Annotated in this window: 102 protein-coding genes and 1 riboswitch (2 of these 103 cut by a window edge); of the genes, 60 read left to right on the top strand and 42 right to left on the bottom strand. The window is 54.6% G+C overall.

The annotated features are described in order from the left end of the window. From cysD to ABD920_RS17090, 11 genes are all read right to left on the bottom strand, one after another. Positions 1 to 880, bottom strand: the 5' portion of a protein-coding gene (gene cysD / locus ABD920_RS17140; protein WP_345160720.1) for a sulfate adenylyltransferase subunit CysD. 29 nt of this gene lie to the left of the window's left edge; 880 of the gene's 909 nt are visible here — the first part of the coding sequence; it begins with the start codon at positions 878 to 880; its stop codon lies beyond the left edge, outside the window. Between the two features lie 77 nt (positions 881 to 957). Then, positions 958 to 1,677, bottom strand: a complete 720-nt coding sequence (locus tag ABD920_RS17135; RefSeq protein WP_345160719.1) for a phosphoadenylyl-sulfate reductase — start codon at positions 1,675 to 1,677, stop codon at positions 958 to 960. Positions 1,678 to 2,021: 344 nt separating this feature from the next. Further along, positions 2,022 to 2,124: riboswitch (SAM riboswitch) on the bottom strand. Between the two features lie 143 nt (positions 2,125 to 2,267). After that, positions 2,268 to 2,987 (bottom strand): hypothetical protein, encoded by a 720-nt coding sequence (locus tag ABD920_RS17130; RefSeq protein ID WP_345160718.1) that lies wholly within the window; start codon positions 2,985 to 2,987, stop codon positions 2,268 to 2,270. Between the two features lie 118 nt (positions 2,988 to 3,105). Beyond that, on the bottom strand, positions 3,106 to 3,657 hold the full coding sequence (locus ABD920_RS17125; RefSeq protein WP_345160717.1) for a hypothetical protein: 552 nt from the start codon (positions 3,655 to 3,657) through the stop codon (positions 3,106 to 3,108). Between the two features lie 304 nt (positions 3,658 to 3,961). After that, positions 3,962 to 5,206, bottom strand: coding sequence for a hypothetical protein (locus tag ABD920_RS17120; RefSeq protein ID WP_345160716.1), 1,245 nt, complete (start codon positions 5,204 to 5,206; stop codon positions 3,962 to 3,964). A 97-nt stretch (positions 5,207 to 5,303) separates the two neighbouring features. Continuing rightward, positions 5,304 to 5,576: a hypothetical protein gene (locus tag ABD920_RS17115; protein ID WP_345160715.1), complete on the bottom strand. Its 273-nt coding sequence runs from the start codon at positions 5,574 to 5,576 to the stop codon at positions 5,304 to 5,306. A gap of 84 nt (positions 5,577 to 5,660) precedes the next feature. Next, entirely contained in the window at positions 5,661 to 5,951 is a 291-nt protein-coding gene (locus ABD920_RS17110) for a hypothetical protein (RefSeq protein ID WP_345160714.1), read from the bottom strand. Between the two features lie 49 nt (positions 5,952 to 6,000). Beyond that, entirely contained in the window at positions 6,001 to 6,336 is a 336-nt protein-coding gene (locus ABD920_RS17105; protein ID WP_345160713.1) for a hypothetical protein, read from the bottom strand. 53 nt (positions 6,337 to 6,389) lie between these two features. Further along, positions 6,390 to 6,731, bottom strand: coding sequence for a potassium transporter KefB (locus ABD920_RS17100; RefSeq protein ID WP_345160712.1), 342 nt, complete (start codon positions 6,729 to 6,731; stop codon positions 6,390 to 6,392). Positions 6,732 to 6,812: 81 nt separating this feature from the next. Beyond that, entirely contained in the window at positions 6,813 to 7,121 is a 309-nt protein-coding gene (locus ABD920_RS17095) for a winged helix-turn-helix domain-containing protein (protein ID WP_345160711.1), read from the bottom strand. A 7-nt stretch (positions 7,122 to 7,128) separates the two neighbouring features. Next, entirely contained in the window at positions 7,129 to 7,752 is a 624-nt protein-coding gene (locus ABD920_RS17090) for a hypothetical protein (RefSeq protein WP_345160710.1), read from the bottom strand. Between the two features lie 534 nt (positions 7,753 to 8,286). Between ABD920_RS17090 and ABD920_RS17085 the strand changes: the two genes are divergently transcribed. The 3 genes from ABD920_RS17085 (at position 8,287) to ABD920_RS17075 (ending at position 13,404) form a co-directional block, all read left to right on the top strand. Further along, positions 8,287 to 11,715 carry a ThuA domain-containing protein gene (locus ABD920_RS17085; RefSeq protein ID WP_345160709.1) on the top strand — a complete coding sequence of 1,143 codons (3,429 nt, stop codon included), beginning with the start codon at positions 8,287 to 8,289 and terminating at the stop codon, positions 11,713 to 11,715. 556 nt (positions 11,716 to 12,271) lie between these two features. Beyond that, positions 12,272 to 12,862 (top strand): DsbA family protein, encoded by a 591-nt coding sequence (locus ABD920_RS17080; RefSeq protein ID WP_345160707.1) that lies wholly within the window; start codon positions 12,272 to 12,274, stop codon positions 12,860 to 12,862. Positions 12,863 to 13,044: 182 nt separating this feature from the next. Further along, positions 13,045 to 13,404, top strand: a complete 360-nt coding sequence (locus ABD920_RS17075) for a DUF1801 domain-containing protein (RefSeq protein WP_345160705.1) — start codon at positions 13,045 to 13,047, stop codon at positions 13,402 to 13,404. Positions 13,405 to 13,498: 94 nt separating this feature from the next. Here the strand turns inward: ABD920_RS17075 and ABD920_RS17070 are convergent, their stop codons facing one another. Continuing rightward, a complete protein-coding gene (locus ABD920_RS17070; RefSeq protein WP_345160703.1) occupies positions 13,499 to 14,401 on the bottom strand; it encodes a cation diffusion facilitator family transporter in 903 nt (300 codons plus the stop codon). Positions 14,402 to 14,503: 102 nt separating this feature from the next. Here ABD920_RS17070 and ABD920_RS17065 point away from each other — a divergent pair, with 102 nt between their 5' ends. From ABD920_RS17065 to ABD920_RS17050, 4 genes are all read left to right on the top strand, one after another. Then, a complete protein-coding gene (locus tag ABD920_RS17065; RefSeq protein WP_345160808.1) occupies positions 14,504 to 15,184 on the top strand; it encodes a response regulator transcription factor in 681 nt (226 codons plus the stop codon). Continuing rightward, positions 15,184 to 16,578, top strand: a complete 1,395-nt coding sequence (locus tag ABD920_RS17060) for a HAMP domain-containing sensor histidine kinase (RefSeq protein WP_345160702.1) — start codon at positions 15,184 to 15,186, stop codon at positions 16,576 to 16,578. The genes ABD920_RS17065 and ABD920_RS17060 overlap by 1 nt, the downstream gene beginning before the upstream one ends. Before the next feature lie 144 nt (positions 16,579 to 16,722). Continuing rightward, positions 16,723 to 18,294 carry a SulP family inorganic anion transporter gene (locus ABD920_RS17055; protein WP_345160701.1) on the top strand — a complete coding sequence of 524 codons (1,572 nt, stop codon included), beginning with the start codon at positions 16,723 to 16,725 and terminating at the stop codon, positions 18,292 to 18,294. A 46-nt stretch (positions 18,295 to 18,340) separates the two neighbouring features. Next, the gene (locus ABD920_RS17050) at positions 18,341 to 18,994 is read left to right on the top strand and encodes a carbonic anhydrase (RefSeq protein ID WP_345160700.1); all 654 of its coding nucleotides are present in this window, start codon (positions 18,341 to 18,343) and stop codon (positions 18,992 to 18,994) included. 206 nt (positions 18,995 to 19,200) lie between these two features. On the opposite strand, the gene ABD920_RS17045 is transcribed toward ABD920_RS17050, so the two are convergent. After that, the gene (locus ABD920_RS17045) at positions 19,201 to 19,809 is read right to left on the bottom strand and encodes a porin family protein (RefSeq protein WP_345160699.1); all 609 of its coding nucleotides are present in this window, start codon (positions 19,807 to 19,809) and stop codon (positions 19,201 to 19,203) included. Positions 19,810 to 20,033: 224 nt separating this feature from the next. Beyond that, complete coding sequence (locus tag ABD920_RS17040) at positions 20,034 to 20,939, bottom strand: SWFGD domain-containing protein (protein ID WP_345160698.1); 906 nt, start codon at positions 20,937 to 20,939, stop codon at positions 20,034 to 20,036. 514 nt (positions 20,940 to 21,453) lie between these two features. Between ABD920_RS17040 and ABD920_RS17035 the strand changes: the two genes are divergently transcribed. Next, the gene (locus ABD920_RS17035) at positions 21,454 to 21,855 is read left to right on the top strand and encodes a hypothetical protein (RefSeq protein WP_345160697.1); all 402 of its coding nucleotides are present in this window, start codon (positions 21,454 to 21,456) and stop codon (positions 21,853 to 21,855) included. Positions 21,856 to 22,004: 149 nt separating this feature from the next. Here the strand turns inward: ABD920_RS17035 and ABD920_RS17030 are convergent, their stop codons facing one another. Then, complete coding sequence (locus ABD920_RS17030; protein ID WP_345160696.1) at positions 22,005 to 24,449, bottom strand: type IA DNA topoisomerase; 2,445 nt, start codon at positions 24,447 to 24,449, stop codon at positions 22,005 to 22,007. Positions 24,450 to 24,729: 280 nt separating this feature from the next. On the opposite strand from ABD920_RS17030, the gene ABD920_RS17025 reads away from it, so the two are divergent. From ABD920_RS17025 to ABD920_RS17010, 4 genes are all read left to right on the top strand, one after another. Further along, positions 24,730 to 25,545: a metallophosphoesterase family protein gene (locus ABD920_RS17025; protein ID WP_345160695.1), complete on the top strand. Its 816-nt coding sequence runs from the start codon at positions 24,730 to 24,732 to the stop codon at positions 25,543 to 25,545. Positions 25,546 to 25,557: 12 nt separating this feature from the next. Continuing rightward, complete coding sequence (locus ABD920_RS17020) at positions 25,558 to 26,172, top strand: hypothetical protein (protein ID WP_345160693.1); 615 nt, start codon at positions 25,558 to 25,560, stop codon at positions 26,170 to 26,172. A 204-nt stretch (positions 26,173 to 26,376) separates the two neighbouring features. Beyond that, positions 26,377 to 26,598 (top strand): DUF2905 domain-containing protein, encoded by a 222-nt coding sequence (locus ABD920_RS17015; protein ID WP_345160692.1) that lies wholly within the window; start codon positions 26,377 to 26,379, stop codon positions 26,596 to 26,598. Positions 26,599 to 26,744: 146 nt separating this feature from the next. Continuing rightward, complete coding sequence (locus ABD920_RS17010; protein ID WP_345160691.1) at positions 26,745 to 27,509, top strand: YdcF family protein; 765 nt, start codon at positions 26,745 to 26,747, stop codon at positions 27,507 to 27,509. A 203-nt stretch (positions 27,510 to 27,712) separates the two neighbouring features. On the opposite strand, the gene ABD920_RS17005 is transcribed toward ABD920_RS17010, so the two are convergent. Then, on the bottom strand, positions 27,713 to 29,077 hold the full coding sequence (locus tag ABD920_RS17005; RefSeq protein WP_345160690.1) for an NAD-dependent succinate-semialdehyde dehydrogenase: 1,365 nt from the start codon (positions 29,075 to 29,077) through the stop codon (positions 27,713 to 27,715). 194 nt (positions 29,078 to 29,271) lie between these two features. On the opposite strand from ABD920_RS17005, the gene ABD920_RS17000 reads away from it, so the two are divergent. The 7 genes from ABD920_RS17000 (at position 29,272) to ABD920_RS16970 (ending at position 34,336) form a co-directional block, all read left to right on the top strand. Continuing rightward, positions 29,272 to 29,826, top strand: coding sequence for an RNA polymerase sigma factor (locus ABD920_RS17000; protein ID WP_345160689.1), 555 nt, complete (start codon positions 29,272 to 29,274; stop codon positions 29,824 to 29,826). Continuing rightward, positions 29,819 to 30,652 carry an anti-sigma factor gene (locus tag ABD920_RS16995; RefSeq protein WP_345160688.1) on the top strand — a complete coding sequence of 278 codons (834 nt, stop codon included), beginning with the start codon at positions 29,819 to 29,821 and terminating at the stop codon, positions 30,650 to 30,652. The genes ABD920_RS17000 and ABD920_RS16995 overlap by 8 nt, the downstream gene beginning before the upstream one ends. Before the next feature lie 145 nt (positions 30,653 to 30,797). After that, a complete protein-coding gene (locus tag ABD920_RS16990) occupies positions 30,798 to 31,511 on the top strand; it encodes a TIGR04282 family arsenosugar biosynthesis glycosyltransferase (protein ID WP_345160687.1) in 714 nt (237 codons plus the stop codon). A gap of 194 nt (positions 31,512 to 31,705) precedes the next feature. Then, entirely contained in the window at positions 31,706 to 32,041 is a 336-nt protein-coding gene (locus ABD920_RS16985; protein WP_345160686.1) for an arsenosugar biosynthesis-associated peroxidase-like protein, read from the top strand. A gap of 3 nt (positions 32,042 to 32,044) precedes the next feature. Next, positions 32,045 to 33,112 carry an arsenosugar biosynthesis radical SAM (seleno)protein ArsS gene (gene arsS / locus ABD920_RS16980; protein WP_345160685.1) on the top strand — a complete coding sequence of 356 codons (1,068 nt, stop codon included), beginning with the start codon at positions 32,045 to 32,047 and terminating at the stop codon, positions 33,110 to 33,112. Between the two features lie 116 nt (positions 33,113 to 33,228). Further along, the gene (locus tag ABD920_RS16975) at positions 33,229 to 33,750 is read left to right on the top strand and encodes a rhodanese-like domain-containing protein (RefSeq protein ID WP_345160684.1); all 522 of its coding nucleotides are present in this window, start codon (positions 33,229 to 33,231) and stop codon (positions 33,748 to 33,750) included. Beyond that, positions 33,740 to 34,336, top strand: coding sequence for a TIGR04282 family arsenosugar biosynthesis glycosyltransferase (locus ABD920_RS16970; RefSeq protein WP_345160683.1), 597 nt, complete (start codon positions 33,740 to 33,742; stop codon positions 34,334 to 34,336). The genes ABD920_RS16975 and ABD920_RS16970 overlap by 11 nt, the downstream gene beginning before the upstream one ends. 72 nt (positions 34,337 to 34,408) lie before the next feature. Here the strand turns inward: ABD920_RS16970 and ABD920_RS16965 are convergent, their stop codons facing one another. Next, entirely contained in the window at positions 34,409 to 35,572 is a 1,164-nt protein-coding gene (locus ABD920_RS16965) for a L,D-transpeptidase family protein (protein WP_345160682.1), read from the bottom strand. Positions 35,573 to 36,023: 451 nt separating this feature from the next. Here ABD920_RS16965 and ABD920_RS16960 point away from each other — a divergent pair, with 451 nt between their 5' ends. Beyond that, a complete protein-coding gene (locus ABD920_RS16960; RefSeq protein WP_345160681.1) occupies positions 36,024 to 36,704 on the top strand; it encodes a DUF2461 domain-containing protein in 681 nt (226 codons plus the stop codon). Positions 36,705 to 36,736: 32 nt separating this feature from the next. Here ABD920_RS16960 and ABD920_RS16955 read toward each other — a convergent pair whose 3' ends face one another. The 3 genes from ABD920_RS16955 to ABD920_RS16945 are packed head-to-tail and all read right to left on the bottom strand — an operon-like array spanning position 36,737 to position 40,274. Next, complete coding sequence (locus tag ABD920_RS16955; protein ID WP_345160680.1) at positions 36,737 to 38,092, bottom strand: MptA/MptB family glycosyltransferase; 1,356 nt, start codon at positions 38,090 to 38,092, stop codon at positions 36,737 to 36,739. A gap of 2 nt (positions 38,093 to 38,094) precedes the next feature. After that, entirely contained in the window at positions 38,095 to 39,570 is a 1,476-nt protein-coding gene (locus tag ABD920_RS16950; protein ID WP_345160679.1) for a cellulose synthase family protein, read from the bottom strand. A gap of 11 nt (positions 39,571 to 39,581) precedes the next feature. After that, positions 39,582 to 40,274: a glycosyltransferase family 2 protein gene (locus ABD920_RS16945; RefSeq protein ID WP_345160678.1), complete on the bottom strand. Its 693-nt coding sequence runs from the start codon at positions 40,272 to 40,274 to the stop codon at positions 39,582 to 39,584. Between the two features lie 137 nt (positions 40,275 to 40,411). Here ABD920_RS16945 and ABD920_RS16940 point away from each other — a divergent pair, with 137 nt between their 5' ends. Beyond that, complete coding sequence (locus ABD920_RS16940; RefSeq protein ID WP_345160677.1) at positions 40,412 to 40,915, top strand: peroxiredoxin; 504 nt, start codon at positions 40,412 to 40,414, stop codon at positions 40,913 to 40,915. Positions 40,916 to 40,989: 74 nt separating this feature from the next. On the opposite strand, the gene ABD920_RS16935 is transcribed toward ABD920_RS16940, so the two are convergent. The 4 genes from ABD920_RS16935 to ABD920_RS16920 form a co-directional block, all read right to left on the bottom strand. Beyond that, positions 40,990 to 41,586, bottom strand: coding sequence for a hypothetical protein (locus tag ABD920_RS16935; protein WP_345160676.1), 597 nt, complete (start codon positions 41,584 to 41,586; stop codon positions 40,990 to 40,992). Positions 41,587 to 41,640: 54 nt separating this feature from the next. Next, the gene (locus ABD920_RS16930; protein WP_345160675.1) at positions 41,641 to 42,597 is read right to left on the bottom strand and encodes an alpha/beta fold hydrolase; all 957 of its coding nucleotides are present in this window, start codon (positions 42,595 to 42,597) and stop codon (positions 41,641 to 41,643) included. A gap of 133 nt (positions 42,598 to 42,730) precedes the next feature. Further along, entirely contained in the window at positions 42,731 to 42,964 is a 234-nt protein-coding gene (locus ABD920_RS16925) for a hypothetical protein (RefSeq protein ID WP_345160674.1), read from the bottom strand. 380 nt (positions 42,965 to 43,344) lie between these two features. Continuing rightward, entirely contained in the window at positions 43,345 to 44,751 is a 1,407-nt protein-coding gene (locus ABD920_RS16920) for a neutral/alkaline non-lysosomal ceramidase N-terminal domain-containing protein (protein ID WP_345160673.1), read from the bottom strand. A 269-nt stretch (positions 44,752 to 45,020) separates the two neighbouring features. On the opposite strand from ABD920_RS16920, the gene ABD920_RS16915 reads away from it, so the two are divergent. From ABD920_RS16915 to ABD920_RS16890, 6 genes are all read left to right on the top strand, one after another. Then, positions 45,021 to 47,279 (top strand): Tex family protein, encoded by a 2,259-nt coding sequence (locus tag ABD920_RS16915; protein WP_345160672.1) that lies wholly within the window; start codon positions 45,021 to 45,023, stop codon positions 47,277 to 47,279. Positions 47,280 to 47,468: 189 nt separating this feature from the next. Beyond that, a complete protein-coding gene (locus tag ABD920_RS16910; protein ID WP_345160671.1) occupies positions 47,469 to 48,017 on the top strand; it encodes a serine acetyltransferase in 549 nt (182 codons plus the stop codon). A 390-nt stretch (positions 48,018 to 48,407) separates the two neighbouring features. Then, complete coding sequence (locus ABD920_RS16905; protein ID WP_345160670.1) at positions 48,408 to 49,571, top strand: PQQ-dependent sugar dehydrogenase; 1,164 nt, start codon at positions 48,408 to 48,410, stop codon at positions 49,569 to 49,571. 214 nt (positions 49,572 to 49,785) lie between these two features. Then, the gene (locus ABD920_RS16900) at positions 49,786 to 50,535 is read left to right on the top strand and encodes an SRPBCC family protein (protein ID WP_345160669.1); all 750 of its coding nucleotides are present in this window, start codon (positions 49,786 to 49,788) and stop codon (positions 50,533 to 50,535) included. Between the two features lie 42 nt (positions 50,536 to 50,577). Further along, positions 50,578 to 51,753, top strand: coding sequence for a zinc-dependent alcohol dehydrogenase (locus ABD920_RS16895; protein WP_345160668.1), 1,176 nt, complete (start codon positions 50,578 to 50,580; stop codon positions 51,751 to 51,753). Positions 51,754 to 51,933: 180 nt separating this feature from the next. Continuing rightward, complete coding sequence (locus ABD920_RS16890) at positions 51,934 to 52,524, top strand: hypothetical protein (RefSeq protein WP_345160667.1); 591 nt, start codon at positions 51,934 to 51,936, stop codon at positions 52,522 to 52,524. An 80-nt stretch (positions 52,525 to 52,604) separates the two neighbouring features. Here the strand turns inward: ABD920_RS16890 and ABD920_RS16885 are convergent, their stop codons facing one another. Beyond that, a complete protein-coding gene (locus tag ABD920_RS16885; protein ID WP_345160666.1) occupies positions 52,605 to 54,014 on the bottom strand; it encodes a high affinity choline transporter 1 in 1,410 nt (469 codons plus the stop codon). A 362-nt stretch (positions 54,015 to 54,376) separates the two neighbouring features. On the opposite strand from ABD920_RS16885, the gene ABD920_RS16880 reads away from it, so the two are divergent. From ABD920_RS16880 to ABD920_RS16850, 7 genes are all read left to right on the top strand, one after another. Further along, positions 54,377 to 55,273 carry a M48 family metalloprotease gene (locus tag ABD920_RS16880; RefSeq protein ID WP_345160665.1) on the top strand — a complete coding sequence of 299 codons (897 nt, stop codon included), beginning with the start codon at positions 54,377 to 54,379 and terminating at the stop codon, positions 55,271 to 55,273. A gap of 124 nt (positions 55,274 to 55,397) precedes the next feature. Beyond that, on the top strand, positions 55,398 to 56,111 hold the full coding sequence (locus ABD920_RS16875; protein ID WP_345160664.1) for a head GIN domain-containing protein: 714 nt from the start codon (positions 55,398 to 55,400) through the stop codon (positions 56,109 to 56,111). A gap of 18 nt (positions 56,112 to 56,129) precedes the next feature. Continuing rightward, a complete protein-coding gene (locus ABD920_RS16870; RefSeq protein ID WP_345160663.1) occupies positions 56,130 to 56,714 on the top strand; it encodes a hypothetical protein in 585 nt (194 codons plus the stop codon). A 51-nt stretch (positions 56,715 to 56,765) separates the two neighbouring features. Next, positions 56,766 to 57,680 (top strand): M28 family peptidase, encoded by a 915-nt coding sequence (locus ABD920_RS16865; protein WP_345160662.1) that lies wholly within the window; start codon positions 56,766 to 56,768, stop codon positions 57,678 to 57,680. Positions 57,681 to 58,011: 331 nt separating this feature from the next. Further along, on the top strand, positions 58,012 to 58,782 hold the full coding sequence (locus tag ABD920_RS16860) for an outer membrane beta-barrel protein (protein ID WP_345160661.1): 771 nt from the start codon (positions 58,012 to 58,014) through the stop codon (positions 58,780 to 58,782). A 95-nt stretch (positions 58,783 to 58,877) separates the two neighbouring features. Next, positions 58,878 to 59,897, top strand: a complete 1,020-nt coding sequence (locus ABD920_RS16855; RefSeq protein WP_345160660.1) for an SDR family NAD(P)-dependent oxidoreductase — start codon at positions 58,878 to 58,880, stop codon at positions 59,895 to 59,897. 62 nt (positions 59,898 to 59,959) lie between these two features. Then, positions 59,960 to 60,475, top strand: a complete 516-nt coding sequence (locus tag ABD920_RS16850; protein WP_345160659.1) for an NUDIX domain-containing protein — start codon at positions 59,960 to 59,962, stop codon at positions 60,473 to 60,475. Positions 60,476 to 60,588: 113 nt separating this feature from the next. Here the strand turns inward: ABD920_RS16850 and ABD920_RS16845 are convergent, their stop codons facing one another. Continuing rightward, complete coding sequence (locus ABD920_RS16845; protein ID WP_345160658.1) at positions 60,589 to 61,299, bottom strand: hypothetical protein; 711 nt, start codon at positions 61,297 to 61,299, stop codon at positions 60,589 to 60,591. 56 nt (positions 61,300 to 61,355) lie between these two features. Beyond that, entirely contained in the window at positions 61,356 to 63,206 is a 1,851-nt protein-coding gene (locus tag ABD920_RS16840) for a glycoside hydrolase family 3 protein (protein ID WP_345160657.1), read from the bottom strand. 234 nt (positions 63,207 to 63,440) lie between these two features. On the opposite strand from ABD920_RS16840, the gene ABD920_RS16835 reads away from it, so the two are divergent. The 5 genes from ABD920_RS16835 to ABD920_RS16815 all read left to right on the top strand — a co-directional run bounded on the left by ABD920_RS16835 (position 63,441) and on the right by ABD920_RS16815 (position 67,728). Then, on the top strand, positions 63,441 to 64,250 hold the full coding sequence (locus ABD920_RS16835) for a rhomboid family intramembrane serine protease (protein ID WP_345160656.1): 810 nt from the start codon (positions 63,441 to 63,443) through the stop codon (positions 64,248 to 64,250). 11 nt (positions 64,251 to 64,261) lie between these two features. Beyond that, complete coding sequence (locus ABD920_RS16830; protein WP_345160655.1) at positions 64,262 to 65,074, top strand: TVP38/TMEM64 family protein; 813 nt, start codon at positions 64,262 to 64,264, stop codon at positions 65,072 to 65,074. Positions 65,075 to 65,481: 407 nt separating this feature from the next. Beyond that, a complete protein-coding gene (locus ABD920_RS16825; RefSeq protein WP_345160654.1) occupies positions 65,482 to 65,955 on the top strand; it encodes an RlpA-like double-psi beta-barrel domain-containing protein in 474 nt (157 codons plus the stop codon). A gap of 88 nt (positions 65,956 to 66,043) precedes the next feature. Beyond that, positions 66,044 to 66,889, top strand: a complete 846-nt coding sequence (locus tag ABD920_RS16820; protein WP_345160653.1) for a potassium channel family protein — start codon at positions 66,044 to 66,046, stop codon at positions 66,887 to 66,889. A 281-nt stretch (positions 66,890 to 67,170) separates the two neighbouring features. After that, on the top strand, positions 67,171 to 67,728 hold the full coding sequence (locus ABD920_RS16815; protein WP_345160652.1) for an HD domain-containing protein: 558 nt from the start codon (positions 67,171 to 67,173) through the stop codon (positions 67,726 to 67,728). Positions 67,729 to 67,784: 56 nt separating this feature from the next. Here the strand turns inward: ABD920_RS16815 and ABD920_RS16810 are convergent, their stop codons facing one another. Further along, positions 67,785 to 67,976 carry a hypothetical protein gene (locus ABD920_RS16810; RefSeq protein ID WP_345160651.1) on the bottom strand — a complete coding sequence of 64 codons (192 nt, stop codon included), beginning with the start codon at positions 67,974 to 67,976 and terminating at the stop codon, positions 67,785 to 67,787. A 202-nt stretch (positions 67,977 to 68,178) separates the two neighbouring features. On the opposite strand from ABD920_RS16810, the gene ABD920_RS16805 reads away from it, so the two are divergent. The 3 genes from ABD920_RS16805 (at position 68,179) to ABD920_RS16795 (ending at position 70,042) form a co-directional block, all read left to right on the top strand. Then, entirely contained in the window at positions 68,179 to 69,129 is a 951-nt protein-coding gene (locus ABD920_RS16805; RefSeq protein WP_345160650.1) for a sterol desaturase family protein, read from the top strand. A 158-nt stretch (positions 69,130 to 69,287) separates the two neighbouring features. Then, positions 69,288 to 69,797 carry a hypothetical protein gene (locus tag ABD920_RS16800; protein ID WP_345160649.1) on the top strand — a complete coding sequence of 170 codons (510 nt, stop codon included), beginning with the start codon at positions 69,288 to 69,290 and terminating at the stop codon, positions 69,795 to 69,797. A 77-nt stretch (positions 69,798 to 69,874) separates the two neighbouring features. Then, a complete protein-coding gene (locus ABD920_RS16795; RefSeq protein ID WP_345160648.1) occupies positions 69,875 to 70,042 on the top strand; it encodes a hypothetical protein in 168 nt (55 codons plus the stop codon). Positions 70,043 to 70,187: 145 nt separating this feature from the next. Here the strand turns inward: ABD920_RS16795 and ABD920_RS16790 are convergent, their stop codons facing one another. Both ABD920_RS16790 and ABD920_RS16785 read right to left on the bottom strand, forming a co-directional pair. Beyond that, positions 70,188 to 70,628, bottom strand: coding sequence for a hypothetical protein (locus tag ABD920_RS16790; protein ID WP_345160647.1), 441 nt, complete (start codon positions 70,626 to 70,628; stop codon positions 70,188 to 70,190). Between the two features lie 106 nt (positions 70,629 to 70,734). Further along, on the bottom strand, positions 70,735 to 71,784 hold the full coding sequence (locus ABD920_RS16785) for a nucleoid-associated protein (protein WP_345160646.1): 1,050 nt from the start codon (positions 71,782 to 71,784) through the stop codon (positions 70,735 to 70,737). Between the two features lie 246 nt (positions 71,785 to 72,030). Here ABD920_RS16785 and ABD920_RS16780 point away from each other — a divergent pair, with 246 nt between their 5' ends. Together ABD920_RS16780 and ABD920_RS16775 are read left to right on the top strand one after the other, a co-directional pair. Continuing rightward, entirely contained in the window at positions 72,031 to 72,681 is a 651-nt protein-coding gene (locus ABD920_RS16780) for a hypothetical protein (RefSeq protein ID WP_345160645.1), read from the top strand. A gap of 315 nt (positions 72,682 to 72,996) precedes the next feature. Next, positions 72,997 to 73,722, top strand: coding sequence for a porin family protein (locus ABD920_RS16775; RefSeq protein WP_345160644.1), 726 nt, complete (start codon positions 72,997 to 72,999; stop codon positions 73,720 to 73,722). 172 nt (positions 73,723 to 73,894) lie between these two features. Here ABD920_RS16775 and ABD920_RS16770 read toward each other — a convergent pair whose 3' ends face one another. Continuing rightward, positions 73,895 to 74,530, bottom strand: coding sequence for a hypothetical protein (locus tag ABD920_RS16770; protein ID WP_345160643.1), 636 nt, complete (start codon positions 74,528 to 74,530; stop codon positions 73,895 to 73,897). Between the two features lie 654 nt (positions 74,531 to 75,184). After that, on the bottom strand, positions 75,185 to 75,412 hold the full coding sequence (locus tag ABD920_RS16765; protein WP_345160642.1) for a hypothetical protein: 228 nt from the start codon (positions 75,410 to 75,412) through the stop codon (positions 75,185 to 75,187). A gap of 153 nt (positions 75,413 to 75,565) precedes the next feature. Between ABD920_RS16765 and ABD920_RS16760 the strand changes: the two genes are divergently transcribed. Both ABD920_RS16760 and ABD920_RS16755 read left to right on the top strand, forming a co-directional pair. Continuing rightward, a complete protein-coding gene (locus tag ABD920_RS16760; protein WP_345160641.1) occupies positions 75,566 to 76,330 on the top strand; it encodes a DUF547 domain-containing protein in 765 nt (254 codons plus the stop codon). Between the two features lie 97 nt (positions 76,331 to 76,427). Beyond that, entirely contained in the window at positions 76,428 to 76,790 is a 363-nt protein-coding gene (locus ABD920_RS16755) for a hypothetical protein (protein ID WP_345160640.1), read from the top strand. Positions 76,791 to 76,911: 121 nt separating this feature from the next. Here ABD920_RS16755 and ABD920_RS16750 read toward each other — a convergent pair whose 3' ends face one another. From ABD920_RS16750 to ABD920_RS16740, 3 genes are all read right to left on the bottom strand, one after another. Continuing rightward, entirely contained in the window at positions 76,912 to 77,292 is a 381-nt protein-coding gene (locus ABD920_RS16750) for a hypothetical protein (protein ID WP_345160639.1), read from the bottom strand. Between the two features lie 352 nt (positions 77,293 to 77,644). Then, positions 77,645 to 78,055 carry a response regulator gene (locus ABD920_RS16745; protein WP_345160638.1) on the bottom strand — a complete coding sequence of 137 codons (411 nt, stop codon included), beginning with the start codon at positions 78,053 to 78,055 and terminating at the stop codon, positions 77,645 to 77,647. An 11-nt stretch (positions 78,056 to 78,066) separates the two neighbouring features. Continuing rightward, on the bottom strand, positions 78,067 to 81,411 hold the full coding sequence (locus tag ABD920_RS16740; protein ID WP_345160637.1) for a PAS domain S-box protein: 3,345 nt from the start codon (positions 81,409 to 81,411) through the stop codon (positions 78,067 to 78,069). A 365-nt stretch (positions 81,412 to 81,776) separates the two neighbouring features. Here ABD920_RS16740 and ABD920_RS16735 point away from each other — a divergent pair, with 365 nt between their 5' ends. After that, the gene (locus tag ABD920_RS16735; RefSeq protein ID WP_345160636.1) at positions 81,777 to 84,011 is read left to right on the top strand and encodes a heavy metal translocating P-type ATPase; all 2,235 of its coding nucleotides are present in this window, start codon (positions 81,777 to 81,779) and stop codon (positions 84,009 to 84,011) included. Between the two features lie 46 nt (positions 84,012 to 84,057). Continuing rightward, positions 84,058 to 84,267 carry a heavy-metal-associated domain-containing protein gene (locus ABD920_RS16730; RefSeq protein WP_345160635.1) on the top strand — a complete coding sequence of 70 codons (210 nt, stop codon included), beginning with the start codon at positions 84,058 to 84,060 and terminating at the stop codon, positions 84,265 to 84,267. A 58-nt stretch (positions 84,268 to 84,325) separates the two neighbouring features. Here ABD920_RS16730 and ABD920_RS16725 read toward each other — a convergent pair whose 3' ends face one another. The 3 genes from ABD920_RS16725 to ABD920_RS16715 form a co-directional block, all read right to left on the bottom strand. Beyond that, the gene (locus ABD920_RS16725; RefSeq protein WP_345160634.1) at positions 84,326 to 84,715 is read right to left on the bottom strand and encodes a transmembrane 220 family protein; all 390 of its coding nucleotides are present in this window, start codon (positions 84,713 to 84,715) and stop codon (positions 84,326 to 84,328) included. Between the two features lie 230 nt (positions 84,716 to 84,945). After that, complete coding sequence (locus ABD920_RS16720) at positions 84,946 to 85,971, bottom strand: PorP/SprF family type IX secretion system membrane protein (RefSeq protein WP_345160633.1); 1,026 nt, start codon at positions 85,969 to 85,971, stop codon at positions 84,946 to 84,948. Between the two features lie 9 nt (positions 85,972 to 85,980). Next, positions 85,981 to 91,845: a T9SS type B sorting domain-containing protein gene (locus tag ABD920_RS16715; protein WP_345160632.1), complete on the bottom strand. Its 5,865-nt coding sequence runs from the start codon at positions 91,843 to 91,845 to the stop codon at positions 85,981 to 85,983. A 1,109-nt stretch (positions 91,846 to 92,954) separates the two neighbouring features. Here ABD920_RS16715 and ABD920_RS16710 point away from each other — a divergent pair. From ABD920_RS16710 to ABD920_RS16675, 8 genes are all read left to right on the top strand, one after another. Next, complete coding sequence (locus ABD920_RS16710) at positions 92,955 to 94,349, top strand: undecaprenyl-phosphate glucose phosphotransferase (RefSeq protein WP_345160631.1); 1,395 nt, start codon at positions 92,955 to 92,957, stop codon at positions 94,347 to 94,349. Further along, positions 94,339 to 95,145 carry a WecB/TagA/CpsF family glycosyltransferase gene (locus tag ABD920_RS16705; protein WP_345160630.1) on the top strand — a complete coding sequence of 269 codons (807 nt, stop codon included), beginning with the start codon at positions 94,339 to 94,341 and terminating at the stop codon, positions 95,143 to 95,145. The genes ABD920_RS16710 and ABD920_RS16705 overlap by 11 nt, the downstream gene beginning before the upstream one ends. A 376-nt stretch (positions 95,146 to 95,521) precedes the next feature. Then, positions 95,522 to 96,325 (top strand): glucose-1-phosphate cytidylyltransferase, encoded by an 804-nt coding sequence (gene rfbF, locus ABD920_RS16700; protein ID WP_345160629.1) that lies wholly within the window; start codon positions 95,522 to 95,524, stop codon positions 96,323 to 96,325. A gap of 60 nt (positions 96,326 to 96,385) precedes the next feature. After that, positions 96,386 to 97,471: an NAD-dependent epimerase/dehydratase family protein gene (locus ABD920_RS16695; RefSeq protein WP_345160628.1), complete on the top strand. Its 1,086-nt coding sequence runs from the start codon at positions 96,386 to 96,388 to the stop codon at positions 97,469 to 97,471. A gap of 9 nt (positions 97,472 to 97,480) precedes the next feature. Further along, complete coding sequence (gene rfbC / locus ABD920_RS16690) at positions 97,481 to 98,044, top strand: dTDP-4-dehydrorhamnose 3,5-epimerase (RefSeq protein ID WP_345160627.1); 564 nt, start codon at positions 97,481 to 97,483, stop codon at positions 98,042 to 98,044. Between the two features lie 40 nt (positions 98,045 to 98,084). Beyond that, the gene (locus ABD920_RS16685; protein WP_345160626.1) at positions 98,085 to 99,446 is read left to right on the top strand and encodes an NAD(P)H-dependent oxidoreductase; all 1,362 of its coding nucleotides are present in this window, start codon (positions 98,085 to 98,087) and stop codon (positions 99,444 to 99,446) included. A gap of 155 nt (positions 99,447 to 99,601) precedes the next feature. Further along, positions 99,602 to 100,375, top strand: a complete 774-nt coding sequence (locus ABD920_RS16680) for a nucleotidyltransferase family protein (protein WP_345160625.1) — start codon at positions 99,602 to 99,604, stop codon at positions 100,373 to 100,375. A gap of 11 nt (positions 100,376 to 100,386) precedes the next feature. Next, positions 100,387 to 101,598: a glycosyltransferase family 4 protein gene (locus ABD920_RS16675; protein ID WP_345160624.1), complete on the top strand. Its 1,212-nt coding sequence runs from the start codon at positions 100,387 to 100,389 to the stop codon at positions 101,596 to 101,598. Positions 101,599 to 101,616: 18 nt separating this feature from the next. Here ABD920_RS16675 and ABD920_RS16670 read toward each other — a convergent pair whose 3' ends face one another. The 3 genes from ABD920_RS16670 to ABD920_RS16660 all read right to left on the bottom strand — a co-directional run bounded on the left by ABD920_RS16670 (position 101,617) and on the right by ABD920_RS16660 (position 105,559). Then, entirely contained in the window at positions 101,617 to 102,876 is a 1,260-nt protein-coding gene (locus ABD920_RS16670; protein WP_345160623.1) for a glycosyltransferase family 61 protein, read from the bottom strand. A gap of 63 nt (positions 102,877 to 102,939) precedes the next feature. After that, positions 102,940 to 104,070 (bottom strand): alginate O-acetyltransferase AlgX-related protein, encoded by a 1,131-nt coding sequence (locus ABD920_RS16665; protein WP_345160622.1) that lies wholly within the window; start codon positions 104,068 to 104,070, stop codon positions 102,940 to 102,942. Positions 104,071 to 104,083: 13 nt separating this feature from the next. Continuing rightward, positions 104,084 to 105,559 (bottom strand): MBOAT family O-acyltransferase, encoded by a 1,476-nt coding sequence (locus ABD920_RS16660; protein ID WP_345160621.1) that lies wholly within the window; start codon positions 105,557 to 105,559, stop codon positions 104,084 to 104,086. Between the two features lie 348 nt (positions 105,560 to 105,907). Here ABD920_RS16660 and ABD920_RS16655 point away from each other — a divergent pair, with 348 nt between their 5' ends. Continuing rightward, positions 105,908 to 110,812: an Ig-like domain-containing protein gene (locus tag ABD920_RS16655; RefSeq protein WP_345160620.1), complete on the top strand. Its 4,905-nt coding sequence runs from the start codon at positions 105,908 to 105,910 to the stop codon at positions 110,810 to 110,812. A gap of 5 nt (positions 110,813 to 110,817) precedes the next feature. Beyond that, positions 110,818 to 111,807 (top strand): PorP/SprF family type IX secretion system membrane protein, encoded by a 990-nt coding sequence (locus ABD920_RS16650; protein WP_345160619.1) that lies wholly within the window; start codon positions 110,818 to 110,820, stop codon positions 111,805 to 111,807. Between the two features lie 158 nt (positions 111,808 to 111,965). Here the strand turns inward: ABD920_RS16650 and ABD920_RS16645 are convergent, their stop codons facing one another. Then, on the bottom strand, positions 111,966 to 112,187 hold the full coding sequence (locus ABD920_RS16645) for a hypothetical protein (RefSeq protein WP_345160618.1): 222 nt from the start codon (positions 112,185 to 112,187) through the stop codon (positions 111,966 to 111,968). Between the two features lie 130 nt (positions 112,188 to 112,317). Here ABD920_RS16645 and ABD920_RS16640 point away from each other — a divergent pair, with 130 nt between their 5' ends. Further along, the gene (locus ABD920_RS16640) at positions 112,318 to 113,595 is read left to right on the top strand and encodes an SGNH/GDSL hydrolase family protein (RefSeq protein WP_345160616.1); all 1,278 of its coding nucleotides are present in this window, start codon (positions 112,318 to 112,320) and stop codon (positions 113,593 to 113,595) included. Positions 113,596 to 113,965: 370 nt separating this feature from the next. After that, a protein-coding gene (locus ABD920_RS16635) for a LamG-like jellyroll fold domain-containing protein (protein WP_345160615.1) crosses the window boundary here: on the top strand, positions 113,966 to 115,343 show its 5' portion. The gene runs 953 nt beyond the window's last position; 1,378 of the gene's 2,331 nt are visible here — the first part of the coding sequence; its start codon is at positions 113,966 to 113,968; its stop codon lies beyond the right edge, outside the window.

Genomic DNA, 115,343 nt, shown 5'->3' with positions numbered 1-115,343 from the left:
CCATGGCGGTTTCCGATAGTTTGTCGTCGATGCGGGTAGCGCCGCGCTCACTTATTTTAGACTCTAGAATTTCAGCGATCACCGTGTCGATGTCAAAGGCGATCGACTCTACGGCGGCTGTACACGTCATGTCGCCCACCGTGCGGAAACGCACCTGGCGCTTCACGACTTCGTCCTCGGGCTCCCGGTATATAAAGTCAGACCAGGCCATCAGCTTGCCGTCGCGGATGAGGCATTCGCGCTCGTGCGTAAAGTAAATGTTGGGCAGGCTGATTTCCTCCCGTTTGATATAATTCCACACGTCCAGCTCCGTCCAGTTGCTGATCGGGAACGCACGCACGTTCTCGCCCATGCTGATGCGGCCGTTGTAGATGTTCCAGAGCTCCGGGCGCTGGCGCTTCGGGTCCCACTGGCCAAACTCGTCGCGCACCGAAAAGATCCGCTCCTTCGCGCGGGCTTTCTCCTCGTCGCGGCGTGCACCGCCGATGCAGCAATCAAAGCCGAACTCCTCGATGGTCTCCAGCAGGGTATAGGTCTGCAGGCCGTTGCGGCTGGCATAGCGGCCCACGGGCTCGGAGAGGTTCTGCTTTTTAATGGTGTCTTCCACGTGGCGCACGATCAGCTTCTCGCCCAGCCTTTCGGCCAGCTCGTCGCGGTACTGGATCGCTTCCGGGAAGTTGTGGCCCGTATCGATGTGCACGAGCGGGAACGGGAACTTACCCGGGCGAAAAGCCTTCTCGGCCAGTCGCACCAGCGTGATGGAGTCTTTGCCACCAGAAAACAGGAGAGCCGGTTTCTGGAACTGGCCCGCTACCTCGCGCATGATATGGATGGCTTCCGCCTCCAGCTGGTCGAGGTAATCTAAATATCTCTTTGTCATATATTAATTGTTCAATTCTGAATCAGAAAGGAGGATATAGCCCAATTTCTAATTTCTAATTTTGAATTTTTAATTCATCAACGTGCGTGCAGCCCGCACTCTTTCTTGGAGTCGCTCTCCCACCACCAGCGGCCCGCCCGGAAGTCCTCGCCCTCAGCGATGGCGCGGGTGCAGGGGGCGCAGCCGATGCTCACGAAGCCCTTGTCGTGCAGCGGGTTGTAGGGGATATGCAACTGGCGCACCGCCTCGCGCACCGCCTCGAACGACCAGTTCAGGAGCGGGTTGTACTTGATCATCTGGAAACCCGGGTCCCACTCCAGCAGTTGCAACTCCTGGCGCGCGTCCGACTGCTCGGCCCGGATGCCCGTGATCCAGAGTTGCACACCCTGCAGCGCGCGCTTCAGCGGCTCCACCTTGCGGATAAAGCAGCACTGCTTGCGGTTCTCGACCGAGGCATAGAAGCTGAGCGTGCCTTTCTCGGTCACCATCTGCTCCACGGCCTCGTGCTGCGGGAAGTAAACCTCAATCTTCTTGCCGTAATGCTCGTTTGTCTTGTGCAGCAGGTTATAGGTCTCGTTGAAGAGGCGGCCGGTGTCCAGCGAGAAAACGCGGATCGGCAGGTTGTTCTCGAATATATAATGGGTGATGAGCTGATCCTCGATGCCGAGGCTGGAGGAGAAAGCAATCTGGCCCGGGAACTGGGCCGCCAGCAAAGTGAGGCTCTCTTCTATGCTTTTGCCCTCCAGCAGGCCTAGCAGCGCCGGCACCTTGGTTTCTAAAGCTGAAATCTGACTCATGTATGGAATGTTAATTTCTTGCGGACTATTTAATATATGATTTGCCTAACGCCCTGGGGCACAACTGCTTTCAAGGTACTTTGTGCTTTTAGGTGCTAAAACACCTGATAGCGGACGCATTGCCTAAAAAATACCTGAAACAGAGTGTGAAAAGGGGAACGCCTGATGTGGCAAAAGTGCTGAGGGCTAAACCGAAGGCAATGGGTTTAGCAGCACTGCATACAGCAGCAACAACAGCAAAGGGCAGAAGTACTGCAAGCCATGGAAGAAGCAGGAACAGTGGCAGCAGGAGTGCTACCGGAAAATGAAGGCGATGTGTTAGCTGTAGTATGCATTATATATTAAATTTATATGCTCCCGCCCGGCGGGATAGGACTTGGCACCTTCCCGATCGGGTGGTTGCCAGAGGGTCTTTGAGCCTATTCTCTCGCCTCTTCTCTATAAATTTTACCGACGTTTAAGTCAATTGGTAATTGGAATACAAATTTAAAGCTTTTTTTGTTCAACTGCCTAATAGGTAGGGCAAAATATATTTGGTGGGGCAGCAGAATCCGTTGCACTGCTGCCCCACAGCCTGGTCCTGGGGGCTGTCAGGCGGCCAGGTTGGTCACAAACTTCACCAGCGAGCGCTTCGCGATGGGTAGCAGCGAATGCTCCAGCGGCACCGGAATGCGCGATACCACGGCGAAAGTGGCCGGGTTTGGCAGCGCACGCCGCTCACGCAGCAGCTGCACCTTCAGGTTTTCGTGTGTCTGGGCCAGCCCGCGGCGCACCGTTTGCAGCAGTTGTGTGTTTATGCCCCGGTATTTTTCGTAGGTGTTTTCGAACACCGTGATACGGTACAGATAGACCTGTGTCTCCTTTCCAGGGTAAGCGTCGAGGAACAGGTAGCCCTCGTCGTGGTACATCGGCGTGATGCCGACCGGGCTGATCTCCAGGTGGCGCTCCACAAACTCATACAGTTCTTGGCCAGAAGCCACCGTCTGGTTGAAAAGCGGCGCGGCAAACCGGATGATCTCCTCGATCTGCTGCATGGTCTCGTCGTCTTCCACGATCTTCTGGTACACCAGCTCCAGCTTCTCGAAATCGGCGCGGCTAATGCGCTGCGGGAAGGTCTCATATACCAGTTGCTTGTGTTCCTTCACCTGCAGCAGGTGGCGGTAGTGCATGATCAGGTCAGATAAAACCGGATAGAGGCGGTGCTGCCCAAACTCTTCTTTGGCGGCTTTGAGGTAAGCCAGCAGCATATACTTTTTGTACTCGAAGTCGATGAGCCCTTCGGTAAGCCAGTTGACAGGTAGGGTTTTCATAAGCCTTCAACTAAAGATTGATCCTGATGGAATATAACGAAAAATCTGCTTCGTTGTGTCTGGCCGGGCAGTGGAAACGCGGATTAATTTTTACCGATGCCTGCGCCGCCGACAGCGGCTAAGATGGCCATTCCCTGGGCAGTTTGGCTTTGTGTGCCTGGATGGGGGCTACTTTCTGGTGAAGTGCCTGGAGGATATAATTGACATCGGCCTCGTATTCGATGTAGAAGTCTTCGTGCAGCTTGCTGAGTTTCTGCAGCACAAACTGCGTGCGCTTAACAAGGTAATCCTGCAGGGTGTCGGCGCGGTAGAGGTGGGCCACGATGAAGGCGAGGTGCTCTTCGAGGTAGCTGCGCAGCAGGAGCAGGGTCAGCTGAATCTCGCCTTCCTTGTCTTTGGTGTATTTTACATGGCGGGTAATTTCGCCGTTGAGCGCGCGCATGTCCATCATCAGGTAACCGGGGGAGTAAGGCTCGTACTTCACCTGTTTCCGGATGGCCGAGGCCACGGCCTCCCGCCTTTCCTGCAGGGTCTCGCCCTGCTCCACCAGCTCAAACTGCAGGCGCTGGCACAGGTCCGGGTCTTTTTTGAGCAGGCGGAACAGCAGCTTGTCCTTCTCGGCAGGAGGCAGGTGGGAGATCGCGGTTTTAAATTCAGGAGTCAGTTGCATAGGGCATCTCAGTTGGCTTAACTGAATCTACGCATTTCCAAAGAAAGCTTTGCGCAGCGGTGAAAGTGGTTTGAATACAGCCGGGGCCAGACGATATAGCCAGTCGCTCGCAGGAGCTGCGCACGCTGTGAGATTTAGACCGTTTCTCTTTAAACAGATTCCTTATATATAGATATAGCAGGGATAGATATGGCAGGCGTCGCGGGAGAAGGGGATGGTACGTCGCTCCTCTGCTTAACCATACAGCATGAACCGATACCTCTATTTTAAGGACATCGCCATATATAAACTTACCACAACTTGATTACTTAAAACCAAAAAGCAACGGGAACATAAACGTGACAATGATTGCCCACAAGCCATATATAGGCAGGAACAACGCAATGGCTTTCCCAACATCAGCGAGGTCTGATTTGCCTTGCAGCGACCTGGCAAGCCGGAACGTCACAAAGAGGAGGTTCGTCATCATCAGCAGGTTGCTTCCGAGCACAGCAAGCCTATTCGGCGTGATGCCCCACTCCATGATCCGGAACAGGATGGCCGACAGCGCAATCCCGTTCACCACGATGGTCACGGCGGATAAGAGGAAAAGCACCCAGGCGGCTGTCCTGTTTTCGGCTGCTTTGGCGCTTTCTGCCACCGAGAAGAAGATGATGGCCATTACCCCGATCAGCAGCAGGTTAAAGATGATCAGGAATTCCCGGTCGTTGTAAGGGTCTTTGCCGGAATAAACAATGGCCCCGAGGTATATGACAAGCGTCAGGAGCACCAGCGGGCTGAAGATTTTGGCAATCACCGGAGACACTTTGCTGACCAGCTGCGGGTTGGTCTGCGTGAGGTACGTGCCCACGATGGGTGCTCCGGCCAATCCAATAATACCAACATACTGAAAATACAGCTCCTCAATTTGAAACCCGATCAGCGAAAAAAGCCCTATTGTGAGCCCCGTCATGATGCCGCCGGCAATCAGGATGAGCGTCGTCATCACGAGCAGGTCACCGTTGTACCGCAAGTAATCGAGCCGCCGGTTGTCGTCGGAGAGGTTGTTGCCGACAAACGCGGCGCCCAACAGCACCCACAGCAGCAGCGGCAGATGGATGCAGGCCAGGATCAGCGTGTCGCTCTTCGTGGAAGGAGGCAGTGCGTTTATATAGAGCAGCGAGGCCAGCATCACGCCCCCGATCACGGCCACACGGGTTGACTGCATCTTGTTTTTCCAGGCAAAGTAGGCCGTCAGGAGCGGCAGAAAGATGAAGCCAATGTTTCTGGGATAAAAGAACTCTTCTTTGATATGAAATAAGGCCGGTATCTTGGCGATCAACCCTGCCGCCAAAGCCGCCATCAGGACGAACACCAGTTCTCTTCCGGTGCCCCAGTTAATCTCATCTGTTTCATAGTTCAGCCTTTCGTTCCAGAAATCGGCGAGTGCGTTGCCCTTTAGCTCCGGGTACAAGGTGCTGAACGCCCGCTTAAAAGGCGCCTTGTTGCTGCGATACAACCGTTCGAGTTGCCCGGGGTCGTTTATATGGGTAAGGATTTCATTTCTCATGGCTGCTATATATGATCTTTAATGAAGAATGACTGCTGGCGTATGGTGTGCGACGAATGATATCCGCTGAAACACGATGGGTGCTTCGTCCTGAGCTTTACAACTTATCGATCATATCCCCAAGGTCGCTCACGCCCAGTGTGAACATGATCAGCACGATGCCCAGGAGGATCTTAACCACCAGCGGTACCGAGAATCTCCATTTCTTCCGGATGTAGGCGTTTGCAGGAGGCAGGTAAACCAGGGAAAGCAGCAGGTAAGCAATCCCCGGAACAGGGTGCACCAGAAACAGATTCAACAGGCCGATTGTGATCACAACCAGGCCAAATATCCACCCGCTGAACTGCCAGGCGTTGAGTTCTCTATTCATTTCAATATTGTTTTCCATGAGCATTTCTACTTTTGATTTTTGCAAGCTTATTTCTTCGCTACCGTTCTATCGTGGCTTCCCTGGCTAACTCCCGGCGAACGGCGTCCCGAAAATGCCGACGGCCAGCTCTGCCCATATCAGGAAAAGCATGACCAGGATAACCGCAAGGAGGCCGATCCGGTAGTCCAGGTTCCTTACCTTCCTAAACACGAGTTCACATATAAGCCCGGTGCCGAGCAGCAGGACACCCATAACTACAAAATCGAACAGGTTCCAGTCCACCTCGTCTGTGAACAGCATTGCTGTTAATGGAATAAGTAGTAGGAATGCTACCGTGAGCACGATGCCGGTTAATCTTTTGTTTTGCGTGATCATAATGTTTTGTTTTAGAGTTGCTGGTTATATATAGTTGATGTTGAAACTGTTAAAAATCGCGCAGCATAAGCTCGATCTTGTCGAACAGTTCGCCCACGCCCAGTGCTGCCCATAGGATAAAGAAGCCCAGGAAGATTTTGAGTACCCTGATGACAGTGCCAGGCACAGTGAGACCCGTCATTTTGTTGAGAAGGGCATGTACCGGGAGAAAGTAGACGAGCGAGAGCAGGACGATGAAAATCCCGAAGCCGGGGTCGTTCCCCCAGAAGGTGTTCACTACCCCGATCGCAAAAGCCACTATTCCAAAGAGCCAGCTGATCATATTCAGCGCCGTAGCCCCTTCGTTTACTGCTGCTTCCTCGTGCATTTCCTTTTCGTTTTCCATGATGATTCAATTTTATGTTTTATATATAATTCTCCAATCTGATCGGTTCAAGCTCAATCCCACATCGTGCCGGCTAGCCCCAACACCGTACCGAGCCATAGCACAAGGAAGAAGACCCACAGGCTGGCTATATAGGCCAATGCTGTTCGCCAGCCGCCCTTGCGACGCACAGGATCCATGATAGAGTAAAACAAGCCACCCAGCGCACCGGCCGCCGGCACCACCCCCAGCGGCCTGACCCACCAAAGCCTTGGCCATTCCGGGGCAGGCTCGCCGGCACCAAGCAGAAAAAAGGAGATCAGCACCAGGCCAATCGCCGCGCCCAGCAGCATTGGCTTACGCACCGATGCCGGAGGAAGGGGCTGGTGCTGGAAGTTGTTTGGTTGTGTCCTCATCGTTGTAATGTTATGATATATAGGGAATACAGGTTCTGGTATAAAGTACTTTGAAACGCAAAGTATTAAGCAAAAAAAATATCAGCTGTCTTTCCGGTTACTCAAAATAAGCTGCTCCAGGGCATCCAGGTGATTGTTAAAGGCTTCTCGACCCGCATCGGTCGCGTAATAGGTGGTGTTTGGTTTGCGCCCCACAAATTGCTTTTCCACGCGCAGATATTCAGCTTCTTCCAAAGCGCGCAGGTGGCTGGCCAGGTTCCCGTCCGTCAGCTGCAAAGTGTCTTTCAGGGTGTTGAAATCCACTTTGTCATCCACCATCAACACCGACATAATGCCCAGTCGCACCCTGCTTTCGAAGGCTTTGTTTATGTTTTCAAGGTAATCTTTCACAGGCCTGCTAGCGTTCGTATTTGAAATACACCAGCGTGCCGTACACAATGTGCAATAGCCCAAAGCCCACCGTCCAGGCTACCAAACCATAACTGACAAAGAAGCTGGCTAACAAGCCAATCGTAATTTCGCAGAGGCCCAGGTACCGGATGTCGCTCAGGGTATACTTGCTGGCATTTAGCAAGGCGCAACCGTAAAAAATAAGCATGACGGGCGCGACCAGGTACAGCAAGTCGTGGTATAGCAGGATCGCGCAAAAAATACCGCCTGCGGCCAAGGGTATGAACAGGTTCACCAGCATCCGCTCCGTTTTGCTATCCCAAACCCGATGCTTGGATTTGCGGGCGTTGCGTGCAGTAAAGTAAGCGGCCGAGCAAAGTGCCAGTATGAACACCAGCGCCGCCACCGACACTATATATAGAATGGCCTCCCTCGTCAGGTTGAGGCCTGCGTCCTGCCTGTAGTTTATTTGATGCGCAACCAGGTACCATTTCACAACAGCAGCCCCAATCAGCGCCGATACGCCGGCCGCCACTCCCGAGAGCCCGCTCAGCGAAATGAAGCGGGAGGATCGGTCCATGATGCTCCGGATCTCGTGCAGGGTAGCTAACTGATCTTGCTGCTGATTCATATATAAAGTACTTTGTGTTTCAAAGTTAATATTGCTTTACGGAAAAGCAAGAGGCTGGTATAAATATATTTTATGGATTTTTTTTGGTAGGGGAAATGCACCACCGCGGTTGTAGCAAGACGACACAGTTTGTTCTGTGGCTTTGGCGACGGTTTAATGATGGGGTAGATTGCTACCAAATGCCGCAGGCGCACATGCCCTTTATACCTCATCCGGTACTGGCTAGCCGCAGGAAGCTATGCGTGCTTATTTTTTACAGGGCGCTTTTGCAAAACTGTACCGCCTGCGGCGGCATCCTTGTTGGCACTTTGAAATAAAATCCTTAAACTTATAGCTTGGTTCAGAATGGAACGAATGCACTGCTCACGATCGTTTCGGAAAGTGAGCACTCAGGTATGATCCGTATCTTTTTCTGTACTTCCGGCAACTGCTTCCGCATAAATTTGAAGCAGTTGCGTTAACTATCTGTAATAATCCTAACACATTCATTTTCATAGTCATACATCCATCCATAACAGCCCATACCACTATCACATGCTAACGAAGGTTTCACTTAAAAGCGTCTTTTACCTCTGCGTAGTAGGCGTATTCACCCTTTTCTCCTGCAGCGACAAGCGCCCCGGCGACCCGAGAGTGCTCGTCTTCAGCAAGACCAGCGGTTTTCACCACCAATCCATTGATGCGGGTAACGCAGCGCTGCAGAAGCTGGCGCAGGAGAACGGCTTCCAGATAGACACCACTACCAATGCGGCCTACTTCCAGGAGGACTCTCTCGCAAAGTACGCCGCCGTTATCTTCCTGAACACGACGGGCGATGTGCTCAACAACTTCCAGGAGGCGGATTTCGAGCGCTATATACAGTCCGGTGGCGGTTACGTGGGCATTCATGCCGCTGCTGACACCGAGTACGGGTGGGGCTGGTACGGTCGCTTGGCCGGGGCTTATTTCGAAAGCCACCCGGAGCAGCAGGAAGCGGTGGTGCACGTGGTGGATGCAGACCATCCGGCCACAGCGCACCTGCCCAAAGACTGGAAGCGCAAAGACGAATGGTATAACTATAAGGACATCAACGAGGACACCAAGGTGCTGCTACAGCTGGATGAGAAAACGTACAAAGGCGGCAAGAACGGCGACAACCATCCCATCTCCTGGTACCACGAGTTTGACGGCGGCCGCGCCTTCTATACCGGCATGGGCCACACCGACGAGGCCTACCAGGACCCTCTGTTCCTGCAGCACGTGCTCGGCGGCATTCAGTACGCCATGGGCGATAACAAGCAGTTAGACTATGCGAAGTCCGTTTCGCAGCGTGTGCCGGAAAGCGACCGCTTTGTGCACACCGTACTGACGAAAGGGACTTTCTTTGAGCCCACAGAAATGGCGATCCTTCCGAACCTGGATATCCTGGTGGCGCAGCGCCGAGGGGAGCTGATGCTATATAACCACGAGACTGGCGATGTGAAGCAGGTGGGCGCCCTGGACGTGTACCACAAAACCACTGTGCCGGATGTGAATGCGGAAGAAGGCCTGATGGGACTGGCCGCTGACCCGAACTTCAGCAAGAACAACTACATCTACCTGTTCTATAGCCCGGTTGATACTTCCGTGAACCGCCTGTCGCGGTTTGTGTACAAAAACGGCAAGCTCGACAAAGGCTCCGAGAAAGTGATGCTGCAGTTTTACTCGCAGCGCGGGATCTGCTGCCACACCGGGGGCTCAATTGCCTTCGGCCCCGGCAACATGCTGTACCTTTCTACTGGCGACAACTCTACGCCATTCAATGAAAAAGGACAGCCTTACGTGAATAACGGTTTCGCGCCGCTGGATGGCCGTCCGGGCCACGAGCAGTATGATGCCCGCCGATCCTCGTCTAACACGAATGACCTCCGCGGAAAAGTGCTCCGCATCAAGATAAACGAAGATGGCACTTATACTATTCCGGAAGGGAACCTGTTCCCGGGCAACAACCCGAAGACACGCCCCGAGATATATACCATGGGGCACCGCAACCCGTACCGCATTTCAGTAGATCAGAAAAACGGAACCCTGTTCTGGGGTGAGGTGGGCCCGGACGCCGGGGCAGACAGCCTGGAGGTGCGAGGCCCAAGGGGATATGACGAGGTGAACCAGGCGCGTAAAGCCGGTTACTTTGGCTGGCCCCTGTTCATCGGTGATAATTATGCTTACCACCGTTACAACTATGCCACGGGTGAGACCGGTCCGAAATACGACCCGCAAAACCCCGTGAACGACTCGCCCAACAATACAGGGTTGGAGAAGCTTCCTCCTACGCAGCCAGCCTTTATCTGGTATCCTTATGCCGAGTCTCCGGAGTTTCCGCAGCTGGGCACCGGCGGGCGTAATGCCATGGCGGGCCCCGTGTATTACTCCGACATGTTCCCGGAGGAAACACGCTACTCGTCTTACTACGACGGCAAGCTGTTTATATATGAGTGGATGCGTGGCTGGATAAAAGCCGTGACCATGAAGCCTGACGGCACCTATGACAAGATGGAACCGTTTATGCCGGACCTTAAACTGGCCGGAGCCATCGATATGGAAGTGGGTCCTGACGGCAGGTTATATATACTGGAGTACGGCTCGGGCTGGTTTGCCAAGAACGAGGACTCTGGCTTGCTGCGGATCGACTACCTGGCTGGAAACAGACCGCCTAAGATCGTAGACATAACCGTTGACCACACGAGCGGCAAAACACCGCTGACCGTGACTGCAAAAGTGGAGGCGAAAGACCCTGAGAATGACAAGATGCGCTATGTCTGGAAAGTAGGCGGGGAGACGAAAGCCACCACGGAGCCTACCCTGAAACATACCTTTACGGAAAAGGGCGACCATACCATCAGCGTGGAAGTGTTCGATGCACAGGATGCCTCCTCCAAGAGCAAAGACCTGATGCTGTACGCCGGAAACGAGCAGCCGAAAGTAGACATAGCACTGCAGGGCAACCGCAGCTTCTACTTCGAAGGCCAGCCCGTGAAATACCAGGTGAAAGCCGCCGACGAGGACAGCCAGGTAGATATGGGCAACCTGTTCGTCTCGGTTGATTACGTGGAGGGAACGGATATGGCCGGGGCCTCGATGGGCCACCAGGTGGTGTCTTCGGAGATGCTGGGCAAGAACCTGATGCTGAGCTTGGACTGCAAGGCCTGTCACGCCATCAACGAGAAGTCCATCGGGCCATCCTATACGGAAGTGGCCAAGCGCTACGAGAAGGAGAGGGGAGCCATGCAGCAGCTGACCGAGAAGATCATCAAAGGCGGAAGCGGCGTTTGGGGGGAGGCAGCGATGCCGGCCCACCCAAGCCTGCCACAGTCCGATGCGAAGCAGATCGTGCAGTGGATCATGTCGCTGAACAACTCCGGCAACGCCAGGAAGTCGCTGCCAGCAAGCGGGGAGGTCGTTGCGAAACCCGATCCGCAGCGAAAAGACAACACGGTGCTGAAGCTTTCCGCCACTTACACCGACCAGGGTGGAACCGGCATCAAGCCGCTGGCGGGCTCTGATGTGGCTTACCTTCGCAGCAATGCGATGGATGTGGCCGACCTATCCGGCCTGCAAGGTTTCAACAGGGTTGAGTTCGGCGGTGCTACCTACTTCATCTTCCCCGGAACGGAAGGTTGGGTGAAAGCGGAGCAGATCGACCTAAACAACATAGGTGCTATCGAGCTGATGGGGATAGGCAACGGCGAAACCAGCCAGTACCAGGCCGAGGTTAGGTTAGACCAGCCGGATGGCCGCAAAATTGGCGAGGGCAAGCTGAGCTTAGGCGGCGAAAGAAAACCAGGTTCAGCCACGATTGCATTACAGAATGTAGCTGACAACAAGCTGCATGATGTCTATATCGTGGTGAAGGCAGCTGGCGGGGCAACCAACCAGAACCATGTCCTGAAAACGGTGCGATTTGTGCCGCAATCCGGAACATCTGCGGCTACGAGTAGTAAATAGGTTCATCAAGCTTATATATAAAGAGCGGCTTCCCATACCAGGGAAGCCGCTCTTTATATATGGCTACCTTATATATGGCCACCTCCAGGTAAGAGGGCTTCCTGACTGCCGACGAGTTTGATTATCCCGATGCCAGCTGATTGAGGGGGATAATTTTCATCCAAAGGCCAAATCCCCCGCTACGCAAGGGTGGGTTGAGCAGTAGTGCTGCTGCCACGAGATGGCTTTGGGCCTGCGCATCAAGCTACTGCTGGTAGTAGAGGCCTTTCAGAATATAGATTCCGGCCGATAAGCAATAAGCCGATCTGTTGCTGTGTTGTATATATATAACGGTAACCTGTAACAGGATTAAAGTATAGCTCTGGAGGAACAAACAGAGAAGGCCACAGGGGCAACTGCCGTAGAGCGCGCAGGCGCTTGCCTATTCGTGTGAGTTCAGTTTCATGCCGCAGCCTTTTCAAAACTATAACCCGCTGGCTAAGGTAAAATAGAAGCTAACGATTCGCTTATGGTATATGCCCCCCAATCACCCACGCTTTTATATGTAACCAACCCCATGTGTGCCTGGTGCTATGGTTTTACACCGGTGGTCCGCCGCCTCAAGGCGCTGTGGCACAGGCGGCTGCAGGTGCAGGTGCTGTTCGGTGACCTTCATGCGCATGCAACCGATTCGTTAGAGCGGGTAGACAAGGATTACCTGGCGGGAAGCTGGCACCATGTGCAGAAGCAGGTGAACCTCCCCTTCGATTACCGTTTTTTCACGAAGCAGAACTATGTATACAACACCGAGCCAGCCTGCCGGGCCCTGCTTTGCGTGCGCCTGTTGCGGCCCGTACTCACACTGGAGGTGTTGCGGGCTTTTCACTCAGCCTTTTATGCCGATGGGCTGGATCTGAAAGACACGGCTGTGCTGGTGCACCTCGTGGGCTTGTTCGGCATCCGGGAAAACCTGTTTCTGGCGCTGTTCGAGTCGGAGGAGATTATGGGGCAGATGGAGGAGGAGTTTGATTACGTTGACCGTATCGGGGCCACTACCTTTCCCAGCGTGTATGTGCAGACAGGGCAGGGGCTTGAAAAGATTGCGCAGGGGTATGTGCCGTTGGATGAACTGGAGCAGCGCCTGTTACAGACGCTGGAAAGCGGATGAGTTGATTTTATAAAGAGAGCGGACTAAATGACCTGTTTATATCGTGAATACCATTTATTTTTTAGTATAACCCAAAAAAGTCTTTAAAAAGGTAAACCCGCGAGAGGTTATTTCTGTATATATTAAAATATAAGTATATTACAGGATTAAGCACAAACTCCCGACAGAGACCAAGACTTTTTATGAGAAGCAAGACATCAACCAACCAAGTAAGCGAGTACATTGATTCCCTGGCGCCCGAGAAGCAGAAGCTGGCTGTGGAGGTGCGCCGCATCGTGAACGCTTCTGTGGCGCACCTGGAGGAGTGCGTCCGCTGGGACTGCGCCTGTTATTTTTTCTATGGGCCGGTATGCTATATCGCCTCTTCACGCAGCGGCATTCACTTTGGCTTTTTCCGGGGGAAGGAATTGTCAGATCCGAAGCGCCGCCTGGTTAGCCGTAACGGGCAGTACCCGCATGTGAAGGTACGCTCGTTAGAGGATATAGACGAGGCCTATTTCGGGGACCTTATCCGTGAGGCCGTCCAACTGAATCAGAACTAAGCATGCGTCGGGCCTGTGTAACACAAGACCGCCCCATGTTTTCCTTCTTTCGTCTGCTATATAAGGCAGCCTACAGGCAAACAACCTGCTTTGCCTATAGGCTGCCTTCGTGGCTGCAGGCTTCTTCGGTGGTTTCGAGTTCCACGGTCACGTGCTGAATGTCGATGTCGGCCATGGCCTGGCGCAGACGCTTTTTAATGGCTTCTGTCTGCTGTACCTGCAGCTCGGGGGCTATCACTGCGTGCAGGGTCAGCACGTTGTAGGTGCCGTCCAGCGTCCATATATGCAGGTCGTGGATGGATTGTACGCCCGGAACCTGAACCAGTCTTTCTTCCACTTCGGTCGGGTTGATGTTGGGCGGCGTTGCCTGCAGCAGGATTTTCATGCTTTCGCGCAGGTTGCGCACCACGTTGTAGAGCACATACAGCGTAATACCCACCGATAGGATCGGGTCAATGACCGGGACATCGTAAAAGTACAGCACGATACCCCCGATCAGCACGGCCACCCAGCCCAGCACGTCTTCCATCAGGTGCAGCCGCACTACCTTCTCGTTCAGCGACTCTCCACTCTTCAGGCGCAGTACTGCCGCCCCGTTCACCACGATGCCCAGCAGCGCAAAGCCCACCATGCCGGCGGCGTTTACCGGTTCCGGGTGCAGGATGCGCGGGATGGCCTCTGATAGCACTATGAACGAGCCCACCAGCAGTACTACTGAGTTGATGACGGCACCAAGCAGCGAGAAGCGCTTGTACCCGAATGTGAACTGCTTGTCGCGCCCGCGCTTCGCCACTTTCTCGAAGTACCAAGCCAGGCCAAGTGAGAGCGAGTCCCCCAGGTCGTGGAGCGCATCCGAGATGATGGCCACGCTGTTGATCCAGAGGCCGCCAATAATCTCGAGGATGGTAAAGCCAAAGTTGAGAAAAAACGCTACTTTGATATTGCTGCCGGACCCATGGTGGTGATGCCCGGTGTGGTTGTGAGGTGCATGCGCCATAACCAGTAAAACGAAAAACAGCATTATTGGATATATAGGCTTATTTTGCGGCTGCGTGTTACCTTTGCAAATGCCACTCATATACCTGATCCCGCAATCATGATGAAAATACTGCTGATAGAAGACGAACCAAAAGTAGCCTCCTTCATTAAAAAGGGGCTTGAGGAGCAGGCATATGAGGTAGACCAGGCTTACGACGGCACGTTTGGGGTAAAACTGGCGCTGCAGCACGAGTATGACCTGGTGATTCTGGACATTATCCTGCCCAACATTAGCGGCCTGGACGTATGCCGCCAGATCCGGAAGCACAACAAATCGGTTTCGGTCCTCATGCTCACAGCGCTGGGCAGCACCGACGACAAAATCACAGGGCTGGATGCCGGGGCAGATGATTACCTCACCAAGCCCTTTGAGTTTAAGGAGCTGCTGGCGCGCATCCGCGCGCTTTCCCGCCGGGGCTCGGAGGCGCCAGTCAGCGAGGTGCTGCGGATAGCTGACCTTGAACTTGACCTGACCAAGAAGACGGTGGAGCGTGCCGGCAAACCGATTAACCTGACAGCGCGCGAGTTCTCGCTGTTCTATTACCTGCTGCGCAACCGGGGGCGTGTGGTGTCGCGGGTAGATATAACGGAGCAGGTGTGGGAAACCTCTTTTGACACCGGTAGCAACGTCATAGACGTGTATGTGAACTTCCTCCGGAAAAAGATAGACAAAGGCCACAGCATCAAGCTGATCCATACGCTGGTAGGGATGGGATATGTTTTGAAAGAACAGGAAGACTAATGAAAATCAGAACCAAGCTTACCCTGCAGTTTGCCAGCATCTTCGCTTTCATCCTCGTTTTGTTCTCACTGGTGGTCTATTATTTCACCTCCCTCTACCGCCAGGATGATTTTTTTAAAGGAATTGAAGAGCGCACGCAGGTAGTTGCCCGCCATGTGCTGGAGGCCAATGAGGTGGATGCCGCGACCCGCCACCAAAACGAGATTAGGTATTACCACGAGCTCCCGCACGAGGCGGTGCGGGTATTCCGCAGCAATGGAGAGCTGGTTTTTTCGAACGGCAACGGCGACCTGGGCGTGAGCGAAAAGGTACTGCAGCAGGTAAAGGAGAAGAAATACGTGCAGTACGCCCAGGGGGTAAGGCAGGTGGTGGGCGTGAGTTACCCCGACAACCAGGAGGACTTTATGGTGTTCGCCTCCTCTGTGGACGCCTACACGCTGACAAAGCTGCAGCACCTGAAAGTGATCCTGATCGTTGGCCTTTTCGGGTCACTGGTGGTGGTGGTGCTGGCAGGCTGGGGGTTTGCCAAGCAGGCCATGCGCCCCATTACCAAGATCGTGAACGAGGTGGAAAAAATCAGCGCCACCGACCTGGACATGCGCCTGAGTGATTCCGACGGGAAGGATGAGGTGTCGCACCTGGCGCAGACCTTTAACAAGATGCTGGACCGGCTCGAGCTGGCCTTCGAGATGCAGAGCACCTTTGTTTCCAACGCCTCGCACGAGCTGCGCACGCCCCTTACGGCGATGATAGGTGAACTGGAGGTCGCCCTGATGAAGCCGAGGGAACCGGAAGAGTACCAGCGCGTGCTGCAGTCCATCCTGGAGGATGCCCGGCTGCTGACAGAATTGTCGAACGGCCTGCTGCAGATTGCGCAGGCCAGCATCGACGCCTCTAAGATCAAGCTGGGAAACCTACGGTTCGACGAACTGGTGTGGACGGCGCGGGAGCAGGCCCTGAAACGCCAGCCCAATGCACACATTGAGATTGACTTCGAGAATTTCCCTGATGAAGAGGACCGCCTGGTGGTGAAGGGCAACGAGGCACTGCTGCTGGTAGCGGTGGTAAACGTGCTGGAAAACGCCATCAAGTTCTCTCCTGACGGGCAAAGCATTTCAGGCGTTATCCTTGTAAAAGACCATGAAGTGGCCCTGAAAGTGAAAGACAGAGGTCTGGGCATAGCCGAAGAAGACCTGAAGCATGTGTTTGTGCCCTTCTTCCGGGCGGAGAACGTCAGGAATATAACAGGGCACGGCATCGGGCTGCCCCTGGCAGAGCGCATCCTCAAAATACACCACGGCACCATCAGCGTCAACTCCAAAATTAACCAGGGAACGGAAGTATTGATCAGCCTGCCGCAGGCATACTTGTTCATTCCCTACAGGCCGTCGTAGTTTTAATTTCATTTTAATGTTGTTTTAATTTCAGCTTAATGTTACCGCTCTACTTTTGTAGAATTACAAAATGGAGTACACTGATAAGTACACTTGCATAGAAATACAAGCCTGCGCGACTGTCAGCTGGAATTAAAACTATATATGAAACAAACTTCGAACAAACCTAATTATTTGGCCCACCTCGGGAAAGACATTCCTGCAGGCCTTGTGGTATTCTTTGTCGCGCTTCCGCTCTGCCTGGGTATTTCGCTGGCCTCTGGGGCTCCGCTCCTTTCCGGTGTTATCACGGGTATCGTAGGCGGCCTGATAGTGGCATGGCTTAGCGGCTCCCAACTCAGTGTAAGCGGACCTGCCGCCGGCCTTACGGTCATCGTGCTCAATGGCATCGAGTCCCTCGGCTCTTTTGAGGCCTTCCTGCTGGCGGTGGTGCTGGCCGGAATCCTGCAACTGGGGCTGGGTTTCATGAAGGCCGGGGTAATCGGGCTGTATTTCCCATCATCCGTTATCAGGGGCATGCTGGCAGCCATTGGCCTGATCCTGATCCTGAAGCAAATCCCGCATTTCCTCGGGGCCGACGAAGACTTCTTCGGTGAAATGAATTTTTTCCAGGCAGACGGGCGCAACACGTTTTCAGAGATCGGCTATGCATTTTCAAGCATCCAGCTAGGCGCTTTGATCATTGGCGTTGTCTCGCTGGCTATTTTGCTTTTATGGGATAACCCACGTATTAAAAGCAACAAGTTCCTGAAACTGATACCGGGTGCATTGTTGGCCGTGATTTTTTCCATCGCGCTAAATGCGATCTTCATCAACTTTGTGCCTGAGCTTGCCGTGGTATCAAGCCACCTCGTGAACCTGCCTGTGATAGAGGGTTTCGAAGGCCTGACGAACGAACTCCGTTTCCTTAACTTAGAGGCGATCACCAACCCAACGCTGTACGTGGTAGCCTTTACCATTGCCATTGTCGCCAGCCTGGAGACACTGCTGAGCGTGGAAGCCGTTGACAAGCTGGACCCGCACAAGCGCCGCACGAATACAAACCGCGAACTGAAGGCGCAGGGTGTGGGCAACATGGTGGCAGGCCTGCTGGGCGGTATCCCAATGACCGCTGTGATCGTGCGTAGCTCCACTAACCTGGCGGCTGGCGCTCAATCCAAGGTGTCTGCCTTTGTCCATGGTATATTCCTGGCGCTCTCTGTGTTTTTGATAGCTGATTTCATGAACCAGATCCCACTTTCTGCTTTGGCTGCGGTGCTACTGGTGGTGGGATATAAACTGACTAAGCCGGCTCTCTACATATCCCAGTTTAAATTAGGGCACGAGCAGTTTATCCCGTTCATCGTGACTGTACTCGCCATCCTCTTCACCGATCTGCTTGTGGGTATATGCGTGGGGCTGGCCGTAGGAGTGTTTTATATCCTGAAAGCGAACTACAGATCGCCCTACTTTTACCACAAGGAAGAGTATAAAGACAAAGAGATCATCCGGATCAGGCTAAGTGAGCACGTTTCGTTCCTGAACAAAGCCAGCATCATCCTGACACTGGACCACCTGCCCCACAACAGCCACGTGATTATTGATGGCGAGAACTCTGAGCATATCGACTATGACGTGCTGGAGGCAATCCAGGAATTCAAGAGAACAGCGCATGAGCGCAACATCACAGTGGAGGTGCTGAACGTGGAGGAAGTCTCCATCATGGAAATGCACTAAAGCAAAAAGCCTGAACAGGTACACGATACAGACAGAAGCAAAGTATATGGAAAAGATATTTGAAAATAACAAAAAATGGGTGGAGCAGCGCCTGAGCGAGGACAGTGAATATTTTACGAAACTCGCGCAGGGGCAGGAGCCCCGCTACCTCTTTATCGGGTGCTCCGACAGCCGGGTTCCTGCCGGAGAGATAACCGGCACCGGTCCGGGGGAGATGTTCGTGCACCGCAACATCGCCAACCTGGTGGTGCACACCGACATGAACTTGCTGTCGGTGCTGCAGTACGCCGTAGAGGTGCTGAAGGTAAAGGATATCATGGTGTGCGGCCATTATGGTTGTGGTGGTGTGGCCGCCGCGGCCAGTAACCGTCAGTTCGGCCTGATCGATAACTGGCTGCGAAACATCAAAGACGTGGTACGACTGCACGAGCGCGAGTTTATGAGCATATATGATGAGGAGCAGCGCCTTCGCCGCCTTGTGGAACTGAACGTGATTGAGCAGGTGCACAACCTCTCGAAGACCTCCATTATCCAGAATGCCATGCAGACGGACAACCCGCCAAAACTGCACGGCTTGGTATATGATATAAAGGAAGGGCTGTTGCGCGACCTGAAGGTGAATGTGGCGTCTTTCAGGCGATACGAGCATATCTACAGCGTGGAGCAGGAGACAGTGAGCGAAATGGAAAAAGAGGCATAATTCCCGTCCAGCGCTTTATTATATAGTATTTATAAACAGAGAAGCCCCTGCTTTTGCAGGGGCTTCTCTGTTTCTTCAGGGAACTGTGATAAAATGATATTGCCGAAAATATTGCGGAGTCTGTAAGCGCCGTGTAGCCCGACTTATGATTCAGAAACCTGGCAGCCAGCTATAGGTGCCGCCATATATAAGCACAGTTGCTGAACTTAATGCCCTAAGATGTAGCTCAGCATCAGGTTAAAGCCTGAATTCCGGCGATCGATATTTTCAGAAGGGCCTTCATCGTCAACTTTTTTAAGTCCGCCGTTGTAGCGTAGTTCCAGCCCAACGCCGTTGCTGGCGCGGTAGCCCACTCCTGCCACATAGCCGAAGTCGATCGCGTAAGGCTGGTCTGTGATGTCAGTTTTGCTCGTGGTGGTGGTAGTGCCCGAGGTTACCTCCCGTATGCGCCGCGCCTTTGCTATAAACGACACCTGCGGTCCCAGGTCGATAAACAGGCCGCTGGCGGACAGGTGCAGCAGCAAGGGCACGTCTACATAGTTCATGCGTTGCGAACTCTGCACTTCTTCGTTTCCGGAAGTGTATTCCATCTTACCGCCCTTTGAAGTGTACAGCGCCTCCATCTGCACCCCGATGAGCTCATTTATATGCTGCTGTAACATAACGCCTGCTGTATAGCCCAGGCGGTACTCATAATCGTTGGAGGCTTTGCCCTGGAAGGTGTAATAAGTGGCGCCGCCCTTTATGCCGACGGTTTGGGAAAAGCCAGTGGTGGTAACGAGCGCCAAAAGCGCCAGTAGTAAAATCTTCTTCATTGTTGTTAGAATCTAAACTAAGGATTAAGTATGATGGTCCGCTCGAAAACCGCTAATGGGCACCCAAACGGAGTGCAAATATAGAAAGCTTAGCCTAAGTTGCACAGGAAATAAAAAGCCCCGCTGCTATTAGCAGCGGGGCTTCGTTTTGTGGCACTGTGGCCACGGGTATCAGGAGAATCTACCATCGGTAGCCATATGAAATCGGCCGACCGTAGGAGTTTCTACCACTCATAGTCTCTTCTCGAAGATGATCCGTAAGAGTAGGGAGGTCCGCTATAGGTGTTTCCGTAGGAGCTGCTCCCATACCTGTTGCTGTCGCTGTCGTAATCGCGCTCGTGGCGGCGGTCACGCATCTCATCTTGTCTTCTCCTGCGCTCGGCCTCATCATCGCCGAACCAGGACTTCACCTCGTCGCCGGCCCTATCGAAGAACCCGCGGTCATGCTCACTGCTTCTGCTATAGCGGTTTCTGTCGTAGTTAGATCCGTAGTTGTCTCTGTCGGAACTGGACCTGTATGGCGTGCCGTAGTTAGAAGTGGTATAGCCGGTGCCGTAAGAAGATCCGTATCCGGTGGAGCCAGACCCTAATGAGCCGGAGCCATAGTTCCTGGATGAGCCGTAATTAGACGAACCATAGTCGTTATCGGAACCGTAGCGCCCTGTGTAGCTTGATCCGGAATCGTATGACCCGGCGGAGCCATAGTTGCGGTTCCTGTAGTTGCGGTTATCATCATCGTCTCCGGTTGCCCTGTCCCAGGCATTGGAAACTTTGTTCTTGGCGCTGTCCCACCAGTTGTCATCGTCATGGCGGTTTCTGTCGCTTCCATAGCGGTTGCCGGACGAGCCGAAGTTTGAACTGCTGCGGTCCTGGTCGTAGCGGTTGCCAGACGAGCCGTAGTTGGATGATCCGGCACTACGGCCGTAGGTGGAAGTGCCGCCATATCCGGAACTGGAATAGGAATCGCGGCCAGAGCCAAACCCGCTGCCGCTACGGTTAGAGCCGTAAGCGCCGCGGTCACGGCTGGTTATATCAAATTCATCAGAGTAATAGTTTCTCGCGGAGCCTCTTGTCTGAGACCTGTCGCTGTCGTTATACGGGTTATAGCCCGAATTTTCATAGCTTCTCATAGTGTAGTAGTTTTAGTTTAAAAATCATTACAAACCTATGCTGCACATGGCAACACAAGTACATTTTTTTACGGCTACGAGTGCTATAAGTTATCATCTGTAAGTTTAATACAGGCGCAGCGCCCCTGCCTGAGGGCTGTTATATCAGTCTCTCCCCTTCAGGAAACACCTCATATACTTTCGTACAATTTACTTCGTTAATGTAAGTATAGTGTAATGCGATATAAATTGCACTTTATCTTTTGAGGACTTTGATGGTATAAATCGGGTTCTGAATATTATAAAATTTATATTATTGAATTTTAGCGTTATATGGCATGTTTGAAGGAACTAAAACAACTTTATGCAGGTTTGTAAATTGTAAAAATTTCGGGCAGATAACTTGACTTGCAGAGATTATTATTACTTTTGCCATACCATACATCAGGAGGTGCGGCAAGCAAATTAGCGCTGGATCGTGCAAAATTCAGGTGTTACCGGAAATATCTTGATAAGATAACTTTTAGCCAATTTTATGAGAATCAAAACAATGCTTGCCTCTATAGCCGCTGTGTGCCTGCTTACGGCTTGTGAAGATTTGTTTGAAGACGGAAGCATGCAGCCGGACGGCTCTTCGCCAAGCCTTACAATTAAAAACCCTACTCAAAACCAGACCATCACGCCCACTCAGGGGCTACAGGTATATATAACCGTGGTAGACAAGGACGAGGTCGATAACATCAACTTCAGTGTGCAGAGCCCGGGAGCCGAGAGCCCCTTGGTGGATTTCGATATGATGCCGCATAAAACGGTGGTGGAGTTTGACACCCTCATGTCGCTCGAAGGCATTGTGCCCGGAAGCTATACCCTGAAGATCACGGCCAAGGACAAGCGGACCAATTTATCAGAAAAAGAAATTTCGTTTACAGTACAGTAAGCAGCACAACAGAAATTAACATGCGCGCGGCAACTACTTAGGTAGTTGCCGCGCGCCTTATTTATAAGGCTGGTAATACTATAAATCAGGCGTATCAGCGCAGCACCAGTTATATATGGCTGTCGGTTATCTAAAGCCTCTACTGAAAATCAGAATTTATAGACCACCTGCCACTGCTCGTTCAGAGTCAGTGCTGCATCAAAAGGCTCCCCGGTTTTTTCAGATATGAACCCCTTTATTTTCGGCGTTTTACCCTTTAGCAGAAGCGCCGCCAGGTGCTTTTCGGTTAACTGCTTACCACCCATCTCGAACGGCACCAGAAACCGGCAACCCTCCCGGAAGCGACTGCAGCCGTAAGCGGCTTTACCCTTCAGCAGACTGCCCTGTCTGCAACGCGGGCACTGCGCGAACGGATCAGCCTCCGGAGCCTTCTCCACCTTCTCCAGCACCAGTTGGTGCGCGCCATCCAGTTTATATATGGCTTCAAAGCTTTCGCCCTGCGCATCTTTGAAGCCTTTGATAGTGGGCGTTTTGCCTTTGCCGAGCAGCGCCTGCAACTGCTTTTCTGTTAGCTCCTTGCCGTGCTGCTCAATGGGGATCAGGAAGCGGCAGCCGTCTTTGTAGCGGATGCAACCGTAGGCTTTCGAACCCCTTACTATATGGCCGGCTTTGCAGGCAGGGCAGGAGCCAAGCCCTTTTACCGAAGCGGGTGTCTCTTTAGCCGTAGCAGCAGCTTTCTTTCTGGGTGCTGCTTTCTTTGCTTCTTCCTGCTGCGGCTCCAGGGTAACGGTGGCGGCATGGTCGTATTTCACTTCCTGCACCAGGCTGATGACGAACTCCTGCAACTCCTGCAGAAAGGCCTCCGCCTTAAACTCGCCGCCTTCAATCTGGCGCAGCTTGCGCTCCCACTGCCCCGTCATCTCCGCCGACTTCAGCGTCTGGTTCCGGATCACACCGATGAGGTCGATGCCCATTTGCGTGGGGATGATCTTCTTTTTCTCCTTGCGGATATACTGGCGCTTGAAAAGCGTTTCGATGATGGCGGCGCGGGTGGAGGGACGGCCGATGCCGTTTTCCTTCAGCGCCTCCTTCAGTTCGTCGTCCTCTACCTGTCGGCCGGCGGTCTCCATGGCGCGCAGCAGCGTGGCTTCGGTGTATTCCTTGGGCGGGCTGGTCATCTTTTTGTCCAGCAGCGGCTCGTGGGGGCCGTGCTCGCCTTTCTCAAAGCTGGGCAGCACCCCGGCGGCTTCCTCTTCCTCCCTGTTCTCGCCGTCTTTGCCCACCGGTGCATCCGATGATTTTATATCTTCCGCGCCATATATGACCCGCCAGCCCGGCTCCAGTATCTGCTTGCCCCGCACGCGAAACGAATAGCCCGCCGACTCGGCCATCACGGTGGTGTTGCTCACAATACAGTCAGGATAGAAAGCGGCAATGAAGCGGCGCGTGATGATGTCGTACACATCCGCTTCGCGGCCATATATACTGCTCGCCGACGCCCCGGTTGGGATGATGGCGTGGTGGTCGGTGACTTTGTTGTTGTTGAATACCTTCTTTGTTTTCCGGATCTTGCCCTGCAGCAGCGGAGCCACCTCCTGGCTGTAATTGCTCAGGCCCTGCAGGATGCCCGGAATCTTCGGGTATATATCGTCGGGCAGAAAGGTGGTGTCCACACGCGGGTAAGAAACCACCTTTTTCTCATACAGGCTCTGCACCGTCTTCAGCGTCTCGTCCGCCGACAGGCTCAGCTTGTTGTTGCACTCGATCTGCAGCGAGGTCAGGTCGAAAAGCCGGGGCGGCGACTCAGTGCCTTTTTTGATCTCCACGTCCGTGATCGTCAGCTCCTCCTGCCGGATGGCGTCCAGTATCTGCTGCGCCTCCTCCTCTTTCTGAAAACGGCCGTTGGTGCTGGAGAAGGTGGTATCCCTGTAGATGGTTTTGAGCTCCCAGTAGGGCTGCGGCACGAAGTTCGCAATTTCGTGGTGGCGGTTCACCAGCATGGCCAGCGTAGGCGTCTGCACCCGGCCCACCGACAGCGTCTGCTTTCCGTTGGCGTACTTCAGCGTAAAGAGGCGGGTGGCGTTCAGGCCCAGCAGCCAGTCGCCGATGGCGCGGCTCTTGCCCGCCTGGTACAGCGAGTCGAACTCGGAGCCCTCGCGCAGTTTGGCAAAGCCCTGCCGGATGGCATCCTCGGTGAGCGACGAGATCCAGAGGCGCTTGAACGGTTTGCGGTAGTTGGCCTCCGTCAGCACCCACCGCTGGATCACTTCCCCTTCCTGGCCGGCATCCCCGCAGTTAATCACCTCGTCGGCCCTCTCCAGCAGCTGCTTAATGATGTTGAACTGCTTCTGCACGCCACTGTCCTTCATCAGCTTGATGCCATAGCGCTCGGGCAGCATCGGCAGGTCGTACAGGCTCCAGCGCTTCCACTCGGGGCGGTAGTCGTCGGGCTCGCGCAGGGTGCAGAAGTGGCCGAAGGTCCAGGTTACCTGATAGCCGTTGCCCTCATAATAGCCGTCTTTTCGGGACTTGGCGCCCAGCACCATGGCGATCTCACGGGCCACACTCGGTTTTTCAGCAATGCAGACTTTCAAGTAGTTCAGGAATTAGTGGATACTGTAGAATACAAATTTACGGTTTTCAGGCCTTATATACGAGCCCTGGCAGGCAATATCTGCCTGTATAGCCAAGATGGAATCGGGCACTTTTTTGAGTGCGGAAACGGTCCTGGATTCCGTTGATACTTTCCTTCCATATCTATATCCTTTGTTATTAGCATATAACGATTTTTGACGGGCGCTGCCGAAACATTCGCGCCGGGGAGCTTGTATTAGCAGGTGAGAGAGTCCACAAAAACGCGATATGCTCCAAAACATGAAACGGTTTAGCCGGCCGGTAGTAGCGTCGGCAACCTTCCTGCTCCTGGCCCTGGGCGGGCAAGCCTGCGAGGAATTTGAGTACAGCCCCTATGAGGTCCGGCTGGAGGAGGACGAGAAGGACATCAACAAGCGCAACATCGCCAACATCGAGGCGCTTGCTTTATCGCCCGAGGATACGCTCCGCTTTGTGCTGACGGCCGATGTGCAGGGCTTTTACGAGGAGAACGAGGCCATGGTGAAGCACATCAGGCAGCGCCACGACATCGACTTCCTGCTCATGGGGGGAGACCTGACGGACTTTGGGCTTGTGAAGGAGTTCAGGCTGATACACCAGGACTTTAAGACCCTCGGCATTCCGTATGTGGCCGTGATCGGGAACCACGACGCCGTGAACAACGGGCAGGAGGCATTCACCGCCATGTACGGGGACTACAACACCAGTTTTGCCGTGGGCAACAGCAAGTTTATCCTCCTGAACACGAACTACATTGAGTTTAAGAAGCAGGTGCCCGACCTGGATTGGCTGGAGCAGGAGCTTGCCGCCTCAGCCGCATATGAGAACGTGTTTGTGCTGTCGCATATACCGCCCCAGAACTACGAGTTCGGCGAGGAGAAATCCGCCCGCTACTACAAACTGATCAGCGACTATAAAGTACGCTACTCCCTGCATGGCCACAACCACAGCTTCGACTACTATTTTCCGTACGACGGCACCGTGCCCTACGTGCAGACAGCCGCTGCCGAGGACCGCGAGTACCTTGTTTTCACCGTGATCGGTGACAACGTGACATTTGAGCGCGTAACCTTTTAGCACCCACCCCGCATGAACCTGAAAGCCCTATATATATTGGTGTGCCTCCTGGCAACTGCGCCACTGGCCATCGCCCAAAACCCCGACGACAGCGCTGCCCCCGCGCGCAAATGGTATGCCCCCGATGCCGTGACGCTGCAGTTTGCAGGCAACATCGGCATGTTTTCCATCGCCCCCAGCTACAGTTTTGCGCACGATAAGCTGAATGCAGAGCTGTTTTACGGCTTCGTGCCGAAGTTTGACGCCACCGAAGAGCTGCACATACTGACCCTGAAGGGCATCTACAAACCTTTTGGGCAGGTGCCGCTGAAAGAGAAACTCTCGCTGACACCACTGCGGGTGGGGATGGGCGTGAGTTATTATTTCCGGAGCCAGTTTGAGACCAACTGGTCTAACGCCTACCCGACAAACGACTACTACTGGTGGACGAGCAGCCTGCGCCTCACCGGCAGCCTGGGGCCCGCGCTGAACTACAGCCTGCCAGAGAGCAAAAACTTCCGTGAAATCAGCCTGTATGGCGACTTGAACACCTACGACCTGATCGTTACCTCTGCTGTGAAAGATAAAACGCTTACGGCATGGGACATCGTCAGTTTCGGGATAGGGCTTCGGGCCAGCTTCAGGTAAGGTACTTTGTTAAATAGCTGGATGGTTGAATGGTCGGTTATATATGTGGGGATATGGGTATGATATGTGTTGAGTACCTACTATATGGCTTTTGTTCGAAAGCCATATATAAATTGGAGGTTATCGGCAATTCTACCATTTATCCATGCAGCCTATTTATATGCCTTTATTTACAGTGAAGCACAGACAAACCGCTATAAAGTCATGCAACCGATAGGCAAAATGATCGTGATACTCGGGGTGGTGCTGGTGGTTATCGGGCTGGTGGTGTGGCTGGCAGGCGACAGATTCAGTTGGTTTGGGAACCTGCCCGGCGACATCCGGGTGGAGCGGAAGAACATGCGCTTCTATGCCCCCATTACCAGCATGCTTCTGCTCAGCATCGTGCTGTCGCTTCTGCTGTGGCTTTTCCGGAAGTTCTTTTAGAAGTTCCTTTGTTCGTGTTTCTGCCTTTCTTTCTTAACTTTCCTGCGCCAAAGCATCTTGCCGCAGATGTAGCAAAACGCTGCCCCTATATGATTTCCTGAGGGGATAGATCGGTGTTGCCTTGGATTTTCAACCAAAAGAAGGCAATGTTCTTTATCCTTTCCAAAACACTCCATTTTCTGCTCATGCCCTTGCTGTGGGTGCTGCTGCTGCTGTTGCTGGCCGTGTTTCTTAAGTCAATTAAGTGGAGGCGCGTCAGTCTGCTGGCTGGGCTGGCGGTGCTGCTGCTCTTCACTAACCCATTTCTGGCCAATGAGGCGTGGCGGGCGTGGGAGGTGAATGCCGTGCCCATCAGCAAGGTGGGACAGTACGATGTGGCCGTGATACTAACCGGAGTCACCTCCTACCGCGCAGATATATCCGATAGGATACATACCTCCCGGGGAGCCGACCGCTTTCTGCACCCGCTGCACCTTTACCGCCTGGGCAAAGTAGATCAGTTCCTGATTTCGGGCGGGAGCGGGCAGGTGCTGACAGACCGTGTGCCGGAGGCCGAGCAGATTGAGAAGGTGCTGCTGATGGCGGGGGTGCCGGAGGAAGACATCGTGACGGAGGGCAACAGCCGCAACACCCACGAGAATGCCGTGAACACTGCCCGCGTGCTGAAGCAGCACCCGGAATGGCAGGAGGTGCTGCTGGTTACCTCGGCTTTCCACATGCGCCGCTCGGAGGCGTGTTTCAGGAAAGCAGGCGTGGATGCCTCCTCCTTCAGCACCGACTTTTACGCCTCGGAACCACGCTTCACACCGGACGAGACTTTCATACCGAGCGTTGTCGCCTTTGCTAACTGGCACCTGCTCATCCACGAGATCGCGGGCTATGTGGTATATAAAATTCTGGGCTACTGTTAAAGTTGGGCTGCTAAGATGAACGTTATGTTTCAGGCATAGATAGAGGAAGTACCTCCATTTATATTTGTTCCCGATATGCTGCCATCATGCGGCCATTTAGAGAGGCCCTCCCTAAGGTTCAACAAGTCTAGCTTGAAAAGAGAGAGTGGCTATCGTTACTGCCTCCCCGTTGAGTAATTATTTCGATAGTCAACGGCCACCAATCAGGCCACCCATATACTTTTCTGGTTCACAAACTCACGGATGCCGAGGTAGGAGAGCTCACGGCCGTAGCCAGATTTTTTGATGCCGCCGAAAGGCATTTCGGGGGATGAGTGTACGAGCTCGTTTACGAACATGGCCCCGGTTTCCACCTGCCTTGCCACGCGCAGGCCGCGGTCTTTGTCCTGCGTCCAGACGGCGCCGCCCAAGCCATAACGCGAGTCATTGGCTACTTTTATGGCCTCAGCCTCGTCTTTCACCACCATCACGGCGGCCACCGGTCCAAATAGCTCCTCCTCGTATGCGGGCATGCCGGGTTTTACATCCTTTAGGATCATCGGTTTGAAATAGGCACTGTCATTTCCGTCGCGGCCTCCGTCCAGCACCACCTCCGCCCCTTGCGCTACCGATTGCTGGACCTGCTTTTCCAAATCCACGGCCAGGTCCTTGCGTGCCAGAGGGCCGTAGTCACAGTCGTCGGTGAGCGGGTCACCCGTCTTGAGGCGCGCCATTCTTACTTTCATCTTCTCCAGAAACGCATCCGCCACGCTTTCCACTACGATAAAGCGCTTGGCGGCAATGCAGCTCTGGCCCGTGTTCACCATGCGCGACTTCACGCCCACTTCCGCGGCTTTGTCCAGGTCGGCATCTTCCAGCACGATAAAGGCGTCGCTGCCGCCTAGCTCCAGCACTGTTTTTTTGATTTCCCGCCCGGCTTGCCCGCCCACTTTTGAGCCAGCGCCCTCACTGCCTGTCAATGTCACGGCCTGTACGAGGGGGTGTGCGATCACTGCGTTCACTTCTTCAGAGGCAATCAGCAGTGTTTGAAACACATTGTCGGGGAATCCGGCTTTGCGCACAATCTCTTCGATGGCCAGGGCACATTGCGGCACGTTGGAGGCATGCTTCAGCAGCCCCACGTTGCCTGCCATCAACGCAGGGGCCAGAAAGCGGTACGCCTGCCAGAAAGGGAAATTCCACGGCATCACCGCCAGCACGACTCCCAGCGGCTCAAAAGCGATCAGGCTCCGCGAGGCTTTCGTCTCAATCTCCTCATCCTGCATGAAATCGGCGGCGTGGACGGCATAATAACGGCAGGCCAAGGCGCATTTCTTCACCTCCGCCACAGCTTCCTTCAGCGGCTTGCCCATCTCCAGCGAAATGATCCTGCCGTAGTGCGCTGCCTCTTTATCCAGTATATCCGCCTGCCGGTGCATGTGCCCGGCGCGCTCTTCAAAGCTGACGTTGCGCCAGCCCTGGAAGGCCTTATCGGCGGCCGCGATTTTCTCATTTACCTCTTCGGCTGTGTGGGGCTCAAATGTTTTCACCACCTCGCCCGTGGCGGGGTTTATCGACTCTATTGCCATAGCTGTTCATTCAGGTTGTAAGGTAACTATACGCAAAGACGCTGCCTGCGTACGGGCGCCCGATGCGTTCCTTTTATATAGATAAGCAGGATCAAAAACCTTTTTGGCCAGGAATAGTTAAAAGATTAGTTTTTCGAAATATTGTTTTCATTCAAGCACCTGATTACCCCAGGAAGCGCCCTACGTTCAAGACATTGCAAAACCAACCAACTAAAATTATTCCGGAGGAGGAACTGGTAGCCCGCCTCCGGGCACAGGACCCATCGGCTGTTTCGGTGCTGTACGACATGTACAGCCCCACCTTGTTTGGTGTGATTTTGCAGATTGTGAAAGAGGAGGACACGGCAGAGGATGTGCTGCAAGAGGCTTTTGTGAAGATATGGGGTTCCTTCCAGAGCTACGATTCCTCCAAAGGCCGGCTGTTCACCTGGATGATCAACGTTTGCAGAAATCTTGCCATCGACAAAATCCGCTCCAAACAATATCGCGTAAGTCAGAACACAAGGGATATCCCTGCCTCACCCCGTGCCATATACGGTTCCGTCGGATTCAAGCCAGAGCATATCGGCATACGTGAAGTAACCGAGAGGTTAAACCCGGAGCAGAAGCAGATCATCGACTTGATGTATTTTGAGGGAATGACGCAGAGCGAGATCGCGGAGGAGTTCAACATACCGCTGGGCACTGTAAAGACAAGGGCACGAAGCGCAATTAAAACATTAGGAAAACTGTTTAAAGGACGTGAATAACGAAGACTACATAGCGTCCGGGGTGCTGGAACTATACGCAGCAGGTGCGCTTGGCACTGAGGAGCGGCTGGAGGTGGAGCGAAAGGCCGCCGAGTCGCCGGAGGTGCGCGCGGCCCTGCAGGAAGCCATAGAGGTGATGGAGCATTACGCTGCCCTGCACGCCGTGCAGCCGCCCGCCGCCCTCAAGGAGCGCGTCATGAACCAGGTCCTGCCAGCGCAGCCCTCCCCCGAAGACACACTGGAGGAAACGGCCCTGCGCTCCCTTTACCCGGATGATGAGCCGGACAGCGGGCCCTACAAGTGGATGTTCGCGGCCAGCATCGTGCTGTTTCTCCTTTCGGGCTTCATGAGTTTCCGCTTTTACCAGAACTGGCAGGACGCGGAGGAAAGGTTGGCGCAGGCACTGGCCTCCGAACAGACTCTGGCACAGAACTACCAGACCGCCTCTTACCAGCTCAATCAGCAGGAGCAGATCCTGCGCGTGCTGCGGGATGGCGATTACCGCCCCGTGAAACTGCAGGGAGTGGAGGCCCACCCGGAGGCAAATGCACTGGTGTACTGGAACCCGGAGCAGCAGAAGGTATATATAGATGCGGTGCAACTGCCCGCACCGCCCGCCGGGAAACAGTACCAGCTCTGGGCTCTCCTGGACGGCAAGCCTATCAATGCGGGCCTCATCAGCCTGGAGAACGGGAGTGCTTCCGCAATGCAGGCCATGAAAGATATACCGGCCGCCCAGGCTTTTGCCGTTACGCTGGAACCTGTGGGAGGAAGCGAAAACCCTACCCTGGAACAACTCTTCGTGATGGGAGAGGTTCGCTCCTGACCCGGCTGCCCGCTTTTCTGCAATCTTTTTTTATCTGTTTGTCAATATGAATAGAATATATTATATATTTATAAATGGAGATGGCAGCCTGCTGCCAATTTAAAACTAAATGTACCGCTATAGGTGAAAATTCATAAATAAACGTTTGCGAACTGCCCCTTCCGATACCGCCATTCTTCTGTTTGCCCATGCAGCGGAACAAGAAGCTAAGACGAAATCCTTTTCTTCGGGGAGAAGTGCGCAAACAAACAAGAAGATAGCCAGGGCGCTTCTGGAGCATACGCTGGGCGTGCTATATGAAAGCCAGATTCCTCTTTTTACGGTCTACACGGCCCAGCAGAAGGGAAATACCTTTGGCGAGCGCCTTGCCAATGCTTTCCAGGATGTATTTGAGGCTGGCTACCAAAGGGTGATCTGCGTTGGCAGCGATTGCCCCACCCTGGCGGTATCAGACCTGCTGCAGGCGCAGCGGGCGCTGCAGCAGCACAGCATGGTGATTGGCCCGGCTGCTGACGGGGGCGCTTACCTCATCGGGATGCACATCGGGTGTTTCGACCCGGAAAGCTTTGCCATGCTGAACTGGCAGACGGAGCAGGTGCAGCAGGAGCTTTCGATATACTCTTTCAGGCACCAGGCGCGCCTCCACGGGTTTGTGCTGCTGCAAAAGCGGGCCGACGTGGACACGAAAGAAGACCTTGGCCTTGTCTTAGAAGGTTTGCCGGTGCTCAACAGGTTTAAGCTGGTGATCCTCGCCATTCTCTCCGAAGGTGCGGCGCGCGCCTACACGCTGCGCCATTTCCTGCGGAAGCCCCTCAGCTGGAAACTGCAGCGGCTGCAGTTGCGCGCGCCTCCCCACTAATCACAGCTTACACTCCTTTCTATTTTATCCGAACAAAGCGACTTCGCTCATGTTGCTGCTGTATATTTGCGTGCTGCGGTGACAGCGGGCGGATGAATTTATTTTATATATACCAACAACATTATTGACGGCGGCAACGGTGCGGCTAATGCTGGCTGCCCGTTGCCGTGCATCTATCAGAAATAGCATATACCATGAATAACACGTATTACAACCCGGCCGACCTGGCAAAATTTGGAAAGATATCGGAACTGCAGCCAGAGATGGGTCGCAAGTTTTTTGATTATTATGAAGAGGTTTTCAAAGAAGGCGCGCTGACGGAAAGGGAAAAAGCCCTGATCGCGCTCGCTGTGTCGCATGCTGTGCAGTGCCCTTACTGCATCGATGCCTACAGCAGCGAGTGCCTGCAAAAGGGAGCCGACGAGAACCAGATGATGGAGGCGGTGCACGTGGCGGCGGCCATCAAAGGCGGCGCGGCGCTGGTGCACGGCGTGCAGATGATGAACAAGATCAAAGAACTGACGATGTAGCGGATGGGATCTACGGTAAAATCACTCCAGGGTCAGCACCACGAGCTGGCCGATTCCTCTTTTCAGCTGAAAGTGCTGCAAGCGCCCTCGCGCCAGGGAAACAGGTTCCCTGATTTTGCAATGCAGCTGCAGACGCATGATTTGTATCCGCTGCAGCCGACGGGCACCACCATCCTGCAGGTAAACGTGGGCAAGATGTGCAACCAGACCTGTAGGCACTGCCACGTTGACGCCGGGCCTGACCGCAAGGAGATCATGACCCGCGACACCATGCAACTTTGCCTTGACGCGCTGCAACTTTCGCCGCAGATCACGACGGTGGACCTGACGGGCGGCGCCCCGGAGATGAACCCGGATTTCCGATGGTTTGTGGAGGAGCTCTCGAAACTCGGAAGGCAGGTGATCGTGCGCTGTAACCTCACGATTATCCTGGCCAATAAAAAGTATCACGACCTACCGGCGTTTTTCAGGCAGCACAGTGTGCATGTGGTGTCGTCGCTGCCTTACTTCCAGGCCTCGCGCACCGATGCGCAGCGTGGCGACGGTGTGTTTGAGAAGTCGGTAAAGGCGCTGCAGTTGCTAAACGGGGTGGGATATGGCATGGAGGGCAGCGGTTTGCTGCTGGACCTGGTATATAACCCCTCTGGCGCGTTTCTGCCGGGTAGCCAGGCCTCGCTGGAGGCCGAGTTCAGGCGCAGGCTGCGGGGCGGGTACCAGATCGAGTTCAACAGCCTCTTCTGCATCACCAACCTGCCCGTGAGCCGCTACCTCGACTACCTGGTGCAGAGCGGCAACTACGACAGCTATATGGAGAAGCTCATCAATGCGTTCAACCCGGTGGCCGCTGCGGGGGTGATGTGCCGGAACACCGTCTCCGTTGGCTGGGACGGCTACCTCTACGACTGCGACTTTAACCAGATGCTGGACCTGAAAGTGGCGCATGGCGCTCCACAGCATATCCGAGACTTTGACGCAACCGCGTTAGACCAGCGCGACATCGTACTGAACCAGCATTGCTATGGCTGCACCGCCGGAGCCGGCTCCAGCTGCGGCGGTGAAACGGTAAAGTAGGTTTTATTGTTGATTGTAAAACGGGTTCCTGCTGAAAGCCCGAAGCAAAGTGTACACTCAGCTGTTGAGATTATAGATCAGCGACGGCCATTCAGGAAAGTTTTAAAACGAAATCTGTGCTAAAAGGGAAACTATATATGGCGTGTGCGCTGATATGGCTGCTGGTGCTGCAAGCTTGCGGGCAGACAACCGACGGAGCCTATGACGTGATGCTGAAAGCCATGTACAGCCACACCGTGCCGCTGCTGCAGCCGGAGCAGCTTGATGAGCAGCTAGGGCGTTCCGACAAGAAACCGCTGCTGCTCGACACGCGCACCCCGGCAGAGTATAAGGTGAGCCATCTCAACGGTGCCAGGTTTGTGGCCTACGATTCCTTTCAGGTATCGCAGCTCGCGGATGTGCCCAAGAACACGCCCATAGTTGTTTACTGCGCCGTTGGCTACCGCAGCGAACGGGTGGGGGAGCAGCTCCAGCAGGCCGGCTACAAGAATGTACACAACTTGTACGGCGGCATCTTTGAGTGGGTGAACCAAGGATATCCGGTCTATAACGATTCAGGAAAAACCGATAAAGTACATGCTTACTCCAAAACGTGGGGCGTATGGCTGCGGGAAGGGGAGAAGGTATATGACAGATAAGAAACTGCTGCTCTTGTTTGTGCGCAACCCGAAGTTGGGAAAGGTGAAGACGCGGCTTGCCTCCGCCGTCGGCCCGGAAATGGCCCTGGAAATTTACCTCCGGCTCCTGCACCACACGCTGGATGTTTCCCAAGCGCTGCCCGTTCATAAACTGGTCTATTATACTGACCGTGTGGAGACAAACGATCTGTGGCCGGATGACCAGTACCAGAAGCGGGTGCAACCCCAGGGCGATTTAGGTGAAAAGATGGAAGCCGCCTTTGCCGCCGCCTTTGCCGAAGGCTATTCCTCGGTTGTGATTATCGGCAGCGATTGCCTGCAACTGACTCCGGAAATCATATGGCGGGCATATATAGAACTGACGCAGCACGACGTGGTGATCGGCCCGGCCCTGGACGGCGGCTATTATCTGCTGGGGATGAATAAACCGCACCCGGAGCTGTTCAGGAACAAACGCTGGAGCACGGAGCATGTTTTCCCGGACACGCTTCTCGATATCCAAACGCTGCAACTGTCCTACGCCCTGCTCCCGCGCCTCTCCGACGTGGACTACGTAGAAGACCTCGATGGCACGCGGCTCTCCTGACCAACTGCCTGTAGATAGGATAATTTACCAGATGCCGGTGTAGCTTATATATAGCCAGACGCCTTTCCGATCCTATTCTTTTGTGAGTTGGGGTAGCACGTCAAAGCCATACACGTCTTTCCGGAAGTGCACCCGCATGTGGGCGTCGGCCCAGGCCGTCAGGTATACTATGTACAGTGGCAGGGGGGCATATACCGGCAGGTAGTGGTTCGGCTTGGCTTCCTGCCAGAGCCGGTCAATTTTCTCGGTCGAGTAGCCTGAGCCTTTCTCCAGAAGATAGTAAGCAAACTCCACGGGCTTCTCCAACCGGATGCAGCCGTGGCTGAAGGCGCGGTCAGGGTATTTGAAAAGCTCCTTGTTTGGCGTGTCGTGCAGGTATTGGGGCAGGCTGTTCGGGAACGGGAACTTCACCTGGCCCAGCTCATTGCCATCGCCCTCCAGCTGAACGATCCGATAGTTGAAATTGCTGCCGTTGATGTGGTGCCAGTTTACGTGCCAAGGGTTTACCCGCACCCAGCCGTTCGCCGAGGGAGCTTCCAGCTCCATCCGCTTGCGGGCCAGGTAACCGGGGTTGCGCCGGAGCAGCGGCAGTATCTCATTCACGGCGATGGAGGTCGGCAGGTACCAGTAGGGGCGCAGCACCACCGTGGTAAGCTCACTCCTGACGGGGTATGTTTCGAGCGTGGGCTTCCCTACGATCACGCGCATCTGCAGCACGCTTCTGTTGCTGTCGACCACTTGCAGCGTATAGTCCGGAATGTTGATGACCACATAGGGCTGCGTGACAGCCACAAAGGAAGTGTCCCAGCGCATGAGGTTCTGCTGCAACTGCCACAGCCGGTAAGAGGGCGGCACATTAAGCGCGGCGATGGTGAGAGGCCCCAGCACGCCGTCATCCCGGAGGCCGTGCCGTTGCTGAAAACGACGGACAGCTGCCGTGATAGCCGGCGTATACAGGGCAGACACTGAATCTGAAACAGGCTGGAAGTCGCCGGTGAGCCGGAGGTTTTTCTGAAGCGGCACGATGTGCTGGCTGCTGTCCCCCTGCCGCAGCAGGAGCGTGTCGGGCAGGCGGTGCCACTCTTTCGCCTCCGTGTCTGCCAGCGCCTGGTATTGCCTGATGGCCTGCAGCAGGTGGGCCCTGCTGTACGGCTGCTGCTGTACCAAGGGCTGCTCCTGCGCATACACTGACCCTGCTATGCTATATAAAAACCAGATGAACAGGAAGCGCGCCATGCGTGATCAGGATTGATGCCTACTTTAAAAGTATACGCCTACCCGAACGATTTAGGTAAGCCCATCCGCTACTTCCCTCGGTTCAGCAGAAATAGCCTGCCTTTAGAACTTAAAACCTATGCGACAGAAGGCGGCTCCCAGCAGCCTGTTCAGGGCAAAATGTATATACGCATATATAAAAGCGTATACCCATATATATAGCAATGGCTTCTGTTTTAGCTCCTTTTAAACAAATGCAGCAGCGTGCGGTTAACTTGGGGTTTGTTCCTGGCGTCACCGCGTCCTGTCAGCTGCCTTAGGTGTTTTGGAGGCAGGCACAACTATAATTCAGGATGCTTTAGGGGGTTGTCATCCTATGCCCATCGCACAGGCAAACATGATTTAATATCACTGCGAAAGTCTTTTTATCTTGTGCCGTGATTTAAGGGTTTTTTTCATCTTAAAGCGACCAATGTCAACTACCATACAAAAAAGTACCCTTGCGTTTTTAGCGGATCTGGCGAAGAACAATACCCGCGAGTGGTTTAGCGAGCACAAAGAGAGGTATAATGCTGCCCGCCAGAACTACACCAATTTTTTGGAGGAGCTGTTGCAGGAGATGCAGCAGTTTGAGCCGGCGGCACGCGGCCAGAAGGGCAAGGACCTGCTCTTCCGGATTTACCGGGATGTTCGTTTTTCCAATGATAAGCGCCCTTACAAAGATCATTTCGGGGCCTATATAGCGGAAGGCGGGCGAAAGTCTGTTTATCCCGGTTATTACCTGCACCTGGCCGGCGGGGGGAGGTCTTTTGTGGCGGGAGGGCTGTGGATGCCGCCGGCAGAGCAGCTGAAGGCCGTGCGGCAGGAGATCGATTACAACCTGGACGGTTTCAGGGACATCGTGGAGGCACCGGCGTTCAGAGAAAAATTCGGGGACTTGCAGGGGGAGCAGCTAAAGACCACCCCCAAGGGATATGACAAGGAAAACCCTGCCATTGGCTACCTGCGCTACAAGAGCTGGAACGCCACTATGCCGCTTCCTGATGAAGTCGTGCTGCAGGATAATTTCCTGCAGGTGGTGGTAGAGGCCACTCAGGCCCTGAAACCCCTGAACGACTTCCTGATGCGGCCCATGCAGGATATAGGGGAGTAGCAGCACATTATCCCGTGCCTGATCCGACACCCTTAGGGAGTGTTTACTTTCTCTACGGGTTCAACCAGGTTGGCATGGTGGCGGCGCTGCCGGTAGAGGTACAGTTCGACGACCAGCCACAGAAACACCAGCGTATATTCCAGCGCTATCAGCAGCATGTCTTCTGTATAGGTGCTGGTGCGGTAGGCGGCGTACGACAGAATGGACACGCCGGACCAGGTGACGGCGTACCGGAAATGGCTTGTGGCGGTGAGCGCAACAAGCGTGGTGATGTACCAGGGATGCACCGTTGTGGAGAGAAACAGGTACACGGTAAGCGCCGCCGCCATATACCCCGAGAGCCTGCGGATAGAGCCCAGCTTCCTGGAGGAGGCTAAGGTCACAACAATGCCCAAGGTAACCAGCGAAAGCAAAGGTCCCAGGTACAGGATGATGTTGAAGCCCCCCAGCTCGAACCCGAGCCAGCGCAGCAGGTAGTACACACTGGCGTTGAACTCGAACTTCCGGAAATAGAGGTCCAGGCTGCGGGAAAGGTTCTGGATAACCTCGGTGGAAATGAACGGGTAGAAGACCGCCGCCACCGCGAGCAGCACCACGCCCCCGAAAAGCAGGAACCTGCGCCACCCAAGCCTGCGGAGGAGGAAGGGCAGGAACATAAGCGGCAGCAGCTTGGTGCCGATGGCCAGCCCTAACGCGACGCCGGAGACCACCAGCCTCTGGTAGAAAAGCTGGTGCAGGCAAAGCAGCAGGAAAAAGATCATGAGTGCCTCGAAGTGCAGGTTGCCTGCCAACTCCAGCACCACGAGCGGGTTAAGGGCGTAGAGCAGCACATTTTTATCCGGCAGGCCCATCTTGCGGAGCAGGCGCAAGAGCAGGAAAATACTGCCCATATCGGCAAGCAGCAGCACCACCCGCATGATAATGATGGCCGACATCGGATTACCGGAAGACAGTTTAACGGAAAGCCAGAAAACGGCCTGCATCACGGGCGGGTAAATGCTGTAGTACTCCTGGGAGTTTAGCTGTCGGTACAGGCCCTGGGTTATACCGGCCACATGCGGGGCATTCGCTCCCATATAAAAATCCGGCAGATGCAGGTAAGGGTTCTGCCCCGCTGCCAGCAAATGCCCATCCCACAAAAACCGGAAGTAATCGTCGGAGAGTGCGGGCACGGCAAGGAGGAAAAGCATCCGGAACAGTACGCCCGCCGCAATGCCCTGCCCTATCGGGAAACGCTGGCTCACCACGTACAGGTAGCAAGCGAACACCACCGCATAAAGCACCAGCAGTTGTGTGAACCCTGTGCGCGGCGTGGCATAGGCCAGGGCCATATAGGCAAGGGCCGAGACAGCCAGGGATATATAGCTTGCCGTATTGCTTTTCACCATATCTAACCGCGCCTGCTGTGGAAGAGCGAATATAAAAAAACGGCGCCAAACCCAAAGGCAAGCAGTAGATGGAATGGCAGTTGCCCATACAGCTGCCACCTGAAGGCCAGCACGATGGCATATATAAAATAAAGCGCCAGCAGCCCTTCGAACACCGTTACAAGGCTTATACTCCGCAGGCGGTAGCCGCGTTTCCGCCACGGGTCGCCGGGCGCGATCAGGTTGTATTTCGGTGTCCGGATGAACGGCGTTTTCCTGCCCATATATCCCTCCAGCACCGCAAGGCTGTTGTGAAGCGACAAGCCCATGGAAATAGAAAGGAAGAGGAAAAACTCGGGTAAAAAGCGCAGGCTGGTGCGCCAGGCAGTCTCGCTGCGGGCATGCTGCGCCGACCAGTAAAAAGCGATGAGCGCCCCAAGGCTCAGGAGCAGCGCGTATCCCAGCTTGAACACGGGGGCAAGGGCGGGGGCGCTGTGTCTGATATTGAGCATGGGCACGCTCAGGACGGCCGTCAGCAGCACGCATAGGAAAATGGCGCTGTTAAGCAGGTGAAAGAAAGCGTGGATTTTCGTCAGGAAGGATGCCTTTGAGCGCAGCACGCGCCACAAGTGTTTCCGGGCGGTTTCGGCGGCTCCCTTCGTCCAGCGGAACTGCTGCGATTTCAGGGCAGCCATGTCGGCGGGCAGTTCTGCCGGAGCCTCTACCTCCTCCAGATAGACAAACTCCCAGCCCCTGAGCTGTGCCCGGTAACTCAGGTCCAGGTCTTCGGTGAGGGTGTCAGCCTGCCAGCCGCCGGCGTCCTCGATGCAGGCCTTGCGCCAGATGCCGGCTGTGCCGTTAAAGTTGATGAAGTGGCCGCCGCTGCTACGGCCGGACTGCTCTACCGTGAAATGGGCGTTCAGCCCGAAAGCCTGCAGGCGCGTCAGCAGCGAGTAATTCCGGTTGAGGTGGCCCCAGCGGGTTTGCACCACGCCAATGTCCGGGGCTGTGAAAGCGGGTATGGTGCGTTTCAGGAAGTCAGGGGCGGGCACGAAGTCGGCGTCAAAAATACAGATGAACTCCCCGGTGGCCAGCGGCAGGGCATGCTGCAAGGCTCCGGCTTTGTACCCGGTGCGTTCCGGCCGCCGGATGTGCTGCAGGTTGAGGTGCGGCCAGGCCTTCAGCTTTTCTTCGATGATGGCCGTAGTGTCGTCTGTGGAGTCGTCCAGCACCTGGACCTGCAGGCGCTCCGGCGGGTAATCAAAAGCTGCAACTGCCTCCAGCAGCCGCTCCACCACATAGCGCTCGTTATAGATGGGCAGTTGTACCGTTACGCTTGGCCAGGCCTGCTGCGGATCAGCAATTATATATGGCTTCTCCCATTTTTCGCGGTGCAGCCAGTAGAGCACCGTGAGGTGCAGTTGCACCATGCTGTAGCAGAAAATGAAGGCAAGGCATATCCCATATATAACCAGCACCGTTGCTTCTGCTATAGGCATGCCATGTGGGGTTAGAGGTATTTAAAAATGGTCCAGATGATTTTGTAGCCAGCCAGCACAGTCCCTTTCACGGTGCCCGACACTTTGGATGTGCCAATCCGCCTGCGGTAGGTCACGGGTACCTCGGTATACCGGATTTTCTGCTTCGCTGCCCTGGCCTGCATCTCCACCGTCCAGCCGTAGTTGCGGTCACGCATGTCCAGCGCCAGCAGGGTGTCGAGCCGGATAGCCCTGAACGGGCCCAGGTCCGTGAAGCGGGCGTTGTACAGCCAGTGCAGCAGCGTGGTGGCGAGCCAGTTACCGAAGATCTGCTGCGGCATCATGGCACCCGCCTCCCGCCTGCCCAGCGCCCTCGACCCGATCACCATCTCCGCCTGCCCCGCCACAATGGGCTGCACCAGCTTTGGCATCTCCTCCGGGTAATCGGAGAAATCCCCGTCCAAAAAAACGATGATGTCCGGACGGGTGGCGGCGGGCTTGGCGGCGGCATAGGCAATGCCCTTGAGGCAGGCGTTCCCGTAGCCTGCGTTCGGCTCGTCCAGCACCGTGGCCCCTGCCCGGGCGGCGGCCTGGGCTGTGTTGTCGCTGGAGTTGTTGTTCACCACAATCACCTCCTCCACATAACCCGCCGGTATGGCGTGCAGCACCTTGGCAATAGACCGCTCCTCGTTGTAGGCAGGTATGATTACGTTGATTCGGGGCATAGACGCTGTTGTGGGCACAAAGATGCCCATTTTCTTTTTCTGATGCTATAATTGCACACCTTCTTTGGATTTCTGGCATAACATAACTTAACTTTGCGCCCCTAACTTTTTTGCATGAAGTTTGCTATTAATTGGTTATGATACTTGAAGCACTGATAAATGAGGAAGCGGTAAAGGAGGGGGACAAAGCCCCTGACTTTGAACTGCAACGGCAGGATGGCGGCTTATTCCGGCTGCATGACCTGCTGAAGGAGAAGAACGTGGTGCTCTACTTTTACCCGAAAGACAGCACCCCCGGCTGCACCAAGCAGGCCTGTGAGTTCAGGAACCAGTATGAGGTGTTTAAGGAGTTTGATGCGGAGGTAGTGGGCGTGAGTTCTGACAGCCTGCAGTCGCACCAGAAGTTTGAGCGGGTACATCAACTGCCGTTCACGCTGCTGAGCGACAAAGGCGGACAGATCAGGAGCATCTACGGAGTGCCCCGCCGGCTGGGCCTTTTGCCGGGCCGCGTGACGTACATCATCGGCAAAGATAAAGTCGTACGTGCCGTGTATAACTCCATGAACAAGCCGCTGGAGCATATAAACACAGCCCTGGAGGTGTTACGCAGCATCAATGTGGAGCAAAAGCAAATTGCCTGAGACTTGTAGAAAATGTAAAACCCAAAACCAGTAGGGGCTGCCGGCATGCCGGCAGCCCCTACTGGTTTTGGGTTTTACTGCACCGGAATCCGCTCCAGCTTTTTGCCGCTGTAAAACGAGACACTTAGAAAACCGAACTCCTTGTTGTACAGGATCTGCGAAATACTGTTTGCTTTCGTGTTCTCCGGGTTCACCTCAAAGACGTCGTAGTACATTTTGTCGTTCACCGCGAGGCTGTCATAACTGGGGTTGTTCTCGTCAATTTCCCACACGCCGATCTCCACAGCTTTGTCGTTCACGTTCTCCCCAACGGCTACTTCCACCACCAGGTCATCGGGCTTGCTGAGGATGCGCGTGCCCAGGTAAGGCTGTACATTCTGCACATCCTCCATCACCGTCCGTACCTGCACATCTATCTGGTCAATGCACTCATCTTCCATAGAAAAACCCTCCCCCGGCACATTCTGAGCATAGATGCCTGTGCGGGTGTAGCGCACGATATCGGCTGTCTCCGTCTGAAAAGCGGTCGTGTCGTTCAGTTTATATACCAGCCATTCAGAATCCTCCGGCGTGGGTTCGGTTATCAGCACGTTACCGCATTTTTCGCATGAGGTGAGCCCCGCAGCCGCGAAGAGCATCACTGTAAATAATTTTAGAACTGTCTTGTTCATACAGGGAAGGGCAAGGCGTTAGAAGATGGTACAGATAGATGCATGGGTGTTGCGTTAGCGATTGTTTAACTCAGGACCCTTTCCGGCCGGGGATGGTTGCACAGTGCCTGATTTTTTAAACCAATTCACCACCATCGGGAAATGATCCTTTACGGCATCGTGGTGTGTCAGGATATCGATGTGGTTGTAATCGTGCAGATGGCCGTTGGCCTTGCTCAGGATCCTGAGTGCGCTGCTACGGCAGCCGGTCTCCAGCAGCAGCTTCTCCACATCCGTCGGGTGGCCCAGCACATCGTCGTCTGCCCCGGCCAGGTATAGGGTTGGCGGTAGCCGCAGCTGCTGCAGTGCCGCGGCATAGTCGAATTTGTCGTGCCAGTGGAGCCATGGCTTCTGTACGACCCACGCGTTTGTCTGCCGGTGCGTGAGGCGGGTTTCGTTGTCGGAGCCCATCTTCAGTTTTTTAGCGGGCAGCGCCCCGGTCACGGCCACCGCCGCCGGGGCGACGCACCTCCACATCACGTCCACCATCAGGAACCGCTTCAGGCTCCGGATGCTGATGCGGCGCTTGCTGGCGAAGAAAGCCATGGACTGCACGTGCACCGGCACCTCCGGGCGGGCCAGGTAAGCCAGCATCAGCACGCCGCCCCAGGAGTGGGCGCCCCAGAACTGCGGCACATCGCCCTTGAGCTCTTTTATTTTGTTGATGAAGGCCGGGAAGTCTTCCTGCAGGGTGTGCGTCAGGCCGAAGTCTGACTGGCCGGATATGGCGGGCTTGCTTTTGCCCCGGCCGCGCAGATCAGCCACAAACACGTCGTAGCCCTGCTGCGCCAGGTAAGGGGCAAGCCCCCTCCCGGACTTGGAGTAAAAAATGCGCCCGTTCTCGAGAGACCCGTGCACCAGCAGCACCGGCGGGCCCTGCCCGTTTTGGCTGAAACGCATCAGGTGCAGGGTGTCGGTAGCGGTAACGGGTATATAAATTGACTCTAGCTCCAGGCTGATGATATGAGGCATGCATGTAAGTTAACAGGCGTAGGCACAGCGCTGGAAGATGTAAAAAAGCCCGCTGCTGAAATCCAGTCTAAATATATGAAATTTAGGTTGTTTTTCAGCGGCGGGCCTGCCTGCGGCGTGTCGGGGGAAGCGCTTAGCTTCTGACCGGTATAGGCTGCGGTTTCATCTTCGGTCTAAGCAGCAGCCAGGCCAGCGTCCCGAAAATGGTACCGGTAAAAAAGGCCATGCCTGCGATCACCCAGCCGTTTAAACCACGCTGTTCCGCATCATGATACACCCACGTCAGGATGAAAACGAGCAGCAGCATATAGACGCCGATGGTGGCCATAAAAAGCAGGTACGGTATATCTAGTGTCGTCAGTTCCATATCTCTCTGTTAAATAGTATATAAAATTGCCAATCAAATGATCAGCTGTAATATATAAACCCGTATTAGGGCTCTAATGTTTAGCACTTTGTAAAGATAGAGTGTGTGAGAATGAGTATATGTGAATAAGAGGGTTGTATTTTCGCTGCCAAGGTGCTCCCTGATTGCCTTTTTGGAATTGCATCGTGCAGTTCAGGGTGCTTAGCAGGAGGCAATACAGGAAGAGCGGTAACAGGTTGGTTACCTTGTAACTTGCTGATCAGCATATGAATTATGGGTTTCCCGCCTGCTCATATCATTGTTTATGGGAAGGCTATGCCGCCCTGTAGATGGCACAGGGTTCGAGCAGCTCCTGTTCCTGATGTTAAGCTTATATAGGCTTAGCGTTTATCTGTCGCAGAGGGGGCCATGCGAGGTTTGTCGTGCTGGCTTAGAAGTAGCTGCAGCATATGCGTAAGGTAAGTGCCGCTCTCCGGGCCAAAGAAACTCATGCTGCGCGTCTCGTACTCATCCAGGTTGTAATGCTCCTCCGGGGTGATGTACCCGATATAGCCCCCGTTAAAACTGGTAGCGATCACCTCCAGGTTTTCCTGCGCAGCGGTGTGCTCCAACTCGTCCATAAACTCACCCGAGTAATCAGCCGGCGCACCCAGCAACACCACATCTCCCAGCTGCAGGCTGGTGACGTATGCAGGGTGCTTCCCGAAGACCCAGTTAAACAGGGCAGGGGCCAGACGGAGATTTTTGCTGATCCGCCACTGCGGCTCCGGCAGCAGCAGGGGCACCCGGTTGTAGCCGAGGGTATAGACGTAGTCCGTTTTCACCTCGTGCAGCGCGTGGCGCAGGATGGTTGCAAGGCGGGCACCAACGTCCTCCGTGCTCTCAAAAGTGGCATTATGAAAATAAACCGCGCTGTGGCTGCCCACAGCCCCGGCCGAGAAGGCGGCAAAGTCCATCCGCTCCTCCAGTTCATCCACCAGCACACCGGGATAGTCGCGGGAGAGGACAGGCTGCATGGAGGGAAGGATGGTGGGATGGGCCGAGAAAATGGAGAGCACCGCAGCGGAGCCGTCTGGCCGCTCAAACCGGATAAAGCGCAGTTCTGTGTCGCGGTCTTCCCTGGACTCGGTGAGCCTGTTTTTGACGAGGCTGGCGGCATCCGCGCTGCCGTAGCCGATTTTCGTGGGTTGAAGGTTCTGCCCGGCCAACCGGATGCTCTCTATGATCTGCTGCGTGAGCTGCTGCACAATCTCCTCTTCGTATTGGCCCGTCATGATTTTCATCCCGGCTTTCCGGCCCCAGCCGCCAAAGCTGGTGTGGGTGTGGGTGGCTGAAAGGTACACCTGCTCCGGTTTCAGCCCCAGTTCCGGATATCGCTTCTCCAGTTCCTGCAGTACCCGCATCGGCGTAATCAGCATATCCAGGGCAACATAATACGCCTCGGTCTGGCCGTTGTCAAACGCAAACGTGCGCACCCAGGCTGTGTCATGCACCTCCTCGTAATCCATGCCCATGCGCTTGCCGTAGCCCGCCAGCGGCGCGGGAGCCGGAGGCGTGATGTTGACTTTCGCCCATCCGACCTGCAGCGTGTCGCCGGTGGAGACGGTGGCCGGGTGGCTTTTCAGGTTCTGCAGCGTCTGCTCGTAATACTCAGTCTGCTCGTAGGGCGTGCGGTCGATGCGCTGCACCACGCAGGCAGGCAACAACAGGAGCAGCAGCAGCCAGTACCAGCGGGAGGCTGGCTGCTGCTCAGGTGCGGGTTTGATGCCTGCGGGCGTATGTAACAAGTGGTGTTGGTTCAAAGCTACAGCTTAACAGCAAATAAGACGGCGTGTTCCCAAAAGCCACGAAAATAACCTAAAACGAGCATCGGCGCATCTTAATCTTTCTACTTATGGCAATATACCTTAAATTTGACGTTTCTATAACCCAGGTAAATCAAACAAGACCACACGGGCGGGGCTACAGCGGGGCGGTTTAATTCTATCTTTTCCGTATCCTTTGCAGCAGCCTTTCACCCGCCGCCACAGGAGTGTCTTCAGTATCAGCTTTATATATGGAACAAAACCTTGACCACCTTTTAAAAATTGCCACCGAGCTTTCCATCACCATCAAGCAGGTGGAGGCCACGGCCACCCTTTTGGATGAGGGAGCCACGGTGCCTTTCATTTCCCGTTACCGCAAGGAGGCCACCGGCTCGCTGGACGAAGTGCAGATTGCTGCCATCCGCGACAGGATGGAGCAGCTGCGCGAGCTCGACAAGCGCCGCGAAAGCATCCTCAAGTCCATCCGCGACCAGGAGAAGCTGACGCCGGAGCTGGAGGCGCAGATTATGGCTGCCGAAAACATGGCCCGGCTGGAGGATATCTACCTTCCTTACAAGCCAAAGCGCCGCACCCGTGCCACCATTGCCCGCGAAAAAGGGCTGGAGCCACTGGCTCAGCGCCTGTTTGAGCAGGAGAACTTCGATGTGAAGGCCGAGGCTACCAGCTTTATATCCGAGGAGAAAGAGGTGAAGGATGCCGAGGAAGCCCTGGCCGGTGCCCGCGACATTATGGCCGAGTGGATGAACGAGAACGCTGAGGCGCGCGCTGCCATGCGCCAGCTCTTCGAGAAGAAAGGCGTGTTCAAGAGCCGCGTGATGATGGGCAAGGAGGAGGAAGGCCAGAAGTTCAAAGACTATTTTGAGTGGGAGGAGCCGATTGAGAAAGCGCCGTCGCACCGCATTTTGGCCATGCGCCGCGGTGAGACCGAAATGGTGCTGATGCTGAGCGCCCAGCCGGAGGAGGAAGCCGCCCTGGCGAAGTTGGAGGACATGTTTGTGAAAGGCCATAACGCTGCCTCCGAGCAGGTGCGTATGGCGGCGAAAGAATGCTACAAGCGCCTGCTGAAGCTGAGCATGGAGACAGAGGTGCGCCTGAGCTCGAAGAAGCGGGCAGACGAGGAAGCCATCCGGGTGTTTGCCGACAACCTGCGCCAATTGCTGCTCTCTTCGCCGCTGGGCCAGAAAACGGTGCTGGCCCTAGACCCCGGCTTCCGGACTGGCTGCAAACTGGTGGTGCTGGACAGGCAGGGCAAGCTGCTCCACAACGACACCATATATCCCCATACGGGCCAGGGCAAAGCCCTGGATGCCGCGCAGAATGTAAAGTTCCTCGTGGATAGATATGAGGTAGAAGCCCTGGCCATCGGGAATGGAACTGCCAGTCGCGAAACAGAGGCTTTTGTAAAAGGACTGAACCTGCCCAAAACCGTGCAGGTGCTGATGGTGAACGAAAGCGGTGCCTCCATATACTCGGCCTCCGACGTGGCCCGCGAGGAGTTCCCGGACCAGGACGTGACCGTGCGCGGCGCGGTATCGATTGGCCGCCGCCTGATGGACCCGCTGGCGGAACTGGTGAAAATCGACCCGAAATCCATTGGCGTGGGCCAGTACCAGCACGACGTGGACCAGTCGGCGCTGAAGCACTCGCTGGACGACGTGGTGATGAGCTGCGTGAACGCCGTGGGCGTGGAAGTGAACACCGCCAGCAAGCAGTTGCTGACGTATGTTTCCGGCCTCGGACCGGCGCTGGCGCAAAACATCGTGGAGTACCGCAACCAGAACGGACCCTTCAAGACCAGGACGGAGCTGAAGAAAGTAGCGCGCCTGGGAGACAAGGCCTTTGAGCAGGCAGCCGGATTCCTGCGCATCCGCGACGCCAAGAACCCGCTCGACGCCTCTGCCGTGCACCCGGAAAGTTACCCGATTGTGGAGCAGATGGCCAAAGACCTGGGCGTAACGGTGCAGGACCTGATTAAGAGCGACGAACTGCGAAAGAAAATTAACCTGAAGCATTATGTGACGGAAAAAGTCGGGCTGCCCACGCTGCAGGACATTGTGAGCGAACTGTCCAAACCGGGCCGCGACCCGCGCGAGACATATGAAGCGTTTAGTTTCACGGAAGGCGTAAACGAGGTGAAAGACCTGCGTGCCGGCATGAAACTGCCGGGCATTGTGACCAACATCACGGCCTTCGGCGCTTTCGTGGACATCGGCGTGCACCAGGATGGCCTCGTGCACGTGAGCCATCTCTCCGACCGCTTCGTGAGCAACCCGCATGAGGCAGTAAAAGTAGGGCAGAAGGTGGAGGTGACGGTAATGGAAGTAGACGAAGCCCGCAAGCGCATCTCCCTCAGCATGAAAAGCGACCCGACGGCTGCCCGGCCAGCCGGCGGGGGCGGAGCCAACAAGAAAAGCGGTGCCAAAAAAGAGGAGGAGCCGATGGATGATTTCCAGGCCAAGCTCGCCAAACTGAAAGGGATGTTCAAGTAATAGAACGCATCTATAGAGCAAGCAGGCCCTGTGCGTCAAGCGTGCAGGGCCTGCTTGCTCTATATGTGTTTTGCAGCAGATTAGCCGGAGCGACTGCTTCTTTGGCAAAGTGTAACGATGAAGCTGCGTAACGGTGATTTAGCTTCTACGTAAAGCCGAAGTCAAACTCAAAAATAACAAAAGGTATATATGTCGTATCTGTTTCAGGATTGGGATGTGAACAAGGGCAATATAAAGGGCCGCATCGTGATGTTACTGTTCCGGTTGGCGCATCCTGCCTCCAAAAGCAAACTCCTGCGGGTTATATGGCTCCCTTACCTTATCTTTTATAAAGTAGTCGTGGAGTGGTTCATGTGCATTGAGTTGCCCCATTGGACAAAGGTTGGGAAGAACTTTTACCTCGGCCACGGCCAGGCACTGGTGGTGAACGGATGCTCCGTTATTGGTGAGAACTGTTTTTTCAGGCACTCCACCACGCTTGGCAACATAAAGCACGAAGACGGTTCCTACTCCGGCTCCCCGATTATCGGCAACAATGTGGAACTGGGCTCCAACGTATGCATCATCGGGGAGGTCAGGATCGGGAACAACGTCAGAATAGGGGCTGGCTCAGTGGTCGTGAAAGATATACCGGATAATTCGATCGCCGTCGGCAACCCTGCCCGCGTCATCAGGACCATCGGGCCCGCCAAGCAGGCGGTGCAGCAGCCTTCACTGCCATCCACGAACGAAGTGTAATCGTTTCAAGCCTCTTGCAGTTTCATAGTCAGGGTATATATAATTCCTCTTTTTATGGAGGGCGTCGCCAAAAACGGTGAATCCTTTACTCCCGGCACAGGTTCTGGTGGCGCGCCTGCCCAGGTTACGTTGCTTCCTCAACCGTTATATATAAACTATTATACCACTATCAGTTGGTTCATGCGCATTGCAATTTGCCTGTCTGCAGATTCCCCTTCTCGGAGGGGCAGGGGTGGGTTCTATAGAACATCTTCATGCGCAGTATTCAATTGATAATGGTATTTGATATAACTCAAATATACGCTGATTCCTGCTTTCATGCAGCCATTGGCGGGATCACCCCGTATGAGTTTTAAATACTCCTGATCTTTAAATAAAACGCTTACTTATATGCGATTACAAAAACTGAGTTACCTGCTGGCCGTGGTGCTGCTGATGGGCTGTGCAGCGCCGGCCGAAGCGCAGTACGAATTAAAGGATGCTTATCCCTCGGTTGAGTTCGACAGACCGGTTGAGGCTGTTTCGGTAAACGACGGGCAGGGCCGGCTGTATGTGGTGGACCAGGAAGGGAAAATTTTCTGGCTTCCGGGCAGCGGAGAAACTCCTGCCCAACCGACCCTTTACCTCGACATTTCAGACAGGGTGAAGGCTGGCGGTGAGATGGGCCTGCTGGGCCTCGCTTTTCACCCCGACTTCAAGCGCAACGGCTATTTCTACGTAAACTACACCACCGACAACCCGCTGCAGACCAGAATCTCGCGGTTTAAGGCCGCGGCAGGCAACAAAGGGCAGGTCGACCCGAAAAGCGAGACTATTTTACTTACTTACGAACAACCCTACCGCAACCACAACGGGGGCAAAGTAACCTTCGGTCCCGACGGCTATTTATATATAGCGGTGGGCGACGGCGGCAGTGGCGGCGATCCGCAGAACAACGGCCAGGACCGCACCAAGCTGCTCGGCAAGATCCTCCGCATCGATGTAAACACCACTTCCGGCAACCTCAAATACGGCATCCCGGCAGATAACCCCTATGCCGGCAACACGGAAGGCTATCGCGAGGAGATATATGCTTACGGCCTCCGCAACCCCTGGAAAATCTCCTTCGACGAGGAAACAGGGCGCTTGTGGGCAGCGGATGTGGGGCAGAACAAGATCGAGGAAATAGACATCATTGAGAAAGGCGGCAACTACGGCTGGCGAATCATGGAAGCGTCGGAATGCTTTGACCCGTCCAGGAACTGCGACAGGACGGGCCTGATCCTGCCTGTGCACGAATACACCCACGCAGACGGCGTCTCCATCACCGGCGGCTTTGTGTACAGGGGCAAGGCCATCCCGGAGTTGCAGGGCAAGTACATATACGCTGACTATGTGAGCGGCAAGGTATGGGCACTGACGCTGAACGGGAGCGGCAAAAAGGCAGACAACACGCTGCTCCTCACCACCGGTTTCCCCGTTTCTTCCTTCGGGCTGGACCAGGACAACGAACTGCTGGTGCTCGGCTATGGCGGCGAGGGCAAACTTTACCGCCTGCACGGGAAGGGCGAATAACTTTCCCAACCAGGCCATCAGGCGGTCTTCCGGTGCGATAGCCATGCTGCGCATTTTTTTCTTACTTCCAGTAGCAGTGTACTGAAAGCAAGGGGGCTTCTGTTCAGGCAGTAGCCCCCTTGCTTTTCTAAAATAAGTGAAACTGTTTATTATTATAGGTACAAGGGTAACATGTACTGTGAGAGAACACGTATCCAAGAAGAAACTTTATTTTATGGATACATACAACTCGAAAATGTCTGATGTGCTTGGTACAAACAACATCTCTCCACCCAGTACGGGATCAAGCCATATAAATGTGGGAGACACTGAGCGCATTGTTTCTTTGGTGGGAGGCGCTTTGCTGGCCTACTATGGACTGAGCAAACCTAATGCAGGCGGCATTGCGATGGCCGCCGTCGGAGGGGCACTTCTTTTCAGGGGCGCAACAGGCTACTGCCCTATGAACGAAGCCTTGGGCCGTGACTCCTCTTCCGGTAGAGACATCACCATCGAGATTACCCGCAGCCTCACCATCAACAAGCCGCGCAGCGAGGTTTTCCAGTTCTGGCGCCAGTTAGAGAACCTGCCGAAATTTATGGAGCACCTGCAGGATGTTCGCCAGCTTGGGCCGAAACGCTCGCACTGGGTGGCCAGAATACCAAAGGGAGTGGGCACGGTAGAGTGGAACGCCGACATTGTGCAGGAGGAACCAGGCAGCTTGATCGCGTGGCGCTCGATGCCCGGTTCGGATATAGACAACGCCGGAGAGGTGAGGTTTACCGATGCGCCGGCAGACAGGGGCACGGTGGTGCAGGCCTCTATTTCGTACAGGGCGCCGGTTGGCGCCGTTGGAGGCAATATTGCGAAGCTGCTGAACCCTACTTTCAGACAAATGGTGGAAAATGATTTACGCCGCTTTAAGCAGCTCTTAGAGACAGGCGAGGTGGTCACTACGGAAGGGCAGCCGGCCGGCAAACGTTAAGGTTGACCTTACGCTATTGTTGTATATATAACCCAGATCACGATGAAAGCACTTTGTTGGAACGGCATCAACGACCTGAAGGTAGAGCGGGTGCCAGACCCATACATTCTGAACGAGGGCGATGCAGTTGTCCGGTTAACCATGTCTTCGGTCTGCGGGTCTGACCTGCACCTGCTCGACGGCTATGTCCCCACCATGAAAGCAGGCGACATTATCGGGCATGAGTTTATGGGGGAGGTGATAGAAGTAGGCCCTGGCGTAAAGAAACTCAAAAGAGGCGATCGCGTGGTGGTGGGCTCTGTGCTCGGCTGCGGCAGTTGCGAGTTCTGCCAATCCGACCAGTGGTCGCTCTGCGACAACTCCAACCCCAACCCGGAAATACTGGAAAAAGCCTATGGCTATGCCGGAGCCGGAATTTTCGGCTACTCCCACGCCTTTGGGGGGTATGCCGGCAGCCACGCGGAATACATAAGGGTGCCATATGCCGACCACGGTGCCTTTAAGGTGCCAGAGGGCGTGAAAGATGAGGCGGCAGTGTTCACCTCGGATGCTTTCCCGACGGGATATATGGCGGCGGATATGTGCGGCATCGAGCGCGGCGACACGGTGGTTGTGTGGGGGGCCGGCGGCGTGGGCCAGATGGCCATGCAGAGCGCCTACCTGTTAGGTGCTGAGCGCGTGATCGCCATCGACCGGTACGGTGACCGGCTGGCAAAGGCCAAACAGTATGCGAAGGCGGAGGTGCTCAACTACGAGGAGGTGGACATACTGGAGGCGCTGAAGGAGATGACGGGCGGCCGCGGACCGGACCGTTGCATCGATGCCGTGGGCATGGAGGCGCACACCACCGGCATGGAGCAGTATTACGACAAAGCGAAGCAGACGCTGCGCCTGCAAACCGACCGGCCAGCCGTGCTGCGGCAGGCGATCATGGCCTGCCGCAAAGGCGGCACCGTTTCGATCGTGGGCGTATATGGCGGCCTGCTGGACAAGTTCCCGATGGGCGCGGCCATGAACAAGGCCCTGACCCTGCGGATGGGGCAGATGTTTGCGCAAAAGTATATCCCAAAGCTGCTGGAACGCGTGGCCGCCGGCGAGGTGGACCCCTCCTATATGCTTACCCACAAATGGACACTGGACCAGGGTCCGGAAGGGTACCGGATGTTCAAGGAGAAAACAGACAATTGCATGCGTGTGGTCTTCACGCCCTCACAATAGCTCGATGGCAGGCCATGCCAACCTTGTGGGAAACTAAGGAACCCTCTTTTAGTTTTTGGGGAGGCGCTGAACCATAGAAAGCGAGGGTAGTTATATAGAAGTCGGGAATAGGATACAGGGCTCCCGTCAGTAGAACATTGGTGCGTAATTTGCTTCAAGGAAGGTTTTAAGAAGAAGATAATGAGTAGATTAACGTTTCTGTTTAGCCTGCTTCTGCTGTTTGCGCTGGCGACCGGGTGCAAGCAGGCCAGCGACCTGAAAGCCTTCTCCGAGGCTAAGTATAGCCTGAAGGAAATGCACAACCTGGAGCTGAACGGCGTGGATGTGATGCAGAAGCGAAGTCCATACGACTTCACTACCAGTGAGGGCGACAGCCTGCTTGCCTCCATTTCTAACAATACCCTGCGTGCCAGCACCACCTTGCTGCTGCAGGTGCAGATGCCGGAGCTGGTAACTGACCGGCAGATGACGATCACGGAAATGAAGTGGCAGCTCCTGGTGGATGGCGAGGAGACGCTGCAGGGCGTGGTGCAGGAGCAGCTGGACTTGCACGAAGGCCTGAACGAGCTCCCGATCCAAACCTCTGTTCTTATGTCGGAGCCGGAAGGCATGCGCAATTACGAAGGCCTCTCCAAGCTCATGACGATGCTCTCCCTGAAAAAAGACCTGCGCCAGCGGCTGAGGTTCCAGATCAAACCAACCGTGCAGACACCGGTGGGGGAGGTGGAGCTGCCGGAGTATATCACCGTCGCGGATCCCTCGAACAGCTGATCTGACAACAGCCGATATATAGAACGCCAGCCACTCCTCGGCTGGCGTTCCATATATCGGCTGTTACGGCTGGGACTCGCTCAGGTAGCCTTGTTTCTGGCGGTTTCCTGCGTCACTTCCAGGGGCTGTGGCCATAAAAGCTGCCCCAGGAACAGACCGGCCACACTTGCCGCCAGGCCATATAGCATTGGGTTGATCTCCGGATCGAGGGACAGTGCCAGCAGCCATATCCCCATGCCTGCCAGCATCGAGGCAATGGCCGCCGCCGGGCTGGTTTTGCGCCAGAACATGCCTGCCACCAAAGGCACGAACAGACTCACCAAACTCAGCGCCGACGATTCACTCACGAGTTCATATATGTTGCTGCGCATCAGCGCCATGGCCAGCGAGACAGCGGCGACCAACAGCACGCTCAGGCGCGAGAGGCGCAGCAGTTTGGCATCCGTCATATCCTTCAATAGCGGGCGCAGCAGGTTCTCACTCAGGATAGAGGCCGGCGCCAGGATGCCGCCGCTGGCCGTGCTGATAATGGCAGACAGCAGCGCGCCGAAGAAAAGCACCTGCAGCAGCAGCGACGACGAACGCAGGATAAGCCCTGGCACCAGCAGTTGCGCATCCTGCAGCAGTAGCTCCGGGTGCAGGTGCCGGGCATAGAGGGCCAGCAGCAACGGCATAAACGCCACCGTCAGGTACAGCACTCCCGCACTGATGGAGGCCGCCACGGCCACCCGCTCCGACTTCGCCGACATCACCCGCTGAAACACATCCTGCTGCGGAATAGAGCCAAGGCCAATCGTGATCCATAAGCCGAGGTAGTTAAGCCAGCTCACCGCGTCCCGCTCCCCGGGTACAAATCGCATAAAACCGTCGGGGAGGCCGTTAGTCACCTGCTGCAACGGCACCTGCTGCGTCAGTTCCCAACAGATATAAAGCAGGCCCCCAATGATCATCACAGTCTGCACAAAGTCCGTGATCGAGACAGACCACATGCCGCCCAGGAAGGTATAGCCCACCACGATGCCGCTGCCGATCAGGATGCCACTGGTGGTGGAGATGCCGAAAACCTGGTTCATCACGATGCCGAGCGCCACCATCTGGGCCGCAATCCAGCCGAAGTAGGAGATGACCATGAAAAACGCAGCCAGCTGCTCGGTGGTTTTGTTGAAGCGCACGCGGTAGTAGTCCCCGAGCGTGAGCAGGTTCATGCGGTAGAGGCGCTTGGCGAAGAAAACGCCCACCAGCACCAGGCACAGCGCCGCCCCGAACGGGTCCTCGATCACGCCCAGCAAGCCGTTCGCAGCAAACTCAGAGGAAGCGCCCAGCAGCGTTTCGGAGCCGAACCAGGTGGCAAACACCACCGTGGTGGAGATATAAAAGGGAAGCCGGCGGCCCGCCAGCAAAAAGTCTTTGGTGTTGTGCACGCGGCGCGATGCCCAGTACCCTATCCCCATGTTGAAGAGCAGGTAGAGCAGCACAAAAAGGATCAGCATGGCAAAACTGTTTTGCCGGCTAAAATAAGCAGAACATCGCGTCTGGCAAGTGGTAAAATAGAATAGCGATCCCAGCAGCGTAAAATAGTGATCCTACAGGTAGATAAGATGACACGAAAGTGAAAAACGAGGCCACTATAACAGGGGCTGACCCGGCAGCCGCCACCTGCTCCTGCAGGTAGGAATCACGCGATTCTCCACATACCCCCTGGGTGTAGATGGAATAGAAGCCCCTGACTGGAAGGGGCATTGTGGAAGAGGCCGTCTTTCTGGCAGAATATTTGCAACAGCGATACCATCTGTGATACTACAGCGTTTACAGCCACCGTTTGACCTATACCGAACTTTCAAATCCTCTTCTGATGCAACAATACCTGAAAAGCCTGACATTGCTGCTATACCTGGCCTTGGCCCCTTTGTTCGGGCCTGTTGCCATAGCTGCCACCCCCAAACCGGAGGCCCCTACAACCGTTGCCGGCGCCCGCGACATTGTGCAGGAGATTATCAACGTGATCGGGTTGAAGCCGCGCTTTGAGCTGCAGCCCGCAGATATCGACAATGCCGCTGCCGTGGTATACAATGGCGAGCGCTATATCCTCTATAATGAGCGTTTCCTGGACGCGATCAACAATGCCGTCCACACTGATTGGGGCGGTGTGAGTATACTGGCGCACGAGATTGGGCATCACCTCAACGGACACACGCTCAGCAGAAGCGGCAGCAACCCGGAGGATGAACTGGAAGCGGATGAGTTCTCTGGTTTTGTGCTCCGCAAGATGGGCGCCAGCAAGGCGGAGGCCCAGGCAGCGATCGAACTGCTCTCGGAGGAGGAAACCTCCAGAACACACCCTGGCAAGAGGTATCGTCTGGCCGCGATCAGCAAAGGCTGGCAAACCGCCAACGACCAGCTGCTGGCCAGTGCAAAGGGGCCGCAGCCGGATAACCGCGGCATAGTTTCCCAGAACCGGCCTGCGCAGCAGCGCCCGGCCGCAGCCACGCAGCGCGTGGCCCTGGACAGCCGCAGTGTGCTGACGCGGGTAAATTTTAACAAGGCGCCCCAGGAGCAGTTTTACCTCACTACCCGCTACAATCTGGTGCATATGACGGAAGACGGCGTGCAGGTAATCGGCAGGCTGGCCAAAACGAATAACCCCGATTACCCTTACTATTTTGAGAGTGACTTCCTGGACACCATCTTTGTCACGGATGAGGGGTATCTCGTTAACAAACGCGGGCAACGCGTAGGGCACCTGTCTTAAGCAGTAAACTAACTGAGTTCAAGAGCCATATCCCTTTCGGGTGTGGCTTCTGTTTTATCGGGCGATATGCGCAGCTTTTTATATCTTGCTTTCTCAAAAACCTGACGCGAACCTCTGCTACACCATGAAAAATACGTTCATTCCTGCCGCCATCCTGGCCTTTGCCGCTTTTCTCACCTCCTGCGACGAAGGAGGCAGGTGCCTAAAAGGAGAGGGGGACACTGAAACACGCACATTGGATATAAGCCGGTTTGAGGGTGTGCGCGTCAGCGGCAGTACGCGTGTTTTCATCACCAGGGGCGACCGGCAGGGCGTAGAGGTAAAGGGCCAGCCCAATATTCTGGACGAGATGGAAACAGCGGTGGAGGATGGCGTCTGGGAGATCGCCTTCAACCGCTGCCTGCGTGACTATGAGACGGTAGCGGTCTATATAACCGTGCCCGCGCTGACCTCGGCAAGCGTGGGAGGCTCCGGCTACGTGGAGCTGGAGGACGAGTTTACAAGTGACGCATTCGATGCCAGCGTGTCCGGCTCCGGTGATTTGAAGCTGAGACTCGACACCGACCGCCTGACTTCCCGTATCAGCGGGTCCGGCACAATACATACAGCAGGCGAAGCCGAACGGCACAGTATTTCCATATCCGGCTCCGGCAACAACAACAGCTTTGATCTCCGGGCGATGGAGACGGAAGTGGATATTTCAGGGTCGGGGCAGGCGGAGGTGGCCGTGCGGAACAGCCTGGACGTTGAGATAAGCGGAAGCGGGCGCGTGTACCACAAAGGCAACCCCAGGGTGAAGGCCGATGTGTCCGGCTCCGGAAAAGTAATCAGTAAATAAAGAAGCGCATAGAAGTATATGAAACATAAGATTGCAAATTACACGCTGGTGCTGGCCCTGTTGCTGGTCAGCTTTGCCTGTAAAACGAGGAGTGACGTAGAGGCTTTTAAAGAGGCGGACTACAAACTGCAAAGTGTGGACCGGGTGGAGGTGAACGGCGTAAACTTCCTGAAAAAAGGGGTGCAGGATTTTTCGTTCAATGATGCCGCCCGGCTGTTTTCGGCTTTTTCGGACAACAGCCTCAAAGCTGTCTCCACCATTGGTTTAAACGTAGCGCTGGGCGAGGGGCACGAGGAACGCACCATGACCGTGACGCAGCTGAAGTGGCAGTTGCTGGTGGATAACGAGCAGGCAGTGAGTGGCCTGGTAACGGAGCCCGTGGAGTTGAAGAACGGCCTGAACATCATTACCGTCAGCTCGCCCCTCAAACTGACGGAGGTGAACGGAAGCCCAGACCTGAACAGCCTGCTGCAGTTGGCCTCGCTCCTGAACCAGGACAAGTCAAACCGGCCCAGCATCACCCTGCAGATAAAGCCGACGATCTTAACTTCCGTCGGTCCGTTCGAGGTCCCGGCTTTTATCAACATCAAAGACAGCAAATAGGTCGGCCGGTGTGAGCCGGTTAACTCAGCTATATAGAAACAGCCACCCCCTATGAAAAAAATCCTTGCCTTCTCGCTGTTGCTCGCCCTCCCGTTTATGGGAGTGGCCCAGCGCCACGAACTAAATAAAGCGCTGCTGCTGAAGGATGTACAGGTGCTTTCCGCTGATTCGATGCAGGGGCGGCAGAGTGGGAGCGCGGGCAACAAACTGGCGCAGGAGTATATCCTGCAGCGCTTCCGGCAGGTAGGCCTCAAGCCGTTCGGGGAGGATTACAGGCAGTTTTTCCGCATTGGGGGAAAGCGGCTGGTGGTGGAGCGGGCAGTGAACCTGGTGGGGTATATACCGGGTAAATCTGAAAAGGCCATTGTCGTGACGGCACACTACGACCATGTGGGGCAGCGCGACGGGCATATATATAACGGTGCCGATGACAACGCCTCCGGCGTGGGTGCCCTTTTGGCCGCAGCCGGTTATTTTGCACAGCATAAACCCAAGCATACGCTGATTTTTGCGGCGCTCGACGGAGAGGAACTTGGCCTGCAGGGGGCTAGCGCTTTCCTGGGAAACCCGCCCGTGCCGCTGCAGAACATCCTGCTGAACGTAAACCTGGACATGCTCAGCATCAACGATAAAGGGGAGCTATATGCCAGCGGCGCTTACCACAACCCGCAGCTGAAACCATACCTCGAGCAGGTGAAGCCCCTGCCGCAGGCAAAATTAGTGCTGGGCCACGACCTGCCGGACCAGGGCCACGACGACTGGACATCGCAGTCAGACCACTACCCGTTTTACAAGCGCGGTATTCCGTTTGTCTATTTTGGGGTGGAGGATCATCCGCATTACCACAAGCCGACAGACGATTACGTGCAGGTGAACAAAGCCTTCTACCCGGATGCGGCGGCACTGGTCCTGGATTTTATCCGGATCATAGATGCCAACGCAGACAAACTGAGGGACAGGAAGTAGCGGTGGTGTAACGCCAAAGATATATATTGACATCAAATATCGCAGGAGCAGCCATGCCTACATGGCTGCTCCTGCGATATGGAGCGGGTGTCGTTCCTGTGCGTTTTAGTATATATATTAGCTTATTTAGATATAAAGATGAAATAATCGTTTTTTGTCCATCTTTATATCTGCTCAGCCGTAAATAGGGGAAACTGAAGCGCTGCTCTGCCGCATGATTGCCTTCACGGCTATATATAATCGGCTCAGCCTTCCGTGCGGCAGTCTCCCTTGGGAGATACAGCCATGAGAACTATTTGTGTACCTCAATCATGCAAACCCTGTCTTACCTATGAACGGGAAACTTTACCCTTTCCTCCTATTCCTTTGCCTGACCATCTTTACCTCCAGCAACGCTGCCGCACAATCCCTGTTCGGCGGGAAGCACAGCGTCAGTAAAATGCCCGAACGCGGCATTGTAGTCGTGCTGGGAGGGGGCGTGACAGCCGTGAAGAGTAATATCTGCGGCAGCCCAAGCTGTAACGAGTTCGGCCCGAACGTAAGTGTGGGAGCCCTTTACAAGATGACGCCCTACCTCGGCGTGAGCGGCCAGGTTGACTATGCCCGTTTAGGCGCGACGGAGAAGGGGCCGCAACGCCCGCTCAATATTTCCTTTCGGTCAGAAGTGATCGGGGTAACCGGCACAGCGGTGGTAAACCTGCTGGATAGCTATGCCGGCGGCTTTGGCTACCGCTCGCTGCGCAAGCGCTTCATTGTACCCTATGCCAGGGTAGGCGCTGGTTTCGTTTACTATACGCCTACTTCGTTTCCGGGGCAGGGCGACCTGCAAGACTCCCAGGTAACCTATGATCCGGCGCGGAAATACCCTGCGCTTGCCGTGGTTATCCCGTTCGGCGGGGGGCTGAAATTCAGGCTGAATGACGAGTTCAGCGTTGCCACCGAGCTGATGTACCACATTACTACCACCGATTACCTGGATAACATCGGCCCGGAACTGCACCCTGCGCTCACCAAGGACCATTATGGGATAGCGTCTGCCAAACTGATGTACACGCCCCGTATCCAGAATAAAATCTTTTCGCGTAAGTACTCCCGCAAATAGCCCTACACTTCGCTGCTCCCGTAGAGGAAAAAGCGGATAAGCCGCCTTCTATTACTGCGCAGCCGTGTCCGCACTTCACTAACAAACCTAAGACTATGAAAACAGAAGACAAGAAGAAGCTGTGGTGGCTGGCGGCAGGCGCGGGTGCCTTATTGGCCGCGCGCAGTGTCAGCAGGAAAATGACCGCCTACGACTTTAATAACAAAACCGTGCTTATTGCCGGCGGGTCGAGGGGACTTGGGCTGGTAATGGCCCGGCAACTGGCCGCCGAAGGGGCCCGCCTCGTGCTGTGCGCCCGCGATGCATCCGAGCTGGAAAACGCGCGCATGGAACTGGCTGGAAACGGGGCCGAGGTACTGGTGCAGAAATGCGACGTGACCGTGCAGCAGGAGGTGATCGATATGGTCACGAACGTGCAGAACGAGTTTTACCCGATAGATGTGGTGATCAACAACGCGGGCATCATACATGCCGGGCCTGTGACGGAGATGAACATAGAGGACTTCGACGAGGCGATCAAAACCCATTACTGGGCGCCAATCTATACCACAATGGCAGTGCTGCCGGCCATGAAGGCACGCGGCGGGGGTATGATTCTGAATGTGGCCTCCATCGGGGGCAAGATTAGTGTGCCGCACCTGGTGCCGTACAGCGCCAGTAAGTTTGCGCTGGTGGGGCTTTCGGAAGGGCTGCGGGCAGAGCTGAAGAAGTATAACATAAAGGTGACCACTGCCACGCCGGGGCTGATACAGACAGGCAGCACCGGCCACGCCTATGTAAAAGGCCAGCATAAAAAAGAGTACGCGCTGTTTAAGATTATGGACTCGAGTCCGCTGACGTCAATGAGCGCGGAGGCCACTGCCCGGCAAATACTCGATGCCCTGCGCCATGGCGACGCGCAGGTGACCACCACGCTTCCAGCCAAGTTTGGCGCGCTGCTGCATGGTCTTTCCCCGGAGCTGATGACAGACTTGTTCGGCTTTGTGAACAGGCTGCTGCCCGGCGAGGGCGGGATCGGGAAGAACAGAGCCAAAGGGTATGAAAGTGAGTCCGAGCTGTCAGAGTCGTTCCTGACAAAGCGGACGCAGCAGGCGGCACAGCGAAACAACGAATAAGCTTCATTAACCAGTATATATAAAAGAAGCGGCAGGCCCTTTGCATCTGCCCCAGGTACCCTATGGAAATCAAGAAAAAGGAATGCGCTTACGACGGCTATTTTAAGATCAATAAACTGACCGTCTCACAGAACGGGCATACATTTACGCGCGAGCAGTTTGACCGGGGAAACGCCGTCGCCGCGCTCGTTTTTGATACCGAAAAACAGGAATACATCCTGACCAGGCAATTTAGGATCGGGTCTGAGTCAGAGTTGATCGAGGTGGTGGCCGGCATGGTGGACGAGGGGGAGGAGCCAGAGGAAAGCATCAGGCGGGAAATAGCGGAAGAAATCGGGTACCTCGTTGACCGGCTAGAGCACCTCTACAGCTTCTACTCCTCGCCGGGCGGCAACACCGAGCGGGTGGAGCTGTATTACGCGGAGGTGTCTGAGCAGTATGCAGGTGGCGGAGGCAACGCCCACGAGCACGAGCAGATAGAAATCCTGCGCTACCCGGCGCAGGAGCTGGATGCCCTGGTGACGCCTGACGCCAAAACGATCATCGCGCAGCAGTGGGCAAAGCTCCAGCGGAAATAACCGGTGATGCCCTATATAAAGGGTGCGCGAACGTGCAATCTTCTGTTCGCGCACCCTTTATATATAAGCAGCCTATATATACTATATATAAACACCTGGTTAGCCAATCGCCATTACTCCGTGCTGCCCTGCAACATACTCTGTGTGTCAGCAGCGCCTTCCAGTGTCAGGTACTCCGCCTGCAGGGTCCGGATCTTCAGCTTATCCGCCGTCCTGAGCTGGCCCTCGATCTCGCCGCGGCGCTGGTTTAGCTGGCTGTACACGTAATCGACGTAATCCCAGTCATTTTGGGTCCAGGTGCGGCGGTTTGTTCGCACTTCTCCCATAAATGTCAGGTATGCTTCCCGAATGTTCTCCGGCTTCACCTTGTCCAGGTTTTGGTAATCGCGCAGAAGCCTTTCCCGCCACTGTGCCAGCTCGGCAGGGGCGAGCGGTTGTTGCTGCCTGCGCTCCTGGCGCTCTTCCCAGCGCTCGTAGCGGCTCTGCAGCTCCCTGTACTCTTCCTTTGATTCTGCTGAAAGGCTGTCGAACTTCTGCTCCAGCCTGGCATTCCGCTCGCGCAGTTCTTCGCGTACGGCAGGCCACTCGCGGCGGATGGCGGTATCGCCTTTCTCCGTCTGCCGGTTAAGCCACGCCCTGAACTCCTCCAGTTCGTCCTCAGCCGTGTTTCCTGTTTTGATAACGCGGGCAGTATCCCCCTTTTCAGCGGTGTCTACCGTAATTTCTTCTGTTCCTTCCACCTCCCTTCGGCCTTCGCAACTCCAGAGCCCGATGCTGAGGCAGAGGATGACAATATAGCGGATGAATAGTTTTAAAGTGTCCATAGTTTCTTTTTAAGGAATTATCCTGCTCTTTTTACGCAAAGCATTACCTGAAGATACTAAGGGGTGGCGAGCAACGGTACGTCTTTGCTGATGCCATCCCCGTAGGCGTAGTGCTCATTTACCGTCACCGGAAGCCTGCCACGTGCCGCAATCTTGCCGAAAATAAGGCTGGCGGCGGCCTCCTGGGCATGAAAGTGGGGCTGGTAGGCCATGATCAGCGCCCGGCTTTTCTCGATGTCGGGGAACTGGGTCAGGGCGTAAGCATTATCAAACAGGGTGATCACCGCTTTATCAGACCTTGCCAGCTTTTGAACCAGCGCCGCCGCCTCCTTTGAGTAGCCGAGGTTGTTGCTGGGCCGGATGCTAGGGCCATATAGCCCCACCAGCACGACATCGAACCGCTGCAGCTTTTTCCAGAGCTTTCTTGTTTCCTTAATATTGGCTTTGCGCGAAAGAACAAAGTCGGTGGTGGTGGCGTGCTCCTTCACCTCGCGCTGGAAGGAAGTGGTGCGCCTGGCGCCGACCGAGAGGGTGGCAATGCGGGTCCTGCGGCGCTGCCTTACGGGCAACATGCGTTTCCTGTTGTTCAGCAGGGTAATGGCCGCCTCTGCTATCACGTGGTTGGTGCTGTCGGCGGCGGACGTGTTCAGGTCTTCGTACAGGTTTGTCAGGTCAATGGGCTTGTACTTGTCCAGCCCCACCCACTGCTTGGCCGCTAGCACGCGTTTGCAGCGCCTGTCAATCTCAGCCTGTGTCAGGTCACCGCGCCTGATGGCCGCCTTGATTGCCCGGATGGCCCGAGGCACGCTGTTGAGCCGCTCCAGCACATCATTGCCGGCCATCAGGGCGCGCACCTCTGCCTCGCCGGGGGCGAAGTACTTTGTCACGCCTTTCATAACCATGGCATCCGTAAACACCAGCCCCTCGAAATCCATATGCTTTTTGAGTAGGCCTGTCACAATGGGCCTGGAGAGCGTTGAAGGCAGGTTGGCGGTACTGTCGAGGCCGGGAATGTGCATGTGGGCCACCATCATACCTCCGAGGCCATATTCGATCAGCTGCCGGAAGGGATATAACTCGAGTGAGTCGAGGCGCTGCCGATCAAAGGAAATAACTGGCAGGTCGTGGTGGGAGTCCACGTCGGTGTCGCCGTGGCCGGGGAAGTGCTTTGCCACCGCGATAATGTCGTTCTGCTGCATCCCCTGCATATAGGCAAGGCTTTTGCCGGCCACGTCCAGCCGGTTCTCACCGAAAGAGCGGTAGCTGATCACCGGGTTTTTGGGGTTGTTGTTGATATCGGCTACGGGTGCGAAATTGACGTGCATGCCGAGGCGCTTGAACTCTGCCGCTATCTGCGCTCCCATGTTATAGATCAGCCCGTTGTCGGCCACGGCACCCAACATTTGCTGAAACGGGTACTGCACGGTGCTGTCAAGGCGCATGCCCACGCCTGTTTCTGCATCCATAGAAATCAGCAGCGGAACTTTTGCCGCTGCCTGGTAGCTGTTGGTGAGCCTGGCCTGCCGCACCGGCCCCCCCTGGAAAAAGATAATACCCCCGACCTTGTACTGCTTTATCAGCCGCATCACATCTGCTTCGTACGCCGGGCCTTTGTCTGAGAAAGCTTCAATGATCATGAGCTGCGCGATGCGTTCTTCCGGCGACAGGGTGTTGAAAACAGAATCCACCCAGGCTGACTCCGGCTCCTGCAGGGCCCTGATTAGTGAGACAGGGCGTTCGTAGGGTACCCGCTCCACCGCCAGGACGGGAACCGGCTTGGCACTGGCTGCGTGCTGTTGGTTGCCTTTGTCAGAGGATTCGTTGCAGGAAAGCAATAGCACCGGCAGAAGCGCCAGCGTTAGCAGGCGCTGAAGGTGAGAAAAGGTACTATGTTTTATCTGAAGCATAGTTTTGATTAAACGCCACATGCTCCTGCTTTCTTGTGCAGATGCCCTCTCCGGCCATGCGTCAGGCCTGAACAGGGGCGGGGGCTTTACACCACCAGCCGTAGCGGATCGTTGATGGAGCCACTACTTTACGAGAAAATCCTAAAAGTAGATTAAGTTATATACCTCCCTTTTTGTTTAGAAACTTTATCTTTCCTGAAAAAGCAGGGGCTGAAACGGCTCCCGACCATACCCATGGCAACATTTTTTTCTGACCAACACACCGTCGACCTGCACGAGCAGCAGACAGATTTCGGCTACAGCTTCCTGCCTGGCACCTTGTTTGCCGCACTGCTGGCGCTTATAGGCCTGCTCAGCTACCTGACGGAGGCCAACCTGACATGGCTTGGGGTGCTGCCGCGCAATTTCTTTGGGCTGATTGGCATCGTGACAAGCCCGCTTATCCATGGCGACCTGCTGCACCTGCTCTCCAATGCTTTTCCGCTGGTGCTGCTGTCAGGGTTCATCCTGTTTCTGCACCGCAGGGTAGCTACGCGCGTTTTTTTGCTGGTCTATCTCCTGAGCGGCATCCTGACGTGGCTGATCGGCCGGCAGGCCTACCATGTGGGGGCAAGTGGCATCGTGTACGGTTTGGCGGGCTTCCTGCTGTTCAACGGGTTTCTGCGACAGAACCGAAGCGCGATGGCTGTTTCGCTGGCGGTGCTTTTTTTATACAGCGGCCTGTTCTACGGCCTATTTCCAAACGAGGAGCGGGTATCGTGGGAGGGGCATGTGGCGGGGCTGCTGTCGGGGTTGGTGGCTGCGATGGTATATGGCGAGGGTAACCCGAAGCCGGCAGGTGCGGCGCCCATAGCGCCCGGCATTGTGCAGCGGCACATGAGCAACACACTGGGGCACCACTACCATTACTACGGCATCCGGTACACGGTGTCGGCGACTGCAAAAGAAAAGCGTGAAAGCTACACGTATAGCCTGGACCCGGCCACCGGAATTGCACAAATGCCAACCAAGTATGCCGCTGTTTCGTCTACTAAAAGGAAATAAACAGCAATGCAATGGCAGAGGAGCAACAGGATAAGCCTTTTATATATAAACAGCAACAGCACCAGAGAGGAGATTACGCGCACGAACCGGAAGTAACGCAGACTGCGCAGGAGAAGAACAACGACGATAGGCAGCAGGAGGGCAAGGAAAGCAAGTGGCCCCTGATCATCACCGTTCTGCTCATTGCCGCCCTGGTTGCTTCCTACTTCATCTTCCCCGGTTTTCAGCGGGAGGTGCAAAATGCGTGGGACGTGCTTACGAGCGGTGACGAAAAGCGCATCTCGGAGTGGGTGAGTCAGTTTGGGTTCTGGGGGCCGTTCTTTATTGTGCTGGCCATGATCGCCCAGATGTTCCTGCTCGTGATAAACGTGGTGGCGCTGATGCTGGTGGCCATCATCGCATACGGGCATTTCTGGGGATCGCTTATTGCCATTGGTGCTGTGGCCGTTGCCTCAACAGTTGGTTACTGGATCGGGCGCAGTGTGGGCGAGGCCGGTGTCAGCAAGCTCATCGGCAGGAAAACAGAGCGCAAAGTGACCACGTTTGTAGATGATTATGGCGTATGGGCTATCATCATTGCCCGCATATCTCCATTCCTGTCGAACGATGCCGTGAGCATAGTGGCGGGACTCGCCCGCATGGGCTACCTCAAATTCATGGGGGCGACCCTGGCGGGTATTGTGCCCCTTACGGTGCTGCTCGCCTGGCTCGGGCAGAACAACGACCGCCTGAAGTCCGGCCTTATATGGGTCTCAGCCGTCAGCCTCGCGGGCTTCATCGCCTACATCGTTTATGACAAGTACTTCCATAAAAAGAAATCCTGATTACAAACTTTTCGACGCGGCCAAGCACTGCGAGACCCTGACGCAAGCTTCCTGAACCTCTTCTTTCCCGAAAGGCTGAAAATGTTCCACGCATTAAGCAGGCGCTTCAGCCAGGAGCTGCTTTATCGGTGTTCTAAATAAATTAGCTATATACCTACATCTGTGTATTAAGACGAAAGCATATAGTGTAAAATCTATAAATAAAATTACAAAATATATTATTAAAATATTAATGCGGGCTGATTCTGCTAATTTTGCTTATCCTGGCCTATAAAGCTGTATAATAAAACCATTCTGTTTAGCTGTCGTTAAAGCGGGTTATTGCAAATTAAACCGATGTTCCACGAAAAGGATAGCTTATGTTTAGGACAAAATTACTCGCTGCCGCGTTTTCCATTCTTGTAGCAGTGGCTGAAGAATTTTCCTTATTTAACGAAGAATCCCCGGCACTCACAACCGAACAAAAAGACAACGAACTGAAAGAGACCATATGGAAGCTGAGAGCTCCCGCCCGTACCATATCACAAATCGAACAACCGACCACCGAAACCATCACTGTCTCCGCTTCTGTATACTTCCCCGTGCCGGGGCAGACGGACTCAACCCCGTTTATCACCGCTGATGGCTCGCGCATCAACGAAAAAAACCCGAAAAAGCACCGCTGGATAGCTGTGTCCCGTGATCTGCACAGCCGTTGGGGCGGCGAAATCAGCTACGGCGACTCCCTGCAGGTTACCGGCCTCTCCCATGAACTGGATGGCATGTACATCGTGCGGGATATCATGAACCGCCGCATCCGCAACCGTATTGATATACTGGTGGGTGAAAAAGATAAAGTAATGGGATACTGGGACGAAGTACAGATTGCCAAACTGAATTAACACCCGCTTTATATCTAACCGAACATCTTTCTGCGCCGTACCCTATGCAGTAGCCACAGCAGGGGCTGTGGTGCGCTAGCTAGTAGATATGGGGGAAAAGAAACTGCCGCAAGATCCGGAGAAGCAGGAACTGGAGAATGAGCGCTATGAGTTGCTCGACAGGCTGCAAAACGGCTTGGAGATACCGATGGTGGTGCTGGGTTTCATCTGGCTGGTGCTGCTGGTGGTTGAGCTTATCTGGGGCCTGAGCCCGGTGCTGCAACTGATCAACAACGTTATCTGGGGTATCTTTATCCTGGACTTCGCCCTCAAGTTTACCCTGGCCCCGCGAAAGCTGCGCTTCCTGCAGCAGAATGTGCTCACCACTATTTCCCTTGTTGTTCCTGCCCTGCGGCTCTTCCGCATTACCCGCGCTTTCCGGCTGATCGGCACGGTGAGGGCAACGCGCGGCCTGCGCCTGGTGAAAGTGGTCGGCTCCGTGAACAGGAGCATGCGCAGCCTGGGCAAGGCCATGTCGCGGCGTGCGTTCGGCTATGTTGCGGCCCTAACCCTGGTGGTGATAACGGCGGGCGCAGCGGGCATGTACGCCTTTGAGAACGAGCATGGCCTTACGACCTACGGCGAGTCTGTGTGGTGGACGGTGATGCTGCTGACCTCCATTGGCAGCGACTATTTCCCGGTGACGCCGGAAGGTCGCGTGCTGTGCCTGTTGCTGGCGATGTACGGTTTCGCTGTGTTTGGCTACTTTACCGCCACGCTCGCCACGTTCTTCATCGACAGCGATGCGGGGAGCGAGGAGACTGAAATGGTAGGTGCGCGGCAGGTGAAGGCGCTGCATCATGAGATAAGGCTGCTACGCGAAGAGCTGCAGGCGGTGCTGGAACAGCAGGAGCAGCGCCCTCCGAGTCCTAACAACCCTCCACCCAATTTATAAACGCCTGCCTAAGTATATACCGGGTGTTTTCTCTTACAACTGTTGCTTTACAACACCCTGCGGCTGAATCTATATATATAGATTGATATCCTTTCAGGAGGCTTCTTTATTAGCTAAATAGACAGGACATATGCTGCTTGCCTGGGACCAGGTATATATGGGTGAACAGATTTTATAAACTATATCCTGCCGGACTATATGATTCCGGCTTATGCGCGGTGCCGTTTGACGGCACGGCCGCATTCGTTATTATTGCAGCTTTCATAACTACAGGACGAGATATGACACGCAAAGAAGCTTCTGAAGTACTGAGAAGCATGACGAAAAGCGACAGCCTGTTGCGCCACGCCCGCACCGTGGAGTTGGTGATGCAGGCCTATGCCCGGAAGTTAGGGGAAGACGAAAACAAATGGGCCATTGCAGGCCTGCTGCACGATGCCGACTACGAGGCCTATCCGGAGCAGCACCCGGGTGTGATCGTGCGCCTGCTGCGCGAGCGCGGGGAGGAGGAGATCGCACACGCCATATCGGCGCACTACACCCACTGGGGCGTTAGCTACGACACCCTGCTGGACAAGGCGCTGATTGCATGCGATGAGGTGACAGGGTTTATCGTGGCCTGTGCGCAGGTGCGGCCAGACAGGCTACAGGGGCTGGAGGCGAAGTCCGTGGTCAAGAAGCTCAAGCAGAAAAGCTTCGCCGCCTCCGTTGACCGTGACGAAGTAAGTAAAGGCGCCGCCCTGTTTGGGGTAGACCTGCAGGAACATATAGGCTTCATCATCGGGGTGCTGCAACAACACCATCAGGAACTCCAGCTTCAGCCGCAGGCAAGCGCCTGATAAAGCAAAATACCTTTTCGTGGCGGGCAGCTGAAATATATTAGCTACCCGTCCTTTTACAGGCTGTATTCCCGCAGGATCGCATGGCCTTCCGGGTCATCCCGGGCTTCTACTACTTCGTTGATCACAAACTGTATTTCCTCCTCCGTCCAGTTTTCCTTTTCGGCTGCTTTCACAAAGAGGTCAAGGGCGGTGAAGCGGGAGCCCTGGGGTGGTAAGGTGGCTTTTACTTTTTTCCGAATGCGCATGGTTCTTTGCTTATGCTGCAAATGTACGAATGTGAAAGTTTTCTTCGAATAAAATACAGGGAGGTATCTGCCTGAGTTTAACCAGCCCTATCGGTGACTTCCTATGCTCCTGCAGCTTCTGCAGCATCCGGCGGCCCTTTTTAGGCTTAACTCTTTACCAGATTGGCCGTTGATAAGACAGTAGCTTGTTAGCAGAACGCCCATGGAGAAAGAGATTTTTACATTTGATGACTTACAGCGGCTTGACGAGCTTACGGTGATGCATTATGCCGTACCGGTTATTGTGCTGTCGGTGGTGGGCGAGTGGCTGGTGGGGCTTTACAGAAAGCGTAACTCCTACCACAAAACAGAGTTTATGTCGGCCCTTACCATTGGTGCCGTAAACACGGTGCTGAGCGGAGTGCTGAAGGTATGGCTTTTTGGCGTAGCGCTATATGTCTACAACATGGTGCCCTGGGCCATGCCGCGTGCCTGGTGGGGCTTTATCGTCTGTTTTATAGCCGTTGATTTCTGCCGCTACTGGGCGCACCGCATCGCGCATGAGCAGCGCTTCTGGTGGGCCACCCACGTTACGCACCACTCCTCCGAGCGGATGAACTTCTCGGTGTCTTTCCGCACCAGCTGGACGCAGCACATTAAATTCATCTTCTTCCTGCCCGTGCCCCTGCTGGGCATCGACCCGTTTACCTTCTTTATATGTCACCAGGTGGCGGTGCTGTACCAGTTTTTTGTGCACACCGAGCTGGTGAAGAAACTGCCTGCGCCCATCGAGTATATTTTCGTGACGCCCTCGCACCACTGCGTGCACCACGGCTCCAATGCGAACTATATCGATAAGAACTATGGCTCCACGTTCATTATCTGGGACAGGATGTTTGGCACCTTTGTGCCGGAAGTGGAGAAGCCTATATATGGCCTCACCAAACCTGTTACCTCCTTTAACCCCGTGTACCTTGTTTTCCATGAGTGGGTCGATCTTGTGAAGGACCTGAAGCATGCCAGGTCAGTAGGGGAGGTGTTCCGGTTACTGTTTTACCCGCCCGGGGCCGTGGTGACAGAGCACCAGCGGCTGAGTTTGCAGCAGGAGACAGCTGTAAAGGGGGAGGTTAAAGAGATGCAAATAGCAACGGCAGACACGGCCGAAGTCGCCTAAAAATCAATTCAATTTGAAGTCAACTGGGCAGGTAGGTAATCCATGTAGCTTTCCCTATATTGTGCTGCAGGTTTCCGTTGGGAGATGGAGCGGTGGAGCCCTTATAGTGGGAGTAGTATTCCTTCTATATGATAGCTATGAGTTATTAAAACAATAAGATGCACAAGTTTGACGACTTAATATACAGAAGTACAGCATTTGCTTTGAATGCATTGGAAGAAGCGAGTTTAAAAGTGTTAAATGAACTACAAACAGGGGCATCTACTATTGCTGTTAAGAATCTACAAATGATTCAATTACAAAAAGTGATATTGGCTACTGGTATGTTTTCCTTATTTGAATCAATATTGCAAGAAGAGTTATCATGTCAAGATGGTTTCAAAGAGGCTAAAAAGATACTTAGTAAAAAAGGGAAGAATGAACTTCACGATCGTTTCATTGACTTCTATTATGCTATCAATGTACTTAAACATGGCAAAGGAAAGAGTTATAATGCTCTGGTTGCAAAATCTGGGTTATTACCGTTTAAGATAAAAATACCGGAAGAAAATTTCTTTGAAGAAGGAGATGTTTCAGAAGTTTCTACATTAATAGAGGTTGATAATCAATTCGTTTTAAACTGCGCAGAATTAATAGAGCAAGTTTCTAAAGAGATAAGAATTGAATAATAACAAACCATAACAACAGCTAGGGTAGCTACGCCACAGCAAAGCCCAGCACGTTAAAGCCAAAAAAACCATAAGCCATGTTGAAAGGATTAGCTATATTATTTGTGGCTGCAGTAGCGCTATATTGGCTATTTTACCCATTCTTAAAAAACACCGTTAAAAGGAAAAAGCTGATGAAGTGGTTTTTCATTATATATGCCATCGCTGCTGCTTTCTCCATTATCGGAACCTTCTTCCTGGATTAGCGATGCTCTGAAGCAATCCAAACAGTAAAAGTCCCGGCTGCACCCTGTATAGGAGGTGCTGCCGGGACTTTTACTTCATTCCATATATATATATATATGGAATGAAGCTCAGTTTATATATACCTTCCCCTACGGCAGATATGCTTTAGTAGCTCTCCTGGTAGGGAAGCCCCTGCTGACGGGAGGTGGGGTTGCTCTGGGCCTCGGGGGGCACGCCCATCTTCTCCTCGCGGCGCTGCTGGTACTGCTGAAACTGAACCGGCGACAAAACATCCTTCAGCTGCGACAGCCTTGTCTCACTGATCACATCCATCTGCTGCACCATCTGGCGCGGGTCTTTCAGGTACTTTGCTTTGGCTGCCTCGGCATGCTGCATGCTGGTCAGGTTAATGGCTTTTACTTTCTGCGCCTGGTCGGGCGTCAGGCGCAGGTGCGAGGCCATGCTTTTCGTTATCTCCTCAGCGCGCTGCTCCATCGTTTTCGGGGCCGCCTGGGTTGTCTTTGCCTTTGGCTTGGCGGCAGTTGTCTGTGCGAAGCTGGCGGTGGAGGCCAGGGCAAAAAACAGAGCGAAGGTTAGTTTCTTCATAAGGCAATTGATTTCTTCCGGTGCTTAAAACAATTATCGTTCCGGTTTAGAGCAGCCGGGGCTACAAAAACAAAACGCGCGCTAACAATAGTTCGGAGGCGTAAGGTTAGCTTTCGCTGTAAAAATAAACTTTGTAAAAGTGCATGCCGCGCTCCTTGTCAAAGCCGCGCTCCACGTACTGCTCGCTCTGCTCCGGGTTGTAGCCGCTGAACTTGATCTCTATCTGCGTATCGAGCTTGATGAAGTTGCGGAACTTGCGTTTCATGTTGCGCACCGTGTTTTTGTTAATGGCAAAGTCGGTGAACCCTTCGATGTCGCGCTCCTCGGCGAAGGCCTGGCTGTAGTTCTTGAAGCGCTCCTTCGTCTCCGGTTCATCGATTACGCTGCTCGTGAATTCTTCCAGGTCAAACATCTCGCTTTTGGAGAAATAGTCGACGGAGCGGCTGATAAAATCCACCTGCGCCTTTTTGCTCTCCGTCTGTGCAAACACCTCCTCCGAGAAGTCCTTGCACAGGTTCAATACGGCCTTAGTATTGAAGTTGGTGTCTTTCAGCTCCGATACGTTCAGGAAATCTTCCTTCCAGAACAGGGCGTCGGTGCTGTTGGCGTCCACCAGTTTCACCCGGAAACCGTCTTCTGCCTCTACGTTAAAAATCATGCAGCCCTTGTCCACGCTTTTCAGGTTCACGCCGGAGTGGTAATTCAGGCTCAGGTCATCGTCGCCGTCCTGGAACGTCAGGAACGTGTCTTTGTTTTCGGACTTGAAAATGCCCACCGCTTCCACCAGTTCGTCGTCCATCATGCAGCCGGCAAAGTGCACCACGTACAGTTCGCCGCTCTTTACCTTCGGGTGGTCCGACTGCTCGTAGAGATGGTTCAGGATATGCACCGAGTACTCCAGGAACTTGGCGGGCTCGTTGAAGATGAGGGCCGAGTAGGCAAACATTTCGTTCAGGGCGATGTCGGAGGTATGGGTGAAGCGGAAAAACTCCTCCTGCTTAAAGGGGGACAAAAAGTAGTTCAGCAGCAGGTCGCTGAGTTGCTCATCCCGCAGGTCCACCAGATCCCGAGAGGCTACCACGCCCTCTTCTTTTGCTTTGTTGCCTACCCGGTGCACGGCCAGTTGCTTCAGGCGCACCTGTGTTTTTTCGTTCATCGCTACATCCTGCTGTTTCGGGTGCAAAAATACCATTTTAATCTTAGCCCTCCCCATAGGATTCCTAATCTGGCAGAATTTCGTCCCGCGATTATGATGCAGCAAGAGGATTGGCCATATAGCGCCAGCCAAGGCAGGATGAACAGGTAATCTAGCGGTTTATCAAGCGGTTTCGCTGCCAACCCGGAACGATAGCCAGATGAGGCCGGTATATATAACCTAGGAACAAGCCACACCCCAAAGCCTATGGAGCCAAACAACGTTGCCCCGCCACCCTGGTCGCTCACCGGCGACGGCCTGGTGCTGCTCTACCATATACCCCAGGGCTTTAACCGGCAGTATGGGTTTATGGCCGATTTTCAGCACGAGGCCTACAGAGGATGGGTGGGCGCTGTGGTACTGGCAGACTACAAAACCTCGGGCGTGAGGCCTTACCGGGAGCTGCTCTATCTACCCGGCCTGTTCCGGATAGGCGGGAGCCTGACCTTCTCCATCTCCAGGATTTTCGTCTCGACAAGCGACAGCGTCCGGAACGGGCAGCGGAACTGGGGCATCCCCAAAGAACTGGCGTCGTTTGAAGTAAGCAGCCAGCCGGATGGCATGCAGACATACAGAATCGGCAATGCCGGGAATAACTTCTTTGAGGCGCGGGTAAAACCGTGGGGGCCACGGTTCCCCTTTTCTTCCAGGCTGATTCCATTCACGCATATCACGCAACAGTTGCATAACCAGTTGCTGCGCACGCGGCCCGTCGCGTCCGGGAGTGCCCGGGTAGCTTCGCTGGAATACCTTGCCGCCGACCCGAAGTTTTTCCCGCCTGTCCACCAGCTAAAGCCACTCCTGTCGTTTTATCTTCCGGGTTTCCGCATGACTTTTCCTGCTCCCAGGTTACTGTAGCGCTTCCAGGGTTCCGTAGCTTCATCGACAGGCAGCATGCTACACTGCTTGCCTCAGGAGGGGAGTAACAGGGGATGGCTATGCATGCGTTTTTCGCGCTCTCTTCCCAACGATGCCTCAGCATGTGCTATGTTTATATATAATTCCAGGTTATTCACAGCGAAGTTAAAAAAATAATAAATTGATTATCAGTTGTATATAGGATGCGGCGCTTTGCTTAGGGGTCATCTGCTTTTTTTCTGGCACGATATTTCCATTCAGCACCATCAAGCAGCGCAGCTTACGACCGCAGATTTCATTCTAAAGATTTTAATCATGAAAAAGATATTTTTACTTATAGCAGCGGCATTCGGATTGGTGTTAAGCGATGCGGCTGCACAAAAGAGACCCGGGTATATAAACCCATCGCAGGAGTTTAATACGCAGGGAATAGATCCATTGCGCTTTGGCATCAGAGCGGGTGTGAACGTGGCGGACTGGGAAGGCGAAACGATGCAGAGCGTGCAGGACCTGGTGGAAATGACCAACGGCTCGGTATCGCAGCAGATGCGGACCGGTTTCCATATAGGCGGCTTTGTGGCTATTCCGGTTGCCCCGGGCTTTGAGATTGAGCCGGGGCTGCTGTACTCGCAGAAAGGCACCGTGCTGACAGGGAAGATCCCGATGGAGCAGTTGGACTTTCTCAACGCCAACGTCACCATCACAAACAAGGCGGAATACATCGACCTGCCCGTACTGGCCAAGGTCTATATAGGAGAGGGCTTCCATATTTTCGCCGGGCCGCAGGTGTCCTACCTCGTGTCTAACAAAGTGAAAACCGAGGCTGGCGCCTTAGGCTTCAACGCGCTTAACCAGGAGTTTGACATTAAAAGCAGCCTCCGCGAAGTGGATATGGCCGTGACAGGCGGGCTTGGGTACCGGTTTGGCAGCGGCTTTAACATCAGCGCCGGCTACGACTATGGCCTCAACAGCATCGACAAGAACGGCAGCTTCGACACCTTCAACCGCGTGGTGAAGGCCTCGGTGGGCTACACGTTTTAAGCTAAGCTAATCTGTTTGTGTTTAGTATCAGGCTACTGCTTTGCGGTAGCCTGATTTTTTTAAACTGGATCAGTGAAAACAGTTCGGCCCCGCCAACATTGTGAGCGGGGCCGAACTGTTTCGCAACTGAATTAAACCCTAAGCGCGAGGGCAGCTATCTTCTCTAATAGGGTTAAGATTTCCTGTAAGGGAATTTCTTCGATGAATTGCGCATCAGCGCGTTTGTGAGCGCCTGCCGGCTGCTGCCAACCGAACCGGAGGCAACATAGTCGTACTTCCACATCAACTCGCCGGCTCGGCCCTCGTGGATGGTAATGGAGGTGTTGACCGCGTTCGTGGAGCCCCAGGCACCCACCAGCAAGCCCACGGCAATCGCCGCCCCGTCTGACATCGGCTTCGACATGATCGCCTGGCCGGATATGACGGCATCCACACCCAAAAGGCCGCATAACTCCTCCTTTGAGGTTAACCGGAGCGCCTCAGCGGATATGCCGGCATCGTTGAGCAGTGCGTTGGTCTTGCTCACATCCTGAAATTTTACGGTGTAGCGGCCTTTGCTCATCTCGCGGAGGAGGTAGCCGTACACGTCGCCCTGTATGCCGTAGCCGTAGTCACGCTGCTGGTCCTGCACCATTTCCGCAGTCACTCCTTTGGGCAACCTCCTGGACTCGATGGTGACGTCAAATGGCAGGATGGCAACAACCTGGTGTTTGGCACTCACCTCCGTAAAGGAAGGTGCCTTGTAAATCTGTGGTCCGCAGCTCACCATTGTGATGCAGACCATGGCAAATAGTAAAAGTTTTTTCATGGGCTGAAAGTTGGTTTTCGATATTAGATATAAAAGATAGCTTCAACAACGGGAGTGCACAGCAATGCTTCCTACCAGCCTGAGGGAGAGAGAGGCAGCCTTACTATAACGCACAGTACTTACATACAAATATATATGTTTTTATATATCAGAAATGTAACCTTGTACCTGTTTTTTTCTCTCCGTAGCCTGATTCTCCAGGCATAGCAGTACTTCAGGAGGAACCCTGAAAGTCGCTCCACCTATTGAAGCAGATTCGTCCTGCCAAGTGTTGACCTAATGAGCTTTACCACTTAGTTTATCTACAAGAAAGCCTGCAACACGCGCCAAGGCACAGCAGCAGCAGCAGGCAACAGGTTGAAGTAAATCTTGTTTGGCAGCCCCCTGTTTGAAAACTGAAAAGGGGAGAAGTGCGGGGTGGGGAATAATTTATATATCTTCCTGTCAGGGCGCCGCCGGGCAGCAGCTCGTAGCTCTCTGTCCTGGATAATTTGTTTAGTATCAGTAGGAAGAAGACTGATGCAGCAGATTGTAAGAAACCGCTGAAACCATTTCCTGAAGGAAGCAGGCAGGGCGTTGTAGAGATGGGGAGGTACGGGGGCAGTTAAAGGCGACAGCGCGTTTTCAGCAGCAGTCGGCTAAGCGCGTTGGGCTTCAATGGTGGTGGTGATGGTCGTGATCGTCGGGGTTGCTGTTGAGGTTAACGATGGTGCCCAAGGTGAAGAAAACCGCCCAGCACAGGTACAGGGCTTCGAAGTTAGGCACTGCCTTGCCGATCAGCAGCAGGATAATGTTCGCCACGGCGGTCATGACCAGGCCTGTTGCGGCCACGAACTGGTAGGAGTTCATCTCCCGGGGGTCGTATATTTTGGTAAGTTTCATATGCGGGTTCATTTATTGCCTTGCTCTTTAGGCTAACGCTAAATTAGCAACAGTGGTGCCATAAGCTTTAAATTAGCTGCAAAGGTAACAGAACGGTGCAGTTGTTGTTAAATGAACGGTGAAACAAATGTTCCTTCACTTGATTGTTTCTATATGAAAGCCATCCTCTATATATACGCCTCCCTGTGCCTGCTGCTGGCCATATCGCCGGTTACCAGCTTATTCGCAGCACCCGGAACTGCCGTGGTGGCTGCGCGGGATGTTAGTTTTTATACCGCTGTTACCCGCTTCCTGCAGGAGCATGTACAGGAGGGGCAGTTGAATTACAAGGCCCTGCAAAAAGATCAGGGGCAGTTGCAGCGACTTGTGCAGCAACTGGCGGTATATAACCTGGAAAATGCCCCCGCCTCTGAGCGCAAGGCTTTCTACCTGAACGCCTACAACCTGCTGGTGCTGCACCAGGTGCTGGCGCATTACCCCCTGAAATCGGTGAAGGATGTGCCCGGATTTTTTGACGAGCGGCAATTCCGGGTGGCGGGCGAAATGCTCACCCTTAACCAACTGGAGAAGCAAAAGCTGATGGCGCCCTACCGGGATGCGCGGGTCCATTTTGCCCTGGTGTGCGCCGCCAGGTCTTGTCCGCCGCTCCTCAACGAAGCGTATGCGCCGGGGAAGGTAGAGGAGCAACTCGAAGCACAGACGAAGCGGGCCCTGCAGGATGATGGCTTTATAAAAGTGCAGCCAAAGGGAAAAAAGGTGCTGGTGTCAGAGCTGTTCAAATGGTATAGGGAGGACTTTCTGCGTCATGCGCCTTCTGTGCCCGCCTATATAAACCGTTACCGGAGCCATCCGCTGCCGGCTGGGTACACGCTGGGCTATTACCCTTACAACTGGGCCCTGAATGACACGGGCAGGTAACAGCATTCGCCTGGTTGGGGGCTTCGGCCACCACAGCCGATAATAAACTAGTACCTCGGCACAGCGTATAGGATTAGTATATCAAAATAACTAAGCTATGAGCGAGAGAGATAAAAACCAAGATAAATCACCAGATAATATAGACAATGATTACCGGGAGCGCGTTGGCATGGGCAATCACCCGGACCCGAGCGCAAAACGAAACATCGGGCCTAACGGCGAGACAGAAAGGCCAGGCCAGAAAGATAAACTGGAGAACCTGCATATAGGCGGGAACGAAACGACGGGCTATGGCGCGAACGATCCGGACAGTGTAGAGTCTATATCGGAGGGCCCAGGTTTTGAGTTCGAGGGAAGCGACACAGGCATGGACGATGACGTGGCAGGGATCCGGCGCGGAGACCAGCCGCTCGGAGAGGACGAGAAAAGGCCGGATGACGCCGACTACAGCAGACGCTAATTTGAATTGTATAAAAGCAGCAGGGGAGCCAATCGGCTCCCCTGCTGCTTTTATGACTGCCGTGCGCTATAGGCCAGTTGGCAGTTGGCCTATAGCATCCTGGCGCTCTGTCTTTTGCCTGCTATTCGCGGGTGATGGCCACAAAATTTACCTGTACCGGCGTCTGCTTATAGTTGTCATAGGCATGCAACTGGTTTGGGGTTAAGAAAGAAGCCATCTTCTGCTCGTAGGCAATCTCCATTTCATGCATCTTCTCCTGCAAGGCAGGAGAACTCTGGCTGTACTGCTGGAGCAGCGCGTCGGTTTTTACCATGCGCTCACGGTTCAGTTCTTTTAGCTTGATATATTCCGGCTCATTTAGGCGAAGCTCCAGCGCCATGGAGCGGGTGATGTGCGTACACTTCGCCTCCACTTCAGGGGCAATGTCAAGAATGCTGGTCTGGGCGAACGCAGGGGCCGCGAAAAGAAAGGCCGCTACGGCAACAAGTAGGAATTTTTTCATGATAATAAGGGTTTGTATAGGTTCGGTTAAACCTGATATCATTATATAGGGATATAATATATTGTATCAGATGTTATGAAATACGCGCCCATTTGAATATAGTTGTATATTGTTATTAAATAATTTTATAAACCGATATTTTAGTATAAAATTATATATAAATAATAATATATATGTAGCTATAGATATAGTTGTATGATAGCCTTATACGGGGAGGGTTGGAAAGTGAATACGCTATTTCGGGGCTTTCGGCAGTTATTTTGCGCGCAGTAGCAGCCCCAGAAAAAGAGGCTAGTGAGGATATGAAAAGGAGAAGGCAGGAGTGGGGGGAGCGGCTACCTCACCCGCAGTGCTAGCCGCTGATGTACTCTTCGCGGATAATGTCTAAGATCTCGGGGGAAAGCGGCTTGGAGAAAAACTCTTTCACCTCGTCGTTGCTTTTGGCAGTCAGGATGTCTTTCCTGTCGACGGCGGAGGAAAGCATGAACAGGCAGCAGCTGGAGGTGGCCTGCTTAGGCAGCTTGCGGTACTCGTCTATGAATGACCAGCCGTCCATGCCGGGCATGTTGATGTCCAGGAAAATCAACTCGGGGAAATGAGAGGTGTCCTCGTCAGACTGCTTCTGCAGGTACTGTAAAGCATCCTCGGCCCATTCAAAGCTGATTACCTCATCGGCAAACTTCTCGTTGCGGATTATGCTCTCGCAAACAAAGTTGTTCACCTGGTCATCATCTATTAAAACTACCTTTTTTAACGTACTCATTACAGCTTTTTCTAACTTTTGAAGAAGACATTGAAGGTGGTGCCTTTCTGCGGCTCACTCTCAACCTCTACTTTTCCTTCCAGCATTTCTACCTGGGTCTTTACTAGGTGAAGCCCGATCCCCTTCCCTTCAATGCCTTTGTGGAAGCGCTTGTACAGTCCAAAAATATTTTCCTGTTGCTTCTCAAGGTCAATCCCAAGGCCGTTGTCCTGTACACGGAGGCAAATATAACCGTTTAGCCTGAATGTGGTAATGCTGATGGCAAGTTTTCTGTCCGGCGACTTGTACTTTACCGCATTCGAAAGCAGGTTCAGGAGAATACTCTGGGCATAGCTCCTGACAATCCTGACGGCCGGGGCGCTTGTGAAATCGTGCGTGATTACCGCTTCGCGGGTGTTGTTCTCCAGTTCAAGCAGCTCCAGCACATCCTGCAGCAGGCAGTCGAAATAGACATTTTCGTACACGTTGCCGATCTGGCTGCGGATGGTCAGCAGGTCGTTCAGGTCGCGGATGGTGGCATCGAGCAGTTGTGCGGATTTGATGAGGTTGTCGATCACCTTCCTGTTGAGGGGCGAGCCGATCTCGTTTTGGTTATAGATGGAGGTAAGGCCCAGCATGTTGGCGATAGGGGCCCGCAGGTTATGCGACACGATATAGGCGAACTGCTGCAGGTTCTGATTCTGCTTCAGGAGCTGCTGCGACAGTTCCTGCTGCCGCGCCTCGGCTTCTTTGTACGCAGTCATGTCGGAGGCCGAGCCATATATGCGGGTCACGTTTCCCGTGCTGTCCAGGCCCGGCGACAACCGGAGCAGCAGCCAGCGCAGCCTGCCCTGGCTGTCTAGCAGGCGCATCTCATACTCCTGCGGGCGGCCCGCCAGCACCGCCGGCAGCACCTGTTGCATCATGGGTTTCTTGTCGTCGCTGTGGATGGACTGGAGCCACGTGGCAGCATCGCCGAGGAAGGCCGCTTCCGGGTAGCCCGTTATCTGCTCACACTGCGGGCTTATGTAGATGATGGTGAGGTCAGGGTTGGCCGTGAAAATCACCTCCGGGATATTCTCGATGGTTGTCTGGAGCAGGTTTTTAGCCTCTGTGATCTCCTGCTCCGCCTTTTTCCGCTCGGTTATATCCTGCACGGTCCCGTTCAGCTTTATCACCTCGCCGCTGTCGTCGCAGATCACTTCGGCCACCTCCATCACGTTCGCCGCAGTACCGTCCGGAAGCATAATGCGGTGCTCCACGTGCAGCATGCTTTTACGCTCGATGGCATTGCCATATACCTTCTGCACCCGCCGTCTGTCCTCGGGATGCACGCGGGCCAGCATATTGTGCAGCGAGGGCACGAATTTGCCTTTCTGCAGGCCATAGATGGAATAGGTGCCGGTAGACCAGATCATCGTGTCCTGCTTTACGTGGTATTCCCAGCTCCCGAGTTTTGCAAGCTGCTGTGCCCGGGCCAGTTGTAGCTCGTTTCGCTTGATCGTCTCGAAGCTTTTCTTCTGCTCAGAGATATTCCGGATGTTCAATGCCACGCCCAGTATGGTCTGCTCGGGGCTGATAACCGGCTGGTAGGTAATCTCATGCCAGTAGTCGCCCTGGCCAGCCTCGTACATCACCGTTTCGCCGCGCATGGCCCTGGCGTGGTTTGCGATGATGGAGGGTACCTGTGAGTGCGTCACGAAATCAACCATGCTCTGCCCCGCCTTCAGTTCCTTCAGGAGGTACCGGTGCACGTCCGCGGCCGCCTCCTTGTTGAATGACAGCACGTTGAGGTTTTCATCCAGCAGGAAGATCGCCTGCAGCGAGCTGTCGAGCAGCGCTTTCAGTTTGGCCTGGTTGCGGGTGAGCTCCTCCTGGGCCTCTTTCTGTTTCGTGATATCAATGAACGTTCCATTCCAGAGCACAGTGCCATTGCCCTTGGAGGACGGCAGGCTGTGGCCGCGCACCCACTGGTATTTTTTCTTTTCGGGCTGCCACACCCGCAGCTCCTGCTCCCAGGGCGTCAGGTTCTGGTAGGTTTCAAGTGTGGAGCGCTGCACTTCGGCCAGGTCGTTGGGATGCAGGTTTCTGTAAAGCAGCAGCGGGTCCCGGTAAACTTCCTCCGGGGTCACGGCGCACAGTTCCTGCACCCCTTCGCTTATATAGGGGAAACAGAAACTGCCGTCACGCTCCATCTGGTACTGGAACACCGCCCCCGGCACACTGGAGCTTACCTCGCGCAGCAGCTTCTCGTTTTTCCGCAGTTGCTCCAGGGCGTGCTCGCGCTCCTGCACGTTTACCGCCACCACCAGCCGCGGATGGATTCCGTGTTTACGGGGCAGGGTATGAGACCGGACCTCCACACGGAACAGGGTGCCGTCTTTTCTCTTGTGCACGAACCCTTCACTGTGGGCATCGGCATCCCGGTTAACGGCTTGTAAATTGGCCAGCAGCCTCTCCCTTTCCTCCTCCGGGCGGATATCGAACAAGGTCATCTGCAGGAATTCCTCCTCCGTGTAGCCGTATTCCTGTTCTGCCGCCCTGTTCACTTCCAGAAATCGGAAGGTGTCCCGATCGTACACCCACATCGGTACAGGGTTGCGGTTGAAGAGCATCTTGTATTCCCGCCTTTGCTCCGAAAGCTCCAGCTCCAGCAAATTGCGTTCCTGCATCTCAACGTTCAGGTGAGCGTTTTCCTCCCGCATGCTCTTAAAGGCCTTGCTGATGATGAAAACTGCGCCAAATGCCGAGGCCATGGCTAGGAACAGGAGATACACGTGATTGTCGATGGACGAGCTGATGCCCGTAATGGCTGCATGCAAGCGGCTGTCGGCTTTTGCCTGTACCTGTTTGCTCAGTTTGTTCAGGTACTGCTCGTGGCGCTGGTGGCCCGGCTCAAGGTAAGCCTCCGAGAAGGCTACCGCCTCTGCGGTACGGTTTTGGTCGCTGAGGCGCATCAGGCTGTCTGCAACGCTGTAATAGGCGGCGCGTTCTTTTATGATCTGCAGCAGCTCCTTTTTGGGCGTGTCTTGTATGATCCGGGAGAGTGCCCGGGCGGCAACGGTATTCTCCTCGTGCCCCTGCTTTACACCGGCGCGGAGGCTACTCCTGCGCGAAGGGTCAGGGGTTGCGATGTGAGACATGAGCAGGTTGTGCACTAGGTCTTCGTTGTGATGGAGCGTATTGACCAGTTTGAGCTGGTTGAGCGCTTTCAGCACTTCGGATTCATAATTCTTCTGCACCTGCCTGGCAATTCTAAAGGAGTTGACGCAAACTAACAGAAGTACAAAAGCCAGCCCGGCAAAGGAAAAACCGATATAGCGGATGGTTCGCTCAGAAGTGCTATTATGGCTCTTGTCAGACGTATAAGGCTGCATATATAAAAAAGAAAATGCCGGGCAAAGGCTTCCTGCCATAATAGCTTTAGCAGGAAGAAAAACAATCTTTCACGAAGCTCAGCCTAACAGCTCAGCCTGATCCGCTGGTAGCTAAATTAAGGAAAAATAACGCGCAAGAGCATAGAATAGTTAAAGAAACCTATGTTAAAATATTTAGATTGAAAGATATTTATTTTAATTTGTGTTACAGGTATAATATTATTGATGGTAGCGCCACTCAGGTTGTTTGATATGGCTCAAACTGGCTGGGGTCTCTTCACAAAAGATATAACAGGCAGTAGTAATTGTGTAACACCGCACCTTAGTCACCTGCGTATCTTTGTATAGGAAATGAGAATAACAAAATGGCAACTGTAAAAGAACCTAAATTAACCAAAAGCACCTTTCCGGTAGAGGGAATGACCTGTGCCTCCTGTGCCAGCAGCATCGAGAGCATGTTACGGGCGAAGGAGGGCGTTCAGGATGCCAACGTGAACTTTGCCGGTAAAACCGTGCAGGTAGCCTACGAGCCTGACGCCATTACCCCGGTGCAGCTCCGTGAGACGGTGCAGGAAATTGGCTTTGATATATTGATCGAGCAGAAAACGCAGGAGGAGCTGGAAGAGCGGCAGGCAACTGCCCTTTCCGCACTGAGGCGCAAAACAATTGTGGCGGGGGTGCTGGCCCTTCCGGTTTTCATATTGGGTATGTTCTTCCACGATACCTTTGCGTGGGGCAACTGGGCGATGCTGCTGCTCACGGCACCCGTGCTCCTGTGGGCGGGGCAGCGCTTTTTTGTAGGTGCCTGGGCGCAGGCCAAACACTTTCGCGCCAACATGGATACCCTGGTGGCGCTCAGCACGGGCATCGCCTTCCTCTTCAGCTTGTTCAACACCCTATATCCGCAGTTTTTCCTGAGCCGTGGCCTGATGCCACACGTGTATTATGAGGCGGTTGCCGTTATCATTGCCTTCATCTTGCTGGGTAAATACTTGGAGGAAAACGCGAAGGACAGAAGCTCCTCCGCCATCAAGAAGCTCATGGGCCTGCAACCGAAAACGGTGCGGGTGGTCCGCAATGAGGGGGAGCTGGAGATTAAGATTGAGGAGGTGCAGGTAGGGGACAGGGTGCTGCTGCTGCCCGGCGACCGGGTGCCGGTAGACGGAGAGGTAGTGGCCGGAACAACGTATGTGGATGAGAGCATGCTGAGCGGCGAGCCGTTGCCGGTGCAAAAGCAGCCAGGCGATATGCTGTTCGCCGGGACTATCAACCAGAAAGGAAGCCTGCAGCTGATAGCCCAGAAAACAGGCGGCGAAACCATGCTGGCACATATCATCCGGATGGTGCAGGAGGCGCAGGGAAGCAAGGCCCCCGTGCAGAAACTGGTGGATAAGATCGCCGGGATTTTTGTGCCGGTGGTGCTGGTTATTGCGGTGCTGACGCTGGTGGCCTGGCTGGTTTTTGGCGGAGAGGCCTATCTATCGGAGGCGCTGCTTTCCACCATATCCGTGCTGGTGATCGCCTGCCCCTGTGCCCTCGGCCTGGCCACCCCGACCGCCATTATGGTGGGAGTGGGCAGAGGTGCTGAGAACGGCATCCTGATAAAAGACGCGGAGAGCCTGGAACGGGCACACAAAGTAGAGGCCGTTATCCTGGATAAAACGGGAACTATCACACGCGGCAAGCCTTCGGTAACAGATGTGGTGTGGGCAGACCAGCAGGTGCCGCAGGAGCAACTGGAGCAGCTGTTCTTTTCGATGGAGGCACAGTCGGAGCATCCTATCGCGCAGGCCATATATGCCTATTACAAAGAGCAGGGGCAGCAGGCCCGGCAGCCGGCGTATTTCAGCAGCCTGACAGGCTTGGGCATAGAGGCTGAGTTCGGGGGCGTGCGCTACTTCTCGGGCAACGAGAAGCTTCTGCGCCAGCAGCATATACAGCTGCCGGAGCACTTGCTGCAGGCGGCAAGGCAATTGCAGGAAGACGCCAAGACGGTGATCTTCTTTGCCGACAGCACCCAGGCTCTGGCGGTGTTTGCGGTAAGCGACCCAGTGAAGCCCGAAGCCGCAGCCGGAATCAAAGCCATGCAGGAGGCGGGCCTGGAAGTATATATGCTGACAGGCGATAACGAGCAGACGGCCGCTGCGGTGGCCAGGCAGGTAGGTGTGGCACATTACCAGGCAGAGCTTTTGCCCAATGACAAAGCGGAATTTGTGAAGAAGCTGCAGGCAGAGGGTAAAATGGTCGCCATGGTGGGCGACGGCATAAACGATGCGCAGGCCTTGGCCACCGCTGACGTAAGCATCGCCATGGGCCAGGGCACCGACGTGGCCATGGACGTGGCCGGCATCACACTGATGCGCTCTGACCTGACGCAGGTGGCCAATGCCGTGAAATTATCAAGGGCAACGGTGCAAACCATCCGGCAGAACCTCTTCTGGGCGTTCTTCTACAACGTGATCTGTATTCCGGTGGCAGCCGGGTTGCTGTTCCCGTTCACGGGCTTCCTGCTCAACCCCATGATTGCGGGAGCCGCCATGGCCCTCAGTTCGGTCTCAGTGGTCGGGAATAGCCTGCGCTTAAGAGCGAAGCGCTTGTAGTATATAGGAAAGAAAGTAAATGTATAGTTGATTAATTATGTTAAATATGGAAACTTACAAATTTAAAACAACCATAAACTGCGGCAGTTGCGTGAAAGCCGTTACTCCACACTTGAATAAACTGGAGGGGGTAGAGGAGTGGAAAGTGGACACCAACAACCCCGACAAAGTGCTGGAGGTTAAGTCAGACTCCCTCAACGCGCAACAGATAAAAAGCACCGTTGAAAAAGCCGGCTTTAAGGCGGAGCAGATCTAGCAACATAGCTATTAAATGAAACAGGGGCCGGCCTATATATAGGCCGGCCCCTGTTTTGCTATAGGGCCGTATCAACCGGTTTGCTGCGCCTGCCAAACCGGGATAACAGGAGAAAGCACCCCATTGCAAAACTGCAAAGGGCAAGGCCAAGAGACTCCCGCCCTTCTTCCACGTTCTTCAAAAGATACCCGGTTGTGGGGTCACGCATGCTGTCACCAACTCCTTCGTATTGCTCAGGCCACCAATAGATTACACCTAATGCGTACACAATGCAGGCTACAAGCAGTATAGTGTTACTCACCTTGCCAAATCCGGCTGCAACACTCAGTGCAGCCGCAATCAGGTAGATAGTGATCCATAACAAGGCGTCAGGGTCATTATACTGAAACACCGCGAAGGATAAGAAGAGCAATCCGAAAACAACGCCTAAGATTTTCTTTAGTAGCATATAGATTCTGTATGAGATCCGTGTTAATAGTTGTTTTTACAATGGCGGTGATAAAGCAACAGCTGAGGTTGATCCATGTATCAGCGTAAAATCAGCCTTTTACCCTGGTGCTCGTGTCTCTGCAAATTAGCGGCTTCTCTTAAAGTTGAGAAGATTACGACGAAGTAGCAAATAAAAGAGGCAACTAAAATAGCTGCCCTTTTCATATTACAATCTAAACTAAACTCTTTTTACCAGGCCCATTCCGGACATATGATTTTACGTGTGTTGCTGATCTTGAACCCCAAAACCACCTCGTGGCTGCCGGCGTTCACCCGGCCGAGCGGCGAGGTGCCGGCATCGTAGGAGTAGGCAAGGTCCAGCAGGTGGCTGATGTTGAGGCCGGCCATGGCCGCCACCGATTCTTTGTGGCGGTAGGAGGCCGCTATCCACAGCCGGTCGCTGTAGAGGGCTTTCACGGTGGCATCTACCGACACAGGGCTGGGCTGGGCCATCTTCACCATAACCGAAGGGATGAGGGAAAAGGTGGGCGTAAGGTCGAAGCGGTAACCGCTGGTGATAAAATAGTGTTTCTGCAGTTCCCCCTTGTTGTCCTCCTCCGAGCCGCCTGTTGAGATCAGCTGTCGTTTGCTCGGCACCAGTTGCGCCCCGGAAGTGCCCACATAAAAGTTCCGGGAGTACAGCCAGAGGCCCAGGTTCAGGTCAAACTTCACCTCATTGATACGGCCGTCCACCACTGCCGGGTCGTTCTGCTTCGCCGTCCGAACGTAAGAAGGGTCCAGGCTATATTGGATAACGCCCGGTGCCACGCCTGCTGCCACACGCAGGTTGCGCGTGATCGGCTGGTGATAGGCGTAGCTCAGGGAGAAAGTGCCCCGCTTCAGGGGGCCGGTCCTCGTGGCCATGGCCATGGCGCCCAAACCGTGGTGGGAGCGTACGCGGCGGTACGTATTTGTCTTTTTAGAGGAGGCCTCCTTCGGTACCGCCCCCTTGCTGCGGAGCCCCCGGTAAGAGGCGGTCATGTCTTTGTTGATGGGCATATGCAGCGTCGCGTAGTAAGATTCCGGCGCCCCCTCCAGGCCAGACCACTGGTGCCTGGTGCCCAGCTTCAGGTCCGCATAATCCTCAATGCCCGTGATGGCCGGGTTGAGGAGGTAGTTGTTAAGGGTGTACTGCGTGTACTGCGGCTTTTGCTGGGCCAGTGCCATACCGCTTGCCAGCATCAGAAACACACCGAGGGCTAAAAGTTTGTTCATATAGCGAAATTATTTAACAATGGTCACGCTTCCAGAAAGCGGTTTCTCGTTCTGGCCAAGCTCTATGAGATAGTAATAAGTGGCGATCGGCAGCTCTTTGCCGTTATGCAGACCATCCCAGGGAGCTTTGTATCCCTCGGAGCTGAATACCTGGCTGCCCCACTGGTTAAACACTTTCACCCGGCAGTTCTGGTATTGGCTGAGATTCTCAATCTCCCAGGTGTCGTTGATGCCGTCGCGGTTCGGGGTGAAGGTGTTCGGGATGGAGACGAACGGCAGTACCGTGACCACCACCTCATCGGTGAAGGTGCAGCCCTCCGCCGTGGTGGCCGTTACCGTATACACCGTGGTTTCCTCGGGCGTGAGCAAGGGGTTCGGGATGTTGGCATTGTCCATGCCCGTTGCCGGAGACCAGGAATAAGTGAGGCCGCCGCTGGCTTGCAGTTGCGCGCTGCGCCCCTTTACCACGGTCACATCGTCACCGGCAAATACTAGGCTCTTCACCACCTGTGCCACTACCGGCAGTCGTGCGCTCGCACACGACTGCGCCACTTCCTGTACATAATAAGTAGTGGTGTGTTCAAGGCGTGGCGTGTGCCATGTGCCGCCCGTGGCAATCGGGTTGCCGCCGGCGGCACTGGCATACCACTCCAAGCGGCCGCCGTTGCCTTTGGCCGTCAGCGTTGCGCTTTGGCCGGCGCAGGTGCTGGTGCCTGCCGCCGTGGGTGCCGCTGGCTGCGGCGTGACAGTGATCTGGATGGCAGCGCTTACCAGTGCCTCACATGATTCGGACGTCACCAAGCGCCGGAACCAGGTTGTCTTCGTCAGCGGGCCGGGGCTGTAGTCCTGCCTGTTGTTCTCACCCGGAGCTGTTGTGAAGGCGGTGGACGGGCCGGTGGTGCTCATTTCCCACTGGTATATATACTTCCCGCTACCGCCGCCCGGCAACGTGCCAAGCAGGGTAGAGGGCGCCGTGCCGAAGCAGACGGTCTGGGGTGTGCTGATCTTGTTGTTGCTCATGGCCGGCTTCACTGAGACCATCACCGCCGCGCTGGTATCGGTGTTGGTGCCGGAGATCACGATCCTTCTGAACCAGGTTTCCTGTGTGAGCGCCGTCGGGCTGTAATTCTGGGTGCTGCCCGATGCCGTTGCCGTGCGCCAGCCGGTGGCCGGGCCGGAGGTGCTTTGCTGCCACAGGAAGGTATAGCCGCCTTTCCCGCCTACCGGCTCTGAGCCCGTCAGCGTGGCCGGTGTATTCCCGAAGCAGATAACCTGGTCTGCCTGGATGTTGTTGTTGCCGATGGCAGGGGTGATGGTGATCTTTACCGCATTCGATATGGCCTCGCAGCCCCCGGAGCGCACCCTTCGCCTGAACCAGGTGTTTTGCGTCAGCGCCTTGGGCGAGAAATTCTTGCCATCGTTCGGTGTGGGAGCCGGGCTGAACGTCGCCCCGTCCTCACTGTGCTCCCATATATATGCATAGCGCTCATTTCCTCCCGTGGGTGTGGAGCCTATCAGAGGCGCGGGCACCTGACCGGCATATATGGTTTGCGGCGCCATCACGGTGTTCTGGGCAATCTGCGGGTTTACCGTGATCTCCACGACGTTGGATATGGCAGAACATGCGCCTGTGCGGGCTACGCGGCGGAACCAGGTGGTGGTGGTGAGCGCTCCCGGGTTCAGGTCCCTCCCCTGGCCATTCTGCGCAACAGCGCGGAAGTTGCCGTCTGGCCCGGTAGTGGCGTATTCCCAAGTGTAGGCATAGATAGCTGCGGTTTCCTGGGGTGTATATCCACCGCCGGGCTCAGAGCCGTTGAGAGTCGCCGGGGCATCGCCTTCGCAGATCGTTTGGCTCTCGCTGATCAGGTTGTTGCTGATGGGCGCGGCTACATTGATTTTGAGTATATCGGAATAGCTGTAGCACTGGCCCGAGGAAACTTTGCGACGGAACCAGGCAGCCTGCGTAAGGGCTGGGGCGGTGTAGCCGCTGTTGGTGCGGGTGCCGGGGGCGGCATCAAAGGTAACCCCCTTGTCAAGGCTGATCTCCCAAATATACGTGTAGTTTCCATCGCCTCCAGTAAGTCCTTCCACTGCCGTAAAGGGTGCGGGTACCTCCCCGTAACACAGGGTAAGGTCGGTAAAAGAGAGCTTGTTGTTGCGGATAGCCGGCTGCACTGTCACCAGCACAGGGGCGCTGATGTCGCTGTTGCAGGTACCGGAGTTCACGACGCGGCGATACCAGGTGTTTTGTGCCAGTGCAGCCGGTGCGGAATATGTCTCCAGCTTGTTGTTTTCTCCTGGGGCAGCAGTGAAGTTTTTGCCGTCCTCGCTCTTCTCCCATATATACGTATACTGGCCATTGCCTCCGGAAACCGGTTCGCCTGTCAGTGTGACTGGCAAATCGCCCTCACAAATGGTCTGGTCGTTTTTGATGATGTTGTTGCTGATGGCAGGTGTTACCGTCACTTCCACCGCCGCCGACACGTCCGTGCAGGCAGAGGACTTCACCACTCTGCGGAACCAGGTGGTGCGGCTCAGCGCGTCCGGCTGATAGCTGATGCCTGTTGCTCCCAATATGGCGGAGAAAACGGCGCCAGGGTTCGTAGCCGGGTCAACCAGGCTCCTTTCCCATATATAGGTGTAGGTACTGTTGCCGCCTTCCGGCTGAGAGCCGAGCAGTTTGGCGGGTTGCTGTCCGGCGCAGATTACAGGCACGGCTGTTACGGTGTTGTTTGTTAACACCGGGTGAACCGTTACATTTACTTCCGTGCGGGGGCTCAGGCAGCCTTCGATGCTGGCCTGCACATAATAGGTTCTGCTGTTCTCAAGCACTTCGGTCTCGAAGGTTCTGCCGGTAAAGACCGGGTTACCGCCTGTGGCTGACTCAAACCACTCGTAAACTGTCGCGTTGCCTTCTGCCACCAGCACAGCCTTGCTGCCAGGGCCACAAAGCGCCACCGGGGCCACGACAGGGGCAGGGGTGGCCGGGCGTACCGTCACAGTTACAGGCGTCCTGACGCTGGTACAGCCACCCTCCACGGTTGTCTGAACATAATAAGTAATGGTCTGCTCCAGGGCAGGGGTGTAGAAATCCGGCTTCTCACTCAGCAGGTTCCCGCCTGTAGGGGCATCGTACCAGGCAATGGCGCCAACCGGGTTGGCAACGTAGAGCAGCGTGCCAAAGCCCGGGCATAGAAGGCCACCTATTGCGGTTGGGGCAGCGGGCAGTGGGTTCACCGTCACCTGCACCTCGTCTTTTGTCTCGCAGCTGCCTGTGCCGTGGGTATAGCGCAACGTGAAAGTGCCGACAGCATCCGGAGTAAATTTACCAGCCGGCGTTATATGCTCAGAGCCGGACCAGGAGCCACCGGCAGGCAGGCCCGCCAGTTGAAAGGAACCGCTGTTCAGGCATACCGTTCTGTCTTCGCCGGCCTGCGCTACAGGCACTTCCACGACCGTCACTGTCATTTTATCGGAAGCCGTGCATCCCAAGGGGTCAGCATAGGTGTAGGTGAGTTCGTAGCTCCCAAGCGCTGCAGTAGGCGTAAAATCGCCGGAGGCGCTCACGTTTGGCCCGCTCCAGGTGCCGCCTGCGGGGCTTCCTTGCAGTCTGGTAGGAACGGGAGCATTGCAGACGGTCACGTCCGGGCCGGCATTAACGGTGGGCAAGGGAGTCACCGTCAAGGTTACTGTCGCCGTGTTGGTGCAGCCTGTCGTGGCATTCAGCCCGATGACCGTGTAGGTGGTGGTACTAGTAGGCCTTGCTACCACAGACGCCCCGGTGGTGGCGCTTAAGCCAGTGGCGGGGAACCAGGTGTAGCTGTCAGCGCCGGAGGCTGTAAACGTGGCCATGCCCTGTTTGTAGCATATGGCTTCCGTATCTGTCGAAACCGAGACTTCCGGTAAGCTATGGACCCTGACCGTGAAAGTGGTAGTGCTGGTGCAGCCTGTCTCGGTGTTGGTGCCGGTAATGGTGTAGGTGGTTGTTTCCGTCGGGTTCACCGTCACGACACTCCCGGTGGTGGCACTCAGCCCTTCGGCAGGCTCCCAGGCGTAGGAGTCGGCGCCGGTGACGCGGATCGTGGTGCTGGCACCTACGCAGATGGCCGCGTTCGGCGAAGAAGCGCTTAGCTCCGGTATCTGCCCGATCGTGATTTCTTGGGTGGCCGCCTCTGATGCGCCACACTCATTCGTGGCGAATACAGAAACTGTGTATTTACCCGCTGCAGGGAAGTATATGGACGGGTAAGGGGAATGGCTGTCGGTGCCATCGGTAAAAGTGGCGCCTGCCGGCCCGGTTACACTCCAGTTGTAGCTGCTGATGGTTCCGAACTGCGCGTCGTACTGTGGCGCGTGCTTTGCGCTGGCTTCGGAAAATGAGAGGGTCTGCGGGCCGCAGTACTGCTGCGGTTCCGGCAACAGCGCCACCGGTTTGTCCTGTATCACCACTGTTCTCTCCTTTACCTCGCTCTTACAGCTGTTGCTAGTTGTCAGGGAGACGGTGTAGGTGCCGGATTGGGTGAAGCTGAACCCCGGGCTCTCAGAGCTTTCTGTAGAGCCCGCTGCGAACTCCCATCCCTGTGCCGGGCTTACCTGCCACATATACTGCAGTCCCTCGCCTGTCGATTTGTTTTGAGCCTCGAACAGCGCCGGTGCGCAGGTGCCGTTCCCGCTAATCTCAAAATCGGCGGTTGCCAGCTCACTGACCCGGTATATTTTCTCGATGGTGCTGCTGGTGCACTTGGTGCCCGTGCCTACTGGGGTGGCCGTCATCCTGATGGCGTATTCTCCCGCACGTGTGAACTTTACAGAGGGGCTTTTGGTGGTGGCGTTGCCATAATGGTATTCCCAGCCAGTAGCCGGCGTTATTTCCCACTCCACGGTATAGGCCGCTCCTGCACTTGGGTTCACGGTGTTGGCGTTGAAACCCACAATGGTCATGTCCGTCAGCTGCACGGGCACATTCACGCAACCCGAAGCCGTGGCCGTGCCGAAGGCCGCTTCAGGGCCCTTTGAAATCTTGATGCCTCCTACCGTGGCCGGGGTAAAGCCGCAGGGGTTGGTGGCGGTGGCCTTCAGCGTGAACGCGCTGTTGGGCGCGTCTTTCGACGATACTTCATACGTGTGGGTGATGGCCGTTGGCAGGTTGGCGTGGGTAAAGGTCTGCACCGGTGTCCCGTCGCCGAAATCAACGGTATAGACGGTGAGCGGGGAGTTGCCTTTGGTGTTAAGGATGTCGAAGGTGTAGGTGGCCGGGAGGCAGTCGTTGGTGTTGCCGCGACTTGCCAGCCCCAGGCTTGGGTTGCTGCCTATGAAAACCCGCTCAGTGGTGCTGCTGGTACAGCCGCTCTCGCCCGTAACTTCCACTTCTAGCTGGAAAAAGCCCGTTGCCGTGTACGTGTGTGTAGCGGTCTCGAACGCGCTGCCCAGTGTTACGGTGGACCCGTCTCCCCACTTTATCAGGTAGCTTTTGTTCGACTCCTTCGTGGTAGAGGTGTTTTCGATGGTGAGTTCGAAGCTGGCGCTGCCGCCGGTGGCACTGCACGAAGTGAAATAGTTGACTGGGTCAGCAATGCTGGCATTGGGGCTTGCGGCTATATGTACGGGAGCAGACGTGCCCTCACAACCGTCCGATTGTACTGTTTTCACTGCGTAATCACCGCTGCCCGTAACGGTGATGGACTGCGTGGTGGCACCTGTGGTCCAAAGGTAGCTGGCCGCCTCGCTTGCGGTGAGTTTTACCTGTCCGTTCTGGCAAAGGCTGCCCGAGGTTGTTACGGTCGGAATACATTCCTGGGCATACAGGGTTGCAGGGAGAATTCCGCATATTCCGAAAAATAAAACGTGCAGAAAAGCCTTAAAAATCGGCTGCATATGTCTTAGCTGTAGATGTGTTTAATAAACTTTATTTTATAGTGTATGAAGGTATCGGAGATGCTCATTTTCGTTCAGGGGCAGCAGAAGAATGCAAACCATCGGGCTCCCTTCGCTGAATCAACCTTTCTGTAAAACTTTCTTCAGAAGTTAAGTGGCAGATTACCTGGGGCTGCACGCAACACACAGCATTAGCACGGGGGTATAAGTTTGTTTTACCTTCTTAAGTTCAATCCCTGTTGTCTTTACTGAATCAGGCTTGTATATAAATATAAATTATTCTTTATGAGGAGAATTAGAATTTTTTCTAAAGGTAAGTGAAAAACCATTGCTTCTGCAATAGCAAAGAAAACTATTTTTTTGAAGTAAAAGTGTGATTTTTTGATCTTTATGGCTGTATTTGAAAAAAATGAAAAAACATGCCGGTGAATATTATAAACACATTATATATGATTTAATAGATGTTTTGGGTTTTATTGCATTTGGACTAAACTAATGAAAGCTGTCCTGTTAGATGTAAAATGAAGTGTTGGATTTATGATAATTAAAACATTTTTATATATAAAAGAATATTCCCGAGGTGGCATAGGTTTTAGCTATTCCTAATGATCTCATTTCAGGGCAATAATTGGAGGATTTCTTCGTAAGAGTACTTTGGCTGCTGCAGAAGCAGCTGAGGTTAATTTCGTAATATAGTGCAAATACAATGTTTGCTGGCCAGCCAACTGGGCTGTTGCTTTTAGCAGCCATTTTAGGTCTCAAAACACGAATATCGGGTAAAATATGTATGTATATATAATGTTTTTTATATATCTAATTATTTCTCTTTCTTAATTAATGTAGAGAAAATCACAAACCTTAGCTATGGCATCAACGTATTTTGGACCGAGTCATTTGCTAAGCCCGGCGCTCCTGTAATTTGACTTGTTTGCTCATCCAAATTTCAGAGAAATTAGAATTGTACTGAATGTGCTGATGACCAGACCGCCTCAATAGTTTTACAGCTGTTAAACTACTTGTGAAGGTTGATTTTCAAATGGTTATGAGATACCCGGATGGGTGGCATAGTAAACAGTGACTTTATATGATAGAATATTTACACTTACAATATGAATAGGTTCCGACACTACTACAGCTTTAACAGGGTGCTCCTGTTAGTTCTTGATGTTACCCTTATTGCTACTGCCTTCCACTTTTCGAACATAATCCGTTACGGCACCACCGATCTGCAGCAGGAGTATAATATATTCTTCTTGCTTTTCGCGCTGGTATGGTGGATCGTGTCCGGGTTCTCTAACTTCATGTTCCGGATCGACGGGTTCTTTCCCATCGACCGAAGGCTTTCCAACCTGATCAACGCCTTTATCATGCATGCCTTTATCCTGGCCTGCTGCATCGTGATGTTCAAGCTGGATGAGCTTTCCCGCCTGCTGCTGCTTTACACCTACCTTTCCACGGCTTTACTGATTGGGATGAGCAGGTTGGTGCTGATGCTGGTATACCGCTATGTCACCAAGTCGGATGTGGCCCACACTCGCTACGTGATTGTGGGCACAGGCCCCGCCGCGCTGGCACTGCAGCAAACGCTGAACGCCAATGACGATCTGGGGACTAAGTTCATGGGCTTCTTCGACGATAACGCCGACAAACTCAGCCCCTACAACAGCAAACTGAAGGGCGGCGTTGACGACCTGAAGGAATACTGCCTGCAGCACAGCATCGATGAGATCTACTACACGCTGCCCCTGAACAACCGGGCGCAGATAGACGAACTCACAGAATTTGCCGACGATAACTTTGTGTACTTCCGCATCGTGCCAGATTTCAGCGCCATTGTGCAGCGGGACGTGAATATGTACTTCTACCATAACATCCCCATGATCAGTGTGCGCCGCGAGCCGCTGGAGATCGCCTCTAACCGTGTGATGAAGCGCCTGTTTGATGTGGCATTCTCCCTGGCCGTTATCCTGCTGATCTTCCCGGTCGTGCTTCCGATCATCGCTTTGCTCATCAAACTGGAGTCCAAAGGGCCAGTGTTTTTTAAGCAGCTGCGTCCGGGTAAAAAGAACAGGCTTTTCGTTTGCTACAAGTTCCGTACGATGCGGGTAAACATGCAGACAGAGCTGCAGGCCACCAAGAACGACCCGCGCATTACCCGCATCGGGGCATTCCTCCGCAAAACGAGCCTCGACGAGTTGCCGCAGTTCTTCAACGTGCTGTTCGGTGACATGTCCGTGGTAGGCCCGCGTCCGAACCTGGTTTCTCAGCTGGATCACTATTCCAAGCTGATCTCAAAATACAAAATGCGCCACTTCGTGACCCCGGGTATCACGGGCTATGCCCAGGTGAGCGGCTACCGCGGCGAAACCAAGGAATTGCGCCTGATGGAAAAGCGCATTGAGTACGATGTGCGCTACATGGAGAACTGGAGTTTCATGATGGATATGAAGATTATCTTCCTGACTGTCTGGAACATGGTAAAAGGAGAAAAAAATGCATTCTAATATAGCCGAACCCATTGCAGCTTCCGCTCCTCCCTTGCGGGAGAAACGGAAGCTGCTCACTTCCCTTATCTCGGCAGGCACTTTTAATGATTTTGTGAAGCATATCTTTTGGCTGACCGAGCACAGGGATTCGTCTTATGTTTGTTTCGCCAATGTGCACATGCTGATGGAGGCCTACCACGACAGCGAGTTCAACGAGGTGCTTAACAATGCCGATGTGGCCACTCCGGACGGGAATCCGGTGTCAAAGCTTGCGAAGCTTTTTTACGGGAAGCAGCAGGAGCGGGTAGCCGGGATGGACTTGTTGCCGCGCCTGCTGCAGGAAGCCGCCGTGCGCGGAAAATCAGTCTACTTCTATGGGTCGACGGAGGAGGTGCTGGAGGCGGTGGTCACGAAGGCACGGCTGGAACTGCCGGAACTGAAAATAGCCGGTCACTATTCCCCGCCTTTCCGGAAGCTGACAGAGGCAGAGGACGCCGCCATCACCGACATGATCAACCAGTCGAACCCTGACCTTGTGTTTGTGGCGCTTGGTTGCCCGAAGCAGGAACGCTGGATGGCAGCACATAAAGGGAAGGTAAGCGCCTGCATGCTTGGCGTGGGGCAGGCCTATATGACCTACGCCGGACTGGAGAAGCGCCTGCCACAGTGGGCCCGTAACCTGTCGCTTGAATGGACGTATAGGTTGTGGCAGGAGCCCCGCCGCCTTTGGAAGCGGTATCTGCTCACGAACAGCATGTTCATCTTCCTGACGCTCAAACAGCTGCTGCAACAGCAGACCAGTAGGTACACCTGATCAGAGAAAGTTAAAATGGTTTTCTGCGCAGGGAGTGGTTAAGAGGGACGGAGAAATTGACAGAAGCACCACAGCCGATTCGATTCCGGCTGTTTAGACAGAATAGCAGCATTAAAAAATTAGTTATATAAGCAAAACACCGGGCCATTTGCCGCTGCATGCAGCGGCAAATGGCCCGGTGTTTTGCTTTTTAAAAGCATGGATGCAGCAGGAAATACCCTTTCATCGAGCAAGATATAATTTTCTGTTAAAAGTAAATTAAACCAAAATCTAAATATATAAATCTTCGTATACATTGGGAGCCCGGTCAAGGTAGATGGTGTAACTTCAACCAAGCCGGCGCAGCGACATGTATAACCCTAAAACCCTTATATAAATGAAAGCAGTAATATTGGCAGGCGGCTTCGGAACAAGAATAAGCGAAGAAAGCGGCGTGCGTCCCAAACCGATGGTGGAGATTGGCGGAAAGCCGATCCTGTGGCATATCATGAAGATTTACTCTGCGCATGGCATTAACGACTTCGTGATTTGCTGCGGCTACAAAGGCCATATGATCAAAGAGTATTTTGCCAATTACAGCATGTACAACTCCGACGTGACCTTCGACATGCGCAACAACAGCATGGAAGTGCACAAGAACAACACGGAGTCGTGGCGGGTGACGCTGGTGGACACCGGGGAAGGCACCATGACAGGCGGACGCCTGAAGCGGGTGCAGGAGTACGTGGGCGACGAGACCTTCTGCCTGACTTATGGCGACGGCGTGAGCGACGTGAACATCTCGGAGGCCGTGCGTTACCACAAGGAGCAGGGCACGATGGCCACGCTGACCGCTGTGCAGCAGCCGGGCCGTTTCGGCGCCTTTACCCTGACATCGGAGGCAACCCGCGTGCCACAGTTCAAGGAGAAACCCGTAGGCGGCGATATGCCCTGGATCAACGGTGGTTTCTTTGTGCTGGAACCCGGCGTGTTCGACTATATAGAGGACGATACCACCACCTGGGAGCGCGAGCCGCTGGAGCGCCTGGCCGAAGAAGGTGAACTCTCCGCCTACCGCCACCGCGGCTTCTGGCAGCCCATGGATACCCTGCGCGACAAGCACGTGCTGGAAGACCTGTGGCAGAACGGCAAAGCCCCCTGGAAAGTGTGGCAAAAGCAACTTTCGGAGGCGGTAAGCTAAGCTGCCATCTATACCATCACCAACTCCCTTCTTCTTATATATAATAGATCGATCTAAATCATGAAAATTCTGATAACCGGAAATATGGGCTATGTGGGTCCGGGCGTGGTAGAGCGCCTGCGTGCCGCTTACCCCGAAGCTACTTTAGTAGGATATGACATGGCCTACTTTGCGTCCTGCCTCACCAATGCCCCCGTGCTGCCCGAGAGCCAGCTGGATGTGCAATTGTACGGCGACGTGCGCACGATACCTGCAGATGTTTTTGAGGGCGTGGATGCCGTGGTGCACCTGGCCGCCATCTCGAACGATCCGATGGGCAACAAGTTCGAGAACATCACCATGGATGTGAATTACAGATCGAGCGTGCGCGTAGCCGAGCTGGCGAAGGCCGCTGGCGTGAAGAACTACGTGTTCGCCTCCAGCTGCAGCATGTACGGCGCCGCCTCCGAACAGGCCAAGACAGAGGATTCTGAGCTGAACCCGCTGACAGCCTACGCCCGCTCCAAGGTGGCGACAGAGAAGGACCTGCAGCCCCTGGCCGGAGACGGCTTTACCGTAACCTGCCTGCGCTTTGCCACAGCCTGCGGCATGAGCGACCGCCTGCGCCTGGACCTGGTGCTGAATGACTTTGTGGCCGGTGCGGTGGCAACAGGCAAAATCAACATTCTGAGCGACGGCAGCCCGTGGCGCCCGCTGATCCACGTGAAGGATATGGCCCGCGCCATTGAGTGGGCCGTGACGAGGGAGGCTTCCAATGGCGGCGAGTTCCTGGCGGTGAACACCGGCTCCAACGAGTGGAACTACCAGGTGCACGAGCTGGCCAAGGCCGTGGGCGAGGTGATCTCCGGCACAGAGGTAACGGTGAACAAAGACGCCGCCCCGGACAAGCGCTCGTACCGCGTCAACTTCGACCTTTTCAAAGAACTGGCGCCCAACCACCTGCCGCAGGTTTCACTGAAGCAGGCGATTGCCGAGCTGCGCGAGGGGTTGGTGGCGATGGAGTTCAAAGACGGAGACTTCCGAAACTCGCTGCTGATGCGCCTGAAAGTATTAACCAGCCTGCAGGAATCCGGCAGGATCAACGAGCAGCTGCAGTGGGAGAGCAAAAAGGCAGAAACATCGAAAGCCGCATTAGAAACCGCATAAGTATATACCATGATCTTTACAGAAACCAAGTTAAAAGGGGCCTATATCATAGATGTGAAGCGGCTGGAGGATGAGCGTGGCTTTTTTGGCCGCTCCTACTGCAAGCGCGAGATGGATGAGTATGGGCTGAATACCAACATGGTGCAGGCCAACGTCTCCTACAACAAAAAGAAGGGCACACTGCGCGGCATGCACATGCAGGTGTCGCCATACGAGGAAACGAAGCTGGTGCGCTGCACCCGCGGAGCCATCTACGATGTGATTATCGACATGCCCGAAGACTCGGGAACGTACAAGCAGTGGATCGGCGTGGAGCTGACAGCTGACAATTACCGCATGCTGTTCGTGCCGGAGGGCTTTGCCCACGGCTTCATTACGCTGGAAGACAATTCTGACGTAACCTATAACGTGACGCAGTATTACACGCCCGGCTCCGAGCGCGGCATTCGCTGGAACGACCCGGCCTTTAATATTGAGTGGCCGATCGAGCCGCTGATTATCTCCGAGAAAGACCAGGCGCACCCTGATTTTGAGGAGACCAATGCAACATCAAAAGGAAAGCAGCTGGTATAGCACCGGTAGCTTTCCGCATCACTCTAAATCTATATATACAATGATATTAGTTGATACCGCACTCGCCAAACGCCAGGCGGAGAACAAACCGGTTCGCGTGGCCATGGTTGGGGCAGGCTTTATGGGGCGCGGCATTGCGCTCCAGATCTGCAAATACACCCAAGGCATGGAACTGGTGGCCATCGCCAACAGAGACACAGCCAAGGCAAAGCAGGCGTACACGCAGGCTGATGTCCTGGAGGTGCAGGAAGTAAACAATGTGGCCCAGCTGGAGGAAAACATCCGCAACGGCAAGTACAGCATCACCGGCGACGCGATTCTGCTGTGCGAAGCGGAAGGCATTGACGCCATCATTGAAGTGACGGGCGCCGTGGAGTTCGGCACGAACGTGGCGCTGCGCGCCATCCAGCACGGCAAGCACATCATTATGATGAACGCGGAAGTGGACGGCACCGTGGGGCCAATCCTGAAGGTATATGCCGACAAGGCCGGTGTGGTGTTCACCAACGCCGACGGCGACCAGCCGGGCGTGGAGATGAACCTGTTCCGCTTTGTGAAAGGCTTGGGCGTAAAACCAGTACTGTGCGGCAACATCAAGGGCCTGCACGACCCGTACCGCAACCCGACCACGCAGGAAGGCTTCGCCAAGAAGTGGGGACAGAACCCTGCCATGGTGACTTCGTTCGCGGACGGTAGCAAGATTTCGTTTGAGCAGGCCATTGTGGCCAACGGCACCGGCATGCAGGTAGCGAAGCGCGGCATGCACGGCCCAACCGTGGCGTCAGGTACACCGCTGAAGGACGTGGTACAGAGTCTGTATCCGCTGGAGGACCTGATCGAAGGCCCGGGCATAGTGGACTATGTGGTGGGCGCGGAGCCGGGGCCCGGCGTGTTTGTGCTGGGCACGCACGACAACCCGATTCAGCAGCATTACCTGAACCTGTATAAACTGGGAGAGGGGCCGCTTTACCTGTTCTACACGCCGTACCACCTCTGCCATTTCGAGGTGCCGAATACCGTGGCGCGCGCCGTTTTGTTCAACGACGCTGCGCTCACGCCTATCGGCAAACCCTATGTAGAAGTGGTGGCCACCGCCAAAACCGACCTGAAAGCGGGGCAGGTAATCGACGGGATCGGGCACTATATGACCTACGGCCTTTGCGAAAACGCATCAACTACGGCAGAGCAAAATTTGTTGCCGATCGGGGTGGCAGAGGGCTGCGTGCTGAAGCGTGATATCCCGAAAGACCAGGTGCTGACATACGACGACGTGATTCTGCCGGAGGGAAGAACCGTGGACAAGCTTCGTGCGGAGCAGGCGCAGTACTTTGGCGCAACCGACGCTGCAGCGCGCGAGCAGGTGCTGCAGCACCAGGCGAAGAAGGAAGTTTCCTTGTCCTGATCACTCCGTACAGGTTCTGCGAGATCTGCGGTTATATATAAGCTGTCGCTTCTGCATGTGCTCTGAGGGCATATGGCTCGGGCGGCAGCTTATTTATATATAAACACCCATTGAAAAAAGCATCCGGTACCACGGCAACTTATACCAGAACAGCAATGGAAACTGTAGGACTCATACCCGCCGCAGGCTTGGGGAGCAGGCTGGATCCCATCCCGTGCAGCAAAGAGCTCTTCCCGGTTGGCTTCGGGCTGCACCCGGCGCAGGGCGAGCCGCACCCCAAGGTGGTGTCGCAGTACCTGCTGGAGCACATGCAGCGGGCCGGGGTTCGGAAAGTATATATGATCCTTCGCAAGGGAAAGTGGGATATTCCCGCCTACTTTGGCGACGGCAGCCAGCTGCAGCTGCAACTGGCCTACCTCCTCATGCAACACCCCTACGGTACCCCCTTCACCCTGGACGCGGCTTTTGAATTTGTACAGAACAAGCGGGTGGTGTTCGGGTTTCCGGATATACTTTTTAGCCCGGAAGACGCTTTCTCCCGACTGCTCGATCGGCTCTCGGAAACGAAGGCTGACGTGGTGCTGGGCTGTTTTCCGGTGACGTCTCCGCAGAAATGGGATATGGTTGCCCTGGCCGGAAACGGAGAGGTGAAAACCATCCTTCAGAAACCGAAGGAGTCGCAACTACTATATGGCTGGGCGCTGGCCTGCTGGTCCCCGGCCTTTACGGAGTTCATGCACGCGGAGCTGCAGCAGGCACTGGAGCGATGGGGCGGTAGCGACCAGCCGTTTGAGCTCAGCTTGGGCGAGGTGGTGCAGGCCGCTATATATAGTGGGCTAACTGTGCAGAGCGTACGCTTTGACAACGGCAGTTGCCTGGATGTCGGCACTCCCGGGGACCTGCGGCAGGCCATGAAATCTCTTATTTAAGTACCCATTCCATGCGCATCTTACAAGTTCACAACCATTATAAAATCTCAGCCGGGGAGGATACCGTTTTTTACGCCGAGGCAGCGCTGCTACAGCAACACGGCCACCAGGTAGATACGCTGACGTTATCCAACAAGAATGTCAATTCCGTTACTGAAAAGCTGCGTTCGGCGGTGGGGGTTATATATAACCGGAACAGCGCGGGCCTGCTGGAAAAGAAAATCAGGGCGTTCCGGCCGGAGGTGATCCATGTGCATAATTTCTTCCCGCTGATCTCCCCGGCGGTGTTCTATATTGCCCGGAAGCACAGGGTGCCGGTGGTGATGACGCTGCACAATTACCGGCTGGTGTGCCCCAGTGCTTACCTGCACTACAACGGACAGCTGCACTTGGAGAACGTGCACAAAGTTTTCCCGCTGGCTGCCATCAGGGATGGAGCCTACCGCAACTCCCGGTTCCAGACGGCCTCGGTGGTGCTGGCGACGGGCGTGCACAAGCTGCTGGGCACCTGGCAGCACAAAATAGACCGCTATATCGCCTTAACCGCCGGGGCCGCCGATCTCTTCTTGAATTCTTCGCTGAAGCTGCGGCCTGAACAGCTCGTGGTGAAACCGAACTTCACAGCCGACCTGGGGCTGAGCACCTCCGAACGGGAAGACTTCTTCCTGTATGTTGGCAGGCTATCGCCGGAAAAAGGTGTCGGGACGCTAATGAAGGCGAGTGAAAATCACCCGTTCAGATTAAAGATAATTGGAGACGGCTCTATGCGGGAAGAAGTAGAGCGACATGCCGCACAGCACCCGCAGGTGGAGTACCTGGGCTATCAAAAGCTGGACAGGGTGGTGCAGGAGCTGAAGGCGTGCCGGGCGCTCATTTTCACGTCCGAGTGGCCCGAGATGTTCGGAATGTCCATCATAGAGGCTTTCTCAACCGGAACCCCGGTGATTGCCTCCAACATTGGCGGCGGTGGGCAGCTTGTGCAACACGGCCAGAATGGGCTGCACTATACGCCTGGGAATGCAGAGGAACTGGTGCAACAGATAAAAACAGTGGAGCAGGACATTGCCTATGCCCAGCGTTTAGGGGAGAATGCCCGCAGCGATTATGAAGCGCATTATACGCCGGAGGCCAACTACCGGATGCTGCTGCAGATATACCGGGATCTCACCGGGCAAAAAGAAAGGCCTGCTGCTGCAACCGTAGCTGCACCGGCAGACCTTTAACTGCTGTCGTCAGCTGTATTATACTGCTTTCGCTTTCCTGTCCGTTTCCCTTAACTGAATCTTTTCCTCCCCCTGCAATTCCTCCAGTAGTTCCAGCACCCTGCTGGTCTCTACGTACAGGTGCTCGCGCTGGCCCTGCCCCGCGTTACGCACCGCGCGGTTGCCTTTGCAGATAATGTAATGATAATCGAGGCCGATCTTGGTGGCGATATCATAGAAAGGCTCCACCACGAAGCCCTCGTTAAAGATCTCAATCACCTTGGTGCCCGGCTTGCAAAAGAACATGCTGATGAGGCCAGCCCCTGTGGCCCCTATCATGATATCCGCCTGGGAGAACAGGTTGATTTTCTCTCTGATGTTCAATTTGCTGGACACCACATTTTCAAATCCGTAAGGCGCCAGTTCCTTCAGCAGCTCTTCCTCATTCAGAACATTGCGGATGCCGGAGTCGGAGCGGCTGATATACAGGCGATGGCCGCTTGATTTGACAGACAGTGTTTTTTCCGTTTCAGCACAGGGCATAAAGGAGTCCCGGTTGAAGTCGCAGAGCCACTTTGGCACCAGTGTGTGATTGCCGCGCGGCGCGGTAGAGGCGATGATGCGGTCCGCGACGATATGCGCGTGCTCGTCGCTTGAGATGATTTTTTCCGGTGGGATGCCGAGCAGGTCCAAGGTCTCGGTCTGGTAGCTGTAGCGGAGGCTGGGCACATAAAACCAGTCGACCTGGTCATACAGGCCGCTTTCTTTCAGGAGGTGGAGCCGCGGAAGCACGTCCAGGAACCAGTGCCCGATGTTGTTGACACCGGCCCCGCCCGACAGCATCGAGAACACCGTGCCCTCGAAGCGGGAGGGGACGGTGAAATAGCGCTGCTCGAAGATATTGTTCAGGTCCGGCTCCGTTACTTTCCCGTTCTTAAGGCTCAGCGAGACATTCTCGATCAGGCGGTTGTACTGCGATACCACCGCCACGCTGCTTTCGTTGTCGGTATACACGCGGCCGTTGGGTACTTCCACTACAATATAATCGGTCTGCACCTGCTTCTTAGGTTTCCAGTAATCCGAGCAGGCGGCATAGAGTTCGTCTGATATGTCCAACCGGGTTATATGCTCCCGGTAGATCATGTGCAGCAAAAACTCCCGGTCATTGTTGGCAGACGTATCGGTGAGGTTGATGCGACAGACGGCAGCCGGTTTGTACTGGGAATTGAAAGGTACGATTCTTCCTAAGATCTTCTTTGCCCTTTTGGTACCCTTATCGAAATAAGCCTTTATTTTCATACTTGGTTTTGCTAACACCATCCATCATATCAGTGCACAAAGTATTGCTGTGTGCGTAACCGGTCATTCGCTGCCGGGGTAATTTACAAAGTTTTTATTGTTTTTCGGGGAAGTTTTATCCTCCTGGTGTGCCATGGTGATATGCCTGGCGACCAGCTGGGCCGCCACTTTCACCGCTACGTTATTCCAGTGAGCGTCATCCGCCGGGTAAAGCGACACCTGGTTGTTCTGGTACAGGCTGTCAAAAGGATGTTGGGTATTGACATATGCTACCCCTCTTTCATCAAGCTCGGCCATTAACTTAGGTAAAAAGGTAGGCTTCTTCTGGGAAGGCAGCAGTTGGTAATAAATGTTCTCTTTGTTCGGAATCGGCAAAAACAGGAATTGGATTCCCCTTTCTGCCAGCACTTTCCTATATCCCTCCAGCACATCCGCAATTTGAGTGATCTCCTCTTCGCTGTAATCTCGGTTGGCTACCTCACCCTCTATAAAAAACTCGTTATCATAGGAAATATATTCCCTGCGGCCCGTTGCCCGGTCGATATTCGCAAGGGTGTAGTGGTAAAGCCCCAACTTGGAGATGCGGTCGGCGGTAACCGCCAGGTACGTGAGCACCGGCGAGGAGTTGATCAGGTTGCCGGTGAAGTTGCGCACCCTGGAGCTGATGCCGTTGGCCCCCACTGCCGGAAGCCCGGGAATGCGGCGCTCGATACTCGACACGATCACCAGCTCAGGCGGGTTTTCTATAAAGCGGTCGGTGGCCAGGAACCGGTTTACGGTGGCCGGCGCAAAGGAATATACGTCCTTGTTCAGTTTATTCTCCAGCACGGCTGCCAGGGTTTCCTCCTGCGACAGTTTTGCGCCGGTGATGTTGGAGTCCCCGATCAGCAGCACATCGTGTTTTGTGTCTGAGTTCCTGTAGCCATATTCGTCTGTGCGCCACTCCACCAGCCTTTTCTGCGCGAAGGGGGTATGCGGGGCAAGCTCCCCTTCCTCCACCATCCTCAGGTGCATGTTCGGGTAAAACGGCCCCGACATGATCCGGACGGAATTGACGGAGATGGTTTCCCATATCCTGAACGTGAAGAAGTTCATGGGCAGCACGAACACCTCGACGAGGGGCCACACGGCGAAAGGCAGCACAAGCAGGGTCAGCTTCAGCAACAGTTTCTTTACACCTTCTTTTTTTTGCATAACCCTTTAAACGCTAAAACTGAAAGTATATAAACTCCTGGCTTCCGAACTGCCCGAAGAGCAGCACGGCAATGATAGCGGCGTAGTAAACGCCCCATCGCACCCAGGCCGGGCGCTGTGTCAGCAGTGCAGTCACGCTGCCGTTGCGCTGTATCAGGTGCACTGTTTCCATCACAGCGACGGACAGCACCGACACCATAAACACTTTAAAGCCCTGATTCATGTACACATCGTGTGCCACATCCAGCGAAAACACCTGTAAAGGGTTAGTTAGCGTGGCAAATGACTGGCCTACTATATAAAAGGCGTCCCCGATGGTGTTGGCCCTGAAAAAGATCCAGGCAAAGCAAACCAGGAAGAACACGGTAAGCACCTGCACCCACTTATATAGCTGCGGGTGATCGGCAAGTCCTGTTTTCTCCACAAAGGCATTGCGGTGCTCCCTGGTAAGGATGCCCGACACCTGGTACACGCCGTGCAGCGCGCCCCAGACCACGAAGGTCCAGCTGGCGCCGTGCCACAGACCGCTCACCAGAAACACGATGAACAGGTTGTAGTACCAGCGCCACTTCACCACCCGGTTGCCGCCCAGGGGGATATATAAATAGTCGCGGAACCAGGTGGAGAGCGATATATGCCAGCGGCTCCAGAACTCCGGAATGGTCTTGGCGAAGTAGGGGCTCCGGAAGTTCTCCATCAGGTTAAAGCCCATGATCTGCGCCGCGCCAATGGCAATGTCAGAGTAGCCTGAGAAGTCGCAGTAAATCTGGAAGGCGAAGAAGACGGTGGCAAGGATAAAGGAGAACCCTTCAAAGTCGCCCGGGTTGTTGTAGACTTCGTTCACCATCAGCGCCAGGTTATCGGCGATCATGATCTTCTTGAAAAATCCCCAGGCCATGCGCCGCAGGCCGGCCACCACGCGGGTGTAATTAAAGTCGTGTTTCTCCTTTAGCTGCCCCAGCAGGTTACCGGCGCGCTCGATGGGGCCCGCTACCAGCTGCGGGAAAAATGTGACGAACAGGGCGAAAATGCCGAGATGCCGCTCGGGTTTGATACGCCCATTGTACACGTCGATGCTGTAGCTCATCGTCTGGAAGGTGTAGAAAGAGATGCCCATGGGCAGCAGCAGGTCGAAGGCCGGCATGGCGTAGGGCACGTGCAGGGCCAGGGCCAGCTCGCGGGCGCTGTCGTTAAAGAAGTTGTAGTATTTAAACAGCAGCAGGATGCCCAGGTTGGATCCGAGGCTGAGCCACAGCCACGGCTTGCGCCTGTCTTTTTCCTCGTCGGTATACCTTCCCATGGAGCGGCTGCAGGTATAATCGATCAGTGTCGAGATAACCAGGATGATCGCGTAGGCCGGCTTCCACGCCATATAGAAGTAGTAGCTCGCCAACAGCAGGAGCAGCCAGCGCCTTCTGAAAGGCGTAAGAAAATATAGGAGAACTACTATCGGAAAGAAAATGAAAAATTCAATAGAGTTGAAGAGCATACATTCTCCAGATTTAAGGGTGCTTAATCATCCGGGAAGCTTCAGCCCATGGCGCTAGCGTGCCGGGTGCAGAAGCTTTTACGGTTTAGGTTCGGGTGCGTGTATTTTAACCCTATTATATAGAAGTTGTAACAAAAAGTTGTGTCATTCACCATATATTTTTCTAAATAAATAAAGAATGCTATATATAACCTGTTGCGATTCCTGGGGTGGGGGGCGACGGCAGGAAAGGCAGCTGAGCCTGAGATGGAAGCTGCCCGGAATGGCAGTTAAAATTAATATAACTAAAGTATAGCAGTATCGTTATATAGGTTGCAAATACACAAGCCAAACCACCCTTATTACCATATGCCCTTATATGTACACCTGCGTCAGGCACTTATCGTTTTACTGCTCTTTGTATCTGGCAGTAAGATTGTAGCGGCCCCGCTCAGCAGAAGTTCTGAAACTATTGTCTTTGCTCCCCCGGCATCAAAATTTCAGACTAAGCCGCCATTTTTCGAGACGCTGATTTTCAAAAACGAGCCTCCGGCCGGATCAAATGACAATGAGGTAGTGAAATCAGCCTCCACAAGCCGCCCGGTGCCAGCCACTCCCGCCCGGCAGCCGGCGAAGGTTTATAAGATCATGCCTTTAGGAGACTCTAACACAGAGGGTGGGAGCAGTGCGATTGCCATAGCGAACAGGGCAGGATACCGTGATAAACTAGAGGAGCTTTTGAATGGCTCTAGAATGGAAGGGCTATATGACTTTGTGGGAAGTGAGAATACAGGGGGCAACCTTGTTGACGACACAAACCATGCCGGCTTCGGCGGTGCCCGGGACGAAGACATTGCCACTCTTTTAAAGGACGGAAAATACAAAGACTATGATGGAAAAATGCGTGGAGGTAAAGACGGCCCCTACCTGGATCAATATAACCCGGATATCATCCTTCTCCATATCGGCACCAATTGGATAGACCCGAGTCCCGGTGGAGTGAAAGATGTAGAAAACATCCTGAACCAGATTGACGAGTTTGAGGCGAGGGCAAAGAAGGAGGTGACAGTGATACTGGCCCGGATCATTCTCACGGCCGGGCAGAATGCCGGCTTGGATGCTGCTACGAAAACATATAATGACAACGTCAGGGCCATGGCCGTGAAAAGGGTGCAGGCCGGGGATAAGATCGTTTTTGTAGACATGCAGTCGGACGCAGGGATCCTATATAAAATCGCGGCTGACAACTCCGGTCCTTCGGAAGGAGATATGGCCGACAACCTGCACCCTAACAGGAAAGGGTATGATAAAATGGCGGCTGTTTGGTTCAATGCGCTGCAGGATGTCATGACCCCGGACACGCAGGCACCCGAGACGAAAATAGATGACAAGCCTGCCGCCGTATCAACGAAGAATAGCGCCACCTTCAAATTTTCAAGCGACGAAAACGGTGTTAACTACCAGGTGAGCCTCGATAACGCGGCTTTTGCCCAGGCAACCACCCCTTTCACCGTAAGCGGTCTGGCAGAGGGAGAACACACATTGAAGGTCCGTGCCGTAGATGCGGCAGGTAATACAGACCAGACTCCTGCCACCTATAGCTGGCTGATTGACACGAAAGCCCCTGCGGCCCCGGTAGTGACGGCGCCTGCCAACGGGGCTATCCTCGGCACCAGCAAGCCAGCTTTTACGGGTACGGCAGAAGCCAACAGCACCGTAGCCGTGTCTGTGGACGCTGCGGTTATCGGCAGTGTGAAAGCAGCGGCCAACGGCAGCTGGTCCCTGACCCCTTCCACGGCCCTGGCGGATGGCACCCACACCGTGTCTGCAAAAGCCTCGGACGCCGCTGGTAACGTGAGCGCCAACAGCAACACCAACACGTTTGTTGTAGATGCCACCACGCCCGACACAAAGATTGACGCAGCGCCAGCCGCGCTGACTAACGATAAAAACGCGACATTCGATTTTTCGAGCAACCGGCAGCAAGTTACCTTTGAGGCCAGCCTGGACGGGGCAGCTTTTGCAGCGGTATCAGACCCGCTGGTGTTAAAAAACCTTTCGGACGGGCAGCATACGCTCAGGGTACGAGCCAAAAGCCAGGCGGGCACGCCTGATCCAACGCCCGCCAGCCATACCTGGACCATCGACACTAAAGCACCTGCTGCACCTGTTGTTTCGGCTCCTGCGGAAGGTGCGGTACTGAGCAACAACAAACCCGCTATCACCGGAACGGCAGAAGCCGGCAGCAGGGTGACTCTATATATAGGGGGCAGCCAGTTGGGCACGGTAACAGCAGGAGCAGACGGAGAGTGGCGCTTTGTGCCGGCTACAGCGCTCGCGGAAGGGGCACAGCAACTCACCGCCAGCGCCACCGATGCGGTAGGCAACACCAGTGAAACCAGTGGCGCCCGCCGCTTCGCCGTTGACAGCAGGGCTCCGGAAACTACTGTTGCTTCCGGTCCCTCTGCCGTCTCTAATCGCAGTGAAGCAGCATTCAGCTTTGGGAGCAACGAGGCAGGGGTCACGTTTTGGGTGAGCCTGGATGGCGCCGCTTTCAAAGCGGTGGCGAGTCCCTTTGAGCTCTCCAACCTGGCGGATGGGGCGCATACCCTCGCCGTCCGCGCCGCGGACGCAGCCGGGAACACCGATGCCACCCCGGCCACGCACAACTGGCTGATCGACACGAAAGCGCCGGGAGCGCCTGTTTTTACAGGCATCACAGAAGACCGGGGCCCTGAAACGAACGACCAGGTGACCGCAGACCATACCATCCGGATAGCAGGGAAAGCAGAGGCTGGCGCTGTGGTGCGTGTCGCTGAAGAGGGAGCCGAAATTGGCAGGGCGACTGCCAACGCCTCCGGCAGCTGGGAGTACAACCACGAAAACACTTCGCTGCCGCAGGGCTCCTATACGTTCACGGCCACGGCCACCGACGCAGCCGGTAACACCAGTGCGGCCAGTGCTGGCTTTGCCGTCACCATTGAACTAACGGCACCCGAAGTCAGCATCGCAAAGGCCCCCGGAGCCCCTTCGAATGCGGCCTTCAACATTTTGATATCATTTACAGAAGAGGTATATGGCTTAACTGCGGCGGATTTCGAAATAACGAACGCCGTGCTGAGCAACCTGGCGGCTTCAGATAAAGCCTCTTACACGGCTACGGTAACGCCAGCCGGAGATGGCAAGGTGCAGCTCTTGCTGCCGGCCGGTAAAGCCACTGACCTGGCAGGGAATCTGAATAGGGCCTCTGTTTTACTGGAGACGACGCACGATGCCACGCGCCCGCGCCTGACGCTGGGATCTGAGGCGCCGGCTGCTGTCAATGCCCCTTTCACCGTGACGTTCACTTTCAGCGAGGCCGTGTCAGGGTTTGCTGTTTCGGATATAACCGTTACAAATGGCTCGGCTGGGGATTTCAACACACTCAATGACAGAACCTATACGGCGCTGATAAGGCCGGGCGAGGATGGCGAGACAAGCGTAAAAGTGGCCGCCGGTAACGCCCAGGATGGGGCCGCAAACGGGAATGAGGCATCGGAAACGCTCAAAAGAATATATGACGCGCAGCGCCCGACTGCTTTGTTGAGCACCACGGCGCCTAATCCAACCAAAGCCCCTTTCACGGTGACTTTAGCATTTAGCGAACCGGTAGAGGGTGTGGCAGCAGGCGACCTGAGGCTGACAAATGCAAACGCCTCACAGCTCAGCAAGATAAACGACAAAACCTACACTGTCCTGATCACACCTGTGACCGCTGGTGAAGTCGCCGTGGCCCTGGCTGCAAACGTGGCGCAGGATATGGCAGCGAATGGAAACCAGGCATCTAACGAATTGCGGCTGCTGTACGATGCTGACCGACCCGTTGTAACCGCTGCCACGACAGCTGCCTTACGCATAAACGCCCCCTTCATAGTCACTTTCCGCATCAGCGAAGCAGTTACCGGTTTCGACCTCGCCGACATCGCAGCCAGCAATGCCCGGGCAGAAAACCTGCAGAAAATCTCGGAGGGGGAATATACCGCCCTGATCACGCCCACCACCGACGGAAAGGTGACGGTGCGTGTGCCGGCAAACAAAATGGCCGATGCCGCGACAAACGGCAACACGGCCTCGAATGTGCTCGAGCTTACCTACGATGCCACCGCGCCAGCGGGTTATACCGTGCAGTTCGGGGTTGAGCGTGTGGATGTGACTAACCAAAATAAGGTTGCCCTGCATATAGAGGGGGCTGAGACAGGGGCCTCCTATACCTACAGTATCCGGAGCAGCAATGGCGACGAAACGATCACGGGCACAGCAGAGGTCGCGACGGCCGACTTCACAGTGGCTGGTCTTGACCTGACTGGCTTGCGCGACGGCCGGCTGACCGTGTCGCTCACCCTCACCGATGCCGTCGGTAACCAGGGCCCGGAGGTAACAGCCCAGGTAGAGAAGCTGACGAAGAACATCGAAGCGGTCCAGGCGTTTTCGCAGATCAAAGTGCCTTTTAAAACCGCTTTCGGAGACGTGCCGCTGCCTGGTGCGGTGGAGGTAACTTATACCAACGGGGAGCAGGAGGAGCTAAGCGTAACGTGGGAAAAGGGAAAATACAGGGATGACGTGCCCGGCATATATGCCTTGGTTGGGGTGCTGGAGCTGAAAGAGAATACTTCCAACCTCAGTGACAAAACGGCCTCTATTACCGTGGAGGTGGCACCGAACCAGCCTCCTACAGCACTCACGCTAAGCAAGGACACCTTCGAGCCAAACATCGAGCCACACCAGATGATCGGCACTTTCGCCACCGCCGACCCCGACGACAGCGATTTTATATATGCATTGGTGGCCGGCGAGGGAGATACCCACAACCAGCTTTTTGAGCTCAGCAATGACAATGAATTGACTCTCAACTCAAACAAAGGCTTGTCCGGGATAGCCAGGTTTACTATCCGGGTCAGGAGCACGGACCCCTATGACAACCACATCGAGCAAACCTTCACCCTCACCAAAGCGCCCTATCAGCCACAGGGCAAGATCAAGCTGGTAAACGCTTTCTCCCCGGACGGAGACGGCACGAACGATACCTGGACGGTACCCGAACTGCGGTATTACAATGCCATTGAGGTAGAGGTTTTCGACAGGGCCGGTGTGCGCCTGTTTCATACCACCAACCCGGAACAGGGGTGGGACGGCCGGGGAACCGATGGCCGTATCCTGAAAGGGTCATACTTTTACATCATCCGGATCAAGGATATAAACATGGTGCAGAAAGGGGTGCTAACCGTACTTAACTAGCAGAAATGAAGAAATTTATACTATCCATCAGCCTGATTTTATATATGATCGGGGTGCAGGCCCAGAACCGAAAGCAGATTGCCGGTTTCACGCAGTTCAAGCAGTTTTATAACCCGTCACTCACCGGCTATGAGGGGTCAGTGGTGCGCAGCCTTTACCGGAACCAGTGGACAGGCTTCGAGGACGCCCCCAAAACGCTGCTGGCCACCGGCGAAATCGATGTACAGATGCTCGGCAAGCGAAACAACGGCTACCGCTTCAACGGCAACGGGAGGGATGACCTGGAAGTGGGGGCGAAGCACGCGCTGGGGCTCACGCTGCTCTACGACCAGTTCGGGCCTTCGAAAGAGTCACAGGTGGGGCTGAGCTACGGCTCCGGCATCAGGTTGTCGGAGGGGCTGCGTATGCGCTGGGGAACAGCCCTGACTTACCGCATGCAGCGCCTGGACGGCAGCAGCCTGACCGTGGACCAGGAGAATGACCCGCGCTATACCGAGGTGCTGGGCAACAGCAACCGCAGCGGGTCGATGGACCTGAACATAGGTCTGGCGCTGACGGCTGCGCGTTACTATATCGGCTATGGCATGCAGGATGTCACGGCAGGGAGTGTTGTCTCGACGGGGGATGATTTCCTAAACGAAATGTACACGCGCAAGCACGTGGTGCAGGCCGGCTACCGGGCGAACATCACCGGGCAGTTTGGCTTTACCTTGAACGGCATCTACCAGTACGACAGCCTGCTGAAGTCCACTGTGGAGGGCCAGGTAAAGGCGGTATACCAGAACATGTTCTGGGTAGGGGGCGGCTACAGGAACGACCAGGCATATAACCTGGGGGCAGGCCTGAACCTGGATCAACTCTATATAGGCTACGCCTACGAAACGCCTTTCCAGGAGGCCAGGGCCATCAACAAAGCGACCAATGAGATTACGCTCGCCTACAAACTCCTATCCGGGAAAAGCAAAAGGCAAAGCGAACAGCCCCTGCTCTGGTAACCTGCCTGAAATAAAGGGGAGAATTTTTTAGGGCCGGGGAATAGCAGTATCCGGGGATGAAAAACCCGGAGCGCTTGTCGCTGTATTTGCTATAGCATTTTGAGGATAGTTGCCGGCTCCCCGATTTTAACGGCGGGGCTGAAAAGGCAACTGTAATATTAGAGAGCCGTAATGTAAGCCTTCCTAGTTAACAGCTTTACGAGCTTCTGCATGTCCCTTCCCGTTTCCCTTCGCCGGATTTTCCTTTTCACCCTCTTTTTTGCCCTAATCCGCGCTGAAGCGACAGGCACCGTCGGGCCTAAGGTTTCAAACGCGATCCGGAGAGGCGCTTCCAACATCGTCGCAGCCGCCTTGAAAAGAGGGGCTACCAATCGTTTCATAAAAGCTGTCTCTGTAGACAGGCAGGAAACAGGACAGGCTCCTTTTTCAAAACACCCTGCCAAAACCCTCCAGTCAATCCTCAAACAAACGGTCACCGCCTCAGCAAGCGCGGATAATTTGATACGGATTATGCCGTTAGGTGACTCGAACACGGAGGGAGTGGCTAGCTTTGAGATTACAGTCGAGAACAGGGTAGCTTACCGAGACAAGTTAGAGGAGCTTCTGGATGCAAGCAAGTTAAAGGGGCTATATGACTTTGTGGGAAGCGAGCGCACCGGGGGCAGCCTCATGCATGACACAGAGCATGCAGGGTTTGGTGGTGCCCGGGACGAGGACATTGCCGAACTTCTCAGAAATGGCAAGTTCGAGTATTATAATACTGGTGATTATCATGGACCAGGTCTGGAACCTGGCTACGCCGGATATCTAGACATGTACGACCCGGATATAATCCTGCTGCACATCGGCACGAATGAGGCGTGGAAGAATCCAGGCGATGTCAGCGAAGTCGTAGATATCCTTGATCAGATAGATGCCTACGAGGACAGGGAGAAAAAGGATGTCACCGTGATACTGGCTAAAATCATCCTTTCCGACGGACGAGATCCTTCGGTAGACACAGACATCATAACCTATAACAATGCCGTCAGTGAAATGGTCAAAACCAGGGTGGAGGCTGGGGACCTTCTTGTTCAGGTGGACATGCAGGAGGGGGCAGGCCTGGTATATGAAAGCGCAGAGGCCGGAGGGGATATGGCTGACCAGTTGCACCTGACCCCAGGCGGTTACGCTAAAATGGCGCAGGTGTGGTTCGATGCGATCATGTCCACGAATGCCGTGCTTCCTGTGGAGTTGATGGAGTTCAAGGCAGTATATAAAGGGGGGCAGGTGCAGTTAAAGTGGAGCACGGCGTCGGAGCAGGACAATGCCCGTTTCGAAGTGGAGCGGATGCAGGAAGAGCAGCCTTTTGTAACTATTGGAGCGGTGGCAGGGGCCGGCAACAGCAGCAGCCTCCTGCGCTACACGTATCCTGACGCAGCCGCGCCGGCGGGCCAGCTGTACTATCGCCTCAAGCAGGTGGACAGCGATGGCACCTACTCGTATTCGAACGTAATCGCCGTCAGTCTTCCGGGTGCCATCGGCCTCACCACTAAAATTTACCCGAACCCGACCGATGGCACAGCAGCCGTTTATCTGAGTGCTTCCGGATTTATGAAGGCCGCCCCGGTGGAGCTAACCCTGCGAGATGCAAAGGGCCGGAAACTTTTTTACCAGACGTTGCGCGCAGGAACACAGGGTATATTGAATGCAGCGATACCATTACCCCAGGGCCTTGCCCAGGGTTTCTATATAGGCGAGCTCACTTCATCGGTCGGATCCCGCCGGTTTAAGCTGCTGGTCAGGTAAATGGTATTCAGCATAACCCGATGGCCAGTATCGGGCAAAATCTTCTGCCAAGGGATTTGCCTGGTAAGGAGGATTCATCAAAGAAGGAGTATCTTGCAGAGCTGCAGCATCATGTGGCAGGAAAGCAGCCGCCGTTAGTGCAATTTTAAAGACGAAGGCAATCACAATAAATGCCCTTTCATCGCATATTAGCTAATTTGAATTTTCTAATACAACATCCCGTTTAAAAAAGCGTAATCATAACAGTTTAAAAGACCCTGGCCAGAAGAGGCTGCCCAGCACTTAACCCTGAACCCATCGGAGAGCCGCAACGCTGCCCTGTGTGAGTTAACCGCTGGCTTTCATTCTTATATAGCATCAGAAGCAATCCATGAAGCAAAGTACTACTTCATATATATATTCACCCGCTCCTCCTTACCGACACATCCAACCGGCCCTGCGATGTGACACAGCACGCCCAGTCACCTGCAAATCGCTGTGGCTGCTCTTTTTCTTCCTTTGTTTTGCTGTGTCCGGGGCCTCCGCCCAGGTGGGCAGCGTCAGCGGGTGCCTGCCCGGGCTTCAGCATTATTTCGGGCTGGACGAGGAAGGAGGGGGCTCCTATACCGACTTCATTACCGGCGCTACGGCCACCTGCACTACGTGCCCTGCCGCCACAGCGTCGCTTTTTGGCGCAGCGCAGCGTTTCAGCGGGAAGAATCAGGTTGATTTTAATGAGGTACAGAATTTCAACTGGGGCGTTTACGACAGCTTCACCATCGAGTTCTGGATGCAGACATCTGCGAAGCCCTCCGAGAACATGGTTATCATTGGCCGAAGCCCCAAAGACTCAGACTTCCTGTGGTGGGTAGGTGTGGACAAGGATGGTTATATGGCCTTTGAGCTTTGGGACAAGAACAGGAAGGGTTTCAACGCCAAGTATTCGGTAAAAAAGATTAACGACGGGCAGTGGCACCACATCGCTTTTGTAAGGGACGATAAGATCAAGTTTAATAAGCTTTATGTAGATGGCTTTGCCGTTGTCGGTTTTGAGTACGTTTATGAGACTGGCTTCGAAAGCGCATCCCCCGTCAACATCGGCTACTTAGACCTGAACAAAGGCCATCACTACAGCGGCCTGCTGGATGAGCTGAAGCTATATGACCGGGCGTTACAGGAAAGCGAGTTGCGGGAGGAGTACAATTACGGAGCCGGTAACTATTGCGGTCCGGTGCAGATCGCCCCCGACATCATATCCCAGCCCATTACTTTTGGCGTTACCGGCCAAACCTACGCATATGACCTTAAAGCGACAGGAAACCCAAAGCCCACCTACACCATTGTATCCGGCCCGGAAGGGCTAAGCATCAATGCCGCCACCGGGGTGCTCAAATGGGTGCCTGGCACCCCCGGCAAGTTCAGCGTGACGGTGCAGGCGGGCAACAGTGTGGGGCAGGACCAGCAGAGCTTTGAGGTGGATGTGAAGCAGGGCCAGGGCGAGGTACTGGGCACCGTGCACCACTGGATGCTGAACGAGACATCCGGGCAGCAATATAGAGACTACTACACGCCCTACCATGCTACCGCTGCAGCAGAAACCAGGCCGATGCCCGTGTTTGGGATTGTAGGCGGCGCCCAGCGCTTCGACGGCAAGGACGACGCCGTGAACGTGGAGGAGAGCATGAACTTTAACTGGGAAGCGGACGATAATTTCAGCATTGAGCTTTGGATGAAATCCACCGCGAGCGCAACGGACAACAGCGTGATCA

It is taken from the genome of Pontibacter saemangeumensis (assembly GCF_039541895.1).
GTDB classification, from domain to species: Bacteria; Bacteroidota; Bacteroidia; order Cytophagales; family Hymenobacteraceae; genus Pontibacter; species Pontibacter saemangeumensis.
The sequence above is the reverse complement of the archived record's forward strand: the minus strand, read 5'-3'. Positions and strand labels throughout refer to the sequence as shown.

Coding starts and splice junctions, on each gene's coding strand:
- ABD920_RS17135 (WP_345160719.1), bottom strand. CDS start 1,677: ATGAGTCAGATTTCAGCTTTAGAAACCAAGGTGCCGGCGCTGCTAGGC.
- ABD920_RS17130 (WP_345160718.1), bottom strand. CDS start 2,987: ATGAAAACCCTACCTGTCAACTGGCTTACCGAAGGGCTCATCGACTTC.
- ABD920_RS17125 (WP_345160717.1), bottom strand. CDS start 3,657: ATGCAACTGACTCCTGAATTTAAAACCGCGATCTCCCACCTGCCTCCT.
- ABD920_RS17120 (WP_345160716.1), bottom strand. CDS start 5,206: ATGAGAAATGAAATCCTTACCCATATAAACGACCCCGGGCAACTCGAA.
- ABD920_RS17115 (WP_345160715.1), bottom strand. CDS start 5,576: ATGAATAGAGAACTCAACGCCTGGCAGTTCAGCGGGTGGATATTTGGC.
- ABD920_RS17110 (WP_345160714.1), bottom strand. CDS start 5,951: ATGATCACGCAAAACAAAAGATTAACCGGCATCGTGCTCACGGTAGCA.
- ABD920_RS17105 (WP_345160713.1), bottom strand. CDS start 6,336: ATGGAAAACGAAAAGGAAATGCACGAGGAAGCAGCAGTAAACGAAGGG.
- ABD920_RS17100 (WP_345160712.1), bottom strand. CDS start 6,731: ATGAGGACACAACCAAACAACTTCCAGCACCAGCCCCTTCCTCCGGCA.
- ABD920_RS17090 (WP_345160710.1), bottom strand. CDS start 7,752: ATGAATCAGCAGCAAGATCAGTTAGCTACCCTGCACGAGATCCGGAGC.
- ABD920_RS17085 (WP_345160709.1), top strand. CDS start 8,287: ATGCTAACGAAGGTTTCACTTAAAAGCGTCTTTTACCTCTGCGTAGTA.
- ABD920_RS17080 (WP_345160707.1), top strand. CDS start 12,272: ATGTGTGCCTGGTGCTATGGTTTTACACCGGTGGTCCGCCGCCTCAAG.
- ABD920_RS17075 (WP_345160705.1), top strand. CDS start 13,045: ATGAGAAGCAAGACATCAACCAACCAAGTAAGCGAGTACATTGATTCC.
- ABD920_RS17070 (WP_345160703.1), bottom strand. CDS start 14,401: ATGGCGCATGCACCTCACAACCACACCGGGCATCACCACCATGGGTCC.
- ABD920_RS17065 (WP_345160808.1), top strand. CDS start 14,504: ATGAAAATACTGCTGATAGAAGACGAACCAAAAGTAGCCTCCTTCATT.
- ABD920_RS17060 (WP_345160702.1), top strand. CDS start 15,184: ATGAAAATCAGAACCAAGCTTACCCTGCAGTTTGCCAGCATCTTCGCT.
- ABD920_RS17055 (WP_345160701.1), top strand. CDS start 16,723: ATGAAACAAACTTCGAACAAACCTAATTATTTGGCCCACCTCGGGAAA.
- ABD920_RS17050 (WP_345160700.1), top strand. CDS start 18,341: ATGGAAAAGATATTTGAAAATAACAAAAAATGGGTGGAGCAGCGCCTG.
- ABD920_RS17045 (WP_345160699.1), bottom strand. CDS start 19,809: ATGAAGAAGATTTTACTACTGGCGCTTTTGGCGCTCGTTACCACCACT.
- ABD920_RS17040 (WP_345160698.1), bottom strand. CDS start 20,939: ATGAGAAGCTATGAAAATTCGGGCTATAACCCGTATAACGACAGCGAC.
- ABD920_RS17035 (WP_345160697.1), top strand. CDS start 21,454: ATGAGAATCAAAACAATGCTTGCCTCTATAGCCGCTGTGTGCCTGCTT.
- ABD920_RS17025 (WP_345160695.1), top strand. CDS start 24,730: ATGAAACGGTTTAGCCGGCCGGTAGTAGCGTCGGCAACCTTCCTGCTC.
- ABD920_RS17020 (WP_345160693.1), top strand. CDS start 25,558: ATGAACCTGAAAGCCCTATATATATTGGTGTGCCTCCTGGCAACTGCG.
- ABD920_RS17015 (WP_345160692.1), top strand. CDS start 26,377: ATGCAACCGATAGGCAAAATGATCGTGATACTCGGGGTGGTGCTGGTG.
- ABD920_RS17010 (WP_345160691.1), top strand. CDS start 26,745: ATGTTCTTTATCCTTTCCAAAACACTCCATTTTCTGCTCATGCCCTTG.
- ABD920_RS17005 (WP_345160690.1), bottom strand. CDS start 29,077: ATGGCAATAGAGTCGATAAACCCCGCCACGGGCGAGGTGGTGAAAACA.
- ABD920_RS16985 (WP_345160686.1), top strand. CDS start 31,706: ATGAATAACACGTATTACAACCCGGCCGACCTGGCAAAATTTGGAAAG.
- arsS (WP_345160685.1), top strand. CDS start 32,045: ATGGGATCTACGGTAAAATCACTCCAGGGTCAGCACCACGAGCTGGCC.
- ABD920_RS16970 (WP_345160683.1), top strand. CDS start 33,740: ATGACAGATAAGAAACTGCTGCTCTTGTTTGTGCGCAACCCGAAGTTG.
- ABD920_RS16965 (WP_345160682.1), bottom strand. CDS start 35,572: ATGGCGCGCTTCCTGTTCATCTGGTTTTTATATAGCATAGCAGGGTCA.
- ABD920_RS16960 (WP_345160681.1), top strand. CDS start 36,024: ATGTCAACTACCATACAAAAAAGTACCCTTGCGTTTTTAGCGGATCTG.
- ABD920_RS16955 (WP_345160680.1), bottom strand. CDS start 38,092: ATGGTGAAAAGCAATACGGCAAGCTATATATCCCTGGCTGTCTCGGCC.
- ABD920_RS16950 (WP_345160679.1), bottom strand. CDS start 39,570: ATGCCTATAGCAGAAGCAACGGTGCTGGTTATATATGGGATATGCCTT.
- ABD920_RS16945 (WP_345160678.1), bottom strand. CDS start 40,274: ATGCCCCGAATCAACGTAATCATACCTGCCTACAACGAGGAGCGGTCT.
- ABD920_RS16940 (WP_345160677.1), top strand. CDS start 40,412: ATGATACTTGAAGCACTGATAAATGAGGAAGCGGTAAAGGAGGGGGAC.
- ABD920_RS16935 (WP_345160676.1), bottom strand. CDS start 41,586: ATGAACAAGACAGTTCTAAAATTATTTACAGTGATGCTCTTCGCGGCT.
- ABD920_RS16930 (WP_345160675.1), bottom strand. CDS start 42,597: ATGCCTCATATCATCAGCCTGGAGCTAGAGTCAATTTATATACCCGTT.
- ABD920_RS16925 (WP_345160674.1), bottom strand. CDS start 42,964: ATGGAACTGACGACACTAGATATACCGTACCTGCTTTTTATGGCCACC.
- ABD920_RS16915 (WP_345160672.1), top strand. CDS start 45,021: ATGGAACAAAACCTTGACCACCTTTTAAAAATTGCCACCGAGCTTTCC.
- ABD920_RS16910 (WP_345160671.1), top strand. CDS start 47,469: ATGTCGTATCTGTTTCAGGATTGGGATGTGAACAAGGGCAATATAAAG.
- ABD920_RS16905 (WP_345160670.1), top strand. CDS start 48,408: ATGCGATTACAAAAACTGAGTTACCTGCTGGCCGTGGTGCTGCTGATG.
- ABD920_RS16900 (WP_345160669.1), top strand. CDS start 49,786: ATGGATACATACAACTCGAAAATGTCTGATGTGCTTGGTACAAACAAC.
- ABD920_RS16895 (WP_345160668.1), top strand. CDS start 50,578: ATGAAAGCACTTTGTTGGAACGGCATCAACGACCTGAAGGTAGAGCGG.
- ABD920_RS16890 (WP_345160667.1), top strand. CDS start 51,934: ATGAGTAGATTAACGTTTCTGTTTAGCCTGCTTCTGCTGTTTGCGCTG.
- ABD920_RS16885 (WP_345160666.1), bottom strand. CDS start 54,014: ATGCTGATCCTTTTTGTGCTGCTCTACCTGCTCTTCAACATGGGGATA.
- ABD920_RS16880 (WP_345160665.1), top strand. CDS start 54,377: ATGCAACAATACCTGAAAAGCCTGACATTGCTGCTATACCTGGCCTTG.
- ABD920_RS16875 (WP_345160664.1), top strand. CDS start 55,398: ATGAAAAATACGTTCATTCCTGCCGCCATCCTGGCCTTTGCCGCTTTT.
- ABD920_RS16870 (WP_345160663.1), top strand. CDS start 56,130: ATGAAACATAAGATTGCAAATTACACGCTGGTGCTGGCCCTGTTGCTG.
- ABD920_RS16865 (WP_345160662.1), top strand. CDS start 56,766: ATGAAAAAAATCCTTGCCTTCTCGCTGTTGCTCGCCCTCCCGTTTATG.
- ABD920_RS16860 (WP_345160661.1), top strand. CDS start 58,012: ATGAACGGGAAACTTTACCCTTTCCTCCTATTCCTTTGCCTGACCATC.
- ABD920_RS16855 (WP_345160660.1), top strand. CDS start 58,878: ATGAAAACAGAAGACAAGAAGAAGCTGTGGTGGCTGGCGGCAGGCGCG.
- ABD920_RS16850 (WP_345160659.1), top strand. CDS start 59,960: ATGGAAATCAAGAAAAAGGAATGCGCTTACGACGGCTATTTTAAGATC.
- ABD920_RS16845 (WP_345160658.1), bottom strand. CDS start 61,299: ATGGACACTTTAAAACTATTCATCCGCTATATTGTCATCCTCTGCCTC.
- ABD920_RS16840 (WP_345160657.1), bottom strand. CDS start 63,206: ATGCTTCAGATAAAACATAGTACCTTTTCTCACCTTCAGCGCCTGCTA.
- ABD920_RS16835 (WP_345160656.1), top strand. CDS start 63,441: ATGGCAACATTTTTTTCTGACCAACACACCGTCGACCTGCACGAGCAG.
- ABD920_RS16830 (WP_345160655.1), top strand. CDS start 64,262: ATGGCAGAGGAGCAACAGGATAAGCCTTTTATATATAAACAGCAACAG.
- ABD920_RS16820 (WP_345160653.1), top strand. CDS start 66,044: ATGGGGGAAAAGAAACTGCCGCAAGATCCGGAGAAGCAGGAACTGGAG.
- ABD920_RS16815 (WP_345160652.1), top strand. CDS start 67,171: ATGACACGCAAAGAAGCTTCTGAAGTACTGAGAAGCATGACGAAAAGC.
- ABD920_RS16810 (WP_345160651.1), bottom strand. CDS start 67,976: ATGCGCATTCGGAAAAAAGTAAAAGCCACCTTACCACCCCAGGGCTCC.
- ABD920_RS16805 (WP_345160650.1), top strand. CDS start 68,179: ATGGAGAAAGAGATTTTTACATTTGATGACTTACAGCGGCTTGACGAG.
- ABD920_RS16800 (WP_345160649.1), top strand. CDS start 69,288: ATGCACAAGTTTGACGACTTAATATACAGAAGTACAGCATTTGCTTTG.
- ABD920_RS16795 (WP_345160648.1), top strand. CDS start 69,875: ATGTTGAAAGGATTAGCTATATTATTTGTGGCTGCAGTAGCGCTATAT.
- ABD920_RS16790 (WP_345160647.1), bottom strand. CDS start 70,628: ATGAAGAAACTAACCTTCGCTCTGTTTTTTGCCCTGGCCTCCACCGCC.
- ABD920_RS16785 (WP_345160646.1), bottom strand. CDS start 71,784: ATGAACGAAAAAACACAGGTGCGCCTGAAGCAACTGGCCGTGCACCGG.
- ABD920_RS16780 (WP_345160645.1), top strand. CDS start 72,031: ATGGAGCCAAACAACGTTGCCCCGCCACCCTGGTCGCTCACCGGCGAC.
- ABD920_RS16775 (WP_345160644.1), top strand. CDS start 72,997: ATGAAAAAGATATTTTTACTTATAGCAGCGGCATTCGGATTGGTGTTA.
- ABD920_RS16770 (WP_345160643.1), bottom strand. CDS start 74,530: ATGAAAAAACTTTTACTATTTGCCATGGTCTGCATCACAATGGTGAGC.
- ABD920_RS16765 (WP_345160642.1), bottom strand. CDS start 75,412: ATGAAACTTACCAAAATATACGACCCCCGGGAGATGAACTCCTACCAG.
- ABD920_RS16760 (WP_345160641.1), top strand. CDS start 75,566: ATGAAAGCCATCCTCTATATATACGCCTCCCTGTGCCTGCTGCTGGCC.
- ABD920_RS16755 (WP_345160640.1), top strand. CDS start 76,428: ATGAGCGAGAGAGATAAAAACCAAGATAAATCACCAGATAATATAGAC.
- ABD920_RS16750 (WP_345160639.1), bottom strand. CDS start 77,292: ATGAAAAAATTCCTACTTGTTGCCGTAGCGGCCTTTCTTTTCGCGGCC.
- ABD920_RS16745 (WP_345160638.1), bottom strand. CDS start 78,055: ATGAGTACGTTAAAAAAGGTAGTTTTAATAGATGATGACCAGGTGAAC.
- ABD920_RS16740 (WP_345160637.1), bottom strand. CDS start 81,411: ATGCAGCCTTATACGTCTGACAAGAGCCATAATAGCACTTCTGAGCGA.
- ABD920_RS16735 (WP_345160636.1), top strand. CDS start 81,777: ATGGCAACTGTAAAAGAACCTAAATTAACCAAAAGCACCTTTCCGGTA.
- ABD920_RS16730 (WP_345160635.1), top strand. CDS start 84,058: ATGGAAACTTACAAATTTAAAACAACCATAAACTGCGGCAGTTGCGTG.
- ABD920_RS16725 (WP_345160634.1), bottom strand. CDS start 84,715: ATGCTACTAAAGAAAATCTTAGGCGTTGTTTTCGGATTGCTCTTCTTA.
- ABD920_RS16720 (WP_345160633.1), bottom strand. CDS start 85,971: ATGAACAAACTTTTAGCCCTCGGTGTGTTTCTGATGCTGGCAAGCGGT.
- ABD920_RS16715 (WP_345160632.1), bottom strand. CDS start 91,845: ATGCAGCCGATTTTTAAGGCTTTTCTGCACGTTTTATTTTTCGGAATA.
- ABD920_RS16710 (WP_345160631.1), top strand. CDS start 92,955: ATGAATAGGTTCCGACACTACTACAGCTTTAACAGGGTGCTCCTGTTA.
- ABD920_RS16705 (WP_345160630.1), top strand. CDS start 94,339: ATGCATTCTAATATAGCCGAACCCATTGCAGCTTCCGCTCCTCCCTTG.
- rfbF (WP_345160629.1), top strand. CDS start 95,522: ATGAAAGCAGTAATATTGGCAGGCGGCTTCGGAACAAGAATAAGCGAA.
- ABD920_RS16695 (WP_345160628.1), top strand. CDS start 96,386: ATGAAAATTCTGATAACCGGAAATATGGGCTATGTGGGTCCGGGCGTG.
- rfbC (WP_345160627.1), top strand. CDS start 97,481: ATGATCTTTACAGAAACCAAGTTAAAAGGGGCCTATATCATAGATGTG.
- ABD920_RS16685 (WP_345160626.1), top strand. CDS start 98,085: ATGATATTAGTTGATACCGCACTCGCCAAACGCCAGGCGGAGAACAAA.
- ABD920_RS16680 (WP_345160625.1), top strand. CDS start 99,602: ATGGAAACTGTAGGACTCATACCCGCCGCAGGCTTGGGGAGCAGGCTG.
- ABD920_RS16675 (WP_345160624.1), top strand. CDS start 100,387: ATGCGCATCTTACAAGTTCACAACCATTATAAAATCTCAGCCGGGGAG.
- ABD920_RS16670 (WP_345160623.1), bottom strand. CDS start 102,876: ATGAAAATAAAGGCTTATTTCGATAAGGGTACCAAAAGGGCAAAGAAG.
- ABD920_RS16665 (WP_345160622.1), bottom strand. CDS start 104,070: ATGCAAAAAAAAGAAGGTGTAAAGAAACTGTTGCTGAAGCTGACCCTG.
- ABD920_RS16660 (WP_345160621.1), bottom strand. CDS start 105,559: ATGCTCTTCAACTCTATTGAATTTTTCATTTTCTTTCCGATAGTAGTT.
- ABD920_RS16655 (WP_345160620.1), top strand. CDS start 105,908: ATGCCCTTATATGTACACCTGCGTCAGGCACTTATCGTTTTACTGCTC.
- ABD920_RS16650 (WP_345160619.1), top strand. CDS start 110,818: ATGAAGAAATTTATACTATCCATCAGCCTGATTTTATATATGATCGGG.
- ABD920_RS16645 (WP_345160618.1), bottom strand. CDS start 112,187: ATGAAACGATTGGTAGCCCCTCTTTTCAAGGCGGCTGCGACGATGTTG.
- ABD920_RS16640 (WP_345160616.1), top strand. CDS start 112,318: ATGCCGTTAGGTGACTCGAACACGGAGGGAGTGGCTAGCTTTGAGATT.